The organism is Nonomuraea sp. NPDC049646 (assembly GCF_044465525.1).
Lineage (GTDB): Bacteria > Actinomycetota > Actinomycetes > Streptosporangiales > Streptosporangiaceae > Nonomuraea.
In genome coordinates this window covers 165299-275544 of the sequence record NZ_JBITLU010000012.1, presented here as the reverse complement: position 1 = coordinate 275544, position 110246 = coordinate 165299, and the positions used below count along the sequence as shown (strand labels likewise).

General features: G+C 73.6%; 111 protein-coding genes (2 of these 111 running past the window's edge). 66 read left to right on the top strand and 45 right to left on the bottom strand.

Going from position 1 to position 110246, the window contains the following annotated elements:
• Positions 1 to 457 carry the 5' portion of a D,D-peptidase/D,D-carboxypeptidase VanY-N gene (gene vanY-N / locus ACIBQ8_RS33600; RefSeq protein ID WP_397193933.1) on the bottom strand. The gene continues 116 nt to the left of window position 1, outside the view, so only the first 457 of its 573 coding nucleotides appear in the window; it begins with the start codon at positions 455 to 457; its stop codon lies beyond the left edge, outside the window.
• A gap of 224 nt (positions 458 to 681) precedes the next feature.
• Here vanY-N and ACIBQ8_RS33595 point away from each other — a divergent pair, with 224 nt between their 5' ends.
• Genes ACIBQ8_RS33595 through ACIBQ8_RS33585 form a run of 3 tightly spaced genes read left to right on the top strand, consistent with a single transcriptional unit; the run spans position 682 to position 3364 of the window.
• Positions 682 to 1356, top strand: coding sequence for a response regulator (locus tag ACIBQ8_RS33595; protein ID WP_397178208.1), 675 nt, complete (start codon positions 682 to 684; stop codon positions 1354 to 1356).
• 8 nt (positions 1357 to 1364) lie between these two features.
• Positions 1365 to 2885, top strand: coding sequence for an ATP-binding protein (locus ACIBQ8_RS33590; RefSeq protein WP_397178209.1), 1521 nt, complete (start codon positions 1365 to 1367; stop codon positions 2883 to 2885).
• Complete coding sequence (locus ACIBQ8_RS33585; protein ID WP_397193932.1) at positions 2882 to 3364, top strand: hypothetical protein; 483 nt, start codon at positions 2882 to 2884, stop codon at positions 3362 to 3364. The genes ACIBQ8_RS33590 and ACIBQ8_RS33585 overlap by 4 nt, the downstream gene beginning before the upstream one ends.
• A 21-nt stretch (positions 3365 to 3385) precedes the next feature.
• Here ACIBQ8_RS33585 and ACIBQ8_RS33580 read toward each other — a convergent pair whose 3' ends face one another.
• The 6 genes from ACIBQ8_RS33580 to ACIBQ8_RS33555 all read right to left on the bottom strand — a co-directional run bounded on the left by ACIBQ8_RS33580 (position 3386) and on the right by ACIBQ8_RS33555 (position 7211).
• The gene (locus ACIBQ8_RS33580; RefSeq protein ID WP_397193931.1) at positions 3386 to 4015 is read right to left on the bottom strand and encodes a response regulator; all 630 of its coding nucleotides are present in this window, start codon (positions 4013 to 4015) and stop codon (positions 3386 to 3388) included.
• Positions 4012 to 5106 (bottom strand): sensor histidine kinase, encoded by a 1095-nt coding sequence (locus ACIBQ8_RS33575; RefSeq protein WP_397193930.1) that lies wholly within the window; start codon positions 5104 to 5106, stop codon positions 4012 to 4014. Before ACIBQ8_RS33575 ends, ACIBQ8_RS33580 begins: the two co-directional genes overlap by 4 nt.
• On the bottom strand, positions 5107 to 5280 hold the full coding sequence (locus ACIBQ8_RS33570; protein ID WP_397178213.1) for a hypothetical protein: 174 nt from the start codon (positions 5278 to 5280) through the stop codon (positions 5107 to 5109).
• Between the two features lie 99 nt (positions 5281 to 5379).
• Positions 5380 to 5790: a DUF2871 domain-containing protein gene (locus ACIBQ8_RS33565; RefSeq protein WP_397178214.1), complete on the bottom strand. Its 411-nt coding sequence runs from the start codon at positions 5788 to 5790 to the stop codon at positions 5380 to 5382.
• Positions 5791 to 5800: 10 nt separating this feature from the next.
• Positions 5801 to 6328, bottom strand: coding sequence for a hypothetical protein (locus ACIBQ8_RS33560; RefSeq protein WP_397193929.1), 528 nt, complete (start codon positions 6326 to 6328; stop codon positions 5801 to 5803).
• Positions 6329 to 6449: 121 nt separating this feature from the next.
• Positions 6450 to 7211 carry a hypothetical protein gene (locus ACIBQ8_RS33555; RefSeq protein ID WP_397178215.1) on the bottom strand — a complete coding sequence of 254 codons (762 nt, stop codon included), beginning with the start codon at positions 7209 to 7211 and terminating at the stop codon, positions 6450 to 6452.
• 128 nt (positions 7212 to 7339) lie between these two features.
• Between ACIBQ8_RS33555 and ACIBQ8_RS33550 the strand changes: the two genes are divergently transcribed.
• Positions 7340 to 8116: a hypothetical protein gene (locus ACIBQ8_RS33550; RefSeq protein ID WP_397193928.1), complete on the top strand. Its 777-nt coding sequence runs from the start codon at positions 7340 to 7342 to the stop codon at positions 8114 to 8116.
• A 64-nt stretch (positions 8117 to 8180) separates the two neighbouring features.
• Here the strand turns inward: ACIBQ8_RS33550 and ACIBQ8_RS33545 are convergent, their stop codons facing one another.
• The 5 genes from ACIBQ8_RS33545 to ACIBQ8_RS33525 all read right to left on the bottom strand — a co-directional run bounded on the left by ACIBQ8_RS33545 (position 8181) and on the right by ACIBQ8_RS33525 (position 13051).
• Entirely contained in the window at positions 8181 to 8987 is an 807-nt protein-coding gene (locus tag ACIBQ8_RS33545) for a hypothetical protein (protein WP_397193927.1), read from the bottom strand.
• Between the two features lie 168 nt (positions 8988 to 9155).
• Positions 9156 to 10058 carry an alpha/beta fold hydrolase gene (locus tag ACIBQ8_RS33540; protein ID WP_397193926.1) on the bottom strand — a complete coding sequence of 301 codons (903 nt, stop codon included), beginning with the start codon at positions 10056 to 10058 and terminating at the stop codon, positions 9156 to 9158.
• A 98-nt stretch (positions 10059 to 10156) separates the two neighbouring features.
• On the bottom strand, positions 10157 to 11119 hold the full coding sequence (locus ACIBQ8_RS33535) for an ankyrin repeat domain-containing protein (protein WP_397178219.1): 963 nt from the start codon (positions 11117 to 11119) through the stop codon (positions 10157 to 10159).
• Positions 11120 to 11419: 300 nt separating this feature from the next.
• Positions 11420 to 12163 (bottom strand): VOC family protein, encoded by a 744-nt coding sequence (locus ACIBQ8_RS33530; RefSeq protein ID WP_397193925.1) that lies wholly within the window; start codon positions 12161 to 12163, stop codon positions 11420 to 11422.
• A 114-nt stretch (positions 12164 to 12277) separates the two neighbouring features.
• On the bottom strand, positions 12278 to 13051 hold the full coding sequence (locus ACIBQ8_RS33525) for an alpha/beta fold hydrolase (RefSeq protein WP_397193924.1): 774 nt from the start codon (positions 13049 to 13051) through the stop codon (positions 12278 to 12280).
• A gap of 132 nt (positions 13052 to 13183) precedes the next feature.
• On the opposite strand from ACIBQ8_RS33525, the gene ACIBQ8_RS33520 reads away from it, so the two are divergent.
• The 3 genes from ACIBQ8_RS33520 (at position 13184) to ACIBQ8_RS33510 (ending at position 14785) form a co-directional block, all read left to right on the top strand.
• On the top strand, positions 13184 to 13438 hold the full coding sequence (locus tag ACIBQ8_RS33520) for a hypothetical protein (protein WP_397178222.1): 255 nt from the start codon (positions 13184 to 13186) through the stop codon (positions 13436 to 13438).
• A 42-nt stretch (positions 13439 to 13480) separates the two neighbouring features.
• Positions 13481 to 13909 (top strand): NUDIX domain-containing protein, encoded by a 429-nt coding sequence (locus ACIBQ8_RS33515; protein WP_397193923.1) that lies wholly within the window; start codon positions 13481 to 13483, stop codon positions 13907 to 13909.
• Positions 13910 to 13978: 69 nt separating this feature from the next.
• Positions 13979 to 14785, top strand: a complete 807-nt coding sequence (locus ACIBQ8_RS33510) for a hypothetical protein (protein WP_397193922.1) — start codon at positions 13979 to 13981, stop codon at positions 14783 to 14785.
• Between the two features lie 7 nt (positions 14786 to 14792).
• Here ACIBQ8_RS33510 and ACIBQ8_RS33505 read toward each other — a convergent pair whose 3' ends face one another.
• From ACIBQ8_RS33505 to ACIBQ8_RS33495, 3 genes are all read right to left on the bottom strand, one after another.
• Positions 14793 to 15776: a serine hydrolase domain-containing protein gene (locus ACIBQ8_RS33505; RefSeq protein WP_397193921.1), complete on the bottom strand. Its 984-nt coding sequence runs from the start codon at positions 15774 to 15776 to the stop codon at positions 14793 to 14795.
• A gap of 303 nt (positions 15777 to 16079) precedes the next feature.
• Complete coding sequence (locus tag ACIBQ8_RS33500) at positions 16080 to 16535, bottom strand: hypothetical protein (protein ID WP_397178226.1); 456 nt, start codon at positions 16533 to 16535, stop codon at positions 16080 to 16082.
• A gap of 94 nt (positions 16536 to 16629) precedes the next feature.
• Positions 16630 to 17538 carry an SDR family NAD(P)-dependent oxidoreductase gene (locus ACIBQ8_RS33495; RefSeq protein ID WP_397193920.1) on the bottom strand — a complete coding sequence of 303 codons (909 nt, stop codon included), beginning with the start codon at positions 17536 to 17538 and terminating at the stop codon, positions 16630 to 16632.
• Here ACIBQ8_RS33495 and ACIBQ8_RS33490 point away from each other — a divergent pair.
• The 3 genes from ACIBQ8_RS33490 to ACIBQ8_RS33480 all read left to right on the top strand — a co-directional run bounded on the left by ACIBQ8_RS33490 (position 17522) and on the right by ACIBQ8_RS33480 (position 18874).
• The gene (locus ACIBQ8_RS33490; protein ID WP_397193919.1) at positions 17522 to 17776 is read left to right on the top strand and encodes a hypothetical protein; all 255 of its coding nucleotides are present in this window, start codon (positions 17522 to 17524) and stop codon (positions 17774 to 17776) included. The genes ACIBQ8_RS33495 and ACIBQ8_RS33490 overlap by 17 nt on opposite strands.
• 132 nt (positions 17777 to 17908) lie before the next feature.
• Positions 17909 to 18490: a TetR/AcrR family transcriptional regulator gene (locus tag ACIBQ8_RS33485; RefSeq protein ID WP_397193918.1), complete on the top strand. Its 582-nt coding sequence runs from the start codon at positions 17909 to 17911 to the stop codon at positions 18488 to 18490.
• A gap of 114 nt (positions 18491 to 18604) precedes the next feature.
• Entirely contained in the window at positions 18605 to 18874 is a 270-nt protein-coding gene (locus ACIBQ8_RS33480) for a hypothetical protein (RefSeq protein ID WP_397193917.1), read from the top strand.
• Between the two features lie 249 nt (positions 18875 to 19123).
• Here the strand turns inward: ACIBQ8_RS33480 and ACIBQ8_RS33475 are convergent, their stop codons facing one another.
• Complete coding sequence (locus ACIBQ8_RS33475; RefSeq protein WP_397193916.1) at positions 19124 to 22462, bottom strand: BTAD domain-containing putative transcriptional regulator; 3339 nt, start codon at positions 22460 to 22462, stop codon at positions 19124 to 19126.
• Between the two features lie 157 nt (positions 22463 to 22619).
• Between ACIBQ8_RS33475 and ACIBQ8_RS33470 the strand changes: the two genes are divergently transcribed.
• Together ACIBQ8_RS33470 and ACIBQ8_RS33465 are read left to right on the top strand one after the other, a co-directional pair.
• A complete protein-coding gene (locus tag ACIBQ8_RS33470; protein ID WP_397193915.1) occupies positions 22620 to 23822 on the top strand; it encodes a sensor histidine kinase in 1203 nt (400 codons plus the stop codon).
• A gap of 21 nt (positions 23823 to 23843) precedes the next feature.
• Positions 23844 to 24530, top strand: a complete 687-nt coding sequence (locus ACIBQ8_RS33465) for a response regulator (RefSeq protein ID WP_397178465.1) — start codon at positions 23844 to 23846, stop codon at positions 24528 to 24530.
• A gap of 16 nt (positions 24531 to 24546) precedes the next feature.
• Here ACIBQ8_RS33465 and tsaA read toward each other — a convergent pair whose 3' ends face one another.
• Positions 24547 to 24951 (bottom strand): tRNA (N6-threonylcarbamoyladenosine(37)-N6)-methyltransferase TrmO, encoded by a 405-nt coding sequence (gene tsaA / locus ACIBQ8_RS33460; protein WP_352331243.1) that lies wholly within the window; start codon positions 24949 to 24951, stop codon positions 24547 to 24549.
• A gap of 56 nt (positions 24952 to 25007) precedes the next feature.
• The gene (locus tag ACIBQ8_RS33455) at positions 25008 to 26072 is read right to left on the bottom strand and encodes a LuxR C-terminal-related transcriptional regulator (protein ID WP_397193914.1); all 1065 of its coding nucleotides are present in this window, start codon (positions 26070 to 26072) and stop codon (positions 25008 to 25010) included.
• A gap of 242 nt (positions 26073 to 26314) precedes the next feature.
• On the opposite strand from ACIBQ8_RS33455, the gene ACIBQ8_RS33450 reads away from it, so the two are divergent.
• Together ACIBQ8_RS33450 and ACIBQ8_RS33445 are read left to right on the top strand one after the other, a co-directional pair.
• Positions 26315 to 26500, top strand: coding sequence for a hypothetical protein (locus tag ACIBQ8_RS33450; protein WP_397193913.1), 186 nt, complete (start codon positions 26315 to 26317; stop codon positions 26498 to 26500).
• Between the two features lie 194 nt (positions 26501 to 26694).
• Positions 26695 to 27123 carry a VOC family protein gene (locus ACIBQ8_RS33445; RefSeq protein WP_397178466.1) on the top strand — a complete coding sequence of 143 codons (429 nt, stop codon included), beginning with the start codon at positions 26695 to 26697 and terminating at the stop codon, positions 27121 to 27123.
• On the opposite strand, the gene ACIBQ8_RS33440 is transcribed toward ACIBQ8_RS33445, so the two are convergent.
• Positions 27124 to 27657 carry a YceI family protein gene (locus ACIBQ8_RS33440; protein ID WP_397193912.1) on the bottom strand — a complete coding sequence of 178 codons (534 nt, stop codon included), beginning with the start codon at positions 27655 to 27657 and terminating at the stop codon, positions 27124 to 27126. It lies immediately after the preceding gene.
• Positions 27654 to 28112, bottom strand: a complete 459-nt coding sequence (locus ACIBQ8_RS33435; protein WP_397193911.1) for a nuclear transport factor 2 family protein — start codon at positions 28110 to 28112, stop codon at positions 27654 to 27656. Before ACIBQ8_RS33435 ends, ACIBQ8_RS33440 begins: the two co-directional genes overlap by 4 nt.
• A gap of 97 nt (positions 28113 to 28209) precedes the next feature.
• Between ACIBQ8_RS33435 and ACIBQ8_RS33430 the strand changes: the two genes are divergently transcribed.
• A complete protein-coding gene (locus ACIBQ8_RS33430) occupies positions 28210 to 29121 on the top strand; it encodes a LysR family transcriptional regulator (RefSeq protein ID WP_397178239.1) in 912 nt (303 codons plus the stop codon).
• Between the two features lie 16 nt (positions 29122 to 29137).
• On the opposite strand, the gene ACIBQ8_RS33425 is transcribed toward ACIBQ8_RS33430, so the two are convergent.
• The 3 genes from ACIBQ8_RS33425 to ACIBQ8_RS33415 form a co-directional block, all read right to left on the bottom strand.
• Positions 29138 to 29638, bottom strand: a complete 501-nt coding sequence (locus ACIBQ8_RS33425; protein WP_364342447.1) for a nucleoside deaminase — start codon at positions 29636 to 29638, stop codon at positions 29138 to 29140.
• A 73-nt stretch (positions 29639 to 29711) separates the two neighbouring features.
• A complete protein-coding gene (gene cynS / locus ACIBQ8_RS33420) occupies positions 29712 to 30182 on the bottom strand; it encodes a cyanase (RefSeq protein WP_397178240.1) in 471 nt (156 codons plus the stop codon).
• 87 nt (positions 30183 to 30269) lie between these two features.
• Complete coding sequence (locus ACIBQ8_RS33415; RefSeq protein WP_397193910.1) at positions 30270 to 30857, bottom strand: carbonic anhydrase; 588 nt, start codon at positions 30855 to 30857, stop codon at positions 30270 to 30272.
• Positions 30858 to 30980: 123 nt separating this feature from the next.
• Between ACIBQ8_RS33415 and cynR the strand changes: the two genes are divergently transcribed.
• The 5 genes from cynR (at position 30981) to ACIBQ8_RS33390 (ending at position 35500) form a co-directional block, all read left to right on the top strand.
• Positions 30981 to 31889: a transcriptional regulator CynR gene (gene cynR, locus ACIBQ8_RS33410; protein ID WP_397193909.1), complete on the top strand. Its 909-nt coding sequence runs from the start codon at positions 30981 to 30983 to the stop codon at positions 31887 to 31889.
• Positions 31890 to 32235: 346 nt separating this feature from the next.
• Positions 32236 to 32544, top strand: a complete 309-nt coding sequence (locus ACIBQ8_RS33405; protein WP_397178243.1) for a hypothetical protein — start codon at positions 32236 to 32238, stop codon at positions 32542 to 32544.
• A 301-nt stretch (positions 32545 to 32845) separates the two neighbouring features.
• Entirely contained in the window at positions 32846 to 33487 is a 642-nt protein-coding gene (locus ACIBQ8_RS33400; RefSeq protein ID WP_397193908.1) for a histidine phosphatase family protein, read from the top strand.
• A 409-nt stretch (positions 33488 to 33896) separates the two neighbouring features.
• Positions 33897 to 34592, top strand: coding sequence for a hypothetical protein (locus ACIBQ8_RS33395; protein WP_397193907.1), 696 nt, complete (start codon positions 33897 to 33899; stop codon positions 34590 to 34592).
• On the top strand, positions 34589 to 35500 hold the full coding sequence (locus ACIBQ8_RS33390) for a LysR family transcriptional regulator (protein WP_397178246.1): 912 nt from the start codon (positions 34589 to 34591) through the stop codon (positions 35498 to 35500). The genes ACIBQ8_RS33395 and ACIBQ8_RS33390 overlap by 4 nt, the downstream gene beginning before the upstream one ends.
• 439 nt (positions 35501 to 35939) lie before the next feature.
• Here the strand turns inward: ACIBQ8_RS33390 and ACIBQ8_RS33385 are convergent, their stop codons facing one another.
• From ACIBQ8_RS33385 to ACIBQ8_RS33375, 3 genes are read right to left on the bottom strand one after another with little or no spacing between them, the layout of a single operon-like run.
• Positions 35940 to 36785: an alpha/beta fold hydrolase gene (locus tag ACIBQ8_RS33385; RefSeq protein ID WP_397193906.1), complete on the bottom strand. Its 846-nt coding sequence runs from the start codon at positions 36783 to 36785 to the stop codon at positions 35940 to 35942.
• Positions 36785 to 37717 carry a VOC family protein gene (locus ACIBQ8_RS33380; protein ID WP_397193905.1) on the bottom strand — a complete coding sequence of 311 codons (933 nt, stop codon included), beginning with the start codon at positions 37715 to 37717 and terminating at the stop codon, positions 36785 to 36787. The genes ACIBQ8_RS33385 and ACIBQ8_RS33380 overlap by 1 nt, the downstream gene beginning before the upstream one ends.
• Before the next feature lie 26 nt (positions 37718 to 37743).
• A complete protein-coding gene (locus ACIBQ8_RS33375) occupies positions 37744 to 39288 on the bottom strand; it encodes a bifunctional 3-(3-hydroxy-phenyl)propionate/3-hydroxycinnamic acid hydroxylase (RefSeq protein ID WP_397193904.1) in 1545 nt (514 codons plus the stop codon).
• A gap of 174 nt (positions 39289 to 39462) precedes the next feature.
• Between ACIBQ8_RS33375 and ACIBQ8_RS33370 the strand changes: the two genes are divergently transcribed.
• Entirely contained in the window at positions 39463 to 40131 is a 669-nt protein-coding gene (locus ACIBQ8_RS33370; protein WP_397193903.1) for a TetR/AcrR family transcriptional regulator, read from the top strand.
• A gap of 3 nt (positions 40132 to 40134) precedes the next feature.
• Here the strand turns inward: ACIBQ8_RS33370 and dmpG are convergent, their stop codons facing one another.
• From dmpG to ACIBQ8_RS33355, 3 genes are read right to left on the bottom strand one after another with little or no spacing between them, the layout of a single operon-like run.
• Positions 40135 to 41160: a 4-hydroxy-2-oxovalerate aldolase gene (gene dmpG, locus ACIBQ8_RS33365; RefSeq protein ID WP_397178251.1), complete on the bottom strand. Its 1026-nt coding sequence runs from the start codon at positions 41158 to 41160 to the stop codon at positions 40135 to 40137.
• Positions 41157 to 42104: an acetaldehyde dehydrogenase (acetylating) gene (locus tag ACIBQ8_RS33360; RefSeq protein WP_397193902.1), complete on the bottom strand. Its 948-nt coding sequence runs from the start codon at positions 42102 to 42104 to the stop codon at positions 41157 to 41159. The genes dmpG and ACIBQ8_RS33360 overlap by 4 nt, the downstream gene beginning before the upstream one ends.
• Positions 42101 to 42925 carry a 2-keto-4-pentenoate hydratase gene (locus ACIBQ8_RS33355; protein WP_397193901.1) on the bottom strand — a complete coding sequence of 275 codons (825 nt, stop codon included), beginning with the start codon at positions 42923 to 42925 and terminating at the stop codon, positions 42101 to 42103. The genes ACIBQ8_RS33360 and ACIBQ8_RS33355 overlap by 4 nt, the downstream gene beginning before the upstream one ends.
• A gap of 68 nt (positions 42926 to 42993) precedes the next feature.
• Here ACIBQ8_RS33355 and ACIBQ8_RS33350 point away from each other — a divergent pair, with 68 nt between their 5' ends.
• Complete coding sequence (locus ACIBQ8_RS33350) at positions 42994 to 43755, top strand: IclR family transcriptional regulator (protein WP_397178254.1); 762 nt, start codon at positions 42994 to 42996, stop codon at positions 43753 to 43755.
• A 124-nt stretch (positions 43756 to 43879) separates the two neighbouring features.
• Here the strand turns inward: ACIBQ8_RS33350 and ACIBQ8_RS33345 are convergent, their stop codons facing one another.
• On the bottom strand, positions 43880 to 44656 hold the full coding sequence (locus tag ACIBQ8_RS33345; RefSeq protein ID WP_397178255.1) for an IclR family transcriptional regulator: 777 nt from the start codon (positions 44654 to 44656) through the stop codon (positions 43880 to 43882).
• A 79-nt stretch (positions 44657 to 44735) separates the two neighbouring features.
• Here ACIBQ8_RS33345 and ACIBQ8_RS33340 point away from each other — a divergent pair, with 79 nt between their 5' ends.
• The 6 genes from ACIBQ8_RS33340 (at position 44736) to ACIBQ8_RS33315 (ending at position 50232) form a co-directional block, all read left to right on the top strand.
• Entirely contained in the window at positions 44736 to 45890 is a 1155-nt protein-coding gene (locus ACIBQ8_RS33340) for a cupin domain-containing protein (RefSeq protein WP_397193900.1), read from the top strand.
• Positions 45887 to 46720 carry a fumarylacetoacetate hydrolase family protein gene (locus ACIBQ8_RS33335; RefSeq protein WP_397193899.1) on the top strand — a complete coding sequence of 278 codons (834 nt, stop codon included), beginning with the start codon at positions 45887 to 45889 and terminating at the stop codon, positions 46718 to 46720. Before ACIBQ8_RS33340 ends, ACIBQ8_RS33335 begins: the two co-directional genes overlap by 4 nt.
• On the top strand, positions 46720 to 47367 hold the full coding sequence (locus ACIBQ8_RS33330) for a maleylpyruvate isomerase family mycothiol-dependent enzyme (RefSeq protein WP_397193952.1): 648 nt from the start codon (positions 46720 to 46722) through the stop codon (positions 47365 to 47367). Before ACIBQ8_RS33335 ends, ACIBQ8_RS33330 begins: the two co-directional genes overlap by 1 nt.
• Before the next feature lie 76 nt (positions 47368 to 47443).
• Complete coding sequence (locus ACIBQ8_RS33325; RefSeq protein WP_397178258.1) at positions 47444 to 48700, top strand: FAD-dependent monooxygenase; 1257 nt, start codon at positions 47444 to 47446, stop codon at positions 48698 to 48700.
• A gap of 189 nt (positions 48701 to 48889) precedes the next feature.
• Entirely contained in the window at positions 48890 to 49843 is a 954-nt protein-coding gene (locus ACIBQ8_RS33320; protein ID WP_397193898.1) for an alpha/beta fold hydrolase, read from the top strand.
• Between the two features lie 41 nt (positions 49844 to 49884).
• Positions 49885 to 50232, top strand: a complete 348-nt coding sequence (locus ACIBQ8_RS33315; protein WP_397193897.1) for a GNAT family N-acetyltransferase — start codon at positions 49885 to 49887, stop codon at positions 50230 to 50232.
• A 3-nt stretch (positions 50233 to 50235) separates the two neighbouring features.
• Here the strand turns inward: ACIBQ8_RS33315 and ACIBQ8_RS33310 are convergent, their stop codons facing one another.
• A complete protein-coding gene (locus ACIBQ8_RS33310) occupies positions 50236 to 51210 on the bottom strand; it encodes a helix-turn-helix domain-containing protein (protein ID WP_397193896.1) in 975 nt (324 codons plus the stop codon).
• A 70-nt stretch (positions 51211 to 51280) separates the two neighbouring features.
• Between ACIBQ8_RS33310 and ACIBQ8_RS33305 the strand changes: the two genes are divergently transcribed.
• The gene (locus tag ACIBQ8_RS33305) at positions 51281 to 51604 is read left to right on the top strand and encodes a cupin domain-containing protein (protein ID WP_397178262.1); all 324 of its coding nucleotides are present in this window, start codon (positions 51281 to 51283) and stop codon (positions 51602 to 51604) included.
• A gap of 32 nt (positions 51605 to 51636) precedes the next feature.
• Here the strand turns inward: ACIBQ8_RS33305 and ACIBQ8_RS33300 are convergent, their stop codons facing one another.
• The 5 genes from ACIBQ8_RS33300 to ACIBQ8_RS33280 all read right to left on the bottom strand — a co-directional run bounded on the left by ACIBQ8_RS33300 (position 51637) and on the right by ACIBQ8_RS33280 (position 58154).
• Positions 51637 to 52623, bottom strand: a complete 987-nt coding sequence (locus tag ACIBQ8_RS33300) for a hypothetical protein (RefSeq protein WP_397193895.1) — start codon at positions 52621 to 52623, stop codon at positions 51637 to 51639.
• Positions 52623 to 53264 (bottom strand): hemerythrin domain-containing protein, encoded by a 642-nt coding sequence (locus tag ACIBQ8_RS33295; RefSeq protein ID WP_397193894.1) that lies wholly within the window; start codon positions 53262 to 53264, stop codon positions 52623 to 52625. Before ACIBQ8_RS33295 ends, ACIBQ8_RS33300 begins: the two co-directional genes overlap by 1 nt.
• Positions 53265 to 53309: 45 nt before the next feature.
• Complete coding sequence (locus ACIBQ8_RS33290) at positions 53310 to 56720, bottom strand: BTAD domain-containing putative transcriptional regulator (RefSeq protein ID WP_397193893.1); 3411 nt, start codon at positions 56718 to 56720, stop codon at positions 53310 to 53312.
• Positions 56721 to 56889: 169 nt separating this feature from the next.
• Positions 56890 to 57765, bottom strand: coding sequence for a sigma-70 family RNA polymerase sigma factor (locus tag ACIBQ8_RS33285; protein WP_397193892.1), 876 nt, complete (start codon positions 57763 to 57765; stop codon positions 56890 to 56892).
• Positions 57762 to 58154, bottom strand: coding sequence for a VOC family protein (locus tag ACIBQ8_RS33280; RefSeq protein ID WP_397178267.1), 393 nt, complete (start codon positions 58152 to 58154; stop codon positions 57762 to 57764). Before ACIBQ8_RS33280 ends, ACIBQ8_RS33285 begins: the two co-directional genes overlap by 4 nt.
• A 203-nt stretch (positions 58155 to 58357) precedes the next feature.
• Here ACIBQ8_RS33280 and ACIBQ8_RS33275 point away from each other — a divergent pair, with 203 nt between their 5' ends.
• Positions 58358 to 59518, top strand: coding sequence for a cellulose binding domain-containing protein (locus ACIBQ8_RS33275; RefSeq protein ID WP_397193891.1), 1161 nt, complete (start codon positions 58358 to 58360; stop codon positions 59516 to 59518).
• 191 nt (positions 59519 to 59709) lie between these two features.
• Here the strand turns inward: ACIBQ8_RS33275 and ACIBQ8_RS33270 are convergent, their stop codons facing one another.
• The gene (locus ACIBQ8_RS33270) at positions 59710 to 60285 is read right to left on the bottom strand and encodes a TetR family transcriptional regulator (protein ID WP_397193890.1); all 576 of its coding nucleotides are present in this window, start codon (positions 60283 to 60285) and stop codon (positions 59710 to 59712) included.
• Positions 60286 to 60369: 84 nt separating this feature from the next.
• On the opposite strand from ACIBQ8_RS33270, the gene ACIBQ8_RS33265 reads away from it, so the two are divergent.
• The 6 genes from ACIBQ8_RS33265 (at position 60370) to ACIBQ8_RS33240 (ending at position 76955) form a co-directional block, all read left to right on the top strand.
• Entirely contained in the window at positions 60370 to 60777 is a 408-nt protein-coding gene (locus tag ACIBQ8_RS33265) for a VOC family protein (protein WP_397178270.1), read from the top strand.
• Positions 60778 to 60828: 51 nt separating this feature from the next.
• Positions 60829 to 61188: a hypothetical protein gene (locus ACIBQ8_RS33260; RefSeq protein WP_397193889.1), complete on the top strand. Its 360-nt coding sequence runs from the start codon at positions 60829 to 60831 to the stop codon at positions 61186 to 61188.
• Positions 61189 to 61285: 97 nt separating this feature from the next.
• Positions 61286 to 61765, top strand: coding sequence for a tetratricopeptide repeat protein (locus tag ACIBQ8_RS33255; RefSeq protein WP_397193887.1), 480 nt, complete (start codon positions 61286 to 61288; stop codon positions 61763 to 61765).
• 1278 nt (positions 61766 to 63043) lie between these two features.
• Positions 63044 to 67723: an amino acid adenylation domain-containing protein gene (locus tag ACIBQ8_RS33250; protein ID WP_397193886.1), complete on the top strand. Its 4680-nt coding sequence runs from the start codon at positions 63044 to 63046 to the stop codon at positions 67721 to 67723.
• The gene (locus ACIBQ8_RS33245) at positions 67720 to 76017 is read left to right on the top strand and encodes an amino acid adenylation domain-containing protein (protein WP_397193884.1); all 8298 of its coding nucleotides are present in this window, start codon (positions 67720 to 67722) and stop codon (positions 76015 to 76017) included. The genes ACIBQ8_RS33250 and ACIBQ8_RS33245 overlap by 4 nt, the downstream gene beginning before the upstream one ends.
• Positions 76014 to 76955, top strand: a complete 942-nt coding sequence (locus ACIBQ8_RS33240) for a threonine/serine dehydratase (RefSeq protein ID WP_397193883.1) — start codon at positions 76014 to 76016, stop codon at positions 76953 to 76955. Before ACIBQ8_RS33245 ends, ACIBQ8_RS33240 begins: the two co-directional genes overlap by 4 nt.
• Positions 76956 to 77017: 62 nt before the next feature.
• Here ACIBQ8_RS33240 and ACIBQ8_RS33235 read toward each other — a convergent pair whose 3' ends face one another.
• Positions 77018 to 78142 carry a WD40/YVTN/BNR-like repeat-containing protein gene (locus tag ACIBQ8_RS33235; protein WP_397193882.1) on the bottom strand — a complete coding sequence of 375 codons (1125 nt, stop codon included), beginning with the start codon at positions 78140 to 78142 and terminating at the stop codon, positions 77018 to 77020.
• A 119-nt stretch (positions 78143 to 78261) separates the two neighbouring features.
• On the opposite strand from ACIBQ8_RS33235, the gene ACIBQ8_RS33230 reads away from it, so the two are divergent.
• The 10 genes from ACIBQ8_RS33230 to ACIBQ8_RS33185 all read left to right on the top strand — a co-directional run bounded on the left by ACIBQ8_RS33230 (position 78262) and on the right by ACIBQ8_RS33185 (position 86193).
• Positions 78262 to 79251, top strand: a complete 990-nt coding sequence (locus ACIBQ8_RS33230; protein WP_397178277.1) for a LuxR C-terminal-related transcriptional regulator — start codon at positions 78262 to 78264, stop codon at positions 79249 to 79251.
• Between the two features lie 62 nt (positions 79252 to 79313).
• A complete protein-coding gene (locus ACIBQ8_RS33225; RefSeq protein ID WP_397193881.1) occupies positions 79314 to 79856 on the top strand; it encodes a GNAT family N-acetyltransferase in 543 nt (180 codons plus the stop codon).
• Between the two features lie 60 nt (positions 79857 to 79916).
• Positions 79917 to 80747, top strand: coding sequence for a patatin-like phospholipase family protein (locus ACIBQ8_RS33220; protein WP_397193880.1), 831 nt, complete (start codon positions 79917 to 79919; stop codon positions 80745 to 80747).
• Positions 80748 to 80800: 53 nt separating this feature from the next.
• The gene (locus tag ACIBQ8_RS33215) at positions 80801 to 81325 is read left to right on the top strand and encodes an RNA polymerase sigma factor (protein WP_397193879.1); all 525 of its coding nucleotides are present in this window, start codon (positions 80801 to 80803) and stop codon (positions 81323 to 81325) included.
• A complete protein-coding gene (locus ACIBQ8_RS33210; protein WP_397193878.1) occupies positions 81322 to 82518 on the top strand; it encodes a hypothetical protein in 1197 nt (398 codons plus the stop codon). Before ACIBQ8_RS33215 ends, ACIBQ8_RS33210 begins: the two co-directional genes overlap by 4 nt.
• Positions 82519 to 82615: 97 nt before the next feature.
• Positions 82616 to 83125 (top strand): SigE family RNA polymerase sigma factor, encoded by a 510-nt coding sequence (locus tag ACIBQ8_RS33205; RefSeq protein WP_397178282.1) that lies wholly within the window; start codon positions 82616 to 82618, stop codon positions 83123 to 83125.
• A complete protein-coding gene (locus ACIBQ8_RS33200; protein ID WP_397178283.1) occupies positions 83122 to 84294 on the top strand; it encodes a hypothetical protein in 1173 nt (390 codons plus the stop codon). Before ACIBQ8_RS33205 ends, ACIBQ8_RS33200 begins: the two co-directional genes overlap by 4 nt.
• 93 nt (positions 84295 to 84387) lie before the next feature.
• Positions 84388 to 85023 carry a TetR family transcriptional regulator gene (locus ACIBQ8_RS33195; RefSeq protein ID WP_397193877.1) on the top strand — a complete coding sequence of 212 codons (636 nt, stop codon included), beginning with the start codon at positions 84388 to 84390 and terminating at the stop codon, positions 85021 to 85023.
• A 4-nt stretch (positions 85024 to 85027) separates the two neighbouring features.
• Complete coding sequence (locus ACIBQ8_RS33190) at positions 85028 to 85849, top strand: class I SAM-dependent methyltransferase (RefSeq protein WP_397193876.1); 822 nt, start codon at positions 85028 to 85030, stop codon at positions 85847 to 85849.
• A gap of 32 nt (positions 85850 to 85881) precedes the next feature.
• Positions 85882 to 86193, top strand: coding sequence for a GNAT family N-acetyltransferase (locus ACIBQ8_RS33185; RefSeq protein ID WP_397193875.1), 312 nt, complete (start codon positions 85882 to 85884; stop codon positions 86191 to 86193).
• Positions 86194 to 86386: 193 nt separating this feature from the next.
• Here ACIBQ8_RS33185 and ACIBQ8_RS33180 read toward each other — a convergent pair whose 3' ends face one another.
• Positions 86387 to 86545, bottom strand: coding sequence for a helix-turn-helix domain-containing protein (locus tag ACIBQ8_RS33180; RefSeq protein ID WP_397178288.1), 159 nt, complete (start codon positions 86543 to 86545; stop codon positions 86387 to 86389).
• On the opposite strand from ACIBQ8_RS33180, the gene ACIBQ8_RS33175 reads away from it, so the two are divergent.
• Positions 86520 to 87257: a Gfo/Idh/MocA family protein gene (locus tag ACIBQ8_RS33175; protein WP_397193874.1), complete on the top strand. Its 738-nt coding sequence runs from the start codon at positions 86520 to 86522 to the stop codon at positions 87255 to 87257. The genes ACIBQ8_RS33180 and ACIBQ8_RS33175 overlap by 26 nt on opposite strands.
• 31 nt (positions 87258 to 87288) lie before the next feature.
• Complete coding sequence (locus ACIBQ8_RS33170) at positions 87289 to 87681, top strand: fumarylacetoacetate hydrolase family protein (protein WP_397193873.1); 393 nt, start codon at positions 87289 to 87291, stop codon at positions 87679 to 87681.
• Between the two features lie 16 nt (positions 87682 to 87697).
• On the opposite strand, the gene ACIBQ8_RS33165 is transcribed toward ACIBQ8_RS33170, so the two are convergent.
• Positions 87698 to 88909, bottom strand: a complete 1212-nt coding sequence (locus ACIBQ8_RS33165; protein WP_397193872.1) for a cytochrome P450 — start codon at positions 88907 to 88909, stop codon at positions 87698 to 87700.
• A gap of 195 nt (positions 88910 to 89104) precedes the next feature.
• On the opposite strand from ACIBQ8_RS33165, the gene ACIBQ8_RS33160 reads away from it, so the two are divergent.
• From ACIBQ8_RS33160 to ACIBQ8_RS33125, 8 genes are all read left to right on the top strand, one after another.
• The gene (locus ACIBQ8_RS33160) at positions 89105 to 89458 is read left to right on the top strand and encodes a GntR family transcriptional regulator (protein ID WP_352360048.1); all 354 of its coding nucleotides are present in this window, start codon (positions 89105 to 89107) and stop codon (positions 89456 to 89458) included.
• On the top strand, positions 89455 to 90429 hold the full coding sequence (locus ACIBQ8_RS33155; RefSeq protein WP_397193871.1) for a hypothetical protein: 975 nt from the start codon (positions 89455 to 89457) through the stop codon (positions 90427 to 90429). Before ACIBQ8_RS33160 ends, ACIBQ8_RS33155 begins: the two co-directional genes overlap by 4 nt.
• 219 nt (positions 90430 to 90648) lie before the next feature.
• Complete coding sequence (locus tag ACIBQ8_RS33150; protein ID WP_397193870.1) at positions 90649 to 91842, top strand: cytochrome P450; 1194 nt, start codon at positions 90649 to 90651, stop codon at positions 91840 to 91842.
• A 176-nt stretch (positions 91843 to 92018) separates the two neighbouring features.
• On the top strand, positions 92019 to 92795 hold the full coding sequence (locus ACIBQ8_RS33145) for a class I SAM-dependent DNA methyltransferase (protein ID WP_397193869.1): 777 nt from the start codon (positions 92019 to 92021) through the stop codon (positions 92793 to 92795).
• A 19-nt stretch (positions 92796 to 92814) separates the two neighbouring features.
• Positions 92815 to 93633 (top strand): alpha/beta fold hydrolase, encoded by an 819-nt coding sequence (locus tag ACIBQ8_RS33140; protein WP_397193868.1) that lies wholly within the window; start codon positions 92815 to 92817, stop codon positions 93631 to 93633.
• Positions 93630 to 94103 (top strand): GbsR/MarR family transcriptional regulator, encoded by a 474-nt coding sequence (locus ACIBQ8_RS33135; protein WP_397178296.1) that lies wholly within the window; start codon positions 93630 to 93632, stop codon positions 94101 to 94103. The genes ACIBQ8_RS33140 and ACIBQ8_RS33135 overlap by 4 nt, the downstream gene beginning before the upstream one ends.
• A gap of 36 nt (positions 94104 to 94139) precedes the next feature.
• Positions 94140 to 95237, top strand: a complete 1098-nt coding sequence (locus ACIBQ8_RS33130) for a serine/threonine protein phosphatase (protein ID WP_397193867.1) — start codon at positions 94140 to 94142, stop codon at positions 95235 to 95237.
• A gap of 58 nt (positions 95238 to 95295) precedes the next feature.
• Positions 95296 to 95499 (top strand): hypothetical protein, encoded by a 204-nt coding sequence (locus ACIBQ8_RS33125; RefSeq protein WP_397178298.1) that lies wholly within the window; start codon positions 95296 to 95298, stop codon positions 95497 to 95499.
• 248 nt (positions 95500 to 95747) lie between these two features.
• On the opposite strand, the gene ACIBQ8_RS33120 is transcribed toward ACIBQ8_RS33125, so the two are convergent.
• Complete coding sequence (locus tag ACIBQ8_RS33120; RefSeq protein ID WP_397193866.1) at positions 95748 to 96446, bottom strand: MarR family transcriptional regulator; 699 nt, start codon at positions 96444 to 96446, stop codon at positions 95748 to 95750.
• Positions 96447 to 96669: 223 nt separating this feature from the next.
• On the opposite strand from ACIBQ8_RS33120, the gene ACIBQ8_RS33115 reads away from it, so the two are divergent.
• From ACIBQ8_RS33115 to ACIBQ8_RS33105, 3 genes are all read left to right on the top strand, one after another.
• Positions 96670 to 97833 carry a serine hydrolase domain-containing protein gene (locus tag ACIBQ8_RS33115; RefSeq protein WP_397193865.1) on the top strand — a complete coding sequence of 388 codons (1164 nt, stop codon included), beginning with the start codon at positions 96670 to 96672 and terminating at the stop codon, positions 97831 to 97833.
• 79 nt (positions 97834 to 97912) lie between these two features.
• On the top strand, positions 97913 to 98335 hold the full coding sequence (locus ACIBQ8_RS33110) for a spore-associated protein A (protein ID WP_397178301.1): 423 nt from the start codon (positions 97913 to 97915) through the stop codon (positions 98333 to 98335).
• Between the two features lie 661 nt (positions 98336 to 98996).
• On the top strand, positions 98997 to 100190 hold the full coding sequence (locus ACIBQ8_RS33105) for an MFS transporter (RefSeq protein WP_397193864.1): 1194 nt from the start codon (positions 98997 to 98999) through the stop codon (positions 100188 to 100190).
• Between the two features lie 12 nt (positions 100191 to 100202).
• On the opposite strand, the gene ACIBQ8_RS33100 is transcribed toward ACIBQ8_RS33105, so the two are convergent.
• Positions 100203 to 101120, bottom strand: a complete 918-nt coding sequence (locus ACIBQ8_RS33100; protein WP_397193863.1) for an NAD-dependent epimerase/dehydratase family protein — start codon at positions 101118 to 101120, stop codon at positions 100203 to 100205.
• 105 nt (positions 101121 to 101225) lie between these two features.
• Here ACIBQ8_RS33100 and ACIBQ8_RS33095 point away from each other — a divergent pair, with 105 nt between their 5' ends.
• A complete protein-coding gene (locus tag ACIBQ8_RS33095; protein WP_397193862.1) occupies positions 101226 to 102215 on the top strand; it encodes a GlxA family transcriptional regulator in 990 nt (329 codons plus the stop codon).
• 44 nt (positions 102216 to 102259) lie between these two features.
• Positions 102260 to 102637 (top strand): TetR/AcrR family transcriptional regulator, encoded by a 378-nt coding sequence (locus tag ACIBQ8_RS33090; RefSeq protein WP_397193861.1) that lies wholly within the window; start codon positions 102260 to 102262, stop codon positions 102635 to 102637.
• Here the strand turns inward: ACIBQ8_RS33090 and ACIBQ8_RS33085 are convergent.
• Positions 102634 to 103605: a hypothetical protein gene (locus ACIBQ8_RS33085; protein ID WP_397193860.1), complete on the bottom strand. Its 972-nt coding sequence runs from the start codon at positions 103603 to 103605 to the stop codon at positions 102634 to 102636. The two genes, ACIBQ8_RS33090 and ACIBQ8_RS33085, sit on opposite strands and share 4 nt — an antisense overlap.
• A 207-nt stretch (positions 103606 to 103812) precedes the next feature.
• Between ACIBQ8_RS33085 and ACIBQ8_RS33080 the strand changes: the two genes are divergently transcribed.
• Positions 103813 to 104445 (top strand): TetR/AcrR family transcriptional regulator, encoded by a 633-nt coding sequence (locus tag ACIBQ8_RS33080; protein WP_397193859.1) that lies wholly within the window; start codon positions 103813 to 103815, stop codon positions 104443 to 104445.
• A 62-nt stretch (positions 104446 to 104507) separates the two neighbouring features.
• Positions 104508 to 105089: a DUF1707 domain-containing protein gene (locus ACIBQ8_RS33075; RefSeq protein ID WP_397178308.1), complete on the top strand. Its 582-nt coding sequence runs from the start codon at positions 104508 to 104510 to the stop codon at positions 105087 to 105089.
• 15 nt (positions 105090 to 105104) lie between these two features.
• Here ACIBQ8_RS33075 and ACIBQ8_RS33070 read toward each other — a convergent pair whose 3' ends face one another.
• A complete protein-coding gene (locus ACIBQ8_RS33070) occupies positions 105105 to 105617 on the bottom strand; it encodes a DUF402 domain-containing protein (protein ID WP_397193858.1) in 513 nt (170 codons plus the stop codon).
• Positions 105618 to 106237: 620 nt separating this feature from the next.
• Here ACIBQ8_RS33070 and ACIBQ8_RS33065 point away from each other — a divergent pair.
• Positions 106238 to 106468, top strand: a complete 231-nt coding sequence (locus ACIBQ8_RS33065) for a hypothetical protein (RefSeq protein WP_397178311.1) — start codon at positions 106238 to 106240, stop codon at positions 106466 to 106468.
• Between the two features lie 33 nt (positions 106469 to 106501).
• On the opposite strand, the gene rph is transcribed toward ACIBQ8_RS33065, so the two are convergent.
• Complete coding sequence (gene rph / locus ACIBQ8_RS33060; protein WP_397193951.1) at positions 106502 to 109099, bottom strand: rifamycin-inactivating phosphotransferase; 2598 nt, start codon at positions 109097 to 109099, stop codon at positions 106502 to 106504.
• A 552-nt stretch (positions 109100 to 109651) separates the two neighbouring features.
• Between rph and ACIBQ8_RS33055 the strand changes: the two genes are divergently transcribed.
• Entirely contained in the window at positions 109652 to 110182 is a 531-nt protein-coding gene (locus tag ACIBQ8_RS33055) for an EF-hand domain-containing protein (RefSeq protein ID WP_397178312.1), read from the top strand.
• A 52-nt stretch (positions 110183 to 110234) separates the two neighbouring features.
• A protein-coding gene (locus ACIBQ8_RS33050) for an isocitrate/isopropylmalate family dehydrogenase (RefSeq protein WP_397178313.1) crosses the window boundary here: on the top strand, positions 110235 to 110246 show its beginning. The gene runs 1059 nt beyond the window's last position; only the first 12 of its 1071 coding nucleotides appear in the window; its start codon is at positions 110235 to 110237; its stop codon lies beyond the right edge, outside the window.

Here is a 110246-nt window from a genome sequence, read left to right as displayed (position 1 = left end):
TGCGGTAGAGGTCGTAGCGGGCGCCGTGCTCCTCCAGCCAGCGCGCCCCTTCGTGCGGACGCACGTCCAGGGCGATGCCCTTGACGTGGTTGGACTCCGTCGGCGGCAGGACGAGCATGCGCGCCAGGGCCGGGGAGCCGGTGCGGCGCACCTCCTCGTCGAACATCCGCAGCTGCACGAGCGGATCACGGTATCCCGAGGTGAGGCCCAGGAGCTGGCCGTGGCGCCAGAGCGCCTCGGTGCGGGCCGCGGTGAACGCCGCCAGGGCGCCGTCGGTGAGCCCGGTCAGGTCCTCGGCGGGGAAGCGCATCCGTAACGCCCACTGGCAGGCCAGCTCGCGGGCCCGGCCGGGGCGGCGGACGAGCGCCGCGGGCAGCAGGAGCACGGCGAGGACCAGCGTCACCACGGCGAACAGCCGATCTCGGGGCCGAGCTGGGATGGTGCGTGGTTCGTTCATGACGAACTACGATTGGCGCCGAATATGAGTGGGTCGTCTGCCGAATGTCACCGTTTGTCGACGGCCACCGTGCCGCCACCAGACCGGCACCAGACCGGCACCAGACCGGCATCACCGTGACACAACGATGACATGGCGCTGACAAGGCGGGGACATGACCGGCCGACAGTGGACGGAGTTGACCGGCGAACGAGGTTTCGGAGCGTGCTGTGGTGCTCGGCGGCGTGTCGCGAGTGTTGTTGATCGAGGATGACCCGGCCGTGCGGGAGGGCCTTGAGCTGGCCCTGACCCGGCACGGGCATCGGGTGGGCGCCGTGGAGTCCGGCGAGGAGGGGCTGGAGCGGCTGCGCGCCGACCGTCCCGACGTCGTCGTGCTCGATCTGATGTTGCCCGGCATGAACGGGTTCGAGGTCTGCCGCCGCATCCGGGCCATCGGCGAGGTGCCGATCATCATGCTGACCGCGCGCGGCGACGACATCGACGTGGTGGCGGGGCTGGAGGCGGGCGCCGACGACTACGTGGTCAAACCGGTGCAGCCCAGGGTGCTCGAAGCGCGCATCCGCGCCGTGCTCCGGCGGATCGGCCGCGACCAGGCCGAACTGGAGCGGCACGGTGAGCTGACCATCGACCGGGCCGGGCTGGTGGTCACCAAGCGCGGCACGCCGGTCGGGCTCACCCCGGCCGAGCTGCGCCTGCTGCTGGAGCTCTCCGGCACGCCGGGCCGGGTGCACAGCCGCCAGCAACTGCTGGACTCGGTGTGGGAGCACGGGTACTTCGGCGACTCCCGGCTGGTGGACGCGTGCGTGCAGCGGCTGCGCGCGAAGATCGAGGACGACTCGGCGTCCCCCGTCTACGTGCAGACGGTGCGGGGGTTCGGTTACCGGTTCGGGCCGGTGTGAGCCGGGCGGTGACGTCCGGGCCGAGCCTGGGGCTGCGGGCCCGGCTGCTGTTCGCCTTCGCGCTGCTGTGCGTGGTCACCACGGCGGCGGTGACCGGCGGGCTCTACGTCCAGGCCCGCACCGACATCCTGCAACGGGCCCAGGATGCCGCGCTGCAGGCGACGAGAGCGCGCATCCAGGCGCTCTTCCCGTTGCGCACCCCGGCTCCGGACCGGACGGAGCTCGGCAGGATCGCCGCCACCATGGCCGAGCGGGACAGCTACGCGATCGCCGTCTACCGCGAGCTGTACGCGCAGGCCGGGCCGCCGTCCGACATGCCGCCGGGCCTGATGGGAAACCCGCCGCCGGGCCGCGACGGGGGCGAGGGGAACGGGCCGGCCCTGAGGTCCGAGGATCTGCGGCCCCAGACGCTTTCCCTGAGCCTGCGGCGGAAAGTGGCCGGAGGCGAGATGGCCTGGCAGCGGGTGGTGCGGGAGGGCAGACCGTTCCTGATCATCGGCGCGCCGTTGCTGATCGGCGAGGGCGGCCGGTGGCGGGTGTCCGGCATCGAGGTCTACACCACGCGCAGCCTGCTTCCCGAGCAGCGCAGCATCGACTGGCTGGCCACCCGCGCCTGGCTCAGCGGCGCGGCGGCCATGGCGTTCGCGGTCGTCGTGGCGTCGCTGGCCACCGGCAGCGTGCTGCGCCCGGTGCGCGAGCTCGGCCGGGCGGCCCGCCTGCTGGGCGAGGGCGAGCTGCGGACCAGGGTCGCGGTCCGCGGCTCCGACGAGCTGGCCGACGTGGCGCGCACCTTCAACGACACCGCCGCGGAGCTGGAACGGCACGTCATGCAGCTGCGTGCGATGGAGGCCGACGCCCGCCGGTTCGTGGCCGACGTCTCGCACGAGCTGCGCACCCCCCTGGCCGCGCTCGCCGCCGTCGCCGAGGTTCTCGACGACGAGGCGGCCGAGCTGCCCGAGCCCGCCGGCCGGGCGGCCAGGCTGGTCAGCCAGGAGACGCTCAACCTCACCGCGCTGGTGAACGACCTCATCGAGATCAGCAGGTTCGACTCCGGCGTGGCGGCCCTGTCGCTGAACGAGGTGGACGTGGCCGAGCTGGTGCCCGCGACCCTGCGCGTCCGGGGCTGGTCGGACGCGGTGCGCACCGAGCTGCCCCCCTCGGTGACGGCCAGGCTGGACCCGCGCCGCGTGGACGTCATCCTCGCCAACCTGGTGGGCAACGCCCTGCGGCACGGCGAGCCGCCGGTGTCGGTGCGGCTGTCCGCCGACCCGCACTGGATCACCGTCGAGGTCCGCGACCACGGTCCGGGGCTGGAGGAGGCGGTGCTGCCGCACGCGTTCGACCGGTTCTACAAGGCCAGCGCGGCGCGGGCCAGGTCCGAGGGCAGCGGACTGGGCCTGGCCATCGCGCTGGAGAACGCGCGCCTGCACCGCGGCGACCTCACCGTCGCCAACGCCCCGGACGGCGGCGCCCTGTTCACCCTGCGCCTGCCGCGCAGGGCCCCCGAGCAGGACGGAGCAGCCGAATGAGCGCCGCACTCCCCCGCCGCGCGCTCGCCGCGGGTCTGGCGGCGCTGGTCACCGTGACCGGCTGCGGCGTGCGTCCCAGCGATGTGATCGCCGTCGGCCCGCCGCCGGTCGGGTCCGTCGCGCTGACCACGACGATCGTCCTCTACCTGGTGAAGGACGGGCGGCTCAGCGCCGTGACGCGGCCGAGCGCCCGTCCGCTGTTCCGGACCGAGAGGCTCGCGCTGCTGGCGGCCGGGCCCACCGCGGAGGAGCGGGCGCTCGGGCTCGGCACCGAGGTGCCGCCGGAGGCCGACCCGTTCCTGGTGACCGACAAGGCGCGCGGCCGCATGACGCTGACCCCGTCCACGCCGGGCGGTGACCTGTCCCCCCTGGCCGTGCAGCAGATCGTGTGCACGGCCGCGGCGCTGCCGGGCAGCCCTGCCCGCATCGCCGTCGTGGGGGCGCGGACGGGCGTCGACCCCCGCGACTGCCCGGCCTGACGCGGTCGTCCCGGGACCTGTTCAGAGGCGCTCGCGGACGTAGTTCGCCGCCTCGGTCCTGTTCCGGACGCCGATCTTGGCGAAGGCGTTGTTGATGTGCGTCTTCACCGTCGTCTCCGCGATGACCAGGGTGGCCGCGATCTCGCCGTTGTTCAGCCCTCTGGCGATCAGCCGCAGCACCTCCACCTCCCGGGTCGTGAGCCCGTCCGGCAGGTGCGTGACCGGCTCGGGCCCCTGCCGCGACAGCGCCTGGACCAGCCGCCTGGAGACCGGCTCGGCGAACGTCGACTGGCCCGCGGCGGCCGAGCGCAGCGCCGCGGCGATCTCGGCCCGGCCCGCGTCCTTGGTGAGGTAGCCGCGGGCCCCCGCCAGCAGCGCCGAGGTGATCGAGCGGTCGTCGTCGTAGGTGGTGAGCACCAGCACGGCGACGTCCGGATGGTCCCTGGTGATGCGCCGGGTCGCCTCGACGCCGTCCATGACCGGCATCCGCAGGTCCATCAGGACGACGTCCGGGCGTTCCGCCGCGACCAGGGGCAGCGCCTCTTCGCCGTTGGCGGCGTCGCCCACCACTTCGGCGCCGTCCATCAGCGAGATGAGCGCCACCAGGCCCTCGCGCATGATCTGCTGGTCGTCGACCACCACCACCCTCATCCGGGCACCTCCGCTCTCACCAGCCAGTCGTCGCCGTCCGGCCCCGCGTCGAGGGTGCCGCCGATCAGGGCCAGCCGTTCCCGCATGCCCGTCAGGCCGTGACCGGGCAGCCCCGCCTGCGGTGCGCCGAGCGGGTTGCGGACGGTCAGGGTCACCATGGTGGCGGTGTAGGCGAGGGTCAGCGACACCGGGGCGCCCGGGGCGTGCCTGGCGGCGTTGGTGAGCGCTTCGCGGGCCGTGCGCAGCAGGCCCACCTCGACCGCGGGGGCGACCTGGCGGGAGACGCCGGCGGTGCGCGTCGCGAGCCTGGCGGAGTGGTCGCGGCGGTGCGCGTCGGCCAGCGCCGACAGGGCCTCGGGCAGCGGCGGGACGTCCTCGCGGAGGGCGGCCACGGCCGCGCGGGCCTCGATCATGCCGTCGGCGGCCAGCCGCACCGAGCGCCTGACCCGCTGCGCGGCGCCCTGCACGTCGCCCTTCTCGGTGAGCAGCACGTCGGCCACCTCCAGCTGGACGCGGAGCGCGCCGAGGGAGTGGGCCAGCACGTCGTGCAGCTCGCGGGCGATCCTGGCGCGCTCGTCGAGCGCGACCGCCCTGGCCCGGTCCAGGCTGCCCTGCCGGTACTGGCGCCGGTGCAGCGCGAACATGAGCGCGCTCACCAGCACCGACGCCAGCGCCGCCATCGAGGCGAGGGTCCGGCCGGACAGCGCCATGCCGCCTGCCATGAGCGCCAGGTCCACCGCCGCGACACCGAGGATCACCCGGACGGGCGGCGTCAGGTGCGCCGCGAAGAGCGTCAGCTCGGCGAACAGGAAGATCGCCCCTTCGCTGTCGCCGGGGCCGACGGTCACCGCCGCCAGGACCGTCCCCGCGGCCAGCAGCGTGAGGGCCGCCCGGTGGGCGCGCCGGTCGAGCACGACGAACCCCAGCCAGCAGGCGAGCGACCCGCCCAGCGCCGTCCACACCAGGACGGGCTGGGCGGCGGGCGTCGCCGTGGCCAGGGTCAGCCCGAGGAGCAGCGTGATCACGAACCGCATCAGCTGCCCCGTCTCAGGATCGTCCGCCGACAGCAGCCGGCGGACGTTGCCCCACACCTAGTGCGACCCCCTGCTCAGATTGACCACCATCTCCACCATCAGCAGCCGGAAGGCGATGAACCCCACGACCACCACGACGGCGGCGACTGCCAGACTGATGATGACCTTGCCGTTCATCTTGCCCCCGTTCGAGTCCAGGATTCTCCGGAAGACCCAGAGCAGCTTGTCCATGGCTCGACGGTAGGAAGGGAGCGGGGTGGAGTCGCACCTACGAACGGTGGAGAACCGGGTGGAGATCCGCGCGCCGGCTCGTCCCCCGCTCGGGTGCGGTCAGGTCTTGGCGGGGATGCGCTTGCCGAGGTTGACGAAGAACAGGATCAGTCCGACCGTCAGCACGATGTGGCCCAGCCCCGCGAGCCCGGTGATCGCCGGGCTGGTCTCGGCGCCCAGCACCGTCTGGGTGCCGTGCACGATCATCATCGCCACCGTCAGCGCCAGCCCGCCGTTGTAGACCCAGAAGAACCAGGTGAACAGCTTGCCTCCGGCGCTCAGCGTGAACACCTTCTCCAGCACCAGCACGATCAGGAAGAACAGCATGCCGAGTGCGAGCAGGTGGGTGTGCACCACACCGAGCTGGGTGTCGCCGGTGAAGTCGTTGAGCTTGGTGATCTCGCGATAGTAGAGGCCGGTGACGACGCCGACGATCATGTAGATGTGCGCCGCATGGTAGATCTTTTTCACGGTTGAGACCTTAGAGGGTTGTTTGCCGCCATTTGTACCGGCATCCCCCGAACGTCCCACCGCTCGGGGCTCCCAGCCCTGCCAGACCCGGCGGGAGCCCGCCCAGGGGCCCGGCGCATCCGGGACCTGACTCCTGTACGGCGTCCGGCCCGGTGTCCAACGCGATGGGCCCGCAGATCCGGCCCAGGTACTGGGCCGCGCTCCTGCCCGCCGCGCTGCTCGGGGTCAACGCGCCGGCCTTCACCTTCCTGCTGGCCGCCCTCGCCCTGGTCTCCCCCGCGATCGGCGCCCTGCAGACGCCGTTAACCTCGCTGGTGCTGCTGCTCAACGGGTCGTTCCTGCCGCTGGGCCGGTATCCGGACTGGCTGGCCGCGGCGGCCCGGCTGCTGCCCACCACGCTGGGCGTCGAGGCGCTCAACCGGCCCCTGTTCGAGGGCGGCACCCCGGCCGGGCTGTGGACCGGCGGCACGCTGCCCTGGCTGCTGGTCCACACCCTGGTCCTGGCAGTCGTGCCGGCCTGCTGTTCGTCCGCAACCACCGGCGAGCCTTGGAGGCGTCATGACCTTCGTCCATCGCGGCACCCTGGCCCGCTCCTAAAGACCCCGCCAGCGGGTGACGGGGGCGTCGATCCGCACCTGGGCCCGGGACCGGGTGGCCGGTCAGGGGCTCACTCGACGCACGGTGATCTCGTACTGGTCCACCGCGCCCTCCCACCGGGCCACCAGCGTGCCGCCCTCTTCCCTGGCCCTGCGCATGTCCTCGCGGCACAGGGCCAGCTCGTCGGAGCGGGGGTCGCAGAACGCGCGCAGGTGCGCCCGCAGCCCGGCGTGCCGCACGGCCGCGAGGGCCGCCGCCGTCTCCGGTTCGCCCCCTTCGTACGGGACCAGGCTGTCGAAGCCGTCGCCCATGCCGGTGGCGACGCGGAGGGCGTCGAGGAGGGTGCCGTCCGAGGCGATCGTGGCGCTCGTCACGGACCAGGCCCCGGACGGGAGGCCGGCCCCGTGGCGGGCCGTCAGGCGCGCCAGCTCGGCGCCGCGGACCTGGGGCCAGCGGTCGGAACCGGCGAGCCTGACGGCCACCAGCTCTTCCCCGAATGCGGGCGGGAACCCCGCCGCAGCATCGATCTCGAACAGCGACCGGCTCGGGTCGAACCGCAGCTCGGGGTAGCCGACCTCGTCGAGCAGCAGCAGGTCCTCGCTGGAGGTCGTCGCGCGGCCGGCGAGGGCGGCCGGCTCCAGCCAGGCCGGATCCCTGTTGAACCCGGTCTCGTCGAGCCAGTTGCCGGTGTAGCAGGCCGCGTACTCGGCCTCGGGGTCGAAACCGGAGAGCGGGTGGCCCAGCAAGACGCCGAAGGCCTGCCTCAGCGACGACTCCCAGTCGTCGCCGGCGGTGAGGGCGGACATCACGTTCGCGCCTTTCATCAGGGGGGATCGTGACCCGCGGCGCGGGCCGCCGTCTGGCGTCACTGCTCATGATCAATTGTAGAGTGAGGCATTCGTCCTCCTCCCCCTTCGGGAAGCGTCCTGTGTTACGTCGTCACCGTTCGGCCGTGCTCGCCCTGCTTGTCGCCGTTGTGTACGGTGCCGCGCTGACGGTCGCCGTCGTCGTCGCCCTGGTCTCCGGTGAGGTCGGCCCGCTGTGGGGGGTGACGCTGTTCTCGGCCGCGGCCGAAGGCGTCACGGCCACCGGGCCGAGCCTGTTGTTCCTGGTCCTGGCCGGGCTGTCGTGGTCCTGGGGGATCTGGCAGATCCTGCGCGGGCCGCCGGCGGGGCCGCCGACCGCGCCGGATCCCGACATCCTGCGGTTGCGCCTGGCGCTGTACGCCTCGGCGGCCACGATGCTCCTGCTCTACCTCACCGCGTCCATCCGGCTCGACACGACGGTGGTCGACTCCGCGGTGATGTGCGTGCTCGTGGTGCTGTTCATGCGGCTGCTGGGCCGCGGGCGGCCGTACATGCGGGGCGCCGGGCTGCTGGGGTACGGCGGATTCACCGTCATCGGCGTGCTCGACCTCCTCGAGCGGCCCGTCCCGGAGGGGGTGGAGCTGGTGTGCGGCCTGGCCGCGCTGCTCTGGACGGCGCTGGTCCTGCGGGCCCAGGGCGCCGACGACCGCTGGCGGACCGCGACCGTCGCCTACGGCGTCGCCGCCCTGGTGACGCCGCTGGTGCTGGTGCCGGTGGCGTTGCCGTTCAGCGGCGAGGAAGGCGCGGCCGAGGCGCTGGGCGTGGTGTCGAGCGTCCTGATGATGATCTGGCTGGCCCGCTCCGCCCACGACCTCGCCGCCCCGCGCCACCGGCCGGCCCCCGAGGCCACGCCGGAGGCGTGAGCCGGGACGGGCTGATGGCCGGGGCGGATGGCGGGGGCCGGTGACGGGGGCGGGTGATCGGGGTTCAGCGTCTGCGCTGCCTGGTCCCGGTCCTCTCGGTCGTGGCGGATTCGCGCGGCAACGAGGGCCTGGCAAGGGGCGCCAGCGCCGGCCCCTGCCACTGCCGGGGCCGCGGTCGCGGCCGCGCCGCCCCCGACCCCGGCCCCGCGCCCTTGTCGTCGCCGGGGTCGGCGCCGTCGAGGGACAGGATGCGGCCCTTGAACGTGGGGTGCCTGGTCTCCCAGTACCGCCAGCCCTCCACCCTGGCCGGCACGTTGGCTATCCCCGAGCCGACCTCGACCTGCTTGCACGTGCCGAGCACCGACCAAGCCGCCCAGCCGATGCGGTAACCGAAAACGCGGTACCACATATTGCCGTACATCCCTTTAGTGATAGTGCGGCTGTATTCATGGCCGGTGAAGACCATATGCCGTTCTTCGAGGTGCGGCACGCCCATCTTGCGCAGGTTGCGCACCAGATCTCCGGTCGTGATCACGAGTTGCTGCTCGTTCTCCGTCTCCCGGAACGCCCTCACCTCGTATTCCCGGGTCACCGTCACCGTGATGGTGCCGCCGGGGCCGTCAATGTAGCGGGTGCGGGGGATGAAGAAGTTCCTCGGCGAGAGCGAACGGATTTTGAAGAAGGTGTGCGGGTCGCACCGCCCGTCGCCGTCCGCGTGCGCGGCCGTGGTCACGGCGGGGGTCATGGCCAGGACGAGGGCCGTCGAAAGCGAGCCGCGCACGGCCGCTCGGGTCATGGTCCGCCCAAGACGAGACGCCGTCGGCCGGGTGGGGTTGCTGAGGGCATTTGCTCGTATATTGGGTGAGAACATGTACCGTTCCTTTCGGAATGCAGCCCGTAGTCGCTATCCGAACCCATAGACCGGAATGCGGCCTTTCCGCACGCCGATCAGGGCATCTAGACCGGTACGATGTTTACACTTGCCACGAATCACTCTTCGACGCCACACCGAAACCGCATTCCCGGTGACCGGCAAGATTCAGTTGTCGGAATGCCATGGCTCAGCGGCGCCGCTCAGCGAAATCGTTCCTCCGGCCCCCGTGACGCGCGACCGCGTGAAGGCCCGGATCCGCTCGGCGATGACCTCGGGGGCGTTCAGGTCGGGGGCGTTGTGGTCGAGCCCGGCGATGATCTCGTGCCGGGCGTCGGGCATGAGACGGGCCAGGCGAGCCGGCACGGCGGTGAGGTAGCCGGGAGACCTGTCGCCGCCGAGCAGCAGCGCCGGGGAGCCGACGCCGGCATACCTGGCGCCGTCGGAGTCCAGGCGGACGATCTCGCCGAGCTCGGCGGGGGTGGTCGCCATCATCGCCCGCATGTCGCGCCCCTCCGCCCCGCGCAGCATCAGGAACGCCAGCGCGCGGAACACCGGCGCCGGCGCGTCGCCGACCGGGACCAGGCGGGTGGCCTTGAGGAAGGCCGCCATCGCCGCGGTGTGCCTGCCCTCGGCCAGCAGCCGCTCGAACGCCGGCAGCCACCGGGCGGGGAAGGAGCCGTCGATGCTCACGCCCGGCTCGTAGACCATGAGCGCGGCCACCCTGCGCCGCAACCCGACGTGCAGGGCGACGAGACCGCCGTAGCTGTGCCCGAAGACCAGGCGCGCGCCCGTGCGGTCCATGGCGGCCAGCGCGTCGTCGACCTCGGTGTCCACGCCGTACGACGGGCCCTGCGGGCCGCTGCCGCCGCGTCCGCGCCGTTCGATCACGTGCACGCTGTGCGTACCGGACAGGGCTCGCGCCAGCGCCCCGTAGTGGTGGGCGCGCCGGTTGTTCCCGGGGATCACCAGCAGCCCCGGCCCCCGGCCCGCGCTGAGCACGGCGATCGTCGTGCCGTCCTTCGACGTCACGTCCGTGCTGTGCCACCGCATCGACTTCTTGCCGCCCATCCCGCCCTGCCTTCACGTTGGTGGAGACAGCAGACTGGCCGCCGGGGCTGTCACCCGGCTGGCAGAACGCCGGCACCGGCGACCGGGAGGGAGAACGGTCAGGCCCAGTGGTCGCCGTCGGGCAGCCGCAGGAAGGCAGCCGGTTCCGTGAGCGAGCGGTCGTCGGCAGGACGCAGCCCCGCGCCGGCGAAGCAGTACGCCTCGGCGCACCCGTCGTACAGGAACTTGCGCAGGATCTCCTCCGGCGAGTCCTCCGGGGACGCGTCGCCGCCGCCCGGATGGGTGTCCCACTCCGCGACCTCGCCGTCGCGGTAGACGCTCCCCTGGTTGCCGCTCTTGGGATTGGCGTACATGCCGTAGGCGACCGTGCCCGCCGACAGCGCCTTCATGACGCCGGGCGTGGCGGCCATGTAGCCCCAGTCCTGGAAGACGACGCAGCCGCCGGGCACGTCGGTGACGCCGACGAACTGCATCGCGTCGTCGTCGAACGGATCTTCCTCGACCTCTTCGAGCTCCTCCTCGGTGGCGGGCTCGGCGGCCAGCAGACGCGCCGCCTCGGCCGCGCTGACACCGCGCACGCACGTCAGGCTGAAGCCGTCGCCGTCGATGCCCTCCAGGACGCCGACCAGGCGCGCGGCCTCGGCCACGGCCGCCGTCTCGGCCTCGGTGAGCCGGGCGTGGCCGGGCGGGAACGGGAAGAACAGGCCGGGCGTCGGACCGGCCAGGCTGAGCCGGCCCGGCGACCAGCCGCCCATCATCGGCCGCCACGGGTCAGCTCCGGCGGCGACCAGCGCACGGGCGTTGTCCGGCTGGTCGTGGAAGACCGCCTCCCAGAGCGCGGTGCGGCCCTCGCACTCGGCGTCGACGTCGGCGACCCGGCCGGCCAGCTCGGCGACCACGTCCGGCGAACCGCGCTCGGCCGCGGCGTGCAGGGGAGGCCCGTGGAAGCGGGCGCCTTCGTCGGGGTCGGCGCCCGCGGCCAGCCTGGCGCGGACCAGGGCGAGGTCGGTCCAGGAGTGCCACCCCAGATCGGACCAGCCGGGGGTTTCCTGTGCGGTCATGACAGCTCCTTCAAGATCCCTCATTCGGAGACGAGCGGTGCCATCATGGCGGAGGGCACGGACAATTTTCGAAGATCGTCCGGACGGCGGGCAGCCGCCCTCTCCCGGTGGACGCCCGCACCAGCAACTCCTTGCCCCAGCGCCTCGCCGAGGACAAGGGCGGGCCGGATCAGGGCTGGGCGTCGGGCCATCCCCGGAAGGTCGGGCCGGCGAGCGTGGCGTGCGGGCCGGACAGGAACGCACCGGCGGCGGCGGTCGCCAGGTCGGCCGGCTCCTCGGCCACGACTGAGCGCCGGCGGGTCAGCGCGGCGCGCCCAGGACGCAGAACTCGTTGCCCTCCGGATCGGCCATCACGACCCACGGCACGTCGCCCTGCCCCACGTCGGCGGACGTCGCGCCGAGCCCGGCCAGGCGGGCCACCTCCACCGCCTGGTCGGCGCCGCGGTGCGGCAGCAGGTCGATGTGCACCCGGTTCCACACGGTCTTCGGGCCCGGCGTCGTGCGCAGGAACTCCAGGTAGGGCCCGACCCCCTCGGCCGCACGCAGCCGCGCGTGATCGTCGCCGGCCTCGTGCACCGTCCAGCCCGCCGCCTCGCCCCAGAACCGGGCCATGGCCCGCGGGTCGGAACAGTCGACCACCACCGCGGCGATCGGCCCGGTGTCCCGGTAGATCTCCCGGGGCTCCAGCACGCAGAACACGTTGCCCTCCGGATCGGCCATCACCACCCACGGCACGTCACCCTGGCCCACGTCGGCGGGCTTCGCGCCGAGCCCCTCCAGCCGCGCCACCAGCTCCGCCTGATGGGCCTCGGAGGTGGTGGCGAGATCGAGATGCACGCGGTACCGCACCGTCTCCGGGTCGGGGACGGTGACGACGTCGACGCAGACGGCGCCGGGATCGGGCCAGGCGAAACCCACGGGCTCGACGTTGGTCACGCCGGGGCCCTCGCTGGAGACGCCCCAGCCGAGCGCGTCCGCCCAGAACCGGCCGAGCGCCGCGTCGTCCCGGGTCTTGAAATTCACCTGAACCAGCCGCAATGCCATGCAAATCACCCTATGCCCGGCGGCCGGGCCGCCGGCTCCGCGCACCGGGCCGCCGGCTCCGCGCACCGGGTCGCCGGCTTCGCGCGCCGGGTCGCCGGCTTCGCGCGCCGGATGTCAGTCGTTGAGCAGGACGTCCAGGAGCCGTTCCGGCGCGCGCAACGGCAGGTAGTGATCGGCCCCGGCGACGATCTCCAGGCGCGCGCCGGGAACGCCCGCGACCAGCCGGCGGGCGATCACGCCGATCTCCGGATGGTCGTGGTCGCCGACCACCACGGTCGTGGGCACCGCGACCCGGCCGAGAAGCTCGACGGCGCCCACCTCCGCGAAACGGGCATGGCCCTTCTCGGCCGCCACCCGCAGCCGGGCGTTCTCGGTGACCATGTCCCGGATCGCCGCGTACCCAGGCGCCCGGTCCCCCAGCGAGGCCCACAGCGTCAGCTCCATCTCGGCCAGGCGGCCGGGGTCGTCCCCGCGGTCGGCCGCCGCGTAGGCGTCCAGCTCGGGAGAGCGCGGCCAGTCATGGCCACCGGCCGACGCCGCGACCAAGGTCAAGGACCGCACCCGTTCCGGATGCTCCAACGTGAAGTCGAGCGCGACCTCGCCGCCCATGCTCAACCCCACCAGCGCGGCACGCTCGACGCCGAAGTGGTCGAGGACCGCGAGCAGGTCGTCCTCGTAGCGGAACGGCGCGGTCGGCGGCGTCGAACGGCCCAGTCCCCGCGCGTCGTACCGGATCACGGTGCGGTGGCGCGCCAGCTCGGCGAAGACGCCGTCCCAAAGACGGCTGTCGTGCACGGAACCGTGCAGCAGAACCACGGCAGGCCCGTCGCCGGCCTGCTCGGCCCACAGGCGGCCGTCACCGGAGACGGGGAGGTACTCGATCGTCATGGCAGCGATTCGACCACACTCCACCCTGCCGGGCGGACGACGTCCCGGCCGCGGAAATCATCCCCCAGGAGGACGGGCGATCAAGGACCGCTTTGACGACCACGGCAGGGGACGACTCCTACCGTTCGGCCCATGGTTATCACCACGAACACCTTCCGCCGCGCCGCGGCCGGCGCCGGACTCGTCCTGACCGCCCTCGCCTTCCCCGCCGCCGCCCAGGCCGCCACGGCGCAGACCTCCGCCACCCCCGTCCTGGTCGGCGTCTACCCCACCTCGGACGCCTGCGCCCGGGCCGCCGCCCCGTACACCGCCGCCGGCAAGACCGCCGCCTGCCGCCTGAACAGCATCTACGCCAAGCCCCCCTACTGGCTGCTGTACGTCTCGTAGACCGCACGGGATTCCCGGCTCGGCGTCTGCGACCATGAACGGATGCCCGAGCCGAGAATCCGCGTCGCCGCCTACGTCGTCCGCCACCGGACCACCCCGGAACTCCTCGTCTTCGATCACGTCCACGTGCCCGAAGCCGGCACCCAGGTGCCGGCGGGCGGCGTCCTGCCGGGCGAGAGCCTGGAACAGGCCGTCCTGCGGGAGGTCGCGGAGGAGACCGGCCTGACCGACGTCACCGTCGTCGGGCCCATCGCGGTCGACCACAAACCTCGCGAGGACAACGGCCGGCCCCGGCACACGACGTTCTTCCACCTCACCGCCGCCCCCGACAGCGCCGACGCCTGGCAGCACCGGGTGTACGGCGACGGCACCGACGCCGGCATGGACTTCGCGTGCCGCTTCGTCCCGTTACCGCTGACCGAGAAGCTGGCCGACACCCAGGACGCCTGGCTGGACCGCATCGAGGGATGAGGATGGACACCGGCCGGGGCATCTGACACGATCGCCGTCCGGCTCCGGCCCCGCGGTCAGGGGGAACCCGTGCTCCGAACCGTCGCCGTCGTGACGGCGCTCGCACTCGGCCTGGCGATCGTGCTCACCTCCGCCTACCGGACGGCCCCCCGGTGGGAGGTGTGGGCGGCCCTCGCCCTGGCGCTGACCGCCGCCTCGGGCGCCGTCCTCGCCTACGGCGTCCAGCGCTGGAGAGAGCTGACGGCCCTGCGTCCCGCACGCGTCGGCGAGGCGCTCCGGCCGCTCGGCGCCCTGGCGCTGGTGGCCCTGCTGCTGGTCGTGCTCGCCCTGCTCCTGTCCCCCGATCCGCTCGCCGGCTGGCGAGGCTGGGCCCTGTCGGCGATCGCCTGCCTGGGCGCCCTCCCGGCCGCCGCCACCATGTCAGGAATCCGCCGGTCGGCCGGGGCGCTGGAAGGCGGCCCGGGCACGCGCGTGGCCACGCTGATCAGCTTCCGCCGGCTGCTGCGGCGACTGCTGGGCGCCCTCGGCCTGCTGGTCGCACTGGCCACGCTCGCCCTCGGCGCCGCCCCCGCACCCGCGCCTCCCGGAGTCGTCCTGATCTTCGGCGGCAACGGGTCACTGCTCGTGGCCCTGGCCTACGCACCGGCCCGCGCCGCGCTACGGGAAGCCGCCACCCGCCTCTGCGACGGCCTCCTCCCCCTCGGGGACGCCGACGACGCCGCGACGGTCGTCGTCCGGGCCGAGGAACGCGCGAAACTGGAGCAGATCCTGGAGGTCGACCACAACCTCATGACCGACCTGCAGACGGGCCTGGTGATCCTCGGGCCGCTCCTGTCCGCCGCCACCGCCGCGTTCCTCCCCGGAACCACCGGCTGACCTCGATCTAAGGGCACAGGGCAGAGGTCAGCAGGGCCATCGCCGCCTGATGAGGGTCGCCGGACAACGGAGTGATCGACACTGTGACCTGCCGCGAACCGTCGGCCGAGTTGAACGCCACCGTCAGGTAGCCCGGAGCACCGCCGCCGTGGCCGAACGCGGTCCCGCACGGAAGAGGCGCCAGCTCAAGCCCCAGCCCGTACCCCTCGGTCGTGCCGGGATCCTTCATCTCCGCCAGCAGACCAGGACGGAGCAGCTTCCCCCGCAACAGCGCGCGATAGAACCGGTTGACGTCCTCGGTGGTGGAGATGATCTCCCCCGCCGCACCGGCCATCGTGGGATCGAACCGCGTGACGTCGACAGGGACGACCACGCCACCCCTGGTGACCGGCACATACGCGTGGGCGTGCGGGCCGGGCACCTCCGGCGAGGCTCCCGGCACGCGGGTGTGCCGCAGGCCGAGCGGCCGCAGGATCCGCTCCCTGACCTCCGTCGCGTACGGCCTGCCGGTGACCCGCTCGATCAGCATGCCGAGCACGATGTAGTTGGTGTTGGAGTACCCGTACGCGGACCCGGGCGGGAAGTCACGCGGCAGCTTCTCCGCTCTCTCCACCAGTTCGCGCGCCGACCAGGTGCGGAAACGCTCCTTGGGGATGCCCGCCTCGTCCATCATGCCCGTCGTGTACTCGGGCAGGCCGCTGGTGTGCTGGAGCAGGTGCCTGACCGTGATGCCGGCGCCCCCGTCCACGAGCTGCGGCAACCACTGCTCCACACTGTCGGACAGACGCAGCTTCCCCTCGCCCACCAGTTGCAGCACCACGGTCGCCGTGAACGACTTGGTCACGCTCCCGGCCCGGAAACGCCCGTCCACCGGAGCCGGCCGGGCGCTGTCCACCCTCGCCCTGCCGGCGGCGGCCCGCCACGTCCTGTCGCCGTCGCGCACCTCGGCGATCGCGGCGACCGCACCACCAGCGACGACCTTGTCCAGCATCGCCTGCAAAGCCGGCCGACCGCTCCGGCTCCCGTCCGCCGCCGCAGCGGCGGACACGGCAGGCGTTGCCGCCAACGACACGGTCAAGCACGCCACGACGGCCGCGCCGGCGCGTCTTCCCCTCACGTTGCCCTCCGATTCACGGAGCCCGGCTCTCGGCCTCCGCCGTACCAAGATCCGGCACGGGAGGGCGGCACGGCGTCGGAGTAATCCCCTACGGAAACCCTGATTCCGCGCCGGCGACCTCCGACTTGCGAAGGACGCCTTTTCGGCCTTCTGGCCAACCCCCGCTTCCTCCGGGCACTAGGAGGCGAGCAGGTCGAAATGGAAACCGACGAAGAACAACCCCAAGGACACCCACTTCAACGTCATCGGCAGCTCCGGATCCTGCAACGTCCGCCCGGCCCTGACCGCGAGCAGGCCCGCGGCGCCACCGAGCATCGACCCGAGCAGCACCCCCAGGAACCACGGCACGTCGAGCGGCACGACGACAGCCGCGACGCCCGCCCCCGTGGCAAGACCCGCGATGAACGGCCCCCCGCTGGGCCTTCTCGCCATGAACCGGGACAACCACGCGCCATACCGGGTCAGCCGCTCCGGACCCACCAGGTCGACGACGACCGCCGCGCCGGACACGAACGAGAGGATCTTGCCGAAGCGGCCCCACCAGATCATCGGCAGCCCGAGCAGATCGGTGCCGAGCGTGGACCTGCCGTGCAGCCACAACCCCCACGCGTCGAAGTAGCTGATGTCCGCCACGAACGGAGCATAGAAGCGGGCCCCGGCGACGCCTAGGTCTGTCGGCGCCTGGTTTTGCCGGGCGGGATTCGGGAACGAATCCGGGAGACCGCCTTTACATTGTAGATTCGCTAAAGATGCCGGCGCTCAGCCGGGAACACAGGTCCCACACCGCGTTCTGGTTGCGCTCGTCGAGCGCGCTGGCCGGCAGCGGCCTGCGGCGGCACCGGTCGTCGAAGTAGGCGCCGGTGAGGCCCTCCACCTCCGCGCTCACGGCCAGATGGATGCTGGAACGGGCCGATCGGGTCAGGTCCGACAGGAAGAGCGGCGCGACGACCTTCAGCACCAGGGGCGCGATCGGCCGGTAGAGCCGCGGGAACGCGCCGATCGGGGTCGCCCTGTTCATCGGCGTGTAGCCGTGCCCGGGGTAGACCACGTTGGCCGTCACGCCCGTGCCGCGCAGTTCCCGGGCGAGCCGGACGGTCAGCGCCATCGTCATGGTCTTGGTGTGGTTGTAGTGGCTGAACGTCCACCCGATGAAGCGCCGCTCCCCCAGCAGGTTGTCGTGCTCGATGGGGCCGCCGGGGATGCCGCCCGTCAGGTTGACGACCCGGGCGCGGCCGGCCCGCCTGAGCTGCGGCAGCAGCAGGTGGGTGAGGGTGAACGGGGTGAGGACGTGCGCGGCGAACATCTTCTCCACGCCGTCGTCGGTCAGCTCGCGGCGCGGCCGGTTCAGGCCGACGTTGTTGACCAGGACGTCCAGCGTGTCGTGGCGCTCGGCGACCTGGGCGGCGATCCGGCGCAGGCCGTGGAGGCCGGTGAGGTCGGCGGCGAGGGCGTCCACCCGGTCGTGTCCGGCACTGGCGCGGATCTCCCGCGCGGCGCGCTGCGCCCGGACGGGGTCGATCCCCACCAGGATCACGGAGGCTCCGAGCCTGGCCAGGCCGCGCGCGGTCTCCATGCCGATCCCCCCGGTGCTGCCGGTGATCAGGGCGGTCCTGCCGGTCATGTCGTTCGATGTCATCGGTGTTCGTCTCCTTTCGGTCGGGACGCTGGTGTCAGCGCGAGATCAGTTACCGGATGAGCTCATGGAGGCGCAGGGCGTCGTCCCGGCCGAAGGCGCGGCCATGGACTCGATCTCCTTCGGCTGGGCCCAGCGGCACGCCGGGCGAGCCCACGTTCATGACGACCGGACGCCGGGCGGCCCGCAGCACGTCGTGCAGGCCGTGGCTCAGCACGAAACGGCCGAGGTAGGCCAGTGATGATCCCGGTCTGCATGTTCACCCGCTCTCGCCGGCACATCCACCGAAGTGGATATGGCATATCCGGTTACGTCGTGGAGCCTAACACGAAGCGGATATGATGTATCCAGTTAGCCGACCGGACGGGATGCCATGAGCGAAGAGACACCGGCGCTGCGCCGCGACGCCGAGCACAACCGGCAGCGCACCCTGGCGGCGGCGCGGGAGGTGTTCGCCGCGCGCGGGCTGCAGGCCACGCTCAACGACGTCGCCCACCACGCCGGGCTCGGCGTCGGCACCGTCTACCGCCGCTTCCCCAACAAGGAGGTCCTGGCCGAGGCCGTCTACGCCGGCAAGCTCGACGACATCCGCGCCGCGGCACAGGCCGCACAGGCGGCACAGGACGCCTACCAAGCCCTCAGAGCCTTCATAGAGCACGCCCTGCAACAGGCCGCGACCGACCGCGGGCTGCGCGAGCTGATGCGGCGGGGCGCGGGCGAGAGCGAGCCGATCGAGCGCGCCAGGGAGGGCATCGCCGAGTCCTGCGCCCGCCTCATCGCCCGCGCCAAGGAACAGGGAACGCTGCGCGCCGACATCACGGTGGGCGACATCGCGCCCATCGTCTCGATGATCGACTCGGTGATGGACCTGCCGTCCGACGGCGCCGCGCAACCGTGGCGGCGCTACCTCGCGCTCATCCTCGACGGCCTGCGGACCGGACGGGACACGTCCTGAAGGTCGCGTTAAGGAGGCCGCCGCAGCCTTAAGGACGGCCCACAAGTGTTTCCCAAGTCTCCTGGCACATCTTGACGGCAGAACGCCGTTCGTTCCCTGAGGAGAAGAGGAAACATGAGCATTCGACGTCTGACCGCGGCCGCCGTCGTCGCGGGTGGGCTCGCTTTCGGCGCCGTGGCCGGCTTCGCCATGCCCGCGTCGGCCGTGTCCGCATCCCCCGTGTCCGCATCGGCCGACTCCGGGTCGTGGCACTTCGCCGGGTACTACCAGTACCGCGACCAGTGCGTGCGGGCCGGTTTCAGCGCCGTCACCAGCGGCGGCATCGTCCAGGATTTCCGGTGCGAGGTGTCCGGCTCGCGCTTCGCGCTCAGCCTCTTCTACTGATCGGCCTGACGGCGGCGGCCCGCCCGGCCGCCGCCGCGGCCACCGGGAACGTCTCGAATCCGATCAGCATGAGGTTGTGGCGTGAGATGCGCGCATCGCATCAGCTCGGCCGCCAGAGCCCGCCAGGTGCTCCTGATGGACGGGACCACCGTGCTCACCCGGCACCCACCGGGAGCTGATCGACCGCTCCCCCCTGTACGCCGACCTGGTCGGCCGCTGGCACGACGGCACCCGGTGACCGATGGCCCGTCACGCCCCGGCGGCGTCGGTGCCGGCGTCCAGCGCGGATTCCAGCACGGCCAGGAAGTGGTCGACCGGCCCGATGCAGGCCACCGCCGACCCCCCGGAGATCCGCCCGGCGTAGGGCAGCAGCTTCTCGTACGTCGTCCAGCAGGCCGCCACGTCGCCGGCGGCGGCCTGGGCCGCGCCCTGCAGGCACGTCATGGTCAGCCACGACCAGTCCATCGGCGGAGCGGGCCACCCCTGCCCGGCCAGGGCCACGGCCTGGCTCCGGCGCCCCTGGGCGCACAGCTCCAGCACCCGGGCGTCGTGTTCCACGGTGGGGTGGATGCCGCTGATCAGGTCGATGAGCGGCCCCGCCTCGGCCATGGCGCCGCGCTGGTAGTACAGCATGAGGCGGCCGTTCACCGCGACGGCGCCCGCGTACCACATGCCGATCCGCTTGGCCTGCCGTTCGGCCTCGCCGTACAGCGCGTCGGCCGCGGCGAACCGGCCGGCCAGGGTGAGCCGGTTGGCCCGCCACATGGTGTGCTGGAACCGCGGCCACGGGAGCTGGAGGTCGTCGAGCAGCGCCTCGCAGCGGGCGGCGGCCAGGTCGGCCCCGGCCAGGTCGTGCATCTCCAGCCGGTAGTGGGTGTCCATCATGTGGGCGAGCAGCTCGAACCCCGGCGTCCGGGTCCGCGCGGCCAGGCCGTGCAGCTCCTCGGCGATCTCCATGAGCTCGGCGACGTGGGTGGCCTGCGGCACGGACAACGCGCGCGCGTTCAGCGCCCGCATGAGCAGGTGGGGGTCCGCGATCCGGCGGGCCATCGCCACGGCCTCGGCCGACAGTGACAGGCATCGCAGGTCGTCGTCGCTGCCGTTGTACAGTTCCTGCGCCAGGCCGCCGAGCAGCAGCGTCCGCTCGACGCTGTCGGTCTCGGGCAGCGCGCTCAGCGTGGCCTCGAACTGCTCGACCAGCCGCAGTTCCACCGGTTCGTACGGGTTGCGCAGCGTCCAGATGGCCGGCGCGTCCAGTGCGGTGAGCGCGCGGGTGGTCAGGGCGGGATCGGCTTCGGCGCGCTGGGCCACGCGCAGGGCCTGGGCCCGCAGGGCGCGCGCGCCCATCGCGTCTCCGGCGTCCAGCAGGGCGCGCACCTGGTGCAGCAGGAGCTCCACGTGCTGGGCGGGGTCGCCGTCGCACGCGCCGTGCGCGGCGACGGCGCGTCCCCACCAGGCGGCGGCCTCCTCGTGCGCCATGCGCCGGCTCGCCTGCCCGGCCGCGGCGCGGGCCCAGTGCGCGGTCTCCCGGTAGGCCAGCGGCCCGGCCTGCACGGCGTGGTGGGCGATGACGGTCACGTCGGTGCTCGGCCTGGCCGACAGGGCCCGCATCACCTCCCGGTGGATCACGCCCCTGCGCAGCGGCGGGACGCCGGCGATCAGCGTCTCCCTGACCAGGTCGTGGACGAACGTCATGACCCCGTCGCCGCTGGTGACCAGCCCCGCCTGGGCGGCCCAGTCGAGCAGCTCGTAGGTCTGCTCCGGCCACGACGCGCAGGCCCGGAACACCTCGACGACCAGGCCGGGATCGAAACTGCGGCCGATCAGCGCGGCGAGCTGGAGTATCTCCGTCGCGCGCGGCCCGAGCACGGCCAGCCGCCGGCGGATCAGGTCGGACACCGCGTCGGGCACGACCTCCAGGCCCTGCCCCTGCGCCATCAGCCGGACGCTCTCGCGCACGAAGAACGGGTTGCCGCCGGTCCGCCGGGTCAGCAGCTCGGCCGTGGAGCCGTCCACCGGGACGCCCATCTCCCGGGCGAGCGTCGCGACGTCGTCGGCGTCGAGGCCGCTCAGCCGGATGCGCACGAGGTCGTAGCGGGCGAGCTGGTACAGGACCTCGTTCACCGAGAGGTTGAAGGGAGCGGCGGGGGTCGCCGTCCGGTCGTCGTGCGCCGCGTCGCGGAAGGCGGTGACCAGCAGCAACGGGCGCTCGCCCGGGTACGCCTCGGACAGCACGGCGACGTCCCTGAGCAGTTCGAGGGTGGCGGAGTCCGCCCAGTGCAGGTCGTCCAGGACGATCACCAGGGGGCGGGCGCGCGCGGCCTCGGCGAGCCACCGGGCGACGGCCCGGTTGCGGTGCGGCGAGGCCGGCGCGCCGGTGGGCCAGTCGTCGTCCAGCAGCCCGCCCAGCGCCTGGCGCTGCGCGGGCGGCACGGCGGCGGCCAGCGCGCGCAGCACCTGGAGCCACGGCCACAGCGGCGGCACGCCCTCCCCGCCGCGGCAGCGGCCCCACAGCACCAGATGTCCGAGGTCCGCGCAGTCGTCGCGGAACGCCTGGAGCAGCCGGGTCTTGCCGATGCCGGGCTCGCCGCTGACCGCGGCGACCACGACGCCGTTGTGGTGCGTCGCGCCGGGCAGTGCCGCCAGCTCCGCCAGCCCCCGCTCGCGGCCGATCAGCCGCCCCCGCACCGCGCGCCGGGCCTGGCCGGGCCGCGGGGGCGGGTCCTCACCGGCCGGCTCGGGCGGCGGGGTGATCGACCGCGCCTGCCGGAGGATGTCCTTCTCCAGTTCCCGCAGCTCGTGCCCGGGATCGAGGCCGAGCTGATCGGCGATGACCTGCCGCGCCCTGCGCAACGTGGCCAGCGCGTCGGCCTGCCGTCCGGACCTGTAGAGAGCCAGGGCGCGCAACCACCACAGCCGCTCCCGCAGCGGGTGCTCCGCCGTCTCGGACTCCAGCTCGTGGATCACCGGCTGCGGGCGGCCGGCGTCCAGCAGCGCCCGGGCGCGGGACTCGATCGCGTTCATGCGCAGCTCGTTCAGGCGGTTGACCTCCGCGGCGGCCCACAGCTCGTCGGCGAACTCGCCGTAGGGGACGCCGCGCCACAGCCCGAGTGCCTCCTCCAGCAGCGGCAGCGCCTCCGCGGGCGGGCGCGGCTCGGCGTCCGCGACCAGCCTGCCGAAGCGCAGCGCGTCGACGTCCGCGGTGGCCAGGAGATAGCCGGGCCGGCGGGCCACCAGCAGCCGGGGCGGCGTGCGCGGCGCGCGTGACGGCTCCAGCACCCGGCGCAGGTTCGACACGTAGACGTGGACGGAGCCCACGGCGGTCGCCGGCGGCCTGCCCCGGTACAGGTCCTCGATCAGCGTGTCGGTGGACACGACCGTCCCGGCGGCGGCCACCAGCCGGGCGAGCAGGGCGCGCTGCCGTGGCCCGCCGAGGCTGATCGGGCCGCGGGCGCCGACGATCTCGAACGGCCCGAGCACCCGGAACCGCACGCCCTCCTCGCCGGTCCCGCCGTCCGGGCCGTGCTGTCCGAGCCCTCCGCACCGTTCCCCATCGGCTGTCTCCTCGTGACGAGAGGTTCGCGACATCGCTCCATCGTGGCCGCTGCCCGGCCCGGTCTCGTCAGTCGTGAGGGTGATGCGGAAATCAGTCGCGGGCGGGACGCGGGGGTCTGCAACTTCCGCGGCAGCCGATGTCCACCCCCGGGTTGATGCGCCCGCGGCGGCGCCGGGGTTAGCGTGACGGGTGCCCTTCACCGCCCCGTCCATCGTCCGGCGGGTGTTCGCGGTCCACCCGCTGCTGCTCGACGGCGCCGTGGCCCTGGCGCTCGTCGTCGGCACCTGGCTGTGGGAGATGTTCGAGCCGGGCCGGGGCCGGCCGGGCGACGCCCTGTCGGCGGCCTTGACCGTGCTGGTCAACGCGCCGCTGGCGCTGCGCAGGGCGACGCCGGTGGCGGTGCTGCTGGTGTCGGTGGGCGCCTCGCTGGTCTACCACGTGCTGGGCTACCACCACGGGCTCAACAGCATCGGGCCGCTGGTGGCGCTCTACTCCGTGGCCGCCCACCGGTCGTGGGCGTGGTGCGCGGCCGGTGCGGCGCTGATCGTCGTCGAGTGGACCTACGCCTCGGTGCAGCAGCCGGGCCTGGCGCTGTGGTCGGCCGCCGCGCAGTCGTGCATCGTGGCGGCCTGCGGCGCAGGCGCGGGCACCAGCGTGCGGCTGCTGTCGGAGCGCACCGCGCAGCTCGCCGACCTCGCCGCGCAGCTGCGCGCGGAGCAGGGCGCCGCCGCCCGGCGGGCGGTCACCCGCGAACGGGTGCGCATCGCCCGCGAGCTGCACGACGTCGTCGCCCACCACATGTCGGTCATCTCCGTACAGGCCGGGCTGGGGCGTTACGTGGCGCTGAGCGACCCGGCCACCGCCCACGCCACGCTGGGCGTCATCGCCGACACCAGCCACGAGGCGCTGACCGAGATGCGCCGGCTGCTGTCGATCCTGCGCATCGAGGCCCACGACGACGACGAGGGCCTCTACGCCACCGCGCCGGGCCTGCTGGCCCTCGATCCGCTGGTCGAGCGCATGCGCGGGGCGGGCGTCGCCACCGAGCTCGTCGTCGAGGGCCGGGCCCGGCCGCTGCCGTCCGGTCTCGACCTGTGCGCCTACCGCATCGTCCAGGAGTCGCTGACGAACGTGCTCAAGCACGCCGACCCCGGCCGGGTCGAGATCCACATCGGCTACGGGCCGGCCACGCTGACGTTACGCGTCAGCAACGACGGCGCCGCCGTCCAGGCGGAGGACGAGCCCTCCGGCGGCCACGGGTTGATCGGCATGACTGAACGTGTCAGGCTCTACCAGGGGTCGATCATCGCCGGGCCGCTGCCCGAGGGCGGGTTCGAGGTGCTGGCGACCTTCCCGCTCCCCGTGCCCGGCGCCGACGATCGGCCGCCGTGACGACCGTGAAGCAGGTGCGAGATCAAAGTCCTCGTCGTCGACGACCAGGTGCTCATCCGCGCGGGTCTGGCCGCGCTCCTGCGCGCCGCGGGCCTGGAGGTCGTGGGCGAGGCCGCCGACGGTGAGGAGGCCGTTCGCCTGGCCGCCACGCTGCGGCCCGACGTGATCCTCATGGACATCAGGATGCCCGGCATCAACGGCCTGACGGCGACCGAGCGCATCCTGGCCGCCGCCCACGACCCGCCGCCCAAGGTGCTCATCCTGACCACGTTCGACCTCGACGAGTACGTCTACAACGCGCTGCGCCTGGGCGCCGGCGGGTTCCTGCTCAAGGACACCCCGCCCGAACGCCTGATCGCCGCCATCCACACGGTCGCGGCGGGCGACATCCTGCTGGCCCCGGCCGCGACCAGGCGGCTGATCGAGGCGTTCGCCGAGCCGCCCGCCCCACTGCCCGCCCCCTCACTCGACCGGCTCACCGGGCGCGAGACGGAGGTGCTGCGGCTGGTCGGGCACGCGCTGTCGAACAAGGAGATCGCCGAGCGGCTGTCGGTGAGCGAGGGCACGGTCAAGACGCATCTCAACCGGCTGATGGCCAAGCTCGGGTTGAGCAGCCGGGCGCAGGTGGTGGTGGTGTCGTACGACGCCGGCCTCGTCCGCCCCGGCCACCCGCTGTCCCCCCGGACGTCCGCCGGCGACCAGGGTTAGCGCAGGACGCCCGCGCTCAGCGGTCGGGCGTGAGCAGGGGCTTGACGTCGAGGATCGGGGTCGCGTCGAGCGCCTCCAGGTTGCGGACGTGCACCCGCCGGCCCTCGACGGCCAGGATGTGCACGGTGTGCAGGCCGATCGGGTTGGGCCGGTCGGGTGCGCGGGTGGCGAAGACGCCGGTGAGCGGCCGGGCGGCGTCGCCACGCGGGTGGACGGCCAGGGTGTCGCGGTCGGCCCGGTCGAGCCAGGTGAGCAGCAGGACGTCGGTGCCCGGGGTCAGGCCGTCGAGGGCGGGGGCGTACCGGTCGTCGAAGACCAGCCAGGCGTCGGGGGCTCCCTCGTCGGGCTGCCGGGGCGCCGCCGCGCGATCGGTCAGTGTCGACTCGACGCGCCCGACGGGGCGCAGCGTGTGTTCGGTCACGAGTCCTGGATCCTTCCCCGTGCGGGGACGCCGGTCAAGACCGCCGTCCGGCGGGGTCATTCGTCGAGCGTGAGGCCGGCGAGCTGGCCGCGGGCGGTGACGCCCAGCTTGGGGAAGGCCTTGTACAGGTGCTGGCCCACCGTGCGCGGGCTCAGGAACAGGTGCGCGGCGATGTCCCGGTTGGACAGCCCGGTGGCGGCCAGCTGCACGATCTGCCGTTCCTGCGGGGTGAGCCGCGCGAACCGGGCCGCGCCGGTGCGGCGTGGCGCGCTCCAGCCCGTGGCGCCCAGTTCGGTACGCGTGCGCGCGGCCGGCGCGGCGCGGAAGTGCGCGCCGGGGTCGCCGGCGGTGTCCAGCAGCGCCCGGCAGCGCAGGACCAGGGCGTCGGCCCAGCGCCGGCCCAGCGTCGCCGCCCACGACTCCAGCCGGGCGAACGGCTCCGCCGCGCGGGCGATCCTGCCGCTGCGCAGCGCGGCCTCGACCAGGTCGGGCACGTGGTGCATGGCCTGGATGCGGTTGCGGGAGCGCCCGTAGACGAGCGATTCCAGGCTGAGCAGGGCCTGCCCGGAACGTCCCTGACCGAGGTGGAGCAGGGCGAGCGCGCCCGGGTGGGCGGTGGCCGGATCGAGCGCCTCGCCCCGGACGGCCGCGAACCGGTCCAGCAGCCCGGCCGCCTGGCGCGCCCACGCGGGCTGGCCGGTGTCGGCGGAGATGGCCACGGCCTCGGTGGCCAGGCTGCGCGCCTCGGCGTGGCGGCCGCGCGCGTACTCGACGCGGGAGAGGAACGTCAGCGCCTGCGGCAGCAGGCCGACCATGCCCTCGGCCCGGATCGTGGCGGTGGCCGCGGAGGCCAGCATGTGGGTGCGGGCGTCGTAGTCGGCCAGGCCCAGGCCGCCGATCAGCAGCAGCCCGCGGCGGTCGGCCTTCGCCGGCGCGCGGGCCGACTCCACCACCTCGGCCAGGGCCGGCAGCCCGTCGGCCGGCCGGCCGAGCGCCATGGCGATGAACCAGCGCGACAGCCGGTGCACCGGGGCGACCTCGTCGTCCGGCGGCACCTGGAGGGCGTCGAGCTGCTCGGCGGTGCGCCAGGCCATGTCGCGGTCGCCGTCGAACCAGATCATGGACCGTCAACGCCTGGGTCGCCTTCCCCTCGCCGGACGAGGACGAGTTCACCGCCGACGAGCAGCGCCGCCTGGGCATCATGCAGACCTTCATGCGGGAGGGCCTGGGGTTCAACAGATCATGCCCGCGACCGCGTCCTGACCGACGTCAGCCTCATGTGGTTCACCGCCACCGCCGGGTCGGTCGCCAACCTCTACTTCGAGGTCGGCCACGACCCGGGCGCCTACGGCCCAAGCCGCGGGTGACCGTCCCCACGGCCGTGCTGCTGGCCAGGGACGACGTGACGATCCGGCGCTTCGCCGAGCGGGACGCCGACGTCCGGCGCTGGACCGGGCTCGACCGCGGCGGCGCGTACCTGGCGCTGGAGGCGCCGGAGCTGCTGGCGGCGGACGTGCGGGCGTTCTTCGGGCCCCTGGCGAGCGCCTGACAGGCGGATCTGCAGGATTCACGGGCCGTCTGATGACATCGGCATCTGGTGGGCGGCCCGCCCGGGGGGACAAGGTGGGACCGGCATTTCGCCGGCGGCGTGTCGAGAACGCGGCGCCGGCTCCGTCCTGGGAACATCGGCGGCCGGCGAGCGGCCGCATTTGACGAAGGAGGCCCGGCGTGGCGATCCAGCGGATGGACAACGTGCTCATCGTCGTCGAAGACCTTGACGCGGTGATCGCGTTCTTCCTCGAACTCGGCATGGAGCTGGAGGGCAGGGGGCCGATCGAGGGGCGCTGGGCGGAACGGGTCATCGGGCTCGACGGCGTCCGGCAGGAGGTCGCGATGCTGCGGATCCCGGGCGGCTCCGGCGGGATCGAGCTGGCCATGTTCCACACTCCGCAGCCGATCCGCCCCGAACCGGCGGACCCGCCGGCGAACACGCTGGGCATCCGCCGCGTCATGTTCGCCGTCGACGACGTCGAGGACGTCGTCTCACGCCTGCGCCGGCACGGCGCCGAGCTCGTCGGCACGCTGGAGCGGTTCGAGGACAGCTACCTGCTGTGCTACGTCCGCGGCCCCGAGGGGATCGTCGTCGGGCTGGCCCAGCAGCTCGGCGGGTGATCAGCCCCCGGTGGGGGCGGGCCGCCGGGTGGCGGCGAGGTCGAGCTCCAGCGCCACCTTCCTGGCGACGAGCCCGGCGACGGCGGTCCACTTCACGCCCCAGTCGGTGCGGTCGATCGTGACGCCGCCCTTGAGCCGCAGGTCGTCCCCGTCGCCGGTCAGCTCCAGCTCCAGGGTGATCGGGTTGCGCACGCCGCGGATGCTCAGGTCCCCGGTGACCCGGAAGGCCGCCTCACCGGTCCGCTCCACCCGGTCCGAGGTGAAGGTGATCACCGGGTGGTCGGCGTCCCTGAGGTACTTGCCCCGCAGGTACCGGTCGCGCTGCGGGTTGCCGGTCCGGACGCTGGCCGCCTGGACGGTGAGCTCGACGCGCGACCTGGACGGGTCGTCGCCGTCCAGGTGGCCGGTTCCGGCGAACCGGTCGAACTGCCCGTGCACGGCGGGGCCGACGGTGTGCCGGGCGACGAAGCCGATCCGGGTGCGGGCCTGATCGAGGACGTAGTCGCCGGTCAGGGCGCGCAGGCTGGTCGTCATGCCGGGCGCTCCTGGTCGCCGGCGGGGGCCGAGCCCGGCAGCGGACTGGTGTCGAGGTATCTGACCTCGTAGACGCGTTCGGCGAACTTCCAGCCGTCGCCGGTGCGCTGGTAGCGGTCGTGGTAGACGGCGTGGTTGGTGTGGGAGCCGCCGTCGCGCATCCGCCCGAACTCGTGGATGTAGGTCCGGCCGGTCGCGGTGTCGCCGTCGATCCGGATGACGCCCGGGTGGACGTTCTGCACGAAGAACTCCCAGAGGCCCTGCCCCCACTCGATCCCGGCGCGGATCGCCTCCCGTCCGGCGAACTCCTTGCCGATGTGCGGCCACCGCATGACGCCGCCGGGCGTGAACAGGGCTTCGACGCGGTCGTAGTCGCGGGTCAGCACCGCGTCGGTGAGTTCGCCGCACAGCGCCTCGATCTCGACGCGGTCGGCCATGGCTTGCAGGTCGGTCATGTGGATCTCCCCCTCAGGTGGTGCGTCCAGCATCGGGGCAGGTCGGAGGCCGAACAAGGTAGGGTTCGTGGGGCGATCCATAACATGGGGGTTATCTGTGGAGCTGAGGGACGTCGAGATCTTCCTGACGCTCGCCGAGGAGCTGCACTTCGGCCGTACCGCCGAGCGGCTGCGCGTCTCGCAGGCCCGCGTCAGCCAGGCCGTCAGCAGGCAGGAACGGCGTCTCGGCGTGGCGCTGTTCGACCGCACCAGCCGGCGGGTGGCGCTGACCCCCGTCGGCCGCCGCCTGCGGGAGGATCTGCGGCAGGCCTACGACCTGCTCCAGGAGGGGCTGGCCCGGGCCGAGGCCGCGGGGGTGGGCGCGGGCCGCACGCTGCGCCTGGGCGTGTTCGGCCACGCGGGCTACGAGCTGCGCCCGCTCGTCGACGCCTTCCAAGCCCGCCATCCCGGCGCCGAGGTCCGCTTCAGCGAGGTCACCGGCGGCGACCCGTTCGCCGCCCTGCGCGCCGGGGACGCCGACGCGCACGTGTTGTGGTTGCCGGTGGCCGAACCCGACCTCACCGTGGGCCCCACCGTGCTCGTCACCGGCCGGGTGCTGGCGGTGTCGGCCGGGCATCCGCTCGCCGGGCGGGGCGGCGCGTCGCTGGAGGACCTGGCCGACGAGCATGTCGTCGACCTGGGCCCCGCGGCTCCGGAGTACTGGGTGGCGTCGATGGTCCCCACCCGCACGCCGCTGGGCCGCCGTATCCCGCGCGGGCCGGTCGCGCGGACGTTCCACGAGATCCTCGCCCTGGTCGCCGCCGGGCAGTGCGTCCATCCGCTGGGCGAGATCGCGGCCCGCTACAACCGGCCGCCCGGCGTCGTCTTCGTGCCGCTGCACGACGCCCCGGCTCTCCGGTTCGCCCTGGTCTGGTCGTCCACCGCCGACGGTCCCGCCGTACGCGCGCTGGCCAGGACCGCCGCCGAGCTCGGCCCGCTCTCGCTCGGCGGGACCGGCGAGCCGGGCTGAGGTCCGCTCCCCCGCCCTACGCGGTGGTGGGCGCGCCCGCGACGCGGCGCTCGCCGCCGTTGCGCTCCTGCCAGAACCGGTACACCTCGACGGCGTCCGCGCGCGGCTCGTGGCGCATCGGCAGCCGGCGCCGCTGCCAGGGCTTGGCGAACTCGTCGTAGAAGGTGCCCAGCTCGAAGTACTTGCGGTCGTCCACGTAGTGGGGCTCGTAGGCGTCCCGGGTGGTGAGGAAGACGACCTCGGCCGGGGAGCAGTAGTACAGCGCCCCCAGGCACATCGGGCAGGGGTGGGCGAGCACGTAGATGGTGGCGTCGGTCAGGTGCTCGGTGCCGAGCCTGGTGCAGGCCTCACGGATGGCGAGGATCTCCGCGTGGGCGGTCGGATCGCCGGTCTGGGCGACCTTGTTGGCGCTCTCGGCCAGGAGCTCGCCGTCCCTGACGATGACGGTCGCGAACGGGCGGCCGCCCTCGGCGACGTTCTGGCGGGCGAGGTCGATGGTGCGCTGGACGAAGTCCATGAAGTCCTCCGGAAGTGGTCGGCAGGGCCCTGTCGGTGGGCCCTGCCGGAAGGGTTCTGTCGGAAAGGCCCGGTCAGAAGGGCTTGGTCGGCAGGTACTTGCCGTCCAGGGTGATGACGGCGCGCTCGCCGCCCTCGGGGTCGGCGACCTTCTTCACGTCGAGCCGGAAGTTGATGGCGGAGATGATGCCGTCGCCGAACTGCTCGTGGACCAGGGCCTTGAGGGTCGTCCCGTAGACCTGGAGCATCTCGTAGAAGCGGTACATGGTCGGGTCGGTCGGGATCCGGTCCGGCATCGAGCCGCGGACCGGGATGGTCTGCAGCAGCGTCGCCGCGTCCTCGCCGAGGTCCAGCAGCTCGGCCACGGCGCGGGCGGAGCTCTCCGGCAGCGGGTGCTGGCCGAGGACGGCGGCGGTGGTGAAGGCCACCGACAGGCCGGCGGCGTCGGCGATCTGCTGCCAGGTCAGGTCCTTGCGGGTCTTGGCCTCGACGGCGGCGGCGGCCAGGGCCTGGCGGGCGGTGGGGTCGAACTGTGCGTGCACCATGGTTGGTTACGTCCTTCTCTTCGGGTGGTGTCGGAATGGCTGCAGGCTCCCCGCAGGCAGGTCGCGGGCGGGAACCCCGGAGCCGGGTCAGGCGATGAGCGCGGCGCCCGCGGCGGTCAGCTCCTCGACGCGGCCGGTCGGGATGTCGTAGACCCAGCCGTGCAGGGCGACCTTCCCCGCCGCCAGCGCGTGGGCGACCGACGGGTGGGTGGCCAGGTTCGCCAGCTGGGCGAGCACGTTCTGCCGCACCAGGCCCGGCACGTCACCGTGGGCGGGGGTGCGGGCCCGGGAGGCGTCCGCGTGCCGCAGCCAGGCGGCGACGGTCGGGGCGCCGCTGAGGTCGTGCCCCTCGGCCAGCGCGGTCATCGCGCCGCACGCCGAGTGGCCGCAGACGACGACGTCCCGCACGCCCAGCGCGGCGACCGCGTACTCGATGCTCGCGGCCACCCCGTCGGCTTCGGGGCGGTAGGCGGGCACCAGGTTGCCGGCGGTGCGGATGACGAACAGGTCACCCGGCTCGGTGCCGGTGATCAACTCGGGGACGACGCGGGCGTCGGAGCAGCCGATGAACAGCGTGTGCGGTGTGTGATGGGTGGCCAGACGGGCGAAGAGCTCCGCCTTGGCCGGGAAGACGTCCCGCTGGAAACGGGCGACGCCCTCGGCGAGGTTCTGCATGGTCACTCCCTTCGGCGGTGGCCGGCCCTTTCGGGCTGCTGACATCCAGCATGCATGACCTGGGTCTATAGTGTCCAAGAGATGTTCCGCCTGAAAGTCATTGGTCTGGTCTATAGTTTGTCCATGGCCGCTCTCGAACTGCGTCACGTGCGCTACCTGCTCGCCGTGGCCGAACACGGCAACTTCACCCGCGCCGCCGAGGAGCTGCACATCTCGCAGCCCACGCTCTCCCAGCAGATCAGGCAGCTCGAGCGGACCTTGGGCGTGCAACTGCTGGACCGCACCGGCCGCGCGGTGCGACTCACCGACGCCGGGGCCGTCTACACCGACCACGCCCGGCGCGCGCTTCGCGACCTGGCCGCCGCCGAACGCGCCGTGCACGACGTCCAGAACCTGTCCCGCGGCCACCTCCGGCTGGGCGTCACCCCCACCTTCACCGCCTACCTGGTCGGCCCGCTCACCGCCGAGCTGTACGCGCGCCACCCGGCCGTCGGCCTCACCCTGACCGAGATGCCCCAGGACCGCATGGAAGCGGCCCTGCTCGCCGACGACCTCGACCTCGGCATCGCCTTCGCCGGCCCCCACCTGCCCGGCATCACCCCCGCCGCGCTGTTCACCGAGACCCTCAGCCTCGTCACCGGCACCCCGCACGCCCGGACGCCGGCCGTCCCCCTCCCGGTGGGCGCGCTCAAGGACGAGCGGCTCGCCCTGCTCAGCGGCGACTTCGCCACCCGAGGCCACATCGACGCCTACTTCGCCCGCCACCGGGCCGCGCCCCGCATCGCGGTCGAGGCCAACTCCATCCAGGCGCTCACCGAGATCGTGCGCCGCACCCCGCTGGCCACCGTCCTGCCCGACGCCGTCACCCACGACCATCCGCACCTCACACCGGTCCCCCTCGACCCGCCGCTGCCCAGCCGCACCGTCACCCTGCTGCACCGCGAGGGCGCCTACCGCAGCGCCGCCGCCCGCGCCTTCACCGAGCTCACCCGGGACTTCGTCCGCTCCCGCGGCTACACCCAACCCGCCTGAAGCCGGGCGCGCCTACACCCCGCCGGTCTGGGCCTGCTGTGCCGCTTCAGGATCGCCATGGGCATGGCCGGTGTCGCCGGACGCCGTGGTCTCGGGCTGGGAGCCGGGCAACGGGTGCCATCCGCCGTCGGGCGACCGGTAGGCGGCCGCGACCAGCTCCGTCGTCCCGGCCGGGCCGCCGTCGCCGTCAGTCCCGTCGTGGAGGAGCGCACGGGTCCCGGCACGTGGCCAGACCCTTTTCGGGCTCGATTCCTGTGCCCGCGGGGCCAAGGATTCCTGACCTCGACACTTTTCGTGGTGGATCGAATACTGAGCGTGACAAACTCCCCGGACGGAAGGACCCCCCATGCCCACCGCCCGCATCGCCGCCGGTCAGACCAACCCCGGACAGGGCTGGCAGGCCTACGGCTCCAACGGCATCTACATCGACGTCGACACCGGCTCCGCGCACTTCTCCGGGCGTCCCGTCTACGTCACCTCCATCAGCAGCACCGGCGGCAACCAGTGGAACCTGGTCGGCCCCAGCGCCGTCTACGACGCCACCGCCACCAAGTTCCGCGTCTACGTGCAATGGCGTGACGCGTCGGCGCTGTCCCCGGGCACCGCCCAGCAGTTCGGCTGGTACATCCAGTGGATCGGCTACGACAACCCCTGACCCGCGACTCGCACGGCCGGCCGGCGCCCGGACAGGCGCCGGCCGGCCGCGCCGTGAGGCCTAGGTCCCCGCAACGCGCCCCCGGGCGGTCACCGTCAGCGGTCCGCCAGGCGCCGCACGTCCGCACGAGGCCGCTGCCGACCAGGGAAGGGAGATCGGCGTCTCCTGAGACAGGAAGATCCATCGCGTCTCCACGGCCGTGACGCCGGCACACCCGTACGGGGCCGAAACCCGCGCCGTGCCCGGCCAGCCCCCTCCACTCTTAAGATCCCTCAAAAGCCCCAACAAGAGGACGTTACGCATGCGGACCATCTACGCCGTCACCCATCCGGAAGCGACGCACCACGTCGAGAGGGTCGTAGGCGGCTGGCATGATTCGCGGCTGACACCGGCCGGCCTCAGCGCGGCGGTCTCCATCGCGCGGGCCCTGCGGGCTCGAATCCCAGTTGGCGCCGACGTGGAGCTGTTCTCCTCAGATCTCCAGCGCACCCGGCAAACCGCCGAGAAGGTCGCCGAGCTGTTCGGCGTGAAGCCCGTCCTGGACCGCCGACTTCGGGAGAAATCCTATGGAGAGGCAGGGGAAAGGCCACAGGAGTGGCTGGACCGACGATTCATCCCGCCACCGGCGGTCGGGGAACGGCTGGAGCACGACGAGGGCGTGGCGGGCGCCGAGACCAAGGCGGCATTGGCGCGGCGCGTCTACGCGGCCATGGGCGAGATCCTGCAGCGCCCCTGCGAACACCAGATCATCGTGACTCATGGCGGCTCCCTGACATGCGTCGTGACGTCCTGGATCAAGATGCCGATCAACGCGATCGGCTACGCCAGTTTCCGGGTTCCGCCGGGCAGCATCACCACGCTGCGCGAGGACGACTACTTCCACAACCGCACGGTCGTCAGCCTCGGCGACACCCGCCATCTCGATCCGCCCGCAGCCCACTGAACCTCCTCACTTCAGACATGACCGGTCAAACCGAACGCCCGCTGCTCTTCCTCGACGTCGACGGGCCCCTTCTCCCCTTCGGCGACAACCCGCACCGCGCACCACGGCCGGGCTCGCGCCTGGTTCGGCTCACCCCCGAGCTGGGGAGTCGGCTGGCAGCGCTACCCTGCGAACTTGTCTGGGCGACAACGCGGGAAGAGCACGTGGAGGCCCGCAGGGGGCTCGCCGACGGGGACTTCGCAGTCCTCGATCAATGGCTTCGTGCCCTGTGAGTCACCCGCGATCCACGGAGTCGTCGAAGCCGCGCTCAGCCATCGCCCCACCTGCTTTGTCAGCATGAGTGATCGCTCATGGCAGGGGCGGTGTTCGGCATTGGCGCTCGTGAGGGGGGCGTCGCATAGTGAGGGCCATGGACCGATCCCTGCGCGTCGCGGTCATCGGCGACCGAGATCCGGCGTTTCCTCCGCATCTGGCCACCGACGACGCGCTGCGCCACGCCGCCGCGCACCTCGGCATCGACGTGGACGTCCGCTGGCTCGCCACCGATCCGCTTGAGTCCGACCTGGCCGAGGTCGAGGCCGCCGACGTGTTGTGGTGCGCGCCCGGCAGCCCGTACCGCAGCCTGGCCGGCGCGCTGGCCGCGCTCCGGCACGGCCGCGAGCACGGCGTCCCCACGCTGGGGACGTGCGGCGGCTGCCAGCACATGGTCATCGAGTACGCACGCCACGTGCTCGGCCATGAGGACGCCCAGCACGCCGAGTACGACCCGTACGCCTCGACCCTGTTCGTCTCGGAGCTGACCTGCTCGCTGGCGGGCAAGACCATGCCCGTGGCTCTGAATGCCGGTTCCCGGGTGGCCGCGTTGTACGGGCGGACCGACGTCGAGGAGGAGTACTACTGCAACTTCGGCCTCGCCCCCGGCCGGCAAGCGATCCTGCACGACGGCGGCTTCCTGGTCACCGGCGTGGACGGCGACGGCGAGGCCCGGGTGCTGGAGCTTCCCGGGCACCCGTACTACGTGGCCACGCTGTTCGTGCCGCAGGCCCGCTCGCGTCCCGGGGAGCCACACCCCTTGGTGGCCGGTCTGCTGCGTGCGGCGCTGTGACGTTCACCCAGCTCAGGGTCCTGCAGGCGGTCGCGCGGACCGGCAACATGACCAGGGCCGCCGAGGAGCTGACCACCAGCCAGTCCGCCGTCAGTCACGCGTTGCGCGCGCTGGAGAGCGAGCTCGGGGTGGCGCTGCTGGTACGAGGCAGCCACGGGGTGCGCCTGACGGCGGCCGGGCGGGCCGTGTGCCGCCGCGCGACGCTCATCCTCACCCAGGCGGAGGCGCTGGAGCAGGAGGTGGCCGCGATCCGCGGGCAGGAGCGCGGCAGCCTGCGCGTCGGCGTCATCCCCAGCGCCAACGCCCGGCTGCTGCCGCCGCTCCTGCGCCGGTTCGCCGAAGCGCATCCGCGGGTGCGGCTCGCGGTGATGGAGGGCGCGGACGACGAGGTCCTGGAGTGGCTGGAGACCGGGGCGGCCGACCTCGCCACCGTGTCGGCCGCGGCCGGTGCGGTCTCACTGACCGCCGGGTCGGTGGCGCGGCCGCTGCCCGCCGGGTCGGTGGCGCGGCCGCTGGCCGCCGACCGCATGCTGGCCGTCCTGCCCAGCGGTCACGAGCTGAGCGTCCGCGATTCGCTGCCGGTGGCCGAACTGGCGCGGCACCCCTTCATCATGTCCACGGGCGGGTGCGAGCCGCTGATCACGGCGATCGCGCGGGCGGCGGGTGCGAGCCTGAGATGTCACTACCGGGTGCGTGACACCAACAGCATCCTCGCCATGGTCGCCGAAGGGCTCGGGCTGAGCATCGTCCCCGAGCTGGCGCTGCCCGCCCACCTCAGCGGCGTGCACGCGATCCCGCTGGAGCCGGCCGCCGAGCGGACCGTCCTGCTCGTCCTGCCCGCGGACCCGCTCCCGGCAGCCGTCGCCTTCGCCGAACTGGCCACCGCCCACCGTGCGGCGTCCCCGTGAAGGCTCCACGACGCCGCCACCGGCGGTTTCCGTACGTACGCGCAGCATGACGGCGATCAGCGGGTCGCCTCAGGCCGCAGGCAGGGCGGGGCGACGGCGTCGGGCGGCAGGCGGCGTGCCAGGCGGTGGCGAGCAGGGTGTACAGCCGCTCCCTGAGCGCACGCAGCACGTAGGTGGCGATCAGCACGCGGCGCGCGTCGAACCTGTCGACGAGGGGCCCGGCCACCGGGTTGGCCGGCGGCCCCACGACCGCCGCCACGGTGACCCCGAGCCCGGCGGTCGTCCTGGGCAGGCCGGTCACCTCGTGGATGAACAGCAGGGTCAGGGGCACGTACAGCCGGCATGAAGGCGGCCTCCGGTCCGTCCATGGTCCTCGGTCTCCGGCTCTCGCCGGCCTCCGTCCTGGGCGCGGGCGAGCAGCGGCCCGCGCCCCCGGGGGTCAGTTGTTCGCGATGAAGTCGGCGACCAGCCGGTTGAACTCGTCGGCGTGCTCGATCATCGCCCAGTGCCCGCAGCGGTTGAGCAGCACCAGCCGGCTGTCCGGGATGTTGGCCAGCAGGTAGAGGGACGTCTCGAACGACACGACGCGGTCGTCGCGGCCGTGGATGAGCAGGGTCGGCGCCTGGATCCCCGGCAGCAGCTCCGGCCTGACCCACTTGGGCAGCGGGGCGCCCTTCGGCAGGCCGTCCACGTAGTTGCGCAGGTGGTCGGGGCGGGCGAGCGCGGCGTCCGAACGGGCCTGGCACAGCTCGGGGGTGGCGAACCTGGCCTTGTCGTGGACCATGATCTCGACGAGCCGGCGCATGTTCTCCGGGCTCGCGTCCCGGTACGCCTCGATCAGCACCTTCAGCCCCTCGGACGGGCCGTCGCCGGCGCCGAACAGCGTGGGGATCCGGCCGACCGGCGGCCCCATGGTGATCAGGTGCGAGATCCGGCCGGGGTGCTCGGTGGCCAGCCGCAGCGAGGTCTGCCCGCCCATCGAGTTGCCGACGAACGCGGCCCGCTCGATGCCGAGGGCGTCGAGGAACTGGATCGCCGCCTCCACGTGGTCGAGCCGGTCGACGGTCGCCGGGTCGGACTCGCCCCAGCCGGGCATGTCGACGGCATAGACGTGGAAGCGCTCGGCCAGCGCCTCGATGTTGCCGGCGAAGTTGCTCCAGCCCGTGGCGCCCGGCCCGCTGCCGTGCAGCAGCACGACCGGATGGCCGGAGCCGGCCTTGTAGTAGCGCAGCTTCCAGTCCTTGGTGCGGACGGTGCGTGCGATGTCCTTGGCGTCGAGTGCCATCAGTGGTCCTCCCCGTTGGGCGTGGGCGCGGCGGCCAGCAGTCCGGCGACGACGCCCGGGGGGCGGTGGCCCCAGCTGTGCAGCTTGTCGAGCGTCTTCACCTCCCACGTCGCCTCGTCGATGATCAGTCCGCCCCAGCCGTACTCCACGCTGAAGCCGGAGGGGGTGTGGACGTAGAAGCTGAACATGTGGTCGTTCGGATGCATCCCGAGCGTCATCTCGAACGGCTGCCCGGCGTCCATGCACCGGTCGTAGGCCAGGCCGACGTCGCGGATGTCGGTCACCTCGACCATGAAGTGGTGGGTCCTCTTCGGCGAGGGCAGGTCGCCGAAGGCCACGGTGTGGTGGCGGCCGTTGCAGTGCAGGAAGATCAGGTCGGCGACCACGCCCGGGGCCAGCTCCTCGACGATGACGTCGCTGACCTTGAAACCGAGCAGGTCGATGTAGAAGCGCAGGTACTCCTCCCGCGAGACGCCGTGGGCTAGCAGGACCTGGTGGCCCGCGCCGCCGGCGCCCGTCACGAACCCGCCGAGCAGCTTCGGCGACTCGAACGGCGTGGCGGCGTCGGCCAGGCCGGTGACCAGCTCGACCCGGTTGCCCATGGGGTCGGCGGTGACGAAGACGCGCTCGACCTTGCGGGCGGCGGCGAGGGCGTCGTCGCCCTGGGTGACCTCGACGCCGGCCGCGCGGACCCTGTCCACCAGGGCGTCCAGCGCGGCGGCGTCGGAGACCTCGTAGCCGGTGGCCACCAGGTCGTCGGCGGGGCCGCCGGTGACGATCCAGCGGTGGGCCTTCTCGTCGGTGCGCAGGGTGAAGCCGCCGTCGGTCTTCTCGCCGAAGGACATCCCCAGCAGCTCGACGGCGAAGTGCTCCCAGTCGGCGAGGTCGCTGACCTCGTGGACGACGTAACCGAGCTCCTTGACTCCGGACATCTCTGTTCTCCTCTCGGGTAACCGGTTCAGGCGGGCACGGCCAGGCCGCTGACGTCGGCCGCGGCGACGAACTTGTCCGGACGGACGGCCACGGCGCGGACGCCGTACCTGCGCAGCCAGGGCAGCAGGATCTCGTCGAGGTCGACCAGTTCCTCCGGCCCCTGCGTGTAGGCCGTCTTCGGCCGTACGGCGAGGTAGCGGGCGCCGAGCGCGTCCCAGCCGGCCCTCTCCTGCGCCGTCAGCAGGGTCGCCGGGTCGACGTCGTCGCCGAGCAGCACGAAGCCGTCGCCGAGCAGGTCGTCCAGGCGGGCCATCCGGCCGGTGGCGTCGCCGGCGACCGGCTGCGGGACCATCCGGCCGACGATGCTGGCGTCGCCCCGCGGCCCCCTGATCCACCCGCCTTCCAGGACGGGCGGCGCGGAGAGCGGCGGCTCGTACGGCGTGACCGTGTCCTGGGGGACGGCGTTCATCGCGGCCTGCTCCTCCTCGGACAGCTCCTGCTTGATGACCCGTCCGAGCTGGACCGCGAGGCCGGTGTAGAAGGCGGCGTTCGGACGCCGTTCGGCCTCGTAGGTGTCCAGCCAGCTCTCGGGCAGCTCGCCTCTGATCACCCGGGCGAGCTTCCAGCCCAGGTTGTGGGCGTCGCGCATGCCGGACTGCATGCCGGCGCCGGCCCACGGCGGCATCAGGTGGGCCGCGTCCCCGGCCAGGAACACCCGGCCCTGGCGCCAGGCGTCGCACATCCGGACGTGGTGCTTGTAGAAGGCGTGCCGGTGGATCTCGACGTCCTGCTCGGTGACGCCCAGCGCCTTCAGCAGCGGCCAGACCTCGGCGCTGGTCGGGTAGTCCGCGGGGGATTCCTCCGGCTTGAGCGGGATCTCCCACCGGTGGTTGCCGGCGGAGAGCGCGATGTCGACGACCGGCCGCTCCCTGTCCGACCAGAACGTCAGGAAGTCGCGGTCAGGCCACCAGCGCTTGACGCGGCAGTCGATGACCACCCAGGTGACGTCGTTGGTGTCGCCCAGCAGGCGGCAGCCCACCTCGCCGCGGATCGTGCTGGCGCCGCCGTCGGCGGCGATCGCGTACCGGGCGCGGGTGGTGCGCGTGCGGCCGGTCGCGGTGTCCGTGGAGGTGACGGTGACGCCGTCGGCGTCCTGGGCGACGCCGGTGACGTCGGCGCCGTGGTGGACGGTGATGCGGTCGCCGTGCTCCTGGGCGGCCGCGCGCAGCTCGGCCTCCATGGTCGGCTGGTAGATGTTGTAGAAGCGCGCCTTGCGGCCCAGCGTCGAGGGCGGGTGCTCGATCCGCATGATCTCCCGGCCGCCGTAGGTGACCCAGCGCAGGGCCCGCTGGGGGTCGATCTTCTTCTCGATCCGCTCGTCGATGCCGAGGTCCTGGAAGATCCGCATCGTCCAGTCGTTGACGGTCACCGCCCGTGCCCGGGGGTAGATGTCGGTGTCCCGTTCCAGGGCGACGGCGGACACGCCGTACCTGGCGAGGGTGAGCGCGGCGATCACGCCGGTCGGGCCGTACCCGACGATCGCGACGTCCGCGTCGTAGCTGTCGGTCATGCGCTGACTCCGTTCTCGGCCGCCGGTGATCCGATGCGGCACTTTTGGACCAAACGTTCGGTCCAATTGCGTGGAGAGTAACAACGACCTGCGGCGACGTGTCAAGACCTGCTCACGAACCGGTCACTCAGACCGCGGCCGGACCGCTGTTCCGCGGTCCCTAGAATTCGGCTGGTGGAGAAGTCGGCGCAGGAGGCGCACACCGGAAACAGCCGCGGCCGCCGGTCCCGGCAGGAGATCCTCGACGCGGCCGCCCGGGTGATGTCCGTGCGCGGCTACGCCGGGACGTCGATCTCGACGCTCGTGAAGGAGACGGGCCTGCCCAAGAGCGCCTTCTACCACCACTTCGAGTCGAAGGCGGGGCTGCTGTCGGCCGTCATGGCCCAGGGGGCGCGGGGCTTCTTCGAGGCCATGCGCGAGGCCCACCGCGACCCGCCGGCGGGCGGCACCCCCCGCGAACGCCTGGGCTGGTACCTGCGCCGCACCGGCGAGGTCTTCGTGCACCGCGAGGAGTTCCTGCGCCTGCTGCTGGTGCTGGTGATGAGCGAGGAGGCCGCCGAGGCCCCGGAGGCGACGCGGACCGTCGTCGACGTCCGCGGCGAGGGCCGCGACCTCATGCGGCACATGATCCGCTCGTCGTTCGCCGGCGAGGGCGAGGAGGCCGCGGACGCGGTCGCCGACGCCCTCGCCCACTTCGGCATGGCCGGGTTCGACGGCGCCTTCGTCTCGCTCCAGTCCGGGGACGGCAAGCCCATCGCGGAGTTCATGGAGCAGCTCGCCGACGCCCTGGTGGCGATCGGCGAGTCGCTGCTCACCGGCCGCCGGGGCGCGCCCGGCGGCTGACGGTCAGGCGGGCTGCTGCTCGCGCGCGGCGGCGAGCGTGAGGGCGATGTCGACGATCATGTCCTCCTGGCCGCCGACCAGCCGGCGACGGCCGCACTCCATCAGGATGTCGCGCACGTCGACGCCGTACCGCGCGGCGGCGGCCTCCGCGTGCCGCAGGAACGACGAGTAGACGCCGGCGTACCCCAGGGTGAGCGTCTCCCGGTCGACCCGCACCGGACGGTCCTGCAACGGGCGGACGATGTCGTCGGCGGCGTCCTGGAGCTGGAACAGGTCGCACCGGTGCTCGAAGCCCGACAGGTCGGCGACCGCGACGAACGCCTCCAGCGGGCAGTTGCCCGCGCCCGCGCCGTGACCGGCGAGCGACGCGTCGACCCGGTAGACGCCGTTCTCGACCGCGACGACGGAGTTGGCGACCGACAGCGAGAGGTTCTCGTGGGCGTGGATGCCGATCTCGGTCCCGGCGTCGAGCACGTCCCGGTACGCGCGCACCCGCGCGGCCACGTCGTTCATGGTGAGCCGGCCGCCGGAGTCGGTGACGTAGACGCAGTGCGCGCCGTAGGACTCCATGAGCTTGGCCTGCCGGGCCAGCTCCTCGGGCGGGGCCATGTGGGAGAGCATCAGGAACCCGGACACGTCCATGCCGATCTCGCGGGCCGCGGCGATGTGCTGGGCCGAGATGTCGGCCTCGGTGCAGTGCGTGGCGACCCGGACGGACCGCACGCCGAGGTCGTAGGCGCGCTTCAGCTCGTGGACGGTGCCGACTCCCGGCAGCAGCAGCGTGGTCAGGCGGGCGCGCTCCAACACCGACGCGGCCGCCTCGATCCACGCCCAGTCCGTGTGCGAGCCGGGACCGTAGTTCAGCGACCCGCCGGCCAGGCCGTCGCCGTGCGCGACCTCGATCGCGTCGACGCCGGCCCGGTCCAGCGCCGTGACGATGCGCTTGACGTCCTCCAGGCCGATGCGGTGGCGGACGGCGTGCATGCCGTCGCGCAGGGTGACGTCCTGGACGAAGATCGGGATGGTCATCGAAGGCCCGCCTTCCGTGCGGCGATGCGCTCCGCGACCCGCAGGCCGGCGGAGGTCATGATGTCGAGGTTGCCGGCGTAGGCCGGGAGGTAGTGCGCGGCGCCCTCGACCTCGAGGAAGACCGACACCTGGTGGGTGGGCCGCGCCGCGCCGGCCGCCAGCAGCGTCTCCACCGGCTGGTCGGCGGGCACCTCGGTGATCTGCACCTGCTGCTTGAGCCGGTAGCCGGGGACGTAGGCGGCGACGTCGGCGACCATCTTCTCGACCGACCGGCGGATCTCGTCGTGGACGGCCGGGTCCGGCGCCGCGACGAGGCACAGGACGGTGTCCCGCATGATCAGCGGCGGGTCGGCGGGGTTGAGGATGATGATCGCCTTGCCGCGGCGCGCCCCGCCGATCTGCTCGATGGCGGCCGAGGTGGTCTCGGTGAACTCGTCGATGTTGGCCCGGGTGCCCGGCCCGGCCGACTTCGAGGCGATGGACGCGACGATCTCGGCGTACTCGACCGGCGCCACCCGGCTGACGGCGGCGACGATCGGGATCGTGGCCTGGCCGCCGCAGGTGACCATGTTCACGTCGGGGGCGTCGAGATGCTCGTCGAGGTTGACGGCCGGGACGACGTAGGGGCCGATCGCCGCCGGGGTCAGGTCGATCAGCCGCCTGCCGAGCGGGAGCAGCTTGGCGGCGTTCACCTCGTGCGCCTTGGCCGAGGTGGCGTCGAAGACGATGCCGATCTCGTCGAAGCCCGGCAGCGCGATCAGCCCGTCGACGCCCTCGGACGTCGTCGGCACGCCCATCCGGGCGGCGCGGGCCAGACCGTCGGAGGCCGGGTCGATGCCGACCATGGCGCCCATCTCCAGGTGGCGCGAGCCGCGCAACACCTTGATCATCAGGTCGGTGCCGATGTTGCCCGAGCCGATGATCGCGACCTTCGTCCTGCTCATGCTGCTGCTCCTTCGGTGAAGCGGACCGTCACCGTGCCGAGGCCGGACAGGGTGGCGGTGACGGTGTCGCCGGCCGCGACCGGCCGCATGGGGCCGAGCGCGCCGGACAGGACGACCTGGCCCGCGCGCAGCGGCTCGCCGAGGTCGCGGGCCATGCGGGCGAGCCACACGACCGCCTCGATCGGGTCGCCCAGGCAGGCCGCGCCGGTGCCGGTGGAGACCTCCTCGCCGCCGATGCTCATCGACATGGCGACGTCCACGGGGTCGAACTCGTCGAGGGTGCGGCGTTCCGTCCCGAGGACGTAGGCGCCGGCGGAGGCGTTGTCGGCGACCGTGTCGCCGAAGGAGATGTCCCAGCCGGCGATCCGGCTGCCGCAGATCTCCAGCGCGGCGACGGCGTACTCGATCGCGGCGCGGACCTGGGGGGCGTCGAGCGGGCCGTCGTCCAGGTCGGCGCCGAGCACGAACGCGATCTCCGCCTCGGCCCGCGGCTGGAGGATCCGGCCGACCGGGATCGCGTCGCCGTCGGCGTAGGCCATGTCATCGAACAGCACGCCCAGGTCGGGCTGGTCGACGCCGAGCTGGCGCTGCACCGCCTCCGACGTCAGGCCGATCTTGCGTCCGGTGATCCGCGCGCCGGCGGCCAGCCGGGAGGCGGCCAGCGCGGCCTGGACGGCGTACGCCGCGGCCAGGTCGTCGCGGCCGATCAGATCCCGCACGGGGGCGCACGGCACGCCGGACGCGGCGGCGCCGGCCAGCCGCCCGGCCGCGGCGGCGATGTCGGACGGGCTCGCGGCGGCGGGCCCGTTGGTTTCGTTCATCCCCCCACTGTGCAGGCAGGATGCCGTCCCAACCAGCACATCGTCTCGTTCAGCGATACGCTGTGCGGGTGACCGATCGGGCGGATCTCGACACCGTGCTGGGCAAGGCGGTGACGATCCTGCGTGCCTTCCGGCCCGACGACCGGGTCGTCAGCCTCGCCGAGCTGGTGCGGCGCACCGGCCTGCACAAGGCGACCGTCCACCGGCTGTCGGGCGATCTGGTTTCCAACCGCCTGCTCGACCGCGCCGACGGCGGCTACCGGCTCAGCCGCGGCCTGTTCGAGCTGGGCATGCTCGCCTCGCTGGAACGCAGCCTGCTCGAACTGGCGATGCCGTTCCTGCAGGACCTCTACGAACGCACCCACGAGACCGTGCACCTCGGCGTGCGCGAGGGGCACGACGTCGTCTACGTCGCCAAGATCGGCGGCCACCGCCAGGCCAGGGCGCCCTCGCGCACCGGCGGCCGGATGCCGCTCCACTGCACCGCGATCGGCAAGGCGCTGCTCGCCTACGCCGGGCCCGACCTGCGGCGCGAGGTGCTGACCGGGCCGCTGGAACGGCGTACGCCGCACACCGTCGTCGTGCCGAGCATCCTGCGCGGCCAGTTGCGGCGCGTCACGGAGACCGGGGTCGCGTTCGAGGCCGAGGAGTCGGCCGTCGGGCTGGTGTGCGTCGCCGCGCCGGTGCTGGGGCGCGGCGACGAGCCGCTGGCCGCGATCAGCGTGGCCGGCCCCACCGGCCGGTTCCGGCCCGAGGGGCACGTGGCCGCGGTACGCGCGGCGGCGGCCGCGCTCGGCAGCACGCTCACCCGGCGCGACCTCCTGAGGTGAGGCGACGGCCCGGCCGGAGGTGAACCGGCGGCACAGAGCGCGCGACCTCCTCCGTCTACCGGTGGCCGAGAGGGCGCGACTTCCTCCGGTCTACCGGTGGCCGAGAGGGCGCGACTTCCTCCGGTCAACCGGTGGCCGAGAGGGCGCGGCTGATCGCGTCGGCCGCGGCGGTGAGCGCGGTGACGAGGGGTTTGATCTCCTTCGGGGAGTAGCGGACGCTGGGCATCGAGATCGACAGCGCCGCGCCGGTCGCGCCGTCGCGGCCCTTCACCGGGCATCCCAGCGCGACCACGCCCCGCTCGGTGCGCTCCAGGTTGAGCGCGACGCCGCTGTGCCGTACGGACCGCAGGTCCCGCCGCAGCCGCGCCAGGTCGGGCAGCTCCTCGGCCGGATCGGCCCGGTCGTCGGGGGCGTAGAGCTGCGCCAGCTCCTCGTCCGAGAGGGCCGCCAGCGCCACCAGGCCGCCGGTGGCCTGGTGGGCCGGGAAGACCATGCCTTCACGGCTGCCCACCCGCAGGGCCTGCCCGCACTCGACCGAGGCGATGAAGCGCACGTTGCGCCCGGTGCGGATGCTGAGGTTCACCGTCTCGTCGATCCGGTCGACCAGCGCCCGCATCTCGCCGAGCGCCGCCGCCCGCAGCGCGCCGACGTCGGACTGCGCGCGCTCGGCCAGCGCGAGGACGGGGCCCACCCGGTAGCTGCGGTCGTCGTTCTGCACCGCGAAATCGCGGTACACCAGCGCGGTCAGCAGCCGGTGGGCCGTGGAGCGGGCCACGCCGAGCCGATCGGCGGCGGCCGAGACGGTGATCACCCCGTCGAGCTGGAGGATCTGCGCGAGCCGCAGGGCATGGTCGACGCTGCTGGGCGCGTAGGCCGGCGGCGTCTTCATGGGCTTGGCCATGGAACCGATCCTGGCACATCAATTCCGCTGTGCAGAATCCTCTTTTCCAGCCCGGTCGCCTGCGCGGATAGTCGGGGCCATGCCCCACGTGAACGCCGGCGGCTCGCCGGTCAAGATCGCCGCCGTGGACCGGCCGGACCAGCCCTCGCTCAGCCCCGAGCTGGAAGACCTCTACCGAGGCTTCGAGAAGGCGCTGCTCGTCCCGTTGTGGACGGAGATCGGCGACCTGATGCCGCCGCACCCGCGCTCCACCGCGCAGCCGCACCGGTGGGAGTGGGGCACGCTGCTCGACCTCGCCGGCCGCGCCGGTGAGCTGGTCCCGGTCGGCCGCGGCGGCGAGCGCCGGGCGATCGCGCTGGCCAACCCCAGCCTGGGCGGCAAGCCGTACGCGACGCCGACCCTGTGGGCCGCGATCCAGTACCTGATGCCGGGCGAGAACGCCCCCGAGCACCGGCACAGCCAGAACGCCTTCCGCTTCGTCGTCGAGGGCGAGGGCGTGTGGACCGTGGTCGAGCGCGACCCGGTGCCGATGCGCCGCGGCGACTTCCTCCCCCAGCCCGGCCTGCACTGGCACGCCCACCACAACGCGGCCGACACGCCCATGGCCTGGATCGACGGCCTCGACATCCCCTTCCAGTACGGCGTCGAGGCGCAGTTCTTCGACTTCGGCCGGGACACCCTCACCGAGGAGGAGCACGCCACCCCCGACCGTTCGCGCGCCGAACGGCTCTGGGGGCACCCCGGCCTGGCCCCGGTCTCCCAGCTCCGCCGGCACGAGGGCACGCCGTTGCTCTGCTACCGCTGGACCGACACCGACGCCGCGCTGGCCGACCAGCTCGCGCTGGAGCGGGAGGGGCACGCGGGCCCGGTCGAGCCCGGCCACGCCCTGGTCCGCTACATCGACCCGACGACCGCCGGCGACGTGCTCCCGACGATCCGGGCGCAGTTCCACCGGATCACGACGGGCGTGCAGACCGCGCCGTACCGGGAGACCGGCTCGTCGGTCTACCAGGTCTTCGACGGGTCCGGCCAGGTCACCGTCGGCGACCGGTCCTGGCGGGTGAGCCGCGGCGACCTGTTCGTCGTGCCGTCCTGGCAGCCGCTGTCGATCCGCTCGGAGGCGTCGGCCTCCGACTCCGACTCCGGCGCGCTGGACCTGTTCCAGTTCAGCGACGCCCCGATCTTCACCAGGCTCGGCCTGTACCGCAGCCACACCGAGGAGAACAGCCGATGAAGCTCGCCACCGTCCGCCTGGACGACCACCGCACCGCCGCCGTCCGCGTCGAGGGCGACGAGCTCGTCGAGGTGGGCCGGACCGACGTCGGCGCGGTGCTGGCCGCGCCCGGCGGCCTGGACGCCGCCGCGACGGCCGACGGCCCGCGTCACCCGCTCGCCGGAGCCGACCTCGCCCCGGTCGTGCCGCGGCCGGGCAAGGTCGTCTGCGTGGGGCTGAACTACCAGAACCACATCAAGGAGATGGGCCGCGACCTGCCGGAGTACCCGACGCTGTTCGCCAAGTTCGCCGACACGCTGATCGGCGCCGCGGACGACATCCGGCGTCCGGCGGAGACCGACCAGTTCGACTGGGAGGCCGAGCTCGCCGTGGTCATCGGCCGGCCGGTGCGGCGGGCGGACGAGGAGCGGGCGGTCGCCGCGATCGCCGGGTTCACCGTGCTCAACGACGTCACCTGCCGGGACTGGCAGTTCCGGACCCGGGAATGGCTGCAGGGCAAGAACTGGGACTCCACCACCCCGATCGGCCCGTTCCTGGTCACCGCGGACGAGACCGGCCCGCGGCCGGCGCTCGACGTCCGGTGCGAGGTGGACGGCCGGGTGATGCAGTCGGACAACACCGGCGACCTGCTCTTCGACCCGGTCCACCTGGTCCGCTACGTCTCGACGATGGTCCGGCTCAACCCTGGCGACGTGATCGCGACCGGCACGCCGGGCGGCGTCGGCCACGCGCGCAAGCCGCCGGTCTTCCTGCGCGGCGGTGAGCTCGTCGTGACCGAGATCGAGGGGCTGGGCAGGCTGGAGAACCGCGTCGTCACCGAGGGCGCGTGATGGCCCGCGACCTGGCCACCACGCTCGCGTGGGTGGAGACGGGCACCGGCCTGTGCGCGTCGGCGATCGCCGGTCTGTCCGAGCGGGAGTACGACGCCCCGTCGGCCCTGCCCGGCTGGACGCGCAAGCACGTCGTGGCGCACCTGGCGGCGAACGCCGAGGCGATCGGCAACCTGGTCCGCTGGGCGCGCACCGGCGAGCCGGCCCCGATGTACGCCTCGCCGCAGGCGCGCGCCGCCGGGATCGAGCGGGGCGCCCTGCTGGACGCCGGCGAGCTGGCCCGGTGGTTCACCGAGTCGGCCGCGACCCTGGCCACCGCCATGGCGGCACTGCCCGAGGAGGCGTGGCGGGCCGAGGTGGTGACCGCGCAGGGACGGACCGTCCCGGCGAGCGAGATCCCCTGGATGCGCAGCCGGGAGGTCATGGTGCACGCGGTGGACCTGGCCACCGGGCTCACCTTCGCCGACCTTCCCGACGGCTTCCTGCGGGAGCTGCGGGAGGACATCCGCGCCAAGCGCGGGCCCGGCGCGGCGCCCGACGTCGAGGGGTCGCTGCCCGACGTGACCGCCTACCTGGCCGGACGCCCGGCGTCCGGGGTGACGGCCGCCGGCGGCGGACGCCCGCCGACCCTGCCTCCGTGGCTGTGACGAGAACTGCGTGGCCGTGGCGAGAACTCCGTGGCTGTGGCGAGAACTCCGTGGCTGTGACGAGAAGGAAGATCCTATGGGCACCCTCCCCTCCACCCGTGCCGACGTGATCGTCGTCGGGGGCGGCATCGGCGGTCTGTCCGCCGCCCTCGCCCTGGTCCGCCAGGGCCTGCGGGTCCGGGTGTACGAGCAGGCCTCGGCGTTCGGCGAGGTCGGCGCCGGCCTGCAGCTCGCCCCGAACTGCACCCGCATCCTGGACCGTTACGGCCTGCTGGCCGAGGCGTCCGCGCTCGGCGTGCTGCCCGAGAGCATGGTCATGAAGGACGCCCTGGACGCCGCCGAGCTGACCCGGCTCGACCTGCGCGACGTCGAGCGCCGCTACGGCTACCCCTACCTGGTGATCCACCGCAGCGACCTGCACGGCATCCTGCTGCGCGCCTGCGAGCGGGCGGGCGTCGAGCTGCTCACCGACGCCCGCTGCACCTGGTACGAGAACGTCGAGGGCGGCGCCCGCGTGCGGTTCGCCGACGGCGTCGTGGACGAGGCGGACGCGGTGATCGCCGCCGACGGACTGCACTCGATCGCCCGCGAACTGCTGGTCCACGACGAGCCGGTGAGCTCCGGATATGTCGCCTACCGCTGCGCGGTGCCGTTCGAGCAGGTCGCCGGCAACGACGTGCACGACATGGACGTCGTCGTGTACGTCGGACCGCGCTGCCACTTCGTGCAGTACCCGCTGCGGGGCGCGGAGACGTTCAACCAGGTGGCCGTGTTCGAGTCGCCGAAGGCGCTGGCCGGCGAGGACGACTGGGGCACCCCCGACGAGCTGGACGCGGCGTTCGCGGGAACCTGCGACCAGGTCCAGCAGGGCCTGCCGCTGATGTGGCGGGACCGGTGGTGGCGGATGTTCGACCGCGACCCGATCATGACCTGGGTGACCGGGCGGATCGCGCTGCTCGGCGACGCCGCGCACCCGCCGCTGCAGTACATGGCGCAGGGCGCGATCATGGCGATCGAGGACGGCTGGGTGCTCGGCGAGCACGTCGCCGCCCAGCGCGCCGAGGGCCGCCCGGCGGTGGACTGGGACCGGGCGCTGGCCGCCTACGAGGCGGTGCGGCCCGAGCACTGCCGCCGGGTGGTCGGCACGGCGCGGGCGTGGGGCGCGTTGTGGCACCTGGAGGGTGTCCGGAGACTGCAGCGCAACGCCCTGCTGCGGGAGCGCGACGTCCACGACTACGCGTTCGTGGACTGGATCTTCGGCCCGACGGCCCTGACCCCCGACGACGAGCCGGAGATGTTCCGCCCGATCCCCCTGGACTCCGCCTCCTTGTGACCCTCCCCCGGCACGCCCGCGCACCGCGCTCGACGCGGGAGCGCGGCCGTGCGGGATGAGCATGCTCTGTCCCCCGTGCGAGCTACCGGGGAATGTCCACCGTGCGGTGACGATCAAGGCGCCGGCCGCTCCGTAACGTTGCGGGGCGGCCACGGCGTTCCGCCGGCCCTTTTCCCGCTCGTACCCGCCGTGCGCATCGCCTTCGCGGCGGCCGGCCCATTGGAGGACTTCATGCTCGCCAAGATCAGGACACCCCTTGCCGCCGCGCTGTGCTGCGTCGGTCTCGGGGCGGGGGTGGCCGGCTGCGACGGCGACGCGATGGAGAAGTGGGATCCCTTCGCCGCCTCCACCTCCGCCGCGCCGACGTCCGGGGCCGCTCCGATCTCCGGCACCCAGAAGATCACCGTGGCGGGACGGTCGGTGAACGTGTCCTGCTCGGGCGAGCCGGTCGAGGGCGGCCCGGTCGTCGTCCTGATGCACGGCGGCGGCGACGGGCTGGACAAGATGGCGTCCCTGCAGAAGACGTTGAGCGGCAAGCACCGGGTCTGCTCCTACGACCGGCTCGGCGCGGGCGCGAGCGACCAGCCGGACGGCCCGCAGGACCTCGCCGGCAGCGGCCGCATCCTGACCGGCGTGCTGGACCGCGTCGCCGGGAAGGCCCCGGTCGTCCTGGCCGGTCACTCGCTGGGCGGGCTGATCGCCGCCCGGTACGCCCCCGACCACCAGGACAGGGTCAAGGGGCTGGTCCTGCTGGACGCCACCCCGCCCACCATGATGAGCGACATCGAGAAGGCGATCCCGAAGTCCGCCAAGGGCCCGGCCGCCGAGCTGCGCGCGCAGAACCTGGCGATCTTCCAGGGGCAGAACCCGGAGAAGCTGGTCATCGCCGACGGCGAGGTCCGCTCCGCCGGTGACATCCCGGTCGAGGTCGTCCGGCACGGCAAGCCGTACCTGGAGGCGCTGCCCGAGTACGGGCCGCGCCTGGAGCGGGCGTGGGCGGCCGGCCAGCGCAAGTGGCTGGCGCTGTCGGGCCGCAGCAGGCTGAGCACGGCCGCGGGCAGCGGGCACTACATCTACGTCGACGAGCCCGGCGTCGCCGTCCAGGCCGTCGAGCGCGTCGCCGGGGAGGCGCGGGGCCGGTGATCCGGCCGGTCGCGGGGATCTGGCAGAAGGCTGGATCAGGGTTGATCAGGTTGCAGGACCTCGCCGACGAGGGGCCCGTCTTCGACCTGCGCATCAGGGCCGCCCACCGGGGCCGCGGCCTCGGCGGTCGGGCGGTGCGCCGGCTGACCGGCCACCTGTTCACCGAGCTGCCGGGGATCACCCGGATCGAGGGCACCACCCGGCAGGACAGCCTGGCCATGCGTGCCGTCCTCCGCGGCGCGGGCTTCGTGAAGGAGGCGCACTACCGCCGGGCCTGGCCGGGACGCGACGGACGACTGTACGACTCGGTCGGCTACGCGATCCTGCGCTCGGACTGGGAGACCGGCGAGGTCACGCCGGTGGCCTGGGGGGACGAACCCCGCCCCTGACCGTCACGGTCGCCGGGAGAGGCCACCGTCGTGATCGCCGAACGAGCGGCGGTAGGCGGCGGGCGTGGTGTGCACCAGGGAGTGGAAACGCCTGCGGAGGTTGGCGGCCGAGGACAGGCCGACCCTGGCCGCGATCGTCTCCACGGGGAGGTCGGTCTCCTCCAGCAGGGCTCGCGCCGCCGTGACGCGCTGCTGGAGCAGCCATCGGCCGGGGCTGACGCCGAGCTGCCCGGCGAACCTGCGGGCGAGGGTCCGCGGGGAGACCCCGGCCCGTGCGGCGAGGTCGTCGAGGGTGAGCGGTTCGTGCAGCCGTTCGGCGGCCCAGTCGAGGAGCGGCGCCAGCGACTCCGGCCGTCGGTCCGTGGGCGGCGCGGTGCTGTACTGGAGCTGGCCGCCCTCGCGGTGCGGCGGCATGACCATGTGGCGGGCGATGTGCGCGGCGTAGGCCGCGCCGTGGTCGGCGCGGGCCAGGTGCAGGCACAGGTCGATGCCGGCGGCGGTGCCGGCGCTGGTGGCGAGGTCGCCCAGGTCGATGTAGAGCGTGTCGGGTTCGACCTGTACGCCGGGAAAGCGGTCCGCGAGCTCGGCGGCGAGCCGCCAGTGGGTGGTCGCCCTGCGGCGATCGAGCAGTCCGGTCTCGGCGAGCAGGAAGGCTCCCGAGCAGATCGCGACGATCCGGGCGCCTCGCCGGTGTGCCCGCCGGATCGCGTCGACCACGGCGGGCGGCGCCGGGTCGTCGCGGCGGTGCCATCCGGGGATCACCACCGTGTCGGCGGCCTCCAGCGCCGACAGGCCCGCGCCCACCGCCATGTCGTACCCGGCCAGGGTCGGCACGGCGCCCGGACGTTCGGCGCACACCTGGAACGTGTAGCGGGCGGGCAGCCCCGGCCGGCGCACGCCGAAGACCTCCGCCGCGCACGCCAGCTCGAACGTGGACTGCGGCGGCAGGACCAGCGCCACCACTCGCTGAACGGTCATGGCAGGAAAATACCGCCACGCGTCAATCCAGACACTGGGCGGGGACGGCGTCCGCCACGACGATGGGGTCATGACGCAAGATGCGAACGACGTCCAGATCCTGCACGTCGACGAGGTGGAGGCGGTCGAGGTCGTCCCCGGGATCGTCCGGCGGCGGCTGCCCGCCACCGACCGGGCCCGCGGCTGGATGTACGACTTCGCCCCGGGCGCCGAATGGCCCGAGGCGGACGTGCACGACGGCGAGGAACGCTACTACGTGATCTCCGGCGAGTTCATCGACCGGGGGCGGCGGCTCGGGCCGGGCAGTTACGTCGTGTTCGCGCCGGGCAGCACGCACCGACCGCGCACCGAGACGGGCGCCCGCATGCTGGGCATCAGCATCCTCACCCCGTAGGGACGCCGCAGGCCGGGGACCGGCGGGCGGCGTCAGTCGCGCGGGCGGCGGACGCGGGGGACGGGCTGGCCGCGGCGGGCGGCCTCGGCCTCCAGCCGCTTCCTCAGCAGCCTGCCCTGGCCGAGGAACGAGCGGCTGCGCTCCCGGCGGCTCCCCGCCAGGCTCCAGTCGTTGAGCGCCCGCTCGACCCGCACGCTCAGCCGGTCCCCCACGCCGGTGGCCCGCCCGACCAGCACGACGTTCTCCTGCCACTCCATGGCCGGGCCGTGCCGGTGGAAGGTCAGGCACACCGGTCCGCCGGCCGCCTGGACGCCCGCGGGCAGCCGCAGGTCGAAGCCCGCCTCCGTCCGTACGGCCGAGCGGGTGCGCACGGCCAGCGGCATGCCGTCGGCCACCATGGTGACGACGGGCTCGCCCAGGCGGGCGGCGCGGGCGGCGAACGGCCGCCAGTCCGCCGGCGGGGCCGACCGGCTCGGCAGCCGGGGGCCGGTGGGGGCGGGGTCGGAGGCGGGCACGGCGACGTCCGGGGGGCCGATCCAGATCTCCGGCGTCCTGGACAGGTCGCCCTCGGGCCACCAGACGATCCGCTCGGGGGTGACCTCCACCCAGATGCGGGCGAAGTACCAGCCCAGCCGTCTCACCAGGAACCACGGCATCCCGGCGAACCCGGCGCCGGTCTTGGCCAGGGACTCGCGGACGTACCGGTCGGTGCCGGCCTGCAGGTCCGCGTCGCGCACGGTCGCCCGGCCCTGCACCAGGACGACGGGCTCCCGGTCCGGGCCGCCCTGCGCGCCGGAGCACAGCAGCGCGACGCGCGGGTCCCGGCGGGCGCGCTCGGCCTTGTCCGGGTAGGTGAGCCCGGTGCTGACGTCCAGCGTGCCGCCCGCCCCGGCGTACGGCGTGACGGGCCAGGTGACGGGGCGGCCGTCGCGGGTGAGCGAGGCGTACTCGCAGACCAGGGCGCGGCCGAAGACCTCGGCCGCCAGGCGCGGCGAGAGGGCCGGTGCGGATGCGGTCATCACGGCTCCAGGATCAGGTCGGCGGGGGTGGTGCCGTACAGGCGGGTGAAGCGCCGCCGGTAGGCCGGCCACCAGAACAGGCGGAACATCAGCCGGGCCACGACCGGCAGGTCCGCGTACGACGCCGCGAGCAGGCGGGCGTCGGCGCCGGAGGCGAGCCAGCCGAGGATGACGGGGACCCGGCGGCGGCCGAAGTCGTCCATCGCCTGCCGCCGGTCGGCCTCGACGTCGCCGGGGGTGAGGTGGGCGAGCATGAGCGGCACGGCGACCCGCTCCTCGTGGTCGAGGTGCTCGTTGACGAGCTCGTGCAGCCGCCGCAGGACGGGCGCGCGCCCGGCCAGGGGCGCCCCGCGGTCGGCGGCGGCCTCGATCAGCGGGTCCAGCAGGGAGTGCTCGGACTCCAGCTCGGCCAGCGCGTCCGCCGCCCGCGGGGCGCGGAGGGTGAGCTTGGGCCACAGGGTGGCGTCCTCGTGCGCGTGGTGGGCGTGCAGCATGTCCAGCACGAGCGCGAGCTGCTCCTCCAGCAGCTCCTCGTGCGCGTCGTCACGCGGGTCGCCGCACGCCTCGGCCAGGCGGCCGAACTCGGCGCGGAAACCGGCGTGCATCATCAGGAAGCCGGTCAGGTGTTCTGGTGTGATCATCAGTCTGTTCCCTCACGTGTCGGGAACAGCGTGCGCGCCGGGCCTCTACGTGCACTTGGCGAGGGCTTGGCGGGCCCTTGTCAGCCAGTAGGCCGCCCCCGCCCGCTCAAGCTGGCGCACCGCCTCGCTCAGGTGGGCCCGCGCCCCCTCGCGGTCGCCGAGCGCCAGCAGCGCCTCGCCCAGGTGGCCGTCGTACGCGCCGTCGACGGTGGTGCAGGCGCCGTTCACGTGCAGCAGCCCGGCGAACGGACGGAACGCGTCGTAGACCTCCCGGACGACGTCCAGCTCGCCGAGCCGGATCGCCGCGTGCAGCCGGCACATGGCGGCCATCGCCCAGTGGTAGTCGCGCGGCGGCATGGGCGTCTCGCGCAGGATCCGCCGGGCGCGCTCGGGCTCGCCCAGCTCCGCCAGCGCGTACGCCAGGGCGTAGGCGGGCCCGGCCAGGCCGGTGTGCCGGGCCATCTCCTCGATCCAGGCCGCCTCCTCGCCCAGGCGCTCCTCCTGGATGATCGTCTCGGCCCGTCCGGCGAGCATGCTGAGCTCGAAGTAGGCCAGGTCGGCGAACGACAACGTCGCCCTGACGGGCTCGAAGTGCCGGGCCGGGCCGGGGACGCCCTGGAACAGGTCGAGCCCCACGTGCGTCACCGCGGCCTGGAGCGCCAGCGTGGGATTGTGCAGGTCGCTCAGCAGCGTGCCGATCTCCGCCAGCAGGTCGCGGGCCTGCGCCACCCTGCCGTGCTCCACGTGGTGGGCGACGAGGTGGAGCTGCGCGATCACCCTGAGCTGGGGCGACAGGTCCGGCTCGGCCAGCAGGCGGCGGGCGGTCCCGGCGCGCTCCTCGACGAAGTCCTGCCCCTGCAGGGCGATGAGCCGCAGGTGCAGGACGCGCCGCAGCAGGGCGGGGTCGTCCAGGCGCTCGGCCGCCGCCACGGCCCGCGCGGAGACCGCGCCGACCTCGTCCTCGCGGCCGGTCTGGGCGAGCACGACGGCCCTGACGGCCTGCGCCGTCGCCCAGGCGGGGGTGGACGGCGGCAGCCCGCGCGCGGCCCGGTCCGCCGCGTCGCGTACGGCGGCCACGTCGACGCCGTACCGGAAGGGCACCCAGATGCCGTGGCCCATCGCGATGTCGGCGGCTCTGACCGCTTTGTCCAGGTCGTCGCCGGACAGGGCGAGCGCCTGCTCGACCGCCTCGTAGCCCTCGTCGAACCGGCCGGCGGCGTAACGGCTCTCCGCCAGCCCGACGGCCAGCTCGAACCGCTCGGCCGCGCTCGCGCCGGCCGGCTCGGCGGCCGCCAGCGCCTCCTGCCAGGACACGGCCGCGTCGTCGGGCGCGTGCCGGCGCAGGGCCGCCCGCGCGGCGCGGGCCGCGTAGTCCATCGCCATGCGGGCGGGCTCCGCGCCCAGCTCCGCCGCCGCCAGCCAGTGCCGCGCGATCACCGCCGCGCGGTCGTCGCGAACGTCGCGGTCGCCGTGCACGGCGGTGAGTGCGGCCGCCACCTGCTCGTGCACCCGCGCCCGCCACAGCCGCGACCGGCGCGACAACAGCGCGTCGGTCACCAGGGCGTGCGCGAACTCGTAGCCGCCCAGCCGGTAGGCCGACTCCCGGACCAGCCCCGCGCCGAGCGCCGCGTCGAGCGACGGCAGCAGGTCGCCGACCGTGCCGCCGGCGACCCGGGCCAGGACGACCGCCTCGAACTCGTCGCCCATCACGGCGGCCAGCTCCAGCACGCGGGCCGCCTCCTCCCCCAGGCCCGCCACCCGGTGCAGCACGACGTCCAGGACGCCCTGCGGCAGCCCGCCGCCCGCCCTTGCCAGCTCGGCGAGGAAGAACGGGTTCCCGGCGGTGCGCCGGCGCAGCTCCTCGGCCCCGTGGCCGCCCGGATCGCGGCCGGACATCTCCTTGACCAGCGCGCGGACCTCCTCGGCGGCCAGCCCGTCCAGCCCGAGCCGGCGCGCGCCGAGCCGGGACAGCGCCGACAGCGTGGCGGTGAGCGCCGACGCCTCGTGCCGCCGGAACGTCGCCACCAGCAGCAGGCCCGGCCGGGCGGTGGCGGCCACGTGGACCAGCAGCCGCAGCGTGGCGTCGTCGGCGGCGTGCAGGTCCTCCAGCACGACGACCGCCGGGCCGACCGCGGCCAGGAACGCGCCGACGGCCTCGAAGAACCGCAGCCGCGCCCCCTGCGCGTCGGAGGCCGGGACCGCCTCCGGGCCGCCCGACAGGAACGTGCCCACCTCGCCGGGCAGGGCGGCCTGCGGGGCCGCGGCGGCGAGGTCGAGCAGGACGCGTTCCCATGGCCACAGGGCGGGCGCGGTCTCGTGGTCGGGGCTGGCCCCCCAGCCGACCGGCACGCCGGCGGTCGCGCGGAACCGCCTCAGCAGGCTCGTCTTGCCGACGCCCGGCTCGCCGTCCACCAGCACGACCTGCCCGGCGGCGGACGCCGCCGCGGCCGCCTCGGTCAGGAACGCGAGCGCGCTCTCCCGGCCGACGAACACGTGCCGGTCCGGCGCGGGCTCGCCCGCACCGGGCGCCGCCGGGCGCACCGGCGTGGGCGACGGCGCTCCAGGCGGCGGTCCCGGCGGCGTTCCTGGCGGCGTTCCTGGCGGGGCGGGCGGCGTTGACGGCGGCGCGGTGGCGAGCGGCGTTGACGGCGGCGGCGGGGTGGCGGGCGGCGGGGTGGCGGGACGGGCAGGTGGTAACAGTGCGGCGTCCTGGCGGAGCACCGCGGCTTCGAGCGCGCGCAGCCGCGGGCCCGGGTCTATGCCCAGTTCCCCGGCGAGCAGGGCGCGCACCCCGCGCATGCATTCCAGGGCCGCCGCCTGCCGACCGGCGCGGTAGTGGGCCAGCACCAGCAGTTCCCAGGCGCGCTCCCGCAGCGGGTGCTCGCGGACGAACGGGTCGAGCCGCGCGACCACGTCCGTGTGGCGGTCCAGTTCCAGCAGGGCCGCGGCGAGCGCCTCCACCGTGTCCAGCCGCACCTGCTCCAGGCGGCCGATCTCCGGTTGCGCCCACTCCTGCGCGCGCACGTCCGCGTACGGGTCGCCGCGCCACAGGCCGAGCGCCTCGGCGAGGTCGGCCGCCGCCTGCTCGTGCCGTCCCGCGGCCAGGTGGGCGGAACCGGCCGACACGAGCGTGCCGAACTCGGTCGTGTCCAGGACGAGCCCGCCGGTCATCAGGCCGTAGCCGTCGGCGGCGCTGACCAGGACGGCCGGGGTCGCGCCCGGCCGCCGGTCGGGCTCCAGCCGGCGGCGCAGGTTGGAGACGTACACCTGCAGGCTTCCCTGGACGCTCGGCGGCGGGTCGCCGGCCCACAGCCGGTCGGCCAGCAGGTCGGCGGGGAGCACGCGGCCGGCGTGCATCGCGAGGAGGGCGAGCAGGGCCCGTTGCTTGGGCGGCCCGACCGGTACGGCCTGCCCGGCCACGACGAGTTCCATGGGCCCGAGGACGTTCAGCCGCACGCGCCCATGCTAGGGGCCGCCTTTCAACCGGTCCAGACGCGACATTCACGACGCCACCCGGCCCGCCCGACCCACCCCGCCGCGCCCGGGCCAGCCTGCACGCCTTGCCGCCCCCGGACCCGGCACGACTTGCAGGCCCTGGGCGGGCCCCGACGGCACCGGGACCGGTTCAGGCGGGAGTGGGGCGGTCGAGGGTGGTGAGTTTGGCCGGGTCGACGATGATGTGGATGCCGGTGATCCGGCCGCCGGCGACGGTGAAGGCGATGGCGGACAGCGGGGTGCCGTCGGCGCGCCAGGACAGGTGACCCGGGAGCCCGTCGACCAGCACCGGCCGCTGCCCGGCGACCTCGCCGGAGAACATGCGGGCTCCGGCGGCGACGGCGGTCGCGCCGAGGGTGACGACCACGCCGCCGGGGGTGTCCACGGTCAGCTTCACGTCCGGGTCGAGGACCCGCAGGAGCGCCTCGAAGTCGCCGCCGAGCGCGGCGGCGCGGAAGGCGTCCACGGCCTCCCGGTGCTCGCGGCCGGGGCCCGCCGCCCGGTCCGTGAACCGGACCTTGCGGCGGGCGCGGCTGGCGATCATCTTGGCGGCGTCGGCGGACCTGCCCAGGATGTGGCCGATCTCCTGGAACGGGACCGCGAACAGGTCGTGCAGGACGAACGCCAGCCGCTCGCTCGGGGTGAGCGAGTCCAGCACCACGAGAAGGGCGAGGCCGACCGAGTCGGCCAGCGCCGCCTGCTCGTCCGGCGCGGGCTCGTCGTCGGGCGTCACCAGGAGGTCCGTGAAGTCCTGCCCGTACGCCGTCTCGGGATGGCTCTGGCGGGATCGCAGCAGGTCCAGGCTGAGGCGGCCGACCACGGTGGTCAGCCAGCCCGCCAGGTTGCCGATGGCCGTCACGTCCTGGCGGACCAGCCGCATCCAGGCTTCCTGGACCACGTCCTCGGCGTCGGCGTGCGAGCCCAGCACGCGGTAGGCGACGGCGCGCAGCCGATCGCGCTGGGCCTCGAACGCCTCGGCCACCGGGCCGGACGGGTGCACGTTCACGGCCTGCGCTGCTGACGGAGCGAGATCCGGTTGCCGTCCGGATCCACCGCCTCGACGCGGACGCCGAACGGATAGTCCACGGGCTCGGACTCCCTGAAGGTGACACCCCGCCCGCGCATGACCTCGAAGTCCTTGCGCAGGTCGTCGGACTCCAGGATCAGCGGGCCCGGCGCGCCGCTCCCGCCCGCGTCGCCCGGCTGTCCGGCGGCCGGCGCGTAGGACCACAGGAGGATCTGGACCGGGCTCCCCGGCACGCCGACGGTGAGGAAGCGGCCCTCGGGCCCCCGGACGTCGATGCGCTTCTCCAGGCCGAGCCCCGCGGTGTAGAACTCCAGCGCGCGGTCCTGGTCGGTGACGTAGACCGTCGTGTACATGATGGTGGTCAGCATCCTGCTCTCGATTCACTCGTGGGTCCGACGACCGTTCGTTCTCGGTCGTCACCCCCATGACGAGTGGCGGCGGGGAAAGGTAACACGGCCGGTCCGGCCCGGCGGGTTCGCGGCTTTACGGAACATGAAAGCTCGTTCACGATCACTGCGAGGGGGTGCAGGCTCGATCAGAAGGGGGCCCTATGCGGCCTGGCAGACGATCCTTGGGAGCGGTTGGCCTCACCCTCGGATTCCTCACTCTGGCGTTGTTCCTCGCCGCGCTGGCGATCGGCCCGACCGGGAGGACGGCTCTGGCCTCCGTCCCGGCGGCGCACGACGTCGCGTACGCGGCCGTCCCCGCCGCCGCTGTCCCCGGGACGGGCGTCTCCGGGGCCGCCGACGACGCGCCGCCGACCCGCCCCGGCGGGCTGCGGCCGTGCCCGGTGCCGTTCGCCGCCAACCCGACCGGCTACGCGTCCATCTGCTGGTCGGCCTCCTCCGACGACACGGGCGTCGCCGGGTACGACCTGTACCGCCTGGACCCGGACGGCTTCGTCCTCGCCGCCAGCACGACCAGCACGATCGGCGGCTTCTCCGGCGAGCTGAACCGCCTGTACACGATGTACGTCGTGGCCAGGGACCTGGCGGGGCACCTCAGCCCGCCGTCCGCCCTGATCACGGTGCCCGCGACGCTCGGGATGACCCCGACCGGCTCGCCGAGCCCGCTGCCGGGCGACCACGTGCCGCCGTCCAGGCCCACCGGGCTGCGCGACGCCTGCTTGCAGGACTATCCGGGCGTCACGTTCTGCTGGCAGGCGTCGACCGACAACGTGGCGGTGACGTCGTACGACGTGTACCGGGAGACGGCGACGGCGTACCGCAGGGTCGGCACGGTCCTTCCGCCGAGCCTGAACTTCGCCGAACCCGGCCTGGTCGCCGGGCAGCGTTACACGTACGTCGTGGTCGCCGAGGACGCGGGCGGCAACCTCAGCGCGCCGTCGGACCCGCTGTCCGCGCTGGCCAGGGAGGGGCTGCCGTCGCCCACGCCGTCGTCGGGCGCGCCGTGCACGGTGACGTACCGGGCCACGACGGGAGGGCCGCGGCTGGACGCCGAGCTCGTCGTGCGCAACACCGGCACGGCCCCGGTCGACGGGTGGACGCTGACGGTCGGCTACCCGGCGGCGGCCGCCGTGCGGCTCGTCTCGGGCTGGTCCGCGACCTGGACCCAGGCCGGTGCGGGCGTGGCCGGCGTGAACAAGCCGTGGAACAAGGTCATCGGGGTCGGCTCGCAGACCCAGGTCGGGTTCACCGCCGCGTACGCCGGCGGCGCGCCGCCCTCGCCGTTGAGCTTCGCGCTCAACGGGCAGACCTGCGCCATCGGCTGACGTTCCAGCTCGCAGCCTCTCGGCGGGGACGACCCGGGCGCCCCCGGCCCCTCCCCGCCGAGCCCAACCCCCTCGCCCCCGACCTGCCGGGCTGACCTGACGGGCCGCTGTGGCGAGCTCGACCGGCCGTCCGCCCCGGCCCGGCCGGGCTCGGGGCGAGCGTGTGCTCTCGGTGGCGGGGGTGCGCGGCTTCAGGCGCGCAGGGCGTCGAGGAGGCGGGACAGTGCCGCCTGGGTGTCGGCCAGCTCGTCCGGGGCCGACTGCGCCAGCCACAGCGCGGCCTCGTTCATCGCCCCGGACAGCAGGCGGGCCAGCGGCGCGAGCGGCTGGGCCGGGATGGCGCCGGACGCGATGAGCGCGGCCAGCGCCTCGGTCAGGTGCCGGACGCTGGTGGCCTCGTCGATCGCCCGCCACTCGTTCCAGCCCAGCACGGCGGGACCGTCGATCAGCATGATCCGCTGCACGTCGGGATCGGCCCCGGCCGCGACGAACGCCGCGCAGCCCGCCTTGAGCTGCGCCCACGGGTCGTCCTCGGCGTCGGCCGCCGCGGCGACCCGGTCGGCCACCTCGCGCTGCACCTGTTCCAGGACGGCCCGGAACAGGTCGGGCTTGCCCTCGAAGTGGTGGTAGAGGGCGCCTTTGGTGACGCCGGACTCGCCGACGATCTCCGCCAGCCCCACCCCGGCATAGCCCCTGGTCGCGAACAGGCGCCTCGCCGTGGCGAGCAACGTGCGGCGGGTGCGTTCCTTCTGCTCCGACCTGGTCACTGCGTCCCCTTTGACATACCGACGGTATCTCAAATAGTGTACGCCCACATACCGTTGGTACGTGAAACTGATGAGGAGGACCACATGGAGCTGAGCAGCGTGTATCCGGTGGTGTGCACGGCCGATCTCGCCGCGTCGAAGGACTTCTACGTCCGGCTGTTCGGATACGAGGTGACCTTCGAGGCCGACTGGTACGTGAGCCTGCGCCGCGGCCCGTACGAGCTGGCCCTGCTCGACCACCGGCACCCGACGTTGCCCGCCGCCTACCGCCGCCCGGTCGCGGGGCTGCTGCTCAACTTCGAGGTCGCCGACGTCGACGCCGAGTGGGAGCGCCTGGTCGGGCGCGAGGGGCTGACCCCGGAGCTGGCGCTGCGCGACGAGGACTTCGGCCAGCGGCACTTCATCGTCGCCGACCCCAACGGCGTCCTCGTGGACGTGATCACGCCGATCCCGCCCTCGCAGGAGTACGCGTCCCAGTACGCGCCCGAGTGAGACCGGCGCCGGGCGCTGGCCCCGTCGTCCGCGTACGTGAATCATGGAGGGGTGCGTACGGGTTTCGCCCATGAGGCGACGATCGTCATGGACGCGGACGGCGATGTGCGCGCCCCCGGCGCGGCGATCACCGTGGCGCTGTGCGGGCACTGGGAGCACGAGCCGCCCTGCCCGATCGCGGCGCACCACACGGCCGCCGACCGCCGGGGCGATGCCGTCCGGGTGCGGGTCCTGTTCGCGGCCGAGGCGGCGGCCGAGTCCGACGTGCGGGCCCGCATCGACGCCGCCCTGGCGCGGGGGACGCTCGACGGCCCGGACGGGGTCACCACCCGATGGCGGCTCCTGGACACCCGGCCAGGCCGCCCGCACGAGGCGGAACTGCCGCACCTCGAACGTCTCGTGCGCGGGTGAAAGCGTCCGAATTACCGCGGTCCCGGCTCGACGGCCCTCCGGTTCGGTCCCGACAAGTACGCTGACCGCTGTTTCCCGCGACAGTGAAGGAGCGCCGATGACCGCCGATCCGACGATGGCCAGGATCGGCCAAGGGGTGGACTTACACCACCACCAAGGCCGGCCCGAAGCCGCTCGCGATTTGTTCGCGCAGATCTGGGACGACATCGGCGGCGAGCAGGGCGATCCGCTGCACGTCTGCGTTCTGGCCCACTCGATGGCCGACGTCCAGGACGACGTGGACCAGGAGCTGGTGTGGGACCTGCGCGCGCTCGCCGCCGCCGACCGGGTCACCGACGAACAGGTGGCGCAGGCCGGGGTGGCGCTCCCGGTGGTGGCGCTGTACCCGTCGCTGCACCTGAACCTGGGCGAGTGCTACCGCAAACTGGGCGACCTGGACCGCGCCCGCCACCACCTCGACCAGGCCCGAGCCGGAATTGGCGCACTGGGCGACGACGGATACGGCCGACTCGTCAAAGGCGGCCTGGACCGCCTGGCCGACCTCCTGAATTCCAACAATCCCCCCACAAAACCCTGAACCGATTTCCCAAGCACCATTTCCCTCCGAATACCCAGGCCCCCTTCGGCGAATTCCTCAACAAAGCGAAAAATCAACGCACCCTGATCCCAGACAACAATGGCGCCAGATCACTTGAGTCCATCACCGCACCCGAACGCCTCACCCCCGGGCGGCGGCCGGGGAGGCAGGGACTCGGCGGGCCCGGTGGCCCGGTGGCCCGGTACACCCGGACGCCAGGCGGGCCTGATAGCCCGGCGAGCCAGGTGGACCCGGAGGCTCGGAGGTCAGCGGGGCCAGAAGCCTGGGCGCGAGGGCCGTCAGGGAGTCTGGCGGCACAGGGAGTCCGGGCGGCCCAGGGGCGGGCAAACCGGAAGCGGGCGGGCCAGGGAGCGGGGACCAAGGGGCGGAGAATCGAGAACCGGCGAGCGGGAACCTCCGCTCCATGCGGCCGTCGGGCGAGCCGAAGGTGTGCGCGGCCAGTGCAGCAAAAACGAGTGCGCCAACGTCGGGCGCGGCGAGAGTAGGGGCAGCAAGGGCACGCCAGCCTGACACACCTGCACCAGTTCCTCGCAGGGCCATGCCACCCGCCCCCAGCTCACCCGTGCACCGCCAGATCGCACCGCCCCACTTCGACATCCCCGCCCTGCCATACCGCCGCCGCGCCGCCCAACATCCCCGCCCGCTCGGCCGCACCGCCCGATCGCGCCGCCGGGCTGCACCGCGCCGGCCGACCGCGCGCTCCGCCGCCGCCTCACACGCCGTGCCGCTTGGTCATGCCGCCCGTCCCCTCTGCCGGGGCCGCCCTTACGCCGCCACCCACCGGGACGCTCGGTCGCAGGTTTTCTTCGCCGGATGTCTGGCCTCGACCGCTCCGACCCCACGGGGCCGGTCGTTCCTCAGCAGCCATGAACCCCTCGACGCCCGCAGCCCTCAGAACCTTGCCTGAGAAGGCTCGGCATCCCACGGCCTCATCGGCGCGACACCTGCCACCTCGCCGGTACGCCCCTACCGACGCACGCCGGAGGCCATCGGCAGGCCCAAAGGGCGGACGCAACCCCATGGCTCAGGCTTTCTCCTGCGAGCCCAGATCACGAATTCGCCACCCGGAGATCACCCACTACCCAGAGTCACAGAATCCCCCGAACTTTGACCGGAAACCCTTACCTGACGTCATTCATGCTGACGGACAAACTGCGCCCCTGAAAGCTCTCGACAAAGCGATCATGCGGATTATGCTTCATCGCGCAATTTGTACGTATTTGCCGCCAATCGCGGTGGGTTTTACGGGGAGACACCATGACCGACGACGTGAAAGGCCCGGGGGCCGGCACACGCGTTCACGAGGCCATATCCACCCAAGCCAGGAAAAGTCCTGACAGGATCGCCGTCATAGCCGGCACCACCCGCCTCACCTACGCCGACCTGGACCGCACGGCCAACGGCATCGCCCACACGCTGCTCGACCGCGGCATCGGACGCGGCCACCACGTCGGCGTCTGCCTGGACCAGGGCGAATGGCTGCTCCCGGCGATCCTGGGCGTGTGGAAGGCGGGCGCGGCCTACGTTCCGCTCGACCCCGCCTACCCCGCCGAACGCTTACGGTTCATGGCCGCGAACGCCGAGGTCACCGCCGTGCTCTCCGCGACCGCGCAGGCGGCGACGGCCGCACTCACGGGAGCGGAGGTCGTCCACGTGGACGACGTCGCGCCGCGCGAGGACGCGCCCGGCGTCGCGGGAGACGCCGCCGACGCCGCGTACGTGATCTACACCTCCGGCTCCACCGGGACCCCCAAGGGCGTGGTCGTGGAGCACCGCAACACCATGAACTTCCTGGCCTGGGGCGCGTCGGCGTACACCGCCGAGGAGCTGGGCGGCATGCTGGCCAGCGCGTCGATCTGCTTCGACGCCTCGGTCATGCTGCTGTTCGTCCCGCTCGTCGCCGGCGGCACGGTCATCATGGCGGAGAACCTGCTCGCGCTGCCGTCCCTGCCCGCCCGCGACGAGGTGAGGACGGTCTTCGGCGTCCCCTCCGCGCTGTCGGTGCTGCTGCGCGACCCGCTGCCGGCCGGGGTGCGTACGGTGGTGTCGGGCGGCGAGCCGCTGACCGCCGCGCTGATCCGCCAGATCTACGCCAACCCGGGCGTCCGGCGCGTACTCAACATGTACGGCCCGACGGAGTGCAGCACCGCCTGCACCTTCTTCGAGGCGGGACGCGACTTCGACGGCGAGCCGCCCCTCGGCGAGCCGCTGGCCGGGGCCGTGCTGTCGGTGCGCGACGCGCAGGGCCGGCCCGTCCAGGACGGCGAGCTGGGCGAGCTGTGGATCGGCGGGCCCGTGGTGGCCCGCGGATACCTGGGGGTGGACTCCCCCGCGTTCGGCTCCGGCCCGGACGGCGTCCGCGTCTACCGCAGCGGCGACCTGGTCCGCCGGGTGGACGGCGAGCTGCGCTACGCGGGCCGGGCCGACGACCAGGTCAAGATCCGCGGCATCCGGGTGGAACTCGGCGAGGTGGAGGCCGTCCTGGGCGGCCACCCCGCGGTGCGGCGGGCCGTTGTGGTCGCGCAGACCGGCGACGACGGGACCGCCCACCTGGTCGGCCACGTCGCCGCGACCGGGGTGAGCGAGCCCGAGCTGCGCGAGTGGCTGGGCGACCGGCTGCCCGGCCACCTGGTCCCGGCCCGGATCGGGGTCGGCGAGAGCCTGCCGCTGGCCCCCACCGGCAAGGTCGACCGCGCCGCCCTGCCCAGGCTCGGCTCCACGCGGCTGGTCGCCGCCGCGCCGGTCGCGCCGCGGACCGACGACGAGCGGCTGGTGGCCGACGTCATCGCCGAGGTGCTCGGCCTCGACGGGATCGGCGTGCTGGACCGCTTCGCCGACCTGGGCGGACACTCCCTGGCCGCGGTGCGGGTGGTGAACGAGCTGTCGCGGCGGCTGGGGCACACCGTGCCGCCGGCGGCGTTCCTGACCGAGCCCACGGCGGCCGGGCTGGCGTCCCGGCTGCGCGAGACCGTCCAGGAGCCGGTGCGGCGGGACGGCGGCCGGAGCACGTACCCGCTGACCGGCATGCAGCGCGAGTTCTGGACCCTGCGGCAGCTCCATCCGGGCAAGCCGGTCACCACCGTGTCGGTCCGGCTGCGGGTGAGCGGCCTGCGGGACGCCGCGCCGCTGCGGGCGGCGCTGGACGCCGTCGTGGCCCGGCACGAGGTGCTGCGCAGCACCGTCGCCGTGGCCGAGGACGGCGTGCCGTACGCCGTGACGCATCCGCCGGTTCCGGTGCCGTTCGGCGAGCACGGCCCCGAGGCCGACCCGGAGCGGGTGGCCAGGCGCGCGGGCGCGTACGTGTTCGACGTGGCGGCCGAGGTGCCGCTGGTCCGGGCCGAGCTGTGCTGGACCGGCGAGGCGGTTGCCGAGCTCGTGGTCGTGACCGATCACCTCGCCTTCGACGGCGGCTCGGTCGGCGTCCTGATGGACGAGCTGGCCGCCGGGCTGGCCGGACGTCCGGTGGCCGGGCCCGCGGTCCAGGTCGGCGACGTGGCCGTGCGCGAGCAGGAGGGGCATCCGGAGCTGCCGCGGCTGCGCGAGTTCTGGCAGCGGGAGCTGTCGGGCGCGCCGGTGACGCCTCCTGCGCCCGCCGACCTGGCGGCGGCGCGGGTGACCAGGCCGCTGCCGGAGGAGTTCGTGACCGGCGTGTCCGCCCTGGCCAGGCGGTGCGGCGCCACCCCGTTCGCGGTCTACCTGGCCGGGCTCGCCCTGGCCGGCGCCGAGCCGGACACGCTGATCGGCGCGGTCGCGGCGCGCCGCGCCGGCGCCGAGCTCGCCGGGGTCGTCGGCCCGCTGGTCGACACCGTGCCGGTACGGCTGCGTACCGGCGAGGCCGCGACCTTCCGCGACCTGGTGCGCCAGGCCGCGGACGCCACCACGCGGGCGCTGATCCACCAGGAGATCCCGCCCGCCGAGCTGCCCCGCGCCGCCGTGCTGCTGGCCATGCAGCACAGCGAGGTCCCCGTGCGCGTGGACGGCCTGGAACTGCTCACCGAACTCGGTTCGGGAGCCGCCGGTCACGAGCTCAGCGTGCTGGTCAACCGCACCGCGTCCGGCGGCGAGCTGCACCTGGAGTACGCCACCGCGCTGCTCGATCGAGGCCGCGCCGAGGCGTACGCGGACCGCCTGATCGCCCTGCTCCGGCACGCCATGACGGACCCCGGCCGGGAGCTGGAGCTCGTCACCCCGGACGAGCGGGCCGCGCTGCTGGCGCTGTCCGCCGGGCCGGAGCTGCCGCGGCCGCTGCCGACCGTGCCGCGGTCGATCGCGGCCCACACCACGGGAACGGCCGTGGTCGGCCCCGACGGCACGTCGCTGAGCTTCGCCGACCTGAACGACTGGGCCGACCGGGCGGCGGCGACGCTGCTGGAGCGCGGCGTGGCGCCGGGGGACGTCGTCGGCGTCTGCCTGCCGCGCGACCGGCTGATGCCCGCCGTCCTGCTGGCGGTGTGGCGGGCGGGCGCGGCCTACCTGCCGATGGATCCCGAGCACCCGGCCGAGCGGCTGCGGCTGCTGGCCGAGGACGCCGGGGCCCGCGTCGTGCTGGCCAGGGGCAGCGTGCCGGGGCTCGACGTCCTGGACCTCGACCGGCTGGAGCTGGACGGCCGCGCCGAGCTGCCCGAGGTCCGGCCAGGCGACCTGGCGTACGTGATGTACACCTCCGGCTCGACGGGCACGCCCAAGGGCGTCGAGGTCACCCACGCGAACCTGGCCGCCCTGGTGGCGGGCACGGCGGCCGCGCTGCGCATGGGCCCGGACGACGTGCAGCCGGCCGTGGCGCCGCTGACGTTCGACGCCGCAGCCTCCGAGCTGTGGACGGTCCTGACCTGCGGCGGGACCAGCGTGGTGGTGGACAGGGCCACCGCCAGGGACGGTCACGCGCTGGCCGAGGCGGCCGCCAAGGCCACGGTGCTCGACCTGGTGCCGACGGCGTACCGGATGCTGATCGAGGCCGGCTGGACCGGCGACGCGGAGCTGCGCGCGGTCACCGGCGGCGAGGCGCTGGACCCGGCCCTGGCGGCGGAGATCCTGGCGCGGGCCGGCGAGCTGTGGAACGCCTACGGCCCCACCGAGGCCACCGTCACCTCGACCATGCACCGCGTGTCCGCCGGCGAGCCCGGCCCGGTGCCGATCGGCTCGCCGATGCCCGGCGAGCGGGCCTACGTCGTCGACTCGCGGCTGCGGCTGCTGCCGCCGGGCGCGGTGGGCGAACTGCTGCTGGGCGGCGCGGGCGTGGCTCGGGGATACCGGAACCGTCCGGGGCTGTCCGGATTCGTGGAGGATCCCTTCGTCCCCGGCGGCAGGTGCTACCGGACGGGGGACCTCGCGCGCCGGCGGCCCGACGGGACGCTGGAGTTCCACGGCCGCCGCGACCACCAGGTGAAGGTCCGCGGCTACCGCATCGAGCTGGGCGAGGTCGAGGCCGTGCTGCACGAGGTGGCCCAGGGCGCGGTGACCGTGTCCGGCACGGGCGCCCAGGCCCACCTGGTCGGCTACGTCACGCCGGAGACGGCCGATCCGGCGGCGGTGGAACGACATCTGCGCGCCCGGCTGCCCGACCACATGGTGCCGCGGCGGTGGGTGGCGCTGGCCGCCCTGCCCACCCTGTCCAGCGGCAAGGTGGACCGCGACGCCCTGCCCGAGCCCGGTGACGGCCCGCGGGCCGAACGGGTCGCGCCCGCCTCCGACGCCGAGATCATGGTCGCCTCGATCTGGTCGGCGGTGCTCGGCCGTCCGGCCGTCTGGGCCGACGACGACTTCTTCGCCCTGGGCGGCAGCTCCTTCGCCGCCACCCGCGTGGCCGGGCGGCTCCGCGAGGTCCTGCAGCTCGCCGTGCCGGTGCGGCTGCTGTTCGACCGTCCGGTGCTCGCCGACTTCGCCGCCGGCCTGGAAGAGCTGCTGCTCGCCGACCTGACGGGCGGGGTGGAGGCATGACCGAGGTGCAGCGGGACCGGGTCGCCGACCTGCTCCGTTCCCGGCTCGCGGCGGCGCGGGCCGCGGCCGAGACCCTTGAGGAGGCCGCTCCGGCGGGCATTCCGGCTCTGTCGGCCGCCGACATGCCGCTGTCCCCGCTCCAGGAGCGGCTGTGGTTCCTGGCCCAGCTCGAGCCGGACTCCCCCGCCTACAACGTGCCGCAGGCGCTGCGGCTGCGCGGGCCGGTGGACCTCGACGCCCTCACCGGCGCGCTGGCCGACGTGGGCGAGCGGCACTGGGTGCTGCGCGGCGTCGTCGAGGGCCGGCGGGTGCGGCCGGCCGCCGGGGTGCCTGTCAGCGTGGTGGAGGTGACCCCCGAGTCGCTGGAGCGGGAGCTGCGGGCCGAGGCCTGGCGGCCCTTCCGGCTGGACGCCGAGCCGCCCATGCGGGCCACGGTGTTCCGGCTCGGCGCCGACGACCACGTGCTCGTGCTGGTCCTGCACCACATCGTGACCGACGCCTGGTCGGAGCAGGTGCTGCTGCGCGACCTGGCGGCGCTGTACGCGGCCCGGCTCGGCGCCGGCCCCCGGCCGGAGCCCCCGGCCCTGCAGTACGCCGACGTCGCCGCCTGGGAGGCCGGCCAGAACGCGCACGAGACGGCCGGCGAGACCGACCTGGACTGGTGGACGCGGCGGCTGGCCGGGCTGGCCCCGGTGCTCGACCTGCCCACCGACCGGCCACGGCCCGCCGTGCCGGCGTGGAGCGGGCGCACGGTCGGCTTCGAGGTGCACGGGGAGCTGGCGGCCAGGGTGCGGGCCACCGCCGGGACGACGCCGTTCATGGTCTTCCTGGCCGGGTTGCAGGCGCTGCTGGGCCGGTTGGCCGGCAGCGACGACATCGCGGTGGGCGTCCCGCACGCCGGACGGCACCATCCCGACACCGAGGGCGTGGTGGGCTGCTTCCTCAACACCCTGGTGCTGCGTACCGACGTCGGCGGCGACCCCACCGGCCGCGAGCTGCTGGCCCGCGCCCGCACGACCGCGCTGGACGCCTTCGCCCACAGCCGCACGCCGTTCGAGCGGATCGTGGAGCGGTTGCAGCCGGAGCGGAACCTGTCGGTCACCCCGCTGTTCCAGGTGATGCTGAACGTGTACGACAGCGTCACGCCGATGAGCCTGCCCGGGGTCGAGGTGGTGGCCGAACGGCTGACGTCGCCGACGGCCAAGTTCGACCTCAACCTGACGCTGGAGGATCGCGGGGACGCGTTCGACGGCGTGCTCGAATTCCGCACCGACCTGTTCGACGAGGCGACCGTCCGCAGGCTGGTGGACTGGTACCTCGCCCTGCTCGGCGGGATGCTGTCCGATCTGGACGCGCCGGTCGTGGCCGTGCCGCTGGAGCCGGTGACCGGGCCGGTCCTGGCCGGACCCCCGCCCACCGTCGCGCCCGGCCAGGCCGTGCACCACCTGATCGAACGCTGGGTGGACACCACCCCGGACGCGCCCGCCGTCGTGGGCGCGGATCGCAGCCTGTCCTACGCCGAGCTGGAGTCCGCCGCCAATGGCGTCGCGCACTGGCTGATCGAGGCCGGGGTGCGCGCGGACGAGCCGGTCGGCGTGCTGCTGGAGTCCGGGGCTTCCCTGGCGTGCGCGCTGTTCGGCATCCAGAAGTCCGGCGGCGGATATCTGCCGATGGACCCGACTTATCCGGCGGCGCGGATCGCGACCATGCTCGACGCCGCCGGAGTCCGAGCCGTGATCACGATGTCGGAGTTCACCGACCGCCTCGGCCCGGACGTGCGGGTCCTGGAACTGGACCGACTGCCCGACCTGCCCGCCGAGCGACCCCGCGTGGACGTCCGGCCCGAGCACCTGCACCACGTCATCTTCACCTCCGGCTCCACCGGCACCCCCAAGGCCGTCGCCGCCGAACACCGCAACGTCCTGAGCTACCTCAACGGGATGCTGCCCCGCATCGACGTCCCCGGTGGGTCGTTCGCCGTCGTCTCCACACCGGCGGCCGACTTCGGGCTCACCTGCGTGTTCGGGGCGCTCACCACCGGCGGAACCGTCCACCTGCTGCCGCGTGAGACCGCGATGGACCCCACCGCGTTCGCCGACTACCTCACCCACCACCAGGTGGACGTCGTCAAATGCGTCCCGAGCCACCTGGAACTCCTGGCCTCGGGCGGCGACCTGACCGCCGTCCTGCCGGGCGAACTTCTCATCCTCGCCGGCGAAGCCTGCCCCTGGGACCTCGTCGAACGAGCCCAGAGCGCCAAACCCGGCCTGCGCATCCAGAGCCACTACGGCCACACCGAATCCACCATGATCTGCCTGGTCTGCGAAACCGACCAGATCCCCGCGGAACGCCGGACCGGGATCGTCCCGCTGGGCCGTCCCCTGCCGGGTGTCCATGGCCATCTGGTGGACTCGCGGCTGCGGCCGGTCCCGCCGGGCGTCCCTGGCGAGCTGGTCGTCGGCGGTCCCGGCGTCACCCGCGGCTACATCGGGCTGCCCGAACTGACAGCCGAGCGGTTCGTCCCGGATCCGCTGACCGGCGACGAGCGCTGTTACCGCAGCGGCGACCTGCTCCGCCTCACCGCTGACGGACAGATCGAGTTCCGCGGCCGGGTCGACGACCAGGTCAAGGTGCGCGGCTACCGCGTCGAACTCGGCGAGGTCGTCACCGCCCTGCGAGCCCTCCCCCAGATCTCCGAAGCCGTCGTCCTGCCCGTCGGCGAGGGCAAGGCCAGGCAACTGGCCGCCTGGGTCACCCCCGCCACGGCGAACGTCCCGGCGGTCCGCTCGGCGCTGCGCGAACGGCTGCCCGACTACATGGTCCCCGCCCACGTCGTCGCGCTCGACCGGCTTCCCCTCAATCCGAACGGGAAGATCGACCGAGCCGCCCTCCCCGAACCGCAGCAGGAGGCGGCGGCCTTCGTGCCGCCGAGCACGGCCGCGGAGCGGCTGGTGGCCCAGGCGTGGGCCGAAGTGCTCGACGTGGAGCAGGTGGGGGCGAACGACGACTTCTTCACGCTGGGCGGGCACTCCTTCGCCGCCACCCGGGTGGCGGGCCGCCTGCGCGAGCAGCTCGGCGTCGCCGTACCGGTGCGGCTGCTCTTCGAGCACTCCGTGCTCGCCGACCTGGCCGCCGCGCTGCCCCGTCCCGCCTCGGCGGCGGTGGCGCGACGCGAGCGCGTGGACGGCCCGGCGCCACTGTCCGGCGCCCAGGCCAGGCTGTGGTTCCTCGCCCAGCTTGAGCCGGACGGCACGGCCTACAACGTCCCGATGACCTTGGGATTGCGCGGGCCGCTGCGGGCGGACGCGCTGCTGGGCGCGGTCAGGGACCTGGCCGAGCGGCACGAGGTGCTGCGCAGCGTGATCGTCGCCACCGGCGCCGAACCGGTCCTGGAGGTACGACCGGCCGCGGAGGTGCCGGTGACCACCGTGACCATCGACCGTTCCGAGGTCGAACGGGCGGTGGCCGAGCAGCTCGCCACGCCGTTCGCGCTGGACCGGGAGCCGCCGATGCGGGCGGTCCTGTTCGTGGTCGACGACGCGGAGCACGTGCTCTCCCTCACCTTCCACCACATCGCCACGGACGCCTGGACGCGCGGCCTCCTGCAGTCGGAGCTGTCGGCGCTGTACGCCGCCCGGCTGGGACTGCGCCCGCCGCCGGGCCCGCCGCCCGCCCAGTACGCGGAGGTGGCACCCGTCCCGGCCCTGGCCGATTTGGACTGGTGGGCGGAACGGCTGCGGGGGCTGCCGCCGGTGCTCGACCTGCCGACGGATCGTCCCCGGCCCGCGGTGGCCGACCCGGCGGGGGCCTCGCTGGAGGTCGAGCTGCCGGGGGAGCTGGCGGCCAAGGTGCGGTCGGCGCCGGGCATGACGCCGTTCATGGTGCTGCTGGCCGGGTTGCAGGCGCTGCTCGCGCGGCTGTCGGCGGTCCACGACATCGCGGTCGGCGTGCCGGTCAGCGGACGGGACCATCCCGACACCGAGGGCGTGGTGGGCTGCTTCATCAACACCGTCGTGGTCCGCACCGACCTGGGCGGCGACCCGACCGGCCGGGAGCTGCTGGACCGGGTCAAGGAGGCCGCGCTGGGCGCGCTCGCCCACGCGGGAGCGCCGTTCGACCGGGTGGTGGACCGGCTGCGGCCGGAACGCAACCTGGCCGCCACCCCGCTGTTCCAGGTGATGCTCAACTACATCCCCGACCAGGGACGTCCCGAGCTGCCCGGGCTGGAGGCGACCTCCATCGAGCTCCCCGAGCGGACGGCGAAGTTCGACCTGGACCTGTACGTGCTCGACAGCGGCCCCGGGTCGCCTCTGCGCGGCGGCTTCGGCTACCGCACGGACCTGTTCGACGAGGCGACCGTCCGCAGGCTGGTGGACTGGTACCTCGCCCTGCTGGACGGGATGCTGTCGGACCTGGACGCGCCGGTCGGGGCCGTGCCGCTGGAGCCGGTGACCGGGCCCGTCCTGGCCGGACCCGCGCCCGTGGACGCGCCCGGCCAGGCCGTGCACCACCTGATCGAACGCTGGGTGGACACCACCCCGGACGCGCCCGCCGTCGTGGGCGCCGACCGCAGCCTCACCTACTCCGAACTGGAAACCTCCGCCAACCGCATCGCGCACTGGCTGATCGAGGCCGGGGTGCGCGCGGACGAACCCGTCGGCGTGCTGCTGGAGCCCGGCGCCTCCTTGGCGTGCGCGCTGTTCGGCATCCAGAAGTCCGGCGGCGGATATCTGCCGATGGATCCGACCTATCCGGCGGCGCGGATCGCCGCGATGCTCGACGCCGCCGGAGTCCGAGCCGTGATCACAATGTCGGAGTTCACCGACCGTCTCGGCCCGGACGTGCGGGTCCTGGAACTGGACCGACTGCCCGACCTGCCCGCCAAGCGACCCCGCGTGGACGTCCGGCCCGAGCACCTGCACCACGTCATCTTCACCTCCGGCTCCACCGGCACCCCCAAGGCCGTGGCCGCCGAACACCGCAACGTCCTGAACTACCTGGGCGGCATGCTGCCCCGCATCGACGTCCCCGGCGGATCGTTCGCCGTGGTCTCCACACCGGCGGCCGACTTCGGCCTGACCTGCGTGTTCGGCGCGCTGACCACCGGCGGAACCGTCCACCTGGTGCCGCGCGAGACCGCGATGGACCCGGCCGCGTTCGCCGGATACCTGGCCGAGCACCGGGTGGACGTCGTCAAGTGCGTCCCGAGTCACCTGGAGCTGCTGGCCTCGGGCGGCGACCTGGCCGCCGTGCTGCCGGGCCGGCTGCTGATCCTGGCGGGCGAGGCGTGCCCGTGGGACCTGGTGGAGCGGGCCCGCGCCGCCCGTCCCGAGCTCAGGATCCAGAGCCACTACGGCCACACCGAGTCCACGATGATCTGCCTGGTGTGCGACACCGAGGAGATCCCCGCCGACCGGCGGACCGGCATCGTGCCGCTGGGCCGTCCGCTGCCCGGCGTGTACGGCCACCTGGTGGACGCCGGAATGCGGCCGGTGCCGCCCGGCGTGCCCGGCGAGCTGGTCGTCGGCGGCCCCGGGGTCACCCGCGGCTACATCGGGCTGCCCGAGCTGACCGCCGAGCGGTTCGTCCCCGACCCGCTGACCGGGCAGGGACGCTGCTACCGCAGCGGCGACCTGCTCCGCCTCACCGCCGACGGACAGATCGAGTTCCGCGGCCGGGTCGACGACCAGGTCAAGGTGCGCGGCTACCGGGTGGAGCTGGGCGAGGTCACCACCGCGCTGCGGGCGCTGCCCCAGGTCGCCGAGGCCGTCGTCCTGCCCGTCGGCGAGGGCAAGGCCAGGCAGCTCGCCGCCTGGGTGACGCCCGCGACCGTGGAGGCCGCGGCCGTGCGCTCGGCGTTGCGCGAGCGGCTGCCCGACTACATGGTCCCGGCGCACATCGTCACCCTCGACCACCTCCCCCTCAACCCCAACGGCAAGATCGACCGAGCCGCCCTCCCCGAGCCCAAGCCCGAAGTCACCGCCTTCGTGCCGCCGAGCACGGCGGCCGAGCGGCTGGTGGCCGAGGCGTGGGCGAAGGTGCTCGACGTGGCCGAGATCGGCGCCCACGACGACTTCTTCGCGCTCGGCGGCGACTCCTTCGCCGCCGTCCGCGCGGTCAAGGAGATCGGCCGCGGCCTGCGGGTGATCGACCTGTTCACCCGGCCGACCGTCGCCCAGCTGGCCGCCTTCCTCGGCCAGGACGGCGGCGCGGGGCTGCTGCACCGGCTCGGCGGGGGCCCGGCCAGCGAGTTCACCCTGCTCTGCGTGCCGTACGGCGGCGGTTCCGCGGCGGTGTACCAGCCGTTGGCGGCCGCGCTCGGGGACCGGGTGGAGGTGCTGTCGGTCGAGCTGCCCGGCCACGACCCCGCCAGGCCCGAGGAGCTGCCACTGCCCCTGGAGGACCTGGTGGAGGCGTTGTCCGCCGAAGTGGCGAAGTCCTCGACCAGCCGTCCGGTGGCCGTGTACGGCCACTGCGTCGGCTCCGCGCCGGCCGTGGCGCTGGCCCGCAGGCTGGAGGCCGACGGCGTGCCGGTACTGGGCGTGATCGCGGCGGGCAGTCTCCCGTCCGCGCGGCTGCCCGGCCTGGCCAGGAAGCTGTTCCGCGGCGACCGTCTGGTCTCCGACCGGCTGTTCCGCGACGCGCTGCGGGCGTCGGGCGGCCTGCTCGACGACATGGACGAGGCCGCCAAGGCGACCGCGGTGCGCGCCATGCGCCACGACTCCACGCAGGCGCAGGAGTGGTTCACCCGGGAGCTGGCCGCCGGCGGCCCGCGGCTGGCCGCGCCGATCCTGTGCCTGGTGGGCGAGCGGGACCGGGCCACCCAGCTGCACGAGGAGCGCTACGCCGAATGGGGCGCCTTCGCGACGAGGGTGGGACGCGCGGTGCTGCCCAGGGCCGGTCACTACTTCCTGCGCCATCAGGCCGAGCCGCTGGCCGCCCTGCTGTTCGACCAGCTACGGCGCTGGTCGGACGGCGAGCTCCCGGATCCGGTGCGCGCGCCTGACCGGACCGGCCTGCGCTCGTTCTACACCGTCGCCGGCGGTCAGTTCGCGTCGGCGGTGGGCAACGCGCTCAGCGCCTTCGCGCTGGGCATCTGGGCCTACCAGCGCAGCGGCGAGATCCTGGACCTGGCGCTGGTCACGATGCTGGCGCAGATCCCGGCCGTGCTGCTCACCCCGCTCGGCGGCGCGCTGGCCGACCGGGTGGACCGGCGGCGGATCATGCTCGCCTGCGACGCCCTGTCGGGTGTGGCGATGGGGGCGCTGGTGCTGCTGATGGCGACCGGCCGGCTGGAGTTGTGGAACGTCTGTCTCATCGTCGCCGTCACCTCGATGGTCACGGCGTTCCATCAGCCCGCCTACCTGGCCGCGATCGCGCAGCTGGTGCCCAAGCCGTACCTGCCGCAGGCCAACGCCATGGCCAACCTGGGGTTCGGCGCGGGCAACGTGGTGGCCCCGCTCGCGGGCGGGGCGCTGATCGGCCTGTTCGGGCTGTCAGCCGTGATCTCCATCGACGTGGCCACGTTCGCGATCGGCGTCGGGACGCTGCTCGCGGTCAGGTTCCCGGACCGGCTGTTCCACCGGCGGGAGGAGAGCTTCCGGGCGGCGCTGAGCGGCGGATGGCGCTTCATCCGGCGGCGACGGCCGCTGCTGGTGATGGCGGTCTTCTTCGCGGTGGTCAACTTCTGCACCGCGCTGATGTGGGTGCTCATCACCCCGATCGTGCTGTCCATCGGCAGCTCGGCCGACCTGGGCGTGGTGACGGCCGCCGGCGGTCTCGGCGTGGCGGCGGGCACGGGCGTGATCCTGGTGTGGGGCGGCAGCCGCCGCCGGGCGACCGGCATGATCGCCTTCGTGATCGGGTCCGGGGTCGGTGTCGTCCTGATGGGCGCGTGGCCGGTCGTGGGGCTGGTCGCGGTCGGCCTGTTCGTCCGGCTGGCCTGCATGAGCATCGGCAACGCGCACTGGCTGTCGGTCATCCAGACCAAGGTGGGGCCGGACCTGCAGGGCCGGGTGCTGGCGGTGAACGTCATGCTGGCCACGGCCATGCAGCCGCTGGGCTTCCTGTCGGCCGGTCCGCTGGCCGAGTGGGCGCAGCCGCTGACCTCCCGGCCGGGCGGCGGCGCCGCGGCGGTGCTGCTGGCCAGCGGCGTCCTGCTGGTGGTCTGGGGCCTGCTCGGGCTGCGTCACCGGCAGCTCCACCACATCGAGGACCTCATCCCCGACGCGGCGCCGCCCTCGGAGGCCGCCGCCGACCTGAACGCGATCCAGGAGAAGGTGCTGAACGGATGATCTTGGTATCCGCGTCCGACGTGCGGGCCGCCGCGGACCGCATCGCCCCGTTCGTCCGGCGCACGCCGCTGCTGCGGCTGCCCGGCGAACGCCTGTGGCTCAAGCCGGAGAACCGGCAGCCCACCGCCTCGTTCAAGGTGCGCGGCGCCGCGAACGCGGTGGCCCGGCTGGCCGGGCGGGGCATCACGCACGTCGTGGCCCAGTCCTCGGGCAACCACGCCCAGGCCATCGCCTACGCCGCCGCCCGGCACGGCCTGCGGGCCACCGTCGTCCTGCCCGACACCGCGCCGGAGCTCAAGGTGGAGGCCGCCCGCGGGCTCGGCGCCGAGGTGGTCATCGTGCCGCCGGCGCTGCGCGAGATCACCTGCCTGGCGCTGGCCGACCATCTCGGGGCGACCGTCGTGCGGTCCGACGACTTCGACGTGATCGCCGGGCACGGCAGCGCCGGGGCGGAGATCGTCCTCGACCTTCCTGAGGCGGGCACGATCCTGGTGCCGGTCTGCAACGGCGGCCTGCTGGCCGGCGTCGCGGTGGCGGCCAAGGCCGCCGATCCGGCGATCACCGTGATCGGGGTCGAGCCCGAGCTCGCCGCCGACGGCGCGGCCAGCTTCCGCAGCGGCAGCCGTACGGCCTGGCCGGTGGAGCTGACCTACCGCACCAGGGCCGACGGGTTGCGCGGCCCCGTCCTGGGCGAGCTGGCCTGGGAGCACATCCACCGGTACGTGGACGACATGCTGACCGTCGGCGAGGACGACATCGACGCCGCCGCCGGCCTGCTGTGGGACCGGCTGGGCGAGCGGGCCGAGCCCAGCGGGGCCGTGACCACCGCCGCCTACCTGGCCCATCAGGCGCTGCTGCCGGACGGGCCGGTCGTGGCGATCGTCTCCGGCGGCAACGTGGCGCCCGCCCTCCAGCCGGCGGCCCGGCAGGCGGAGTGACCCCCGCCCTCGCGTCCCATGGTCGCGGGACCACCATGGGACGCGAGGGGCGGGGACGGCCGCTACGCCTCCTCGGAGACCCCCAGGTACATCACGCTCGGGTGCGCGGGGTTGAAGGCGATGGAGGTGACCCGGTCGTAGGCGTTGTGGTTGACGGTGACGCGGTCCTTGCGGGACTCGTACTTGTAGATGTCCGTGCCGATCGCCGACCACCCGGTGCCGAAGTCGAAGTAGAGGACGTCGGCGTCCTTCGGGTGCGGGGCGAGCAGCGGCCCGTTGGGGATCGTCACCACCGCGTCCTGGTCCACGGCGGGGGTGAAGGTGCGGCCGCCGTCGTCGGAGCGGTAGATGTGCCGCCCGCCGGACGGCACGCCGGCGTCCAGCTCCGCCAGGTTGAGCCCCATCGCCCACACGACGTTCCCGGCGGCCGGGGAGATCGCGGCGCTGAACACGTTGACCCGCTCGCCGTTCCCGGCCAGCCCCTCGGCCGAGGCCCAGGTGCGGCCGCCGTCGAAGGTGACGCGGGCGCCGGTGTCGGAGGCGCCGAGCACCACGTGGTCCAGGTTCTGCGGGTCGAACACCGCCGTGTAGGACATGCGGGTGTCGCTCGGTGACCAGGCCGGCACGCCGGCGGGCTGCCAGGTGCGCCCGCCGTCCCGCGACTCGTGCAGCTGGCCCTGCAGGTCGGACGCCCGCAGGCGGTCGCCGTCGCCCCGGTCCACGCCGATCCCGATCAGGTCGCCGCCCGGCCCGGTGAGCGGCGTGACGCCCTCGGGCGTGGCGAGCGCAAGGTTGCCGTCGCGGTCCCAGGCGTAGGCCCGGCCGCCCTGGGCGGCGACCAGCTCGACGAAGGAACCCTTGACCTCGCCGGCCGCGTTCCAGGTGCAGCCGGCGTCCTTGGAGGCCAGCAACTGCCTGTTGGACATGGCCAGCAACTGGTTCGGACGGTCGAGCGCGACCAGCCCGGTGGTGTAGACAACGGGGCCGAGCACCTTGCTGGTGGACGCGATCTTCTTGCCGTCGTTCCACGCGTAGGTCACAGAGCCGTCACCGGCGACCGTCTGGCAGACCGGCCGGCTCCAGCCCGTGCCGTCGAAACCCTCGCCGGTGCTCCTCGCCATGGCCGGCGCGGCGGCCGACAGGACCGTCAACGCGGTCGCGAGCCCGATGGTGAACGCCTTCTTCAACACTGCCTCCCCGACAGGAATCTGGTACGCGTTCGTTCCTATCGGTGAATGCGATGCTCAGGCTAGGTCTGCCCGCGGCTGGTTCACGCCATGGCAGGTATCTGACAAACTGTTCGATCATGAACGCGGACGACAACGCCCTCGCCGCCGTCGGCGTGGACGCCGAGGACGAGCAGATCTACCGCACGCTGCTGCGCCGGCCGCGCACCACGCTGCCCGAGCTGGCCGCGCACACCGGCCGCACCACCGTGGCCCTGCGCCGGGCGTGCTCCCGGCTGGAGGCGCTCGGCCTGGTCAGCCGCATGGCCGGCCGCCCGGTCCGGTACGTCCCGACCAGGCCGGACGTGGCGGTGGCCGCCCTCATCTCCCGCCGCGAGGAGGGGCTGGCCCAGGCCAGGCTGGCCGCGCTCGCGCTGCTGGCCGAGACGCCGCGGACGGAGAACCTGGCCCCCGAGGAGCTGGTCGAGGTCGTCCAGGGGCAGGCGGCCGTGGTGCAGCGGTTCACCCAGTTGCAGCAGACCGCGACCGAGGAGCTCCTGGTGCTCGACCGGCCCCCGTACGCCCAGGACCCCTCCCAGCAGAACGCCCCCGAGATGGAACGCCTCGCGCACGGCCTCGTGGTGCGCGGCATCTACGACGCCTCGGCCCTGGAGATCCCCGGCAAGCTCCGTCTCGCCCAGGAGTCGGCGGCGGCCGGGGAGCAGGCCAGGGTGAGCCCCGAGGTGCCCATGAAGCTGGCCATCGCCGACCGCAGGACCGCCATCCTGCCGCTGAACGCCGACGCCTCGGCCCACTCCGGCAGCGCGGTCATCGTGCACTCCTCGTCGCTGCTCGACGCGCTGGTCGCGCTGTTCGAGGTCCTGTGGCGGGCGGCGCTGCCGCTCCCGCTCTACGACGCGAGCTCCCGCCCGGCCGACATGCCGGACCCCGAGCTGTTCACGCTGCTCGCGGCCGGGCTCAAGGACGAGGCGGTCGCCCGCCAGCTCGGGGTGAGCCTGCGCACGGTGCACCGCAGGGTCAGCGAGCTGATGGACCGGCTCGGCGCCCGCACCCGCTTCCAGGCCGGCCTGCTGGCGGCCCGCCGCGGCTGGTACGACCTGGACGCCTGACCGCCGTCCCGCCCGCGCGAAATCGTTTGCGCCCGCCCGGCCCGGACGGATAGGAAGCTCAGATGCTGAAGGGCGGCAAGGTCGGGCTGCGGGCCCGCCACGAGGACGACATCCCGATCCTGCGGGCCGAGCTCCACGACGACCCGGCCTACTCCTCGCGGGCCGGGAACCGTCCGTGGCGGCCGGTCACGCCCGGCACGCAGGACTCTCGGCTGGTGGTGGACGACACCGTGGCGGCGGTCGTCCCGTTCTCCGTGGTGGAGCTCGACGGCGGCGGGCTCGTCGGCACGGCGACGCTGTGGGGCATCGACACCCACCACCGGTCCGCGCACATCGGGCTGGGGCTGCTGCCGTCCTGCCGGGGCAAGGGCTACGGCACCGACGTGGTGGCGGTGCTGTGCCACTACGGCTTCGTGCTGCGCGGCCTGCATCGGCTGCAGATCGAGACGCTGGCCGACAACGTGGCGATGTTGCGTGCGGCCGAGCGCAACGGCTTCGTCCGCGAGGGCGTGTTGCGCTCCTCCGCCTGGGTGCTGGGCGAGTTCCTGGACCAGGTGCTGCTCGGGCTCCTGGCCCAGGAGTGGGAGCCGGCCTCGCGGGACTAGCCGGTCGGCCCCCCGGAACGGCACGGTCCGCGCCGGACGCCGCCTTGTAGCATCGGGGGCATGATCTTCACAGCGAGCGCGTCCGACGTCGCCGTCGTGCTGGGGCCGGGCGGTCCGGTGGGCACGGCCTGGCTGCTCGGCCTGGCGGCGGGCCTGCGCGCGGCGGGCGTGGAGCTGCCGGACGCCGAGCTGCTCGTCGGCACCTCGGCGGGCGCGATCGCCGCCGCCGCCCTGGCCACCGGACGAGACCTGGACGAGCTCGCCGACCTGCCGCCCGCGCCCCCTGGCCGGCGGGCCGGGGACCCGACCGTGATGCCGCGCGTCCTGCAGATGCTCAACGCGCCCGGCGCCGACCCGCGGGAGGCGCTGCGCCAGGCCGGCGTGCTCGCCCTGGAGGCCGACGCGCTGCCGGAGGAGGAGCACCTGACCGCCATGCGGCGGCTCGTCGGCACCGGCTCCTGGCCCGGCCGCCCGCTGCTGATCACCGCCGTGGACGCCGTCAGCGGCGAGCCGGTGGTCTGGAGCGGCGACAGCGGCGTCCCGCTCCACGCCGCGGTCGCCGCCAGCAGCGCCGCGCCCGGCCACGCCGTCCCGATCACCGTCGGCGCCCGCCGGTACATGGACGGTGCGCTCGGCGGCGGGTCCAACGCGCACCTCGCCGCGGGCGCGGGCGCGATCGTCCTGGTCGAGCCGCTCGGGCACCTGTTCCCGGGCCCGGAGGTCGAGCGGGGCGTGCGGATCGTGCCCGACCGGGCGGCGCTGGAGGCGTTCGGCCCGGACCTCGGCGACCGGAGCCGGTGGGGGCGGGTCTACCTGGAGGGACGCCGCCAGTCCGCCGGGGTCGCCGACCTGGTCGGGCCGTACCTGCCGGGCCGCTCCGCCCCGGCCTGAACCGGGGCGTGCCCGTCGCGCAGCGGATCGGGGCGGGCGCGCGTTCCCTATGCATGAATGTTGAGATCGTCGCCCGCGCGTCCCCGCCGCCGGCCGGCGCCGCCGACGCGGTGGTGGCCGGTTTGTACCGGGAGCATCGGCTCGCCCTCGTCCGCCTGGCCCTGCTGCTCGTGGGCGATCGGGAGAGCGCGGAGGACGTCGTCCAGGACGTCTTCTCCAGGTTGCACGGCAAGAGCCCGGCCACGCTCACCCTGTCGTACGTGCGGGTCTGCGTGCTGAACGCCGCGCGCTCGCTGCTGCGCAGGCGGAGTGTCGCCGCCCGGGCGTTCCTGCGGCGGCGGGAGGACCCGGTGGACTCGGCCGAGACGACCGCGCTCCTGGGCGAGACGCGGCAGGAGATGCTGGCGGCGCTCAGCCGCCTGCCCGCACGGCAGCGCGAGGTTCTCGTCCTGCGTTACTACCTCGACCTGTCCGACGCCGACATCGCCGAGGCGACGCGCCTGCGGCAGAGCACGGTACGGTCCACCGCCTCCAGAGCCCTGGAGCGGCTTGAGCGCGAGCTGGGAGGCCGAGCATGACCACGATCGAGGACCGGCTCAGGGACGCGATGGCGGCCAGGGCCGAGACGGTGCAGGACGACGGGCTGCCGAGGGCCGCGCCGTCGCCGCGCCGGGCGCGGGTGGCGGCCCGCTGGTGGTGGGCGCCGGTGGCGGTGGCGACCGCGACCGCCGCCGTGGTGGGCGTCACCGTCCTGGGGACCCGGACGATCGGCTCCGCGCCGCCGTCCGCCGCGGCCCCGCCGGCGGCCGCCGCGGGGCGCCTGTCGCCGCCGGTCCGGCAGGTGTGGCCGGGCGCGGTGCACGAGATCCCGGTGACGGGCCCCGGCGGCCGGGTCTTCAAGCCGGACGTGTTCGTCGCCGACCGGGTGGTGGCCGGCCGGGGGCTCACCGGCAACCGGCTCGACGGCATCTGGTCGTACGACCTCGACAAGCGCGCGTTCACCCAGGTCGCGCAGTTGCAGGACGTCAAGGTCGCGAACGAGCCGCTGGTCTTCGGCGACGGCTACCTGGTGTGGTCGGCCGTCCGGGACGACCGGTCGGAGATCTGGGCGGTGCCCGTCGCCGGGGGCGTGCCGCAGCGGATCGCGGCGCTGAGGGCCGTGCTGTCCAGCGACAACTCCTACAGCGGGATCAGGAAGCTGGCCGTCGCGGGCGGCATGGCCGTGTGGTCGCCCCCCGACGGGGGCGTCTACCGGGCCCCGCTCAAGGGCGGGAACATGTCCCTGATCACCGGGACGAAGGGCTACTACCTGGTCGAGTGGCCGTGGGCCGGATGGCCGGTGCGCGACCCGGGGGTCGACCATCCCGTCGCCCGGCCGCTGGAGCACCTGAAGAACGTGCTCACCGGCCGGTCCAGGAACGCGGTCGCGGCCAGGAAGCGCTCGTCGTGGAATGACTGCGGCCCGGTGTGGTGCATCAATGTGACGACGGCCTGGCGGCGCGACGGGACGGACCGCCGCGACCTGCCGGGGAACGCCTCGACAACGCTCATCTCCGGCCGCTTCGTCCTGCTCAACCAGGGGGACGCGGGCGGCGGCCGCGCCCTGGCCCTGCACGACGTCGCCGCCGGGCGCACCGGCCTGCTCTTCCCCGTGCCGACGCGCCGGGGCGAGAAGGCCCCGCCCACGCTGCACACCCAGGAGGACGTGGTCTGGTTCCGGACGGCGCAGGACACCCAGGTGGTGATCGACCTGAAGGCGGCCGGCCGCTGAGGGTGGGCGGCGGCCCGGGAATCGTCCGGCCGGACAGGCATAGCGGGAGTGCCCCGCGCGCGTCTCAGGGGTGTCATTCACACGTTTGGAGGTGGTCGTGGACCCTGCGGACGAGCAAGGCTTCCGCGAGTTCGTCTCCGCGCGCTCGCCTGCCCTGATGCGGCTCGGGTTCATGCTCAGCGGCGGCGACCAGCACGCGGCCGAGGATCTCGTGCAGGCCGCGCTGGCCAAGCTGGCGGCGCGGTGGCGGCAGGTGGACGCGCCGGAGGCGTACGTCCGGCAGATCATGTACCGGCAGCAGGTGAGCTGGTGGCGCGCGATCGGGCGGCGCGGCGAGGTGGTCCAGGCCGAGCCGCCCGACCGGCCGGGGGCCGACGGCACGCACCAGAGCGACCTGCGCATGGTGCTGCGCGCCGCCCTGGCCCGGCTCACCCCGAGGCAGCGTGCCGTGCTGGTGCTGCGCTACTTCGAGGACCTGCCCGAGGACCGGATCGCCGCCCTGTTGTCCTGCTCGGTCGGCACGGTGCGGAGCACCACGTTCCGGTCGCTCGCCCGGCTGCGGCAGATCGCCCCGGAACTGGCTGCGGAACTGGAGGTCACCACATGAACCGGCTGCTGCGCGACACCATGGAGGAGTGGGCCGGCGAGGTGCGGGTGCCGCACGACCTGGCCGACCGGGCGCTACGGCGGCGTGCCCGGCCGCCGGTCATGGCGGTGGCGCTGGCCGCCGGTCTGGCCGTCGTCGTGGCGGTGCTGGCCGCCGGGCTGCACGGCCGGAGCACGACCGTGCGCCCGGCGAACGGGGTGACCGTGCCCGTTCATCCCTCGGTGACGTCCACGGACGTGCGGGCCGACGTCGAGAACGCGCCGCCGAAGAAGTTCGTGGCGGCCGGGAACGTGGCCGTGTCCGCCTACTTCACCACCTGGCTGGAGAAGGCGGACGACGGCGGCGAGCGCATGCGGCGCACCTGGTACCTGTACGACCCCCGCTCCGACGGCTACGAGCGGACGCCGTGGGCCTGGCTGGACGTGGCGCCGGGGCTCCAGCTCGCGGCGGTGCTCCAGGGCGAGCGGATCGGCAGGCGGGTGGGGATCGTCGACATGAACACCCGGCAGGCCCTGGCCTGGATCGACCTGGAGCACGACGTCGGCTCGCTGGTCTGGTCGCCGGACGGCACCAGGGTGCTGGCCACGGCGTACTCGAAGTATCCGGAGCAGAGCCGGAAGCGGGTGGGCAAGGACGCCTACACCGTCGAGGAGCTCGTCCAGCCCCGGATCGGCTTCTACGTCATCGACGTCGCCACCGGCCAGGCCGCCTACCACCCGCTGCCGTCGCTGGACCGCGTCGGCAACCCCGGGAACATGAACGCGCGCCAGGACCTCGGCTGGAGCCTGGACGGGTCCATGCTCTGGGAGCCCACCGACACCATGCCCGACAGGTTGTGGCTCGGTCTCGACGGCGCCCGCCGGGACGGCCCGCCCGGCGACCGGTACATCGACTACTCGGGCTGGTCGAAGGTCTCGCCCGACGGCAGGCTGACGCTGGACCGCGACCTGCCGCCGTCGGTGCCCGGCCGGCAGCTCGTGCTTCAGCACCTGGCCTGGGCCGACGACGACAACGTGGTGGTGCTGGGCTGCGCGGGCGCGTGCAAGAACGAGTTCGACAACGGCCTGGCGCTGGCGAGCGCCGACGGCGAGCGGATGATCCAGCTCACCGGCAGCCGCGACCGCGGCGGCGAGGAGACCTGGCAGTGGGTGCTCACCCGCCGCAACTAGGTCCGCCGCCCGCCCCGAGCCCCGTGCCGTCTCCGGCACGGGGCTCTCCCGTGCCGCTTGCCAGACGCTGAACATCTGTTTAGTCTACTGAACATGTGTTCAGACCTGACCGCTCAGGCCAAGATCCGCAACGCGGCCATCGCGCACTTCGCCCGCGACGGCTTCGGCAGGACGAACCTGCGCGCCGTGGCGGCGACCGCCGGGGTGAGCCCCGCCCTGGTCATCCACCACTTCGGCAGCAAGGAGAAGCTCCGGAGCGCCTGCGACGAGCACGTCCTGGCCATCCTGGTCCGGCGGGCCGGCGGCGCCCGCCCGAGCGGCATGCAGGACCTCTTCCGCGAGTACCTGTCCAACCCGGAGGAGTACCGCCTCCAGGTGCGCTACATGCTGCGCGCGATCGAGGAGGACACGCCCGCCGCGGCCACGTTCGTCGAGACGCTGGTGGCGGAGTCGGAGCAGGTCCTGCGGGCCGGGATCGCCGACGGCTCGATGCGGCCGTCCTGCGACGTGCGGGCGCTGGCGGTGCTGACCGTGCTCAACAGCGTGGCCACGCTCACCATGCCGCCGTCCCTGGCGCGCGCGCTGGGTCACGAGCAGTTCGGCCCCGACGTGCTGCGCCGCCTGGCGCTGCCCACGCTGGAGCTCTACACCCACGGGCTGTTCACCGACGACGCCGCCCTCAACGCGGCCAGGGCCGCCCTCGACGACTCACCTCAGGAAGAGGACTGACACGATGACCACGCCCCTCCCCGGCCTCACCCCGCTGGAGAACACGCTCTGGCTCACCCTGGCCGGCAAGGCGCTCGATTACCGGGCCGAGCACCCGATCCTGCGCGACCGGACGGCCTATGACCTGGCCAGAAAGCTCGACCTCGACACCGCCCGGTTCAAGCTCTCGGCCAGCCCCGTCGTGGGCATCGCCCACCGCTCCCTGGTCATGGACGACATCGTGCGGCGGTTCGTCGCCGGCCGTCCCCATGCGGTCGGGCTCGACCTGGGCGCCGGGCTCGACACCCGCGTCCACCGCGTCGACCCGCCCCCCACCGTCGACTGGTACGACGTCGACCTGCCCGGCGTGGCCGAGGCCCGGCGCCGTCTGCTGCCGGAGCGTCCGCACGCCCACGTCATCGGCCGCGACCTCAACGACCCCCGCTGGCTGGACGAGGTGCCCCGCGACCGGCCGGCCGTGATCGTCGCCGACGGCCTGATCGGGTTCCTGTCGCAGGAGGAGCTGGCCACCCTGCTCGACCGGCTCATCCGCCACTTTCCCGCCGGCGAGATCTGCTTCAACGGCTACACGAGGTTCCACGTGTGGGCGGCCAGGAAGTACCCCGGCACCCGGTCCGTCGCCCCCTTCCTGAAGTCGCCCGGATACGACACGCCGCAGGACATCGTGCGCCTGGAGCCCCGGCTGAGGCTGGTGCGCGAGATCTTCCTGACCCGCGAGCCCGAGGTCGCCGGCTACCCGTGGACGACCCGGCTGGCGAGCCGGCTGACCGCCTGGAGCACGTCCCTGTCCCGCAAGGGCACCGCCGTCCAGCACTACCGCTTCTGAGGGGCGGCCCCGGCCCGGCGGATCAGGCGCTCATGAAGCAGATGCCCACGTTGTCCGCGGCGGACATCACCTCGGAACGGCTGCTGCTGCGCCGCGCGCTGCGCGAGGCCGACCGCGAGGGCTTCGTCGAGCTCTCCACCGATCCCGAGGTGCAGGCTCACATCGGCGGCCCGCGGCCGAGGAGCGAGGTCGAGCGGCGCTTCGACACGGTGCTCGCCGGCGGCGCGGCGTCCGGCCCCGGCAACTACGTCATCGCCGACAACACGACGGACCGGCTCATCGGCACGCTGATGCTCGCCCGCCGCTCCCCCGAGGACGGCGGGGAACTGGAGCTCGGTGCCTGACCGCGCCCGCCGGGGGGCACAGCCCCGAGCAGTGCATCGGCCGGATCGTCCCTGACTGCTCGGAGACGGCCGCCACGTGCCGGGTGGGGAAGAAGGCGAGGTAGACCATCGTGTCCTTGGGCGGCACCGCCAGGATCGTCGCGTCGCCGCATTCGTCGCGGATCGAGGCCAGCACCGGGTCGATGATCTGGCTTCAGTCGGTCTCCGGCGCCTGGATGAGCCCGTAGAACTTGGCCGGGACGATGGTGTAGCGCTTGGTCGCCTCGTTGCGGGCCACGTACCCGGTGGCGACCAGCTCGGCGAGCAGCCGCAGGGCGGTGCTGCGGTTGACGTCGAGCGACGTCGACCCCAAGGCGGCGTCGGCCTTCACCGCCGAGTTCGGCGCCAAGACCTACACCGGCCTCCAGGACCTGATCGACGACCCGCGGGGCGACGTGGTGGACCTGATCCTCCCCCACCACCTGCACTACGACGCCGCGATGGCGGTGCTGGACGCCGGCAAGCACCTGATCCTGGAGAAGCCCGTCGCGCCGACGTACGAGCAGTCGGCGGCCATCCAGCGCCGGGCGGCCGAGGCCGGCGTGCACTTCATGGTCGCGGAGAACAGCCGGTACATCGCGGCCTACCAGGCCGTGCACCGGCTGCCGAACGAGGGCGCCGCCGAGGTGTACGGCCGCATGCGCAGCGGCGCGCACTTCTCGTGCGGCTTCACCTCCGTGTCGGAGGTCCCCCACAGCGAGCGCCTGGAGCTCTACGGCACCGAAGGGGGCGTCCTGATGGACCAGATGTCCGACCCGGTGGTCAAGATCTTCCGCGGCCAGCACGACTACCGGGGCGAGGCGGTCGCCGGCGTGCCCTTCGGCCCCGACGCCTGGCACCCCGGCGGCTGGCACTACGAGTCCGTGATCACCGAGGTGACCGACTACGTGCGCGCCCTGGTGGAGGGACGCCCGCCGCTGATCGACTCCGGCGACGCCGTGTACGCCATGCGCGTCGTCGAGGCCGCCTACGAGTCGATCCAGTCGGGGAAGACCGTCACCCTCCCGGCCGGCGCGCAGCTTTGATCCGCCCTCCCAGCAGAATCTGGACCTCCCCATGAGACTCATGCGCATCGGCGCCGCCGGCGCCGAACGTCCGGTCGACGTGTCCGACGTGGTCGCCGACTTCGACGGCTTCAACCCCTGCGGCCCCTGGCTGGTCACGCCGGACGAGCTGGGCGAGGTGACCGGCCTGAACATGTGGCTCGACGTCAACGGGCGGCGCCGCCAGACCGGCTCGACGGTCCACATGCTGTTCGACCCGGTCTTCGTCGTGCGCTACCTGAGCCGGTTCATGGCGCTCGAACCCGGCGACCTGATCAACACCGGGACGCCCGCGGGCGTCGGCATGGGCTTCGACCCGCCCGTCTACCTGCGGCCGGGCGACCGGATGGAGCTCGGCATCGACGGCCTGGGCCGCCAGAGGCAGTCGGTCGTGGCCGCCCCCTGACCGGCCGGCACACCGCCTACGCCGTCAGGACCGGCAGCCGCGCGGGCCGGTAGGCCAGGTTCCCCTCCGTCCAGGGCAGGCCGCCCGGGTCCTCGGCCGGCCGCAGGCCCGGCACGCGTTCGGCCAGTGCCCGCACCGCCTCCTGGAGCTGCACGCGGGCCAGGTGGTTGCCCAGGCAGAAGTGCGGCCCGTGGCTGAAGGCCAGGTGCGGGCGGGCCGTGCCGCCCGGCGCGTGGCGGCGGATGTCGAACCGTCCGGGGTCGGGGAAGGCCGCCGGGTCGTGGTTGGCCGCGTGCGAGTTCGGCAGCACCACGGTGCCGGCGGGCAGCACCGCTCCGGAGGGCAGCTCGACGTCGGCGGTCAGGCGCCGCAGCAGGCCGTTGGTGCCCGGCCCGTCGAAGCGGAGGATCTCCTCCACGGCGGGCTCGGTCAGCGCGGGGTCGGCGACGAGCGCCCGGTACTGGCCGGGGTGGCGGAGCAACGTGTACAGGCCGCGGGCGATCATCATCGCGGGCGTCTCGTGTCCGGCCACGGCCAGCATGAGCAGCACGTTGACGAGTTCCTCGTCGGAGAGCCGGTCGCCCCGGCTGGTGGCCTGCATGAGCACGTCCACCAGGGCGTCGCCCGGCTCGGCCCGGCGCCGGGCGACCAGGTCGCCCATGTACCGCGCCAGCTCGGCGAAGGCGCTCATGCGCGCCTCGGCGCCGGACGGGGAAGCCCTCAGGAACGCCTCCGACCACTGCTTGAACCGGTCGTAGTCGGTGCCGGGCATGCCGATCACCGTGCAGATGAGACGGGCCGACAGCGGTGCGGCGTAGTCGGCGACCAGGTCGGGCCGCTCGGAGAAGGAGTCGATGAGCTCGTGGGCGATCGCCCGGCACCGGCCGCGCCACCGCTCGGCCTGGGCGAGGGTGAAGGCGCCGGCGAGGATGCGGCGCTGGCGGGCGTGCTCGGGGTCGTCCATGTTGAGCAGCACGCCGGGCACGTCGTCCACGCTCAGCCCGCGTAACAGCCGGGGCCGTCCCGGCTCGCTCAGCCCGGTGCGGCTGCTGTGCGGGCAGGACAGGATGGCCCGCACGTCGTCGTACCGGACGGCCATCGGCACGGTGTCGCCGCTGGGCAGGACCACCGTGCCGACCGGGTCGGAGGCCAGCCGGCGGGCCAGGTCCGGCGAGGGCGTGCCGTGCGGTCCCGGGGAGTAGTCCTTCCACATGACGCCGTCGTCCACGAGAGCCTCCTGCGGGGGTGGGATCGGGCCGGATGCGCACGATCACCCTGTCCGCCGCGATCCCCCAGGGTCAAGAGCCGTCCGCCCACCGCGCCGCGGCCGGGCTGGAGCCGGGCCGGGAAGGCCCTCTCGCCCGAGCCGCGCGCCAGGCGCGTAGGGCTTGTGAAACTCGCATTGTTCTATCAGGATTAGAACATGCTCTATCGCGTCGACCCGAGCAGCAGCACGCCGTTGAGCGAGCAGATCGCCGGATGCGTCCGCCGCGGCATCGCCGACGGGCTGCTGACCCCCGGCGACCGGCTGCCCTCCGGCCGCGACCTGGCCTCCTCGCTGGAGGTCAACATGCACACCGTGCTGCGCGCCTACGCCGACCTGCGCGACGAGGGACTGATCGAGCTGCGTCCCGGCCGCGGCGCCACCGTCACCCGGACGAACCCGCGCGAGCGGGCACAGCTCGTCCAGACCGTCCGGCACCTGGTCACCGTGGCCCGCCGCGCGGGTCTGAACCGCGACGAGCTGATGTCGCTGGTGGGGAAGGAGTTCACATGATCGGTAAGGTCCGATGGCTGACGGGCGCGGTCGCCCTGCCCGCGACGGTTCTGGGCGGCGCCGCGCTGACCGTGCTGGCCTGGCGTCAGCGGCTGCCCGCCGCGTTACCCGGCCGGAGCGGCGCGGCCCACGGCTCCGCCGTCACGGTCGAGCAGGTGTCCATCCTGTTGCTCGGCGTCCCGGCGGCGCTCTGGCTGGCCGGGCTGGCCGCGTTCGCGCTGGCCGGTCGCGCGCCCGCCTCGCGCGCCCATGCGATCCGGACGGCGATCCTTGTCGCGGTCGTCACGGTCGCCGTCGCGCCGGCCACGTCCCTGCTGGTCATCCTGCACGCGGCGCTGGACGCCCCCGCCGCGGCCCAGGCCGGCGCGCCCTCGCCCGCGGCGATGGGCGTGCTCGTCCCCGCGGCCACGCTGGCCGGGGCGCTCGCCGCCTTCCTGCTGGCCGGCCACCGCACCCCCGCCGGCCGGGCCACCGGCGTCCCCGCCCCCGACGCGCCCCGGCTGCCCCTGCGCGGCCAGGAGAAGGTCTCCTGGCAGGAACGGCGCGTCCTCCGGGCCGTCGACCTGGGCGTGGCCGCTCTCGCGCTGGCCGGGGCGGCCATGACGGCGGCGCTGGTCCTCACCGTCGGCCCCGCGGGCTGGGCCGGGGCCGCCGTCGTGGTCGTCGCCGTCGTGCTGCTGCCGATGCGCTCCTACCGGCTGGCCATCGACGAGCGCGCGGTGACCGTCGCGCTCGGCCCGATCAGCCGGCAGGTCGCGGTCGGCAGTGTGCGCCGCGCCGACGCGGTCGACGTCCCGGCCGACCGGTGGCTGCTGAGCGGCGCCCTGCACGGCGCCGGGGCGGGCATGTTGCTGCTGCCCGGCCCCGCACTGGCCCTGCGCCTGGCCGACGGCACCGACTTCCTGGTGTCCTGCCGCGACGCCCCCACCGCCGCCGGCCTGATCAACAGCCTGCGCGACCAGGCCGCCTGAGCGCCCGGGGCCGTCGCGCCGGTGACATTGGTCAATGTGATCACGCTGATCCCATTGATCACTCGGCCCCCGGCGCGCCGGGACCCGGCCTATACACTGCCGCTGTTCCTGGTTTTCGTGACGCCCGGCCGACGCGGCCGTGCGGCACCGTTCTCCTGGGGGGCGCACCTGCGCCGCCTGCGTGTACACCCGATTCACGGATGGCATGGGGCAGGTGGGATGACGACGGTCGGGAAACCGGATCGGGTCGTGCCGGAACAGGGGCGGCCGTGGCCGCCGGGCGCGGCGCGGCACTACCGCCGCGATCCGCTGGGGTTCGTGGAGCGGGCGGCGGCCGAGCGCGGGCCGGTGTTCCGCCTGCCGGACGACGGGTCGCTGTGCGTGGCCGACCCGGCGCAGGCCCTGCGGATCCTGCACGACGAGGCGGGCGACTACGCCGACGTGTCCGGGTTCTTCCATGTCGGCGGCGGGCTGCTCGGGCCGCGGGCGACGCAGGTGGCGATCGGCCGGGCGGCCCGCACGACGCTGCGCGCCCACGTGGCCGCCCGGCGCGAGCTGCTGCCCGCCGTCGTGGCGGAGCTGGGCGAGGTCAGCGAGTGGCCGTCGGCCGGGCGGGCCGCCGTGCACCGGTTCCTGGCCGACGCCCTGCTGCGGCCGGACAGCCCGCCCGCCCTGCGCGAGCTGATGGCGTACGTCGTGCGGCGCGAGGTGCTGATCCGTCCGGCCGGCCGGCTCGCGCGGTTGTCGCGGCGCGCCCTGTGGGCCCGCGTGGTGCGGACGATCGCCGCCGAGGCGCGCGCCCGGCGGAGCGCGCCGGCGGACGAGACGCGGCCCGGCGACCTGCTGGACGCCGTGCTGGGCGCCACCCCGCCCGAGACGCCCGCCGAGCACGTCGCGCAGGTGTACCTGCTGCTCTTCCGCACCTCGATCGCGCCGGTGGGCCACGCGGTGGCCTGGGCGCTGCTGTCGGCGGCGGCCCACGGCGTCGACCTGGCCGCCGTGACGCCCGAGTCGGCCGTACGCGAGTCGCTGCGGCTGTGGCCGGTCGCCTGGCTGCTCGGCCGCCCGGTGCGCAGGGCCCACCAGGTCGGCGGCGTGGCGCTGGAGCCGGGCGACAGCGTGTCCGTCTGCCCCTACCTGCTCCACCGCGACGAGCGGCACTGGCCGCAGGCCACCGCGTTCCGGCCCGGCCGCTGGGACGGCCCCGAGCCGCGCGGCCCCTACCTGCCCTTCGGCGGCGGCCCGTTCACCTGCGCCGGAGCGGGCGTCGCGCAGGCGCTGGCCACCGACCTGCTCGCCGCGCTGACCGACGCCGCCCGCCTGGAGGTGCGCGGCGGCGCCGGGCGGCCGCACGTCGAGGGCATCATCACGCCCCCGCCCTTCCAGTTGCGCCGCACGGCACGCCAGACCTGACCACCAGCGGTTCGTCGAGGAAGGAGGTGATCTCCCATGAGGAAGCTGCTGCGCCGCGTCACCGGCCGCCGGGTCAACCGGCAGGCCTGGTACATCTGGTAACCGAGTCCGAGCGGCCGCGCCGGGCCGAGGGCCCGGCGCGGTCACCCGGCCCGACGGCCGTTCAGGAGGCACCCATGTCGCAGGTCGAGGAGACCCTGGCGGCCTACGAAGGCGTCGCCGCCCGCTACGACGAGCTGAACGCGCAGATGGACACCGAGGCGCTGGTGGACCGCTTCGCCGAGGCGGTGGAGCGGCACGGCAACGGGGGGCGGCGGCTGCTGGACGCCGGTTGCGGCACCGGCCGCAGCAGCACGGCCTTCAGCAAGCGGGGATTCGAGGTGACCGGCTACGACCTGTCCCCGGCGATGGTGGCGACCGCGCGGCGGCGGCCCGGCGCCGACGGCATCCCGTTCCTGGTCGGCTCACTCCTGAGCCCGCCGCCCGAGCTGTCCGGCTTCGACGTGGTCGCCTGCGTGGACGTGCCCCTGACGTACCTGACGAGCGGCGACCAGCTCCGGCAGGCCCTGGCGGCGGCCCGCGACCGGCTCGCCCCGGGCGGGCTGGTGGCCTTCGACCTGAACACCATCGGCTACTACCGGCGCACGTTCGGCGTCCCGGTGGTCGCCGACCGCGGTGACCGGTACGTGGCCTGGTTCGCGCACTCGCCGCGGATCGAGGCCGACGAGATCGTGATCACCCAGTTCGACCTGTTCGAACGGGCCGGCGGGGGCTGGGAGCGGCTGTCGATGCGGCACGTGCAGCGCCACCACTCCGACCGAACGGTACGCCGGGCCGCCGAGCTGGCCGGGCTGCGCGTGGTGGCCGCGCACGGCCTGGTGGGCACGTCGGTGCGCGACCCGGCCGACGAGGAGGCCCACGACCGCATCCTGTACGTCGCCCGGCCCGCCTGAGGTTCGCTATATTCAGAATATGGTGAATCTATCGTCCGTCCTCACCCTGCGGGGTTGCGACCTGCGTTACGCCGACAGCGGGGGCGGCGGTGTGCCGGTGGTGTTCTCGCACGGCGCCGGGGCCGACCACGTGATGTTCGACGCCCAGGCCCGCCACCTGCGGGCTCAGGGGTACCGCGTCGTCACCTGGGACCTGCGCGGGCACGGCCTGTCCCGCCCGGCCGGCGTGCGCTTCACCGCCGAGCAGGCGGTCGCCGACCTGTGCGCGCTGGCCGAGCACCTGGGCCTGGACCGGCCGGTGCTGGTGGGCCAGTCCCTCGGCGGCAACCTCAGCCAGGCCGTCGTGCGGCGGCATCCCGGGCTCGCCCGCGCCCTGGTCGTCATCGGCGCCACGCCGAACACCGCGCCGCTGTCCTGGCGGGACCGCCTGCTGCTCAGGGCGGCCGCGCCGATGCTGACGACGATCCCCGCCAAGAGGCTGCCGCGGCTGATGGCCGACGCCTCCGCGACCACCCGCGCCGCCCGGGACGACGCCCGGCGGGCCTTCGGCCAGGTGCCGAAGAAGGAGTTCGTGCAGGTGTGGCGGGCCACCGTCGACTTCCTCTCCCCCGACCCCGGCTACCGCACGCCGGTGCCCCTGTGCCTGATCCGCGGCGAGCGGGACACCACCGGCAACATCGCCTCGGCCATGCCCGGCTGGGCCCGCGCCGAAGGCGTCGAGGAGATCGTCGTCCCCGGGGCCGGCCACATCGCCAACCAGGACGACCCGCAGGCGGTCAACGAGGCGATCGACGCGTTCCTGTGCACGCTCCCCGCGCCGGGACGGGCGCGGCGATGAGCGCGCGGCACACGTTCGTCACCTCGGTGGGCGACCTGCTGGCGTCGTGGAACCTGCCGCACGCGACCGGGCGCGTCTACGGGCTGCTGCTCCTCACCGAGGAGCCGATCTCGCTGGACGCCATCGCCGCCGAGCTGGAACTGAGCAAGGGGGCGGTGAGCACCGCGGTACGGCAGCTCGACTCCTGGGGCCTGGCCAGGGTGATCCCGCAGCCCGGCAGCCGGCGGCTCCTGGTGGAGGCCACCGGGGGGATCGAGTCGCTGCTGGAGGCCAGCCAGGCGCGGGCCAGGACCCTGATCGCCGCGCTGCGCGAGGGCGAGTCCCTGGTGCGCTCCGGTCCCGCGCAGGAGCGGCTGCAGGACGTGATCGGGTTGTTCGCCGGTTATGTCGACGTCGGCGGGCAGATGCTGGCCAGGCACCGGGAGCGACGCCCCGGACCGCACACCGCGCGGCCCTCCTCCGCCGGGTAGGGTCGGCCCCACGAAGCCGATCAAGGGGGCCCGGCGGTGGAACTGCCTGACACGCGTTCGGACATGTCCTGGAGCGCGCGGGCCGGACGGTACGGCGACGTCGCGAGCGCGCTGGCGCTGCACAGCGACCGGCAGCTCGCCCAGGCGCTGGAGCAGGCGCGGGTGCTGGGCACGGGCATCGGCGGCACGTCGGTGCTGCTGGACGTCGAGGGCGTGCCGGTCTTCGCCAAGCGCATCCCGCTGACCGACCTGGAACGCCGTCCGGCCAACGTGATGTCCACCGCGAACCTGTTCGGCCTGCCGCCGTTCTGCCAGTACGGGATCGCCGCCATCGGCACGCCCGGCTTCGGCGCATGGCGGGAACTCGCCGCCGCCGCCATGACGACCGGCTGGGTGCTGGCCGGGCACAGCGCCGCCTTCCCGCTGCTCTACCACTGGCGGGTGCTGCCGGGCGCGCCGCCGCCCACCGCCGAGCACGCCGACGTCGAGGCGGCCGTGGAGTACTGGGAGGGGTCGCCCGCGGTACGGGAGCGCCTGCACGCCCTCGCCCGCGCCTCTGCCGGCATCGTGCTGTTCCAGGAGTACATCCCCCACGACCTGAACCACTGGCTCGCCGCCCAGGTCGCCGCCGGTCAGGAGGCGGCGACGGCGGCGGCCGTCCTGCTGGAGTCGTGCCTGACGCGCGACGTGGCGTTCATGAACGGCCGGCACCTGATGCACTTCGACGGCCACTTCGGCAACATCCTCACCGACGGCGAACGCCTCTACCTCGCCGACCTGGGGCTGGCGACCTCCTCCCGGTTCGACCTGGCCGAGCCGGAGATCGAGTTCCTGGCGCGCAACCGCACCCACGACACCGCGTACGCGCTGGCGCGGCTGGTCAACTGGCTGGTCTCCGACGTCTGCGGGGTGCGGGCGCCGAACGGCGTCCCGGAGGAGCGCAACGCGTACATCCGGGCGTGCGCCGAGGGCGCGGACCCCGCCGGCGCGCCGCCGGCCGTGGCCGCGATGATCCGCCGGTACGCTCCCGTGGCGGCGGCCGTGAACGACTTCTACTGGCACCTGTACGGCACCAGCAGGACGACGCCGTATCCGAGCGAGAGGATCGAACGCGCCCTGAGCGCGATGCGCTGACGGCCGGGGCCGCTGTTCGCTGGTGACGACCCGGCCGCCGGTGTCATACCGTCACATCATGGACGAGCACCGCCAGACCATCCCCGACGTTCTCCGCCCCGTACGGGACGCCGCCGCGGCCCTGGGCGAGGACCTCACCGACCTGGGCGACGCGCTGCGGGCGTTGCGGCGGGTCGAGGTGGAGGTGGAGCTGGCGACCGACCTGCTCATGCGGCAGTCGAACGCGAAGGCGAACAACCAGGCCGCGCAAGAGACGTCCTGACCGGCCCGGCGGAGAAGCGCGACTCCGAGCCCCCGGTCCGACGCGAACAATCACGTGACAGGCCCTGCCGTGCTCGCGTTTCGCGCCGGCGGCGGTGTCGCGGGGAATGACGGCCCGCCGATCGGCCCGCCCGCCTGAATGATCCTGTCCCGCCACGAGCCGTTTGCGGGCAGGCGTCCGCGCGGCCCGGCTCGATCAGCACAGTTGCGAACGCGGGGTCGAGCCCGGCGAGGCGATGCGGCCTCCGCTCACCCCCGGCCGGACGCCTGCTTGGCGGCGTACGCCTGCCGCCACTCCTCGGCCGCCCGCAGCATGGCCTGGCCGACGTGGTCGAAGAAGCCGGCGATGTCCTGCAGCCGGATCCCGGCGGGCGAGGTGGCTCCGACCGTCGCCGCGCCCTGGCGGGCGACGTCGGCCAGCAGCGCGTTCTGGCGGGCGCTGGCCGTCCAGCCGCGGAACCAGGCGTCGGCGTCGATGACGTAGCGGTCGCGCCGCCGGCGCGGGTCGCGTTCGCGCCGGATCAGCTCCTGCCGTTCGAGCTCGCCGATCGCCTTGGAGACCGAGGCGGGGCTGACCTGGAGCCTGCGGGTGAGCTCGGCCGCGGTGAGACTGCCGCTGTCGGTGAGGTAGAGAGTGGCCAGGACGCGGGCGGTCATCCGGGTCAGCCCGGTGCCGATCATGACCGCGGTGAACTCCTCCTCCAGATCGGTGACCGACCGGCGGTCGCGCGCCCCGGAGGCCGCCGGACGTCTGCGGGCGCGGTCGCGGGTGGCCTGGTGCGCCTGGTCGGCCTGGTAGCCGTCGGGGCCGCCGTTGCGGGCCACCTCTCGCGTGACGGTGGACAGCGGCCGGTTCAGGCGGGCGGCGATCTCGGTCTGGGTCAGCCCTTCGGCCAGCCCCTCGGCGATCTGCCGGCGGTCCTGCTGGGTCAGCCTGCCTCCGGGCATCGGCGGCACCTTCCTGGTCGTACGCGCGACGGACGGCTGCAGTCTTGCATTCGCCTCCATCTCATTGCAACTCAACCGGCTTGCATTCATCATCATGCCATTGCAAGTGGCGCTTAATGCCTGATGAACAGGCGCTTTTTGATTGACAGGTTTGCGAACGCAAGTTAGCTTTTCCATTGTCGCGAATGTCAAGCAGCGCGACATCCCCCGGAAAGGAACCGACATGACCGCATCCAAGTCCGTGAAAGCGGCGGCGCTCACCGCCGCGACCCTGGCCGCCACGGCCCTGCCCGCCGCCGCCTCCCCCGCTCCCGGGCACGCCGCGGTGCAGCAGGTGCTCGACCGGACGGTGGCCGCCGGGCTCGCGCCCGGCATGGTCGCCGACGTCCGCGACGGCCGCCGCTCCTGGTTCGGCTCGGCGGGCGCGTCCGACACCGAGACCGGACGCGAGCGCCGGCAGAACGAGCGGTTCCGCATCGGCAGCACCTCCAAGGCGTTCACCGCCACCGTGGTGCTCAAGCTCGTGGCCGAGGGGAGGCTGAGCCTCGACGACACCCTGGACAGGCGCCTGCCCGGCCTGTTCGACGGCAGCGCCTACGAACCCGGCAAGATCACCGTCAGGCAGCTGCTCAACCAGACCAGCGGCATCTTCGCCTACACCGACGACGAGAAGTTCTCCGGCACGGGCGGCAGCGAGGAGTGGTTCAAGCACCGCTTCGACACCTACACCCCCGAGCAGCTGGTGAAGATCGCTCTGGCCCACCCGCCCACCGGCGAGCCGGGCCGGCGTTTCAAGTACTCCAACACCAACTACATCCTGGCCGCGATGATCGTCGAGAAGGCGACGGGCCGGACGTTCGAGCAGGAACTCGACCGGACCGTCATCCGCCCCCTGAGGCTGAACGGCACCTCCCTGCCCGGCGCCGACCCCGGGATCCGGGGCCCGCACCCCGTGCACTACTCCATCCTGTTCTCCCGCGACCCGCAGCCCACCGTCTACGACGCCACCCGGATGAACCAGTCCTTCGCCTGGGCCGCCGGCGGCCTCATCTCCACCACCGCCGACCTCAACCGCTTCTTCGCCGCCCTGTTCGGCGGGCGCGTCCTGCCTGGCGCGCAGTTGCGGGAGATGCTCACGACCGTCCCCACCGAGGGGGCGGGCTGGATCCCCGACACCCGGTACGGCCTGGGCGTCTTCGAACAGAAGCTGCCTTGCGGCGCCAGCGTGTGGGGCAACGGCGGCGCCACGTACGGATCGTGGAACTACAGCATGGGCACCCGCGACGGCAGGCACCGCCTCACCACGCAGGTCAACGGCGACTGGGCGCCCCTGACCGTCTTCAACGACGCCCTGGCCGCCGAGTTCTGCCCCTCCCCCGAGGCTTAGAGATCTTGAGACATTCGAACATATGGTAAAAAAATGGAGTTAGATCATGACCGAAATGCCAGCAGATTGAAGGATGCCTGTGCTCAGGAAGACCCTCACGGCCGCCGCGTTCACCCTCGTCGCCGCCACCTCCCTCATGGCGGTCCCGACGGCCGCCAGCGCGGACGTCTACTGCGGCGACGGGTACAAGGTCGTCCACCAGAGCGAGATGCACAACTACACCAAGGTCTGGGGGACGGTGTACCTGACCTACAACAGCAGCACCGGCAAGAACTGCGTGACGGTCGTCAAGAGCAACTACGTCGGCACCAGCACCTGGACCAACGTCACGCTCACCGTCCAGGGCGGTAGCAGCTACGGCGTGAGCGAGACCGTCAAGTACTACGGCGGCCCGGTCTATGCCAGCGCCAAGGGCGCCTGCGTGAAGTACTCGGCCATCATCGAGGCCCCCAGCGGCGCCCGCGCCATCGGCGGACGCTCCACGTGGGGCAACTGCGGCTGACCCGAACGGAACCGATCCGTCCACGCGGACCACGGCCGCCCGGAGCCCCGACACCGGCCGGCCGTACCGCCACAACCCAAGCCCGCGGCACTCCCCGCACCCGCCACACCCCAAGGGCCGGGCCCCCTGCGACTCGCACGCCGGCAACAGCTCCGCGCACCTCCGCAAGGCCCTTCAGTCGCCCCACCTCCGCCGCCCGCAACGCTTCGACGCACCCACGGCGACACTTCTCCGAACCCGCGCCACCACAGCCGCCCCCACAACCGGGGCCGCCACACCGCGACCCCCGCCCCACAAGCGCCGCCTCCGCACGGCCCGCCCAGCCGCGCACCGACGCCTGAACGCGCAGCGCCATCCGGACACCCGGCCACCCGGACACCCAGCGCCGCCCGGACACCCAGCCGCCGGGACGCCCCGACGCCCCGACGCCCCGACGCCCCGACGCCCCGACGCCCCGACGCCCCGACGCAGGGTCGCACCGCCCAACGCCCCTTGCCGCCGACACCCGGGAGCCCTCCCCCTCCCCCAGGCGCCCGCGACGCCCGCGACGCCCCCGAGATCAACGCGCCCCAGCCGAATGCCAGCGTTTGCCTTTATAGCGCGTGTGCAACTATTGTCGGAGCCTGCAAGAAGCAGTGGCAATAGTAAGAAGGGTCGCGCGATGCCTCTCGCACTCCTCGCCCTGGCCATCGGGGCCTTCGGGATCGGCACCACCGAGTTCGTGATCATGGGCCTGCTGCCCGAGATCGCCGCCGACTACGGTGTCACCATCCCCACCGCCGGCCTGCTGGTCACCGGCTACGCGATCGGCGTGGTCATCGGCGCGCCGCTGATGACGGTCCTCGGCACCCGGATCAGCCGCAAGACGATGCTGCTCGTGCTGATGGGCCTGTTCGTGATCGGCAACCTGCTGTCCGCGCTGGCGCCCGGGTTCGGCGTGATGCTCGGCGGCCGGATCGTGGCCTCGATGGCCCACGGCGCGTTCTTCGGCATCGGCTCGGTGGCCGCCGCCGGCCTGGTCGCCCCGCACAAGAAGGCCGGCGCCATCGCCACCATGTTCACCGGCCTGACCGTCGCCAACGTCGTGGGCGTGCCGCTGGGCACCTTCATCGGGCAGGCGGTGGGCTGGCGCACCACCTTCGCGATCGTCGCGGGGCTGGGCGTGGTCGGCCTGCTCGGCATCGCCGCGCTGGTGCCCGCCATGCCCCGGCCCGAAGGCACCCGCCTGCGCCCGGAGCTGACGGCGTTCCGCAACCCGCAGGTGCTGCTCGCGATGGCGATGACCGTGCTCGGCTTCGGCGGCGTCTTCGCCGCGATCACCTACATCGCGCCGATGATGACGCAGGTGGCCGGCTACTCCGCCGACGCGGTCACCTGGCTGCTGGTGCTGTTCGGCGTCGGCATGTTCCTCGGCAACCTGCTCGGCGGCCGGTTCGCCGACCGCGCCCTGATGCCCCTGCTCTACACGACCCTCGGCGGCCTCGCGGTCGTGCTGGCGCTGTTCACCCTGACCGCGCACGACAAGGTCGCCGCCGCGGTGAGCATCTTCCTGGTGGGGGCGCTGGGCTTCGCCACCGTGCCGCCGCTGCAGAAGCGCGTCCTGGACCAGGCGCACGGCGCGCCGACGCTGGCCTCCGCGGTCAACATCGGCGCGTTCAACCTCGGCAACGCGCTCGCGGCCTGGCTGGGCGGGCTCGTCATCGCCGCGGGCCTGGGCTACACCGCGCCGAACTGGGTGGGCGCGCTGCTCGCCGCCGCGGCGCTCGCCCTGGCGTTCTGGTCCGCCGCCCTGGAGCGCCGTGCGCCCGCGGGTGAGCCGGCCGCCGTCCCGGCTGCCGCGCTCGTCCGCGACTGACAGTCCCCCTCGTCAGGCCCGGACGGCGGCCATCTCCGTCAGGACGTCGTCCACCGGCGTCGCCGCGACGCCCAGGATCTCGACCGTCGAGGACGCGTCGAGCACGTTGGGCCGGTCGTACAGGTACGACATCTCGGGAAACTCGGCCATGATCGAGTCGGTGCGCCCGATCTCCTCCAGCTCCCGCAGGGACATGCGCCCCAGCCGCGGCGCGGGCGCCTGGGCCGCTTCGGCCAGCCGCCGGGCCAGCTCGCGCACCGGAAGCTCGCTGGTAGAGGGCACGTGCCAGGCCCGTCCCCAGGACGCCTCGTGCCCCGCGGCGGCGATGAGCGTGCGGGCCGTGTCGCCGGTGTAGGACCAGCTGTGCGGCGCGTCCAGATCACCGGGATAGGAGACGGGCGCGCCGGCCAGCACCTGCGCCCCGACCATGAGCGTGAACGGCGAGTACGCGCCGGCGCCGAGGAAGTCGGCGGCCCTGACCTCGGTCACCCGCACCCGGCCCGCCTCGTGGGCGGCGAGGGCGTCCTGCCACATCCGCGCCCGGACCTGGCCCTTCCGGCTGGTCGGCGCCATCGGCGTCCCGTCGGCGACGGGCCCCTCGACCGGCCCGTACCCGTAGGTGTTGCCCAGCATGACGTAATCGGCCCCGCTGCGCCCGGCGGCGGCCAGCAACGCGGCGGCCAGCGGCGGCCACTCGGCCGGCCAGCGATCGTAGGGCGGCATCGCGCAGTTGTACAGGACGGCGGCCCCCTCGGCCAGCTCCGCCAGCCGGTCGGCGTCGCAGGCGTCGGCGGGCACGCGTTCGATCCGGGGATGGGCCGGGCCGCTGCCGCTCCGGGTGACCAGGCGCACCCGCTGCCCGGATTCGGCCAGCAGCCGGGCGGTGGCCGATCCGGTGGCTCCGGCGCCGACGACGACATGAAAGGACACGATCTTCTCCAAACACAGGGGGACAGTGACACCGGTTGTCCACCCTGTACCGCCGGCGATCAGTACGATAGTGGCCCGAATGCCAAGTATCTGGAGGTTCGGGCCATGCATCGGGTGGCCGTGATCGCCGTCCCGCCGGCCACGACGTTCGACCTGTCCATACCGGAGCTGGTGCTCGGCGAGATGACCGTGGACGGCCGGCCCGGCTACGACGTCCGGATCTGCACGGCCGAACCCGGTCCCGTCGCCACCGGCGGCAGCCTGCACGTCACCGTCACGCACGGGCTGGAGATCGTCGAGGACGCCGACACCGTCATCGTCACCGGAACGGGCGCCCGCGACGACGTCGACCCCCGGGTCCTGCGGGCCCTGCGGCGAGCGGCGGAGAGCGGCAGACGCGTCGCCTCGATCTGCACCGGGGCCTTCGTCCTGGCGCGGGCGGGGCTGCTGGAGGGCCGCAGCGCCACCACGTACTGGGCCAGGTCGGAGGAGTTCCGCCGCCGCTACCCGTCCGTCGACCTGCGCCCCGACGTGCTCTACGTCGAGGACGGCAACATCTGGACCTCCGCCGGCCTGTCCGCCGGCATCGACCTGTGCCTGCACATGGTGCGCGGCGACTACGGCGCCGCCGCGGCCAACGCCGTGGCCCGGCTGGTCGTGGCCGCGCCGGTGCGTCCGGGCGGCCAGGCCCAGTTCATCGCCTCCCCGCTGCCGCCCGAGACCGGGCTCTCGCTGGCCGCCACCCGGGCATGGGCGCTGGAGCGGCTGCACGAACCCCTCACCCGCGCCGACCTCGCCGCCCACGCCCGCACCAGCGTGCGCACGCTGACCCGCCGCTTCCACGCCGAGACCGGCCACAGCCCGCTGCAATGGCTCCTCCACCAGCGGGTGGAGCAGGCCAGGGAACTGCTGGAGAGCACGGACCTGCCCATGGGCCAGGTGGCCCAGCTCAGTGGCCTGGTCACCACGGACTCGCTGCGACAGCACATCTCCCACCGGACCGGCCTGACGCCCACCGCCTACCGCGCGGCCTTCACCCGGGGGACCGCGTCCGGCACGCCCGACGTTCTGCACCAATCGATGCAAAACCGGTAGCGAGGCCGAGATCGTTCGACGAGGACCGCGCGCTGGACACCGCGATGCGCACGTTCTGGGCGAACGGCTACGAGTCCACCTCCACCAGAGACCTGTGCGAGGCGCTCGGCCTCGACCGCAGCGGCGTCTACAACGCCTTCACCAACAAGCGCGAGCTGTTCAAGCGCGCCCTGACCCGCTACATGGACGCCATCCGCGTCCTGCTGCCGGGGCTGGTCCTGAACGCGATCTTCCTGGCCGGGTCCGCGCTGTTCGCCCACCTGAGCGTCCCCGCGGTGATCGCCATGCTGGGCGCCGGGCTGGCCGTGCTCGGCGTGGTGTCCCTGCTGCCCGAGCTCGGCCGCCGTACCGGGGCGCGGTCGGCGGCGCCGGGCCCCGTCGACCTCTGCCTGGCCGCGCCCGCGGGGCAGGAGCGTCCCTAGGAGAACCAGCTTCCGCCGAGCTCCTGGACGGCCTTGCCGCCCTTGGGCACCAGCACCGCCTCGCTCAGCACGTTGTTGACGCTCTTGGCGTCGTTGAGCAGGGCGAACAGGAAGAACATGCCGCCACTCGCGGTACGGAAGCCGAAGACGGAGCCGCGGCCGGCGAACCCGACGTACAGCCCCTTGTTGACCCGGGGGAACGCCTTGCGGCTGTAGCTGTCCTTGGCCAGGCGGTAGCCTGAGTCGCCCTCCTTGTTCCTGTCCCCGTTCCAGAAGTTGCGGTACTCCTCGGCGACGGCGGCCGCCATCTCGTCGTCCATGTCGGCGATGTAGCCGTCGGCGTCGAGCAGCGGCTCGGGCATCCGCTGTCCCCAGTGCACCGGGGTCGCGACGGCCAGCCGGAAGGACTGCCCGGGGGAGCGCAGGAACGCCAGCACGTGCGGGCGGCTGTGGCCCTTGGTGTCGCGGTAGGTCGCCTTCGCGATGAACCAGTCCCCGGCCGGCGGCTGCCGCTCCGGCCGGGGCACATAGACCGCCGGGGTGCCGGTCGGGTTGATCGGCTTGTGCGCCGGCTTCCATCCGAAGCCCTCGCGGTTGCGTTCGAGCACGCCCTCGTGCAGGGCGCCTTCGACGAACAGCGCGTCGAGCCGGGCGTTCGACCGCCACCACTTGCGCTTCTTGATCGCCGCGTTGTACTGGGCCACCCACGTGCGCATGGCCGTCCTGGCCTGGGGGACGGTCAGGGCCTGCGCGGTCGCCGAGGGAGCGGGCGTGGCGCTCGCGGACGGCGTGGCGTCCGGCGACTGGGACGGAGACTGCGACTGCGACTGCGACTGGGACGGCGAGGCCGCGGGCGAGGCGGCCCGGCTCGGCGTCGGCGGGTCGGCGGGCCGATAGGGCAGTCCCGGGATCGCGCCGCAGCCGGTCAGGCTCAGCACGAGAGCCACGATCAGCGGTTGTGCGCGCACCAACAACTCCCCCAAGACAGCGCAAAGACCTGACAAACAAGAACATATCGGATACGTCCCGCCGCGCCGGACTCCCCGCAGCGACCCGGCACGCGCGGACCGGCACGCGCGGACCGCCGCCCGTGGACCGCCGCCCGTGGACCGCCGCCCGTGGACCGCCGCCCGTGGACCGCCGCCCGTGGACCGGCGGACAATACACTGCCGGTCATGCCACCCAGACGCAGGCGCAGCCCTGCGGAATCGCGTGCCGAGCTGCTGGCCGCCGCGGCCGAGCTGATCAGGGAACGAGGTCCGGACAACGTCAGCCTGCGGCAGATCGCCGAGGCCGCCGGGGTCGCCCACGGGCTCGTGTCCCACTATTTCGGCACCTACGCCGTTCTGGTCAGGGAGGTGCTGCGGGCCGAGAACGACCGGATCGAAGCCCGCGTACGCGAGCGCATCCAGGCCGAGGACGGCGTGCCCACCGCGGCGGGCATGATGGACGTGCTCTTCGACACCCTGGCCGACGAACGCTATCTGCGCCTGTTCGTCTGGACCGAGATGCACGCCGACTACCGGGGCGCCGCGCGGCCGGAGCTGGTGGAGCTGATCGACACGATGGAGGCCGGGATCCGCGCCGCGCTCGCCGGACGCCCCGCGCCCAGCCGGTCGCGCATCGAGGCGGTGGTCCTGGTGGGCCTGTCGGCCGCGTACGGCTTCGCGATCGGCGGCCGGTCGTGGCTGTCGGGCCTGGGCCACGATCCCGACAACCCGGCCCGCGCGGCGGAGTTCCGCGTCCAGCTCACGCGGATGATGGGCGCCCACATGGTGGAGGAGTCCGGGCTGGAGCCGGCCGGCTGACTTGTTCTCCATTTGGAGAATAGGATGGTCCCGTCACTTCGGCCACACGGACAGGACCGCCCATGCCCGAGCACCCCGACCTCATCCCCGCCCGGCCGGTACGCCCCTCCGACGAGGAGCGCGAGCGGGCGGCCCGGCGACTCCAGGAGGCCGCCGCCGCGGGCCGGATCGAACTGGCCGAGCTGGACCAGCGGCTCGGCGAGATCTACACGGCCCGCACCCAGGGCGAGCTCGCGCACGCCGGCCGCGACCTCCCCGAACCGGCCCGGACGGACTCGCTGGTGGTCCGGGACGAGCCCCACTCGCGCTTCGCCTTCAGCGTGTTCGGCTGGTTCAGCCGCAAGGGCCGCTGGGTCGCCCCGCGCGTGTTCACCTCCCTGTCGGTCTTCGGCGGCGGCGAGATCGACCTGCGCGACGCCCGCTTCGCCGGCCAGGAGATCCGGGTGCGCGCCTTCGCCCTGTGGGGGTACACCGAGGTCGTCGTCCCCGACGACGTCGAGGTGGAGGTCAAGGGCCTCGGGCTGTTCGGCGCGTTCGACCGCGGCGCCGTCAACAGCAGGCAGGGGGCGCCGCGGGTCGTGGTCAGCGGCCTGGCCCTGTTCGGCGGCGTCGGAACGAAGACCAAGCCGCCCGCCGCCAGGTGAACCGCCCTTCGCCGGTCAGAGGCGGGGGATCTCCACCTCGCGCACGGCCGCCAGCGCGGCCGGCGGGAAGTCCGGCCACTGCGGCCCGTGGTGCGCCGGACCCTGGAGGTGCCTGTCGGCGAACGCCTGGGCGGCGGCCAGCACGTCCGCGACCTGCCGCGCGGTGAGCCTCCCGGACGTCAGCGCCTCCCCCAGCTCGTCCAGGTCCAGCACCCGGTACGGCATGCCGGGCGGTCCGACGACGAAGTCGACGTAGTGGTCGGCCACCCGGACCGTGTCGCCGCTCTCCCGGATCCCGACCACGTCGATGTACCACCAGCCGGCGCGCTCCGGCCTGAACACCACGGGCTGGTGGAGTTGCACCGACTCGTCCAGCAGCAGGAACGCCCGTTGCCGACGGTCCGCGCCGGGGCGGACGTACCTGCCCTCCGGGATGTCGAACTCGTAGGCCGCCACCCGGCCCACCCGGACCCCCGGGCACGGCAGCTCGCCGCGCAACACGGTGACCCGCTCCGGGGTCGTCCCCACCTGAAGGTTCCGGCCCGCATTCACACGGCCGGATCGTACCGGGAGGGCGCCTGGGCGCCGAGCAGACCACCCTCATGGGACCGCACCGGCCTCGGCCGCGAGTTCGGCGCCGCCGACGTCGTGGCCACCCGCGGCGGTGACGGCATCGAGCGGCACGTGACCTCACCGGCGGTGACGGCGCCCACGTCGTCCTGGAAGCCGTCGGCGACATGCCCGCCTACCGGCGGGCACTCCGGCCGGGCGGCGTCATCAGCCGCGCCGGCGTCCCGACGACGACGCGCCGATCGGCACGGGCGGCCCGTTCCGCCACCACCTGCGCCTGGCCGGCGGCCCGGCCCCGGTCCGCGCCCACATCGACTCCGGGACACCACCTGCGGGCGTCGCCGCTTACAAGCGGGAGGAAGGAAACAACCCCGCGAGGAACGATCCTCAGCCCGCCACGCCACCCCGCCCGCGCCTCCCCCGCGCACGGTCGCCATACTGCAGAAGGCGCACGGTGAAGAGCCCCCTGGTGGCCTGAGCACAGACCACCACGGCACCTTCCGCCGACCCGGTGCTCCGGAGCCGCCATCGGCCCGGAGCACCCGCGCCCACGACATCCACGACGTCGGAAGGCCCTGATGACAGCCGACCAGCCCATCTGCTGCCCCACCTGCAAGGGAGTCCTCCCCGGCCGGCAGCGCAGCGACTACACGGCCGCCCGCGGACGCCTCGTCGTCGTCAACGGCTACTGCCAGGGCCACTGCCCGGCCCCCGAACAGCCGCGCCGCCTCCAGGCCCCCGCGGAACACCCCGTCCCCGCCGACCTCGGCACCCGGCAGCCGCTGAACGTCCCGGCGCCGGCACTCTGATCCCGGCACCCGAGACCACCGGGCCGTCGCGGCTCAGTCGAGGAGCTCCACGTACCCGTCGGTCCCGTGGACGCGGATCCGCTGCCCGTCGCGGATCAGCCGGGTGGCCCCCTCCACCCCCACCACCGCCGGCAGCCCGTACTCCCGCGCGATCACCGCTCCGTGCGTCATCAGGCCGCCCACCTCCGTCACCAGCCCGGCGATGCCCACGAACAACGGGGTCCAGCTCGGGTCGGTGAAGGCCGTGACCAGGATGTCCCCCGCCGCCAGGTCGGCCCGCGCCATGTCCGGCACGACCCGGGCACGGCCCTCGACGGTCCCCGCCGAGACCGCCAGGCCGGCCAGCGCCCCCGGCGGCACGTCCTCGCGCTGGTACCGGCCGGCGAGCACCTCGCCGTCCGACGTGAGCACCCGCGGCGGGCGCAGCGTCTCGTGCCACCGGAAGTCCTCCCGGCGCCGCAGGACGAGCTCGCCGTCCGCCCGGCCCGTGCGCACGACCTCCTGCAGTTCCTGGAACCGCAGGAAGAAGACGTCCTCCCGGTCGCGCAGCACGCCCGCCCGGACGAGACGGTCGGCCTCCCGCCACAACGCCTGCTTGTAGGCCAGGTAGCGGCAGACCATGCCGTACTTGGGGAACTCCCGATAGCCCGCGAACGTGCGCACCCTGGCGATCATCCGCTCGGTCTCCGCCGCCTTCCGCTCCCCGTCGGGCAGGGCCCGCAGGCGCGCCAGCACGTCCCGCTCCTTGCGCAGGGCCTCCTGACGTCCCTGCTCGAAACGCCGCACACCGGCACCCGCCTCGAAATTCCGGACATTTCCGAGGATCACCGGGACGAGCATGGCGGGCCGCTCACTCCAGCGCGTCCGGGTGATGTCGATCTCCCCCGCGCAACGCATGCCGTACTGCTCCAGGAAGCCCCGGACGGCCTCGGCCGCCTCCCGGCCGCCGGGCAGCTCGCCCAGCTCGTCCAGGAAACCGTCGCCCTCCCGCTCCTCGGCCGCCACCCGTTGCAGGAACGCCACCACCTCGGCGTGCGGACGGATCACGTCCGCCACGTCCAGCAGCGCCAGCCCCATCTCCGACGTGACGTTGTGCGGGACGGACTGCGTCAGCACATCGGCCGCGTTCCGCTCCCCCAGCCACTCCTCCAGGTGATCGTTCAGCCACCAGGCCGCCTCCATGCCCGCCATGATCGCCTGGAAGCTCCGCGGGCCGAACAGCAGACGCCTCAGCTCCGCGATGTCAGCCAGGATGAACTCGAACAGCTCCGGCCCGGACAGCTCCTCGATGCGGCGCCGCAACGCCGCCACGGACTCGCGACCGTCCCGGACGAGCTCGGCGACCAGCTCCGGATCGGTCTCGATCGGCGCGGGCGGAGCAGCCGCGGGCGCGACACCCGACTCCTCCTCCGGCACCGCCCGGATGAAGTCGCCGCGATCCACCACCGTCTGCAACGCGTCCCGGATGAGCGGGTCGGACTTGCCCAGCGTCCCGATGAGGTTCGCCCGGCCCGCCGCCGTCGCCAGGACCGGGGCCACGTCCACGAACAGCCGCCCGCCCGCCTCAGCCATCGGCCGCGACGTCGTCAGCTGCCAGAAGGACAACCCCAGCGGCTTCATCGCGTCGGTCATCATCTGCTGATGCCCCACGGAGACATAGACGTGGTTGTCCTGGTCGTCGGCGACCGGAACCGGGAACAACGTCGTGATCGGCCGGCTCTGCACGACGTGGAACTCCCCGTCGGCCAGACACCACTCGATGTCCTGCGGCCGGCCGAACCACGCCTCGATCCGCCGTCCCAGGCCCACCAGGCCAACCGCCTGCTCATCGGTCAGAGCCCGCCGGGCCGACCGCTCGTCCTCGACCGGCGCCTCCTCGGTGCCGCCCGCCGGGGACGCCCGCACCACCCGCGCCTTGGCCCCGACGGACACGTCCACGACCCGGTCGTCCCGCACCGTGTAGACGTCTCCAGCGACCACGCCCGAGACCAGCGCCTCACCCAGCCCCCACACCGCCTCCACGACGGCGGCCTTCCGGTCCGACGTCACCGGATCCGCCGTGAACAGGACCCCGGCCGCCTCCGGGAACACCATCCGCTGCACGACCACCGCCATCCGCACCCCGCGGTGATCGAACCCGTTACGCCGCCGGTAGACCACCGCCCGCTCCGTGAACAGCGAGGCCCAGCACCGCCGCACATGCCGGAGCACCTCCGCCGGCCCCACGACGTTCAGGTACGAATCCTGCTGCCCGGCGAAGGACGCCGTCGGCAGGTCCTCGGCCGTCGCGCTCGACCGCACCGCACAGGCGGCCCCCTCCCCGAGCCGGGCCAGCGACTCCCCGATCGCCGCCGCCAGCTCGTCGGGCACAGGCGCGCCCTCGATGAGGGCGCGGATCTCCGCGCTCAGCGCGCGGACCGCCGCACGGTCGTCCGGGTCCACCTTCGACAGCAGGTCGAGCTGGGCGTCGAACGACGGCACCGCGGACACGACCCGCTGGAAGGCGTCGGTCGTGACGCAGAAGCCGTCCGGCACGCGGACGCCGTCGATCCGCGAGAGCTCGCCGAGGGCGACGCCCTTCCCGCCGACGTCGGCGATGTTCGCCGCGTTGATCTGCCCGAACTCCAGCACGTAACCCAATTCCGTCGCTCCATCCATCGTCGGGGTTGGTTCGCAACGGGCAGTATGAACGACTTTTCGAGGTCTCATGAGGGACGGGGATCCGCTATAAAGTGAAAGTGAGGGGACGTTCCCCTCAGCATCGCGCCTGCCCGCCGATCCCGGCCCGAAGATCCCCGCCGGGACGAGACGGTGACGACAACGCCCCACCGCGCGCAATCACCAGAAAGCCGCTAAGGCTACCCCCATCCGGGACGCTCCTCCCCCATCATCACCCGGAGACATGAAAAACTAGCGCCTGGGATAGGGAAACACAGCCCCCTCGAACCGTGAGTCGCAAATCCCCATATAACCGGAAATATCACCAGGTTCCCGGCGCTTCCCGCTCGTCACCGGCGTGGAAATGACATGAGTTCTCCACCTTTGTCACCCGGCGAGGCTTTCTGGCGAATTATTCCAAATGCGGGATTTTACGTTTCCCTCGCCGCCAAAGACCTGGTCACCCACGTGCCAGGTTCCGTTATAGAGTCTGCACCCGGAACCCCGCCGAGAAAGGTGACAGGCATGCAGGACGCGGCCATCGACCGAGTAAAGCTCATCTTCACCCTGTTCGACGCCGACGGCACCGGTTACCTTGAGGCCGGAGACTTCGACCGTATGGCCAACCGCGTATTGGCGGCTTCCCCGCGTTCCACAGAAGCCGCCAAGAGTGCGATCAGTGACGCTTTTCGTCGTTACTGGACAACTCTTGTCGAGGAACTCGACTTGGACAAAGACGGCCGCATCAGCTTCGAGGAGTACAGCGCCTGCGTCCTGTCCCCCGAACGCTTCGACGACGCCCTGACCGACTTCGCCGAGGCGCTGGCCGAGCTGGGCGACCCCGACGGCGACGGCCTCATCCACCGCACCGATTTCATGGCGCTCATGACCGCCATCGGCTTCAAGCGGCGCAACGTCAACACCCTCTTCGACGCGTTCGGCCCCTCCCAGGACGACCAGGTCAAGGTCCCGGTCTGGGCCGAGGGCATCAAGGAGTACTACAGCCCCGAGAAGGCGGACATCGCGGGCGACCTCCTGCTCGGAGAGTCCAGCTGACGACCGCCACAGCCGGCGCGTCCGGCCTTCGACGACGAGAAGGGGAGCAGTAGTGGAACCAGTC

Coding starts and splice junctions, on each gene's coding strand:
- ACIBQ8_RS33345 (WP_397178255.1), bottom strand. CDS start 44,656: ATGGCCAAGCCCATGAAGACGCCGCCGGCCTACGCGCCCAGCAGCGTC.
- ACIBQ8_RS33160 (WP_352360048.1), top strand. CDS start 89,105: ATGCTCTATCGCGTCGACCCGAGCAGCAGCACGCCGTTGAGCGAGCAG.
- ACIBQ8_RS33305 (WP_397178262.1), top strand. CDS start 51,281: ATGACGCAAGATGCGAACGACGTCCAGATCCTGCACGTCGACGAGGTG.
- ACIBQ8_RS33140 (WP_397193868.1), top strand. CDS start 92,815: ATGGTGAATCTATCGTCCGTCCTCACCCTGCGGGGTTGCGACCTGCGT.
- ACIBQ8_RS33295 (WP_397193894.1), bottom strand. CDS start 53,264: ATGATCACACCAGAACACCTGACCGGCTTCCTGATGATGCACGCCGGT.
- dmpG (WP_397178251.1), bottom strand. CDS start 41,160: ATGACCATCCCGATCTTCGTCCAGGACGTCACCCTGCGCGACGGCATG.
- ACIBQ8_RS33065 (WP_397178311.1), top strand. CDS start 106,238: ATGACAGCCGACCAGCCCATCTGCTGCCCCACCTGCAAGGGAGTCCTC.
- ACIBQ8_RS33555 (WP_397178215.1), bottom strand. CDS start 7,211: ATGAAAGGCGCGAACGTGATGTCCGCCCTCACCGCCGGCGACGACTGG.
- ACIBQ8_RS33245 (WP_397193884.1), top strand. CDS start 67,720: ATGACCGAGGTGCAGCGGGACCGGGTCGCCGACCTGCTCCGTTCCCGG.
- ACIBQ8_RS33440 (WP_397193912.1), bottom strand. CDS start 27,657: ATGACGACCAGCCTGCGCGCCCTGACCGGCGACTACGTCCTCGATCAG.
- ACIBQ8_RS33265 (WP_397178270.1), top strand. CDS start 60,370: ATGGAGCTGAGCAGCGTGTATCCGGTGGTGTGCACGGCCGATCTCGCC.
- ACIBQ8_RS33230 (WP_397178277.1), top strand. CDS start 78,262: ATGAACGCGGACGACAACGCCCTCGCCGCCGTCGGCGTGGACGCCGAG.
- ACIBQ8_RS33255 (WP_397193887.1), top strand. CDS start 61,286: ATGACCGCCGATCCGACGATGGCCAGGATCGGCCAAGGGGTGGACTTA.
- ACIBQ8_RS33490 (WP_397193919.1), top strand. CDS start 17,522: ATGTCGTTCGATGTCATCGGTGTTCGTCTCCTTTCGGTCGGGACGCTG.
- ACIBQ8_RS33530 (WP_397193925.1), bottom strand. CDS start 12,163: ATGGCATTGCGGCTGGTTCAGGTGAATTTCAAGACCCGGGACGACGCG.
- ACIBQ8_RS33195 (WP_397193877.1), top strand. CDS start 84,388: ATGTGTTCAGACCTGACCGCTCAGGCCAAGATCCGCAACGCGGCCATC.
- ACIBQ8_RS33485 (WP_397193918.1), top strand. CDS start 17,909: ATGAGCGAAGAGACACCGGCGCTGCGCCGCGACGCCGAGCACAACCGG.
- ACIBQ8_RS33215 (WP_397193879.1), top strand. CDS start 80,801: ATGAATGTTGAGATCGTCGCCCGCGCGTCCCCGCCGCCGGCCGGCGCC.
- ACIBQ8_RS33170 (WP_397193873.1), top strand. CDS start 87,289: ATGAGACTCATGCGCATCGGCGCCGCCGGCGCCGAACGTCCGGTCGAC.
- ACIBQ8_RS33545 (WP_397193927.1), bottom strand. CDS start 8,987: ATGTTCTCACCCAATATACGAGCAAATGCCCTCAGCAACCCCACCCGG.
- ACIBQ8_RS33200 (WP_397178283.1), top strand. CDS start 83,122: ATGAACCGGCTGCTGCGCGACACCATGGAGGAGTGGGCCGGCGAGGTG.
- ACIBQ8_RS33375 (WP_397193904.1), bottom strand. CDS start 39,288: ATGACCGACAGCTACGACGCGGACGTCGCGATCGTCGGGTACGGCCCG.
- ACIBQ8_RS33120 (WP_397193866.1), bottom strand. CDS start 96,446: ATGCCCGGAGGCAGGCTGACCCAGCAGGACCGCCGGCAGATCGCCGAG.
- ACIBQ8_RS33325 (WP_397178258.1), top strand. CDS start 47,444: ATGGGCACCCTCCCCTCCACCCGTGCCGACGTGATCGTCGTCGGGGGC.
- ACIBQ8_RS33520 (WP_397178222.1), top strand. CDS start 13,184: ATGGTTATCACCACGAACACCTTCCGCCGCGCCGCGGCCGGCGCCGGA.
- ACIBQ8_RS33480 (WP_397193917.1), top strand. CDS start 18,605: ATGAGCATTCGACGTCTGACCGCGGCCGCCGTCGTCGCGGGTGGGCTC.
- ACIBQ8_RS33360 (WP_397193902.1), bottom strand. CDS start 42,104: ATGAGCAGGACGAAGGTCGCGATCATCGGCTCGGGCAACATCGGCACC.
- ACIBQ8_RS33395 (WP_397193907.1), top strand. CDS start 33,897: ATGGACCGATCCCTGCGCGTCGCGGTCATCGGCGACCGAGATCCGGCG.
- ACIBQ8_RS33580 (WP_397193931.1), bottom strand. CDS start 4,015: ATGAGGGTGGTGGTGGTCGACGACCAGCAGATCATGCGCGAGGGCCTG.
- ACIBQ8_RS33055 (WP_397178312.1), top strand. CDS start 109,652: ATGCAGGACGCGGCCATCGACCGAGTAAAGCTCATCTTCACCCTGTTC.
- ACIBQ8_RS33380 (WP_397193905.1), bottom strand. CDS start 37,717: ATGTCCGGAGTCAAGGAGCTCGGTTACGTCGTCCACGAGGTCAGCGAC.
- ACIBQ8_RS33125 (WP_397178298.1), top strand. CDS start 95,296: ATGGACGAGCACCGCCAGACCATCCCCGACGTTCTCCGCCCCGTACGG.
- ACIBQ8_RS33150 (WP_397193870.1), top strand. CDS start 90,649: ATGACGACGGTCGGGAAACCGGATCGGGTCGTGCCGGAACAGGGGCGG.
- ACIBQ8_RS33515 (WP_397193923.1), top strand. CDS start 13,481: ATGCCCGAGCCGAGAATCCGCGTCGCCGCCTACGTCGTCCGCCACCGG.
- ACIBQ8_RS33330 (WP_397193952.1), top strand. CDS start 46,720: ATGGCCCGCGACCTGGCCACCACGCTCGCGTGGGTGGAGACGGGCACC.
- ACIBQ8_RS33240 (WP_397193883.1), top strand. CDS start 76,014: ATGATCTTGGTATCCGCGTCCGACGTGCGGGCCGCCGCGGACCGCATC.
- cynS (WP_397178240.1), bottom strand. CDS start 30,182: ATGGTGCACGCACAGTTCGACCCCACCGCCCGCCAGGCCCTGGCCGCC.
- ACIBQ8_RS33095 (WP_397193862.1), top strand. CDS start 101,226: ATGCATCGGGTGGCCGTGATCGCCGTCCCGCCGGCCACGACGTTCGAC.
- ACIBQ8_RS33105 (WP_397193864.1), top strand. CDS start 98,997: ATGCCTCTCGCACTCCTCGCCCTGGCCATCGGGGCCTTCGGGATCGGC.
- ACIBQ8_RS33250 (WP_397193886.1), top strand. CDS start 63,044: ATGACCGACGACGTGAAAGGCCCGGGGGCCGGCACACGCGTTCACGAG.
- ACIBQ8_RS33415 (WP_397193910.1), bottom strand. CDS start 30,857: ATGCAGAACCTCGCCGAGGGCGTCGCCCGTTTCCAGCGGGACGTCTTC.
- ACIBQ8_RS33115 (WP_397193865.1), top strand. CDS start 96,670: ATGACCGCATCCAAGTCCGTGAAAGCGGCGGCGCTCACCGCCGCGACC.
- ACIBQ8_RS33535 (WP_397178219.1), bottom strand. CDS start 11,119: ATGACCGCACAGGAAACCCCCGGCTGGTCCGATCTGGGGTGGCACTCC.
- ACIBQ8_RS33585 (WP_397193932.1), top strand. CDS start 2,882: ATGAGCGCCGCACTCCCCCGCCGCGCGCTCGCCGCGGGTCTGGCGGCG.
- ACIBQ8_RS33495 (WP_397193920.1), bottom strand. CDS start 17,538: ATGACATCGAACGACATGACCGGCAGGACCGCCCTGATCACCGGCAGC.
- ACIBQ8_RS33355 (WP_397193901.1), bottom strand. CDS start 42,925: ATGAACGAAACCAACGGGCCCGCCGCCGCGAGCCCGTCCGACATCGCC.
- ACIBQ8_RS33505 (WP_397193921.1), bottom strand. CDS start 15,776: ATGCTGGACAAGGTCGTCGCTGGTGGTGCGGTCGCCGCGATCGCCGAG.
- ACIBQ8_RS33455 (WP_397193914.1), bottom strand. CDS start 26,072: ATGATCTGGTTCGACGGCGACCGCGACATGGCCTGGCGCACCGCCGAG.
- ACIBQ8_RS33340 (WP_397193900.1), top strand. CDS start 44,736: ATGCCCCACGTGAACGCCGGCGGCTCGCCGGTCAAGATCGCCGCCGTG.
- ACIBQ8_RS33080 (WP_397193859.1), top strand. CDS start 103,813: ATGCCACCCAGACGCAGGCGCAGCCCTGCGGAATCGCGTGCCGAGCTG.
- ACIBQ8_RS33435 (WP_397193911.1), bottom strand. CDS start 28,112: ATGACCGACCTGCAAGCCATGGCCGACCGCGTCGAGATCGAGGCGCTG.
- ACIBQ8_RS33570 (WP_397178213.1), bottom strand. CDS start 5,280: ATGGACAAGCTGCTCTGGGTCTTCCGGAGAATCCTGGACTCGAACGGG.
- ACIBQ8_RS33425 (WP_364342447.1), bottom strand. CDS start 29,638: ATGGACTTCGTCCAGCGCACCATCGACCTCGCCCGCCAGAACGTCGCC.
- ACIBQ8_RS33190 (WP_397193876.1), top strand. CDS start 85,028: ATGACCACGCCCCTCCCCGGCCTCACCCCGCTGGAGAACACGCTCTGG.
- ACIBQ8_RS33335 (WP_397193899.1), top strand. CDS start 45,887: ATGAAGCTCGCCACCGTCCGCCTGGACGACCACCGCACCGCCGCCGTC.
- ACIBQ8_RS33280 (WP_397178267.1), bottom strand. CDS start 58,154: ATGCTGACCACCATCATGTACACGACGGTCTACGTCACCGACCAGGAC.
- ACIBQ8_RS33310 (WP_397193896.1), bottom strand. CDS start 51,210: ATGACCGTTCAGCGAGTGGTGGCGCTGGTCCTGCCGCCGCAGTCCACG.
- ACIBQ8_RS33400 (WP_397193908.1), top strand. CDS start 32,846: ATGCGGACCATCTACGCCGTCACCCATCCGGAAGCGACGCACCACGTC.
- ACIBQ8_RS33090 (WP_397193861.1), top strand. CDS start 102,260: ATGCGCACGTTCTGGGCGAACGGCTACGAGTCCACCTCCACCAGAGAC.
- ACIBQ8_RS33075 (WP_397178308.1), top strand. CDS start 104,508: ATGCCCGAGCACCCCGACCTCATCCCCGCCCGGCCGGTACGCCCCTCC.
- ACIBQ8_RS33145 (WP_397193869.1), top strand. CDS start 92,019: ATGTCGCAGGTCGAGGAGACCCTGGCGGCCTACGAAGGCGTCGCCGCC.
- ACIBQ8_RS33185 (WP_397193875.1), top strand. CDS start 85,882: ATGAAGCAGATGCCCACGTTGTCCGCGGCGGACATCACCTCGGAACGG.
- ACIBQ8_RS33210 (WP_397193878.1), top strand. CDS start 81,322: ATGACCACGATCGAGGACCGGCTCAGGGACGCGATGGCGGCCAGGGCC.
- ACIBQ8_RS33135 (WP_397178296.1), top strand. CDS start 93,630: ATGAGCGCGCGGCACACGTTCGTCACCTCGGTGGGCGACCTGCTGGCG.
- ACIBQ8_RS33525 (WP_397193924.1), bottom strand. CDS start 13,051: ATGACGATCGAGTACCTCCCCGTCTCCGGTGACGGCCGCCTGTGGGCC.
- ACIBQ8_RS33540 (WP_397193926.1), bottom strand. CDS start 10,058: ATGGGCGGCAAGAAGTCGATGCGGTGGCACAGCACGGACGTGACGTCG.
- ACIBQ8_RS33405 (WP_397178243.1), top strand. CDS start 32,236: ATGCCCACCGCCCGCATCGCCGCCGGTCAGACCAACCCCGGACAGGGC.
- ACIBQ8_RS33385 (WP_397193906.1), bottom strand. CDS start 36,785: ATGGCACTCGACGCCAAGGACATCGCACGCACCGTCCGCACCAAGGAC.
- ACIBQ8_RS33300 (WP_397193895.1), bottom strand. CDS start 52,623: ATGACCGCATCCGCACCGGCCCTCTCGCCGCGCCTGGCGGCCGAGGTC.
- cynR (WP_397193909.1), top strand. CDS start 30,981: ATGGCCGCTCTCGAACTGCGTCACGTGCGCTACCTGCTCGCCGTGGCC.
- ACIBQ8_RS33475 (WP_397193916.1), bottom strand. CDS start 22,462: ATGTCGCGAACCTCTCGTCACGAGGAGACAGCCGATGGGGAACGGTGC.
- ACIBQ8_RS33155 (WP_397193871.1), top strand. CDS start 89,455: ATGATCGGTAAGGTCCGATGGCTGACGGGCGCGGTCGCCCTGCCCGCG.
- ACIBQ8_RS33445 (WP_397178466.1), top strand. CDS start 26,695: ATGGACAACGTGCTCATCGTCGTCGAAGACCTTGACGCGGTGATCGCG.
- ACIBQ8_RS33220 (WP_397193880.1), top strand. CDS start 79,917: ATGATCTTCACAGCGAGCGCGTCCGACGTCGCCGTCGTGCTGGGGCCG.
- ACIBQ8_RS33225 (WP_397193881.1), top strand. CDS start 79,314: ATGCTGAAGGGCGGCAAGGTCGGGCTGCGGGCCCGCCACGAGGACGAC.